Origin of the sequence: Exiguobacterium sp. s102, assembly GCF_018618635.1 — a bacterium.
In the GTDB taxonomy this organism is placed as follows: Bacteria; Bacillota; Bacilli; order Exiguobacteriales; family Exiguobacteriaceae; genus Exiguobacterium_A; species Exiguobacterium_A oxidotolerans.
This window is the reverse complement of the sequence record NZ_JACSML010000002.1, coordinates 56,531-171,873: the sequence shown is the minus strand read 5'-3', so window position 1 is coordinate 171,873 and position 115,343 is coordinate 56,531. Positions and strand designations below refer to the sequence as shown.

At 45.9% G+C, this 115,343-nt stretch carries 107 protein-coding genes (2 of these 107 running past the window's edge); 20 read left to right on the top strand and 87 right to left on the bottom strand.

From position 1 onward, the window contains the following. From era to rpsU, 11 genes are all read right to left on the bottom strand, one after another. Window positions 1-757: the 5' portion of a GTPase Era gene (era, locus tag KNQ02_RS05825; RefSeq protein WP_029332941.1), read on the bottom strand. Its footprint begins 152 nt before the window's first position; only the first 757 of its 909 coding nucleotides appear in the window; the start codon lies at window positions 755-757; the stop codon falls past the left edge of the window. Beyond that, complete coding sequence (locus tag KNQ02_RS05820) at window positions 750-1,148, bottom strand: cytidine deaminase (RefSeq protein WP_029332940.1); 399 nt, start codon at window positions 1,146-1,148, stop codon at window positions 750-752. Before KNQ02_RS05820 ends, era begins: the two co-directional genes overlap by 8 nt. A gap of 49 nt (window positions 1,149-1,197) precedes the next feature. Next, window positions 1,198-1,548 (bottom strand): diacylglycerol kinase family protein, encoded by a 351-nt coding sequence (locus tag KNQ02_RS05815; protein WP_088836557.1) that lies wholly within the window; start codon window positions 1,546-1,548, stop codon window positions 1,198-1,200. Beyond that, window positions 1,545-2,021 (bottom strand): rRNA maturation RNase YbeY, encoded by a 477-nt coding sequence (gene ybeY, locus KNQ02_RS05810; RefSeq protein ID WP_029332938.1) that lies wholly within the window; start codon window positions 2,019-2,021, stop codon window positions 1,545-1,547. The genes KNQ02_RS05815 and ybeY overlap by 4 nt, the downstream gene beginning before the upstream one ends. Beyond that, window positions 2,018-4,075 (bottom strand): HD family phosphohydrolase, encoded by a 2,058-nt coding sequence (locus KNQ02_RS05805; protein ID WP_214765424.1) that lies wholly within the window; start codon window positions 4,073-4,075, stop codon window positions 2,018-2,020. Before KNQ02_RS05805 ends, ybeY begins: the two co-directional genes overlap by 4 nt. Before the next feature lie 37 nt (window positions 4,076-4,112). Next, the gene (locus tag KNQ02_RS05800) at window positions 4,113-5,075 is read right to left on the bottom strand and encodes a PhoH family protein (RefSeq protein ID WP_214765426.1); all 963 of its coding nucleotides are present in this window, start codon (window positions 5,073-5,075) and stop codon (window positions 4,113-4,115) included. A gap of 160 nt (window positions 5,076-5,235) precedes the next feature. After that, the gene (locus KNQ02_RS05795; RefSeq protein WP_214765428.1) at window positions 5,236-5,679 is read right to left on the bottom strand and encodes a hypothetical protein; all 444 of its coding nucleotides are present in this window, start codon (window positions 5,677-5,679) and stop codon (window positions 5,236-5,238) included. A gap of 13 nt (window positions 5,680-5,692) precedes the next feature. Then, window positions 5,693-6,676 carry a flotillin-like protein FloA gene (gene floA, locus KNQ02_RS05790; RefSeq protein WP_029332934.1) on the bottom strand — a complete coding sequence of 328 codons (984 nt, stop codon included), beginning with the start codon at window positions 6,674-6,676 and terminating at the stop codon, window positions 5,693-5,695. Continuing rightward, window positions 6,673-7,182, bottom strand: a complete 510-nt coding sequence (locus tag KNQ02_RS05785) for an NfeD family protein (RefSeq protein ID WP_034801219.1) — start codon at window positions 7,180-7,182, stop codon at window positions 6,673-6,675. The genes floA and KNQ02_RS05785 overlap by 4 nt, the downstream gene beginning before the upstream one ends. A 190-nt stretch (window positions 7,183-7,372) precedes the next feature. After that, window positions 7,373-7,819 carry a GatB/YqeY domain-containing protein gene (locus KNQ02_RS05780; RefSeq protein ID WP_029332932.1) on the bottom strand — a complete coding sequence of 149 codons (447 nt, stop codon included), beginning with the start codon at window positions 7,817-7,819 and terminating at the stop codon, window positions 7,373-7,375. Window positions 7,820-7,840: 21 nt separating this feature from the next. Further along, on the bottom strand, window positions 7,841-8,014 hold the full coding sequence (gene rpsU, locus KNQ02_RS05775; protein ID WP_012369719.1) for a 30S ribosomal protein S21: 174 nt from the start codon (window positions 8,012-8,014) through the stop codon (window positions 7,841-7,843). A gap of 311 nt (window positions 8,015-8,325) precedes the next feature. Between rpsU and KNQ02_RS05770 the strand changes: the two genes are divergently transcribed. Continuing rightward, window positions 8,326-9,579, top strand: coding sequence for a dicarboxylate/amino acid:cation symporter (locus tag KNQ02_RS05770; protein ID WP_088836553.1), 1,254 nt, complete (start codon window positions 8,326-8,328; stop codon window positions 9,577-9,579). A gap of 72 nt (window positions 9,580-9,651) precedes the next feature. On the opposite strand, the gene pulA is transcribed toward KNQ02_RS05770, so the two are convergent. From pulA to KNQ02_RS15795, 13 genes are all read right to left on the bottom strand, one after another. After that, on the bottom strand, window positions 9,652-12,564 hold the full coding sequence (gene pulA / locus KNQ02_RS05765) for a type I pullulanase (RefSeq protein ID WP_214807482.1): 2,913 nt from the start codon (window positions 12,562-12,564) through the stop codon (window positions 9,652-9,654). A gap of 346 nt (window positions 12,565-12,910) precedes the next feature. After that, on the bottom strand, window positions 12,911-13,834 hold the full coding sequence (locus KNQ02_RS05760) for an LCP family protein (protein WP_088836551.1): 924 nt from the start codon (window positions 13,832-13,834) through the stop codon (window positions 12,911-12,913). Window positions 13,835-13,845: 11 nt separating this feature from the next. Continuing rightward, the gene (locus tag KNQ02_RS05755; protein WP_214765432.1) at window positions 13,846-15,033 is read right to left on the bottom strand and encodes a DHHW family protein; all 1,188 of its coding nucleotides are present in this window, start codon (window positions 15,031-15,033) and stop codon (window positions 13,846-13,848) included. A 16-nt stretch (window positions 15,034-15,049) separates the two neighbouring features. Then, window positions 15,050-16,438 (bottom strand): MBOAT family O-acyltransferase, encoded by a 1,389-nt coding sequence (locus KNQ02_RS05750; protein WP_214765434.1) that lies wholly within the window; start codon window positions 16,436-16,438, stop codon window positions 15,050-15,052. Next, window positions 16,428-16,925 carry a hypothetical protein gene (locus tag KNQ02_RS05745; protein WP_088836548.1) on the bottom strand — a complete coding sequence of 166 codons (498 nt, stop codon included), beginning with the start codon at window positions 16,923-16,925 and terminating at the stop codon, window positions 16,428-16,430. The genes KNQ02_RS05750 and KNQ02_RS05745 overlap by 11 nt, the downstream gene beginning before the upstream one ends. Beyond that, the gene (wecB, locus tag KNQ02_RS05740; protein WP_214800959.1) at window positions 16,922-18,022 is read right to left on the bottom strand and encodes a non-hydrolyzing UDP-N-acetylglucosamine 2-epimerase; all 1,101 of its coding nucleotides are present in this window, start codon (window positions 18,020-18,022) and stop codon (window positions 16,922-16,924) included. Before wecB ends, KNQ02_RS05745 begins: the two co-directional genes overlap by 4 nt. Window positions 18,023-18,045: 23 nt before the next feature. Continuing rightward, window positions 18,046-18,876 (bottom strand): ABC transporter ATP-binding protein, encoded by an 831-nt coding sequence (locus KNQ02_RS05735; protein WP_088836546.1) that lies wholly within the window; start codon window positions 18,874-18,876, stop codon window positions 18,046-18,048. 11 nt (window positions 18,877-18,887) lie between these two features. Then, window positions 18,888-19,688 carry an ABC transporter permease gene (locus KNQ02_RS05730; protein WP_088836545.1) on the bottom strand — a complete coding sequence of 267 codons (801 nt, stop codon included), beginning with the start codon at window positions 19,686-19,688 and terminating at the stop codon, window positions 18,888-18,890. Next, window positions 19,685-20,977, bottom strand: a complete 1,293-nt coding sequence (locus tag KNQ02_RS05725) for a nucleotide sugar dehydrogenase (protein WP_088836544.1) — start codon at window positions 20,975-20,977, stop codon at window positions 19,685-19,687. The genes KNQ02_RS05730 and KNQ02_RS05725 overlap by 4 nt, the downstream gene beginning before the upstream one ends. Before the next feature lie 276 nt (window positions 20,978-21,253). Continuing rightward, window positions 21,254-22,513 carry a glycosyltransferase gene (locus tag KNQ02_RS05720; protein ID WP_214807480.1) on the bottom strand — a complete coding sequence of 420 codons (1,260 nt, stop codon included), beginning with the start codon at window positions 22,511-22,513 and terminating at the stop codon, window positions 21,254-21,256. After that, complete coding sequence (locus tag KNQ02_RS05715) at window positions 22,510-23,715, bottom strand: glycosyltransferase family 4 protein (protein WP_251135058.1); 1,206 nt, start codon at window positions 23,713-23,715, stop codon at window positions 22,510-22,512. The genes KNQ02_RS05720 and KNQ02_RS05715 overlap by 4 nt, the downstream gene beginning before the upstream one ends. A gap of 8 nt (window positions 23,716-23,723) precedes the next feature. After that, on the bottom strand, window positions 23,724-24,731 hold the full coding sequence (locus KNQ02_RS05710; RefSeq protein WP_214765438.1) for a class I SAM-dependent methyltransferase: 1,008 nt from the start codon (window positions 24,729-24,731) through the stop codon (window positions 23,724-23,726). Further along, a complete protein-coding gene (locus KNQ02_RS15795) occupies window positions 24,728-27,373 on the bottom strand; it encodes a glycosyltransferase (protein ID WP_214807478.1) in 2,646 nt (881 codons plus the stop codon). Before KNQ02_RS15795 ends, KNQ02_RS05710 begins: the two co-directional genes overlap by 4 nt. A 283-nt stretch (window positions 27,374-27,656) precedes the next feature. Between KNQ02_RS15795 and KNQ02_RS05700 the strand changes: the two genes are divergently transcribed. Further along, window positions 27,657-27,818 (top strand): hypothetical protein, encoded by a 162-nt coding sequence (locus KNQ02_RS05700; RefSeq protein WP_167331095.1) that lies wholly within the window; start codon window positions 27,657-27,659, stop codon window positions 27,816-27,818. A gap of 105 nt (window positions 27,819-27,923) precedes the next feature. Here the strand turns inward: KNQ02_RS05700 and KNQ02_RS05695 are convergent, their stop codons facing one another. Further along, window positions 27,924-28,916, bottom strand: coding sequence for an NADP-dependent oxidoreductase (locus tag KNQ02_RS05695; protein ID WP_214765442.1), 993 nt, complete (start codon window positions 28,914-28,916; stop codon window positions 27,924-27,926). A 155-nt stretch (window positions 28,917-29,071) separates the two neighbouring features. On the opposite strand from KNQ02_RS05695, the gene KNQ02_RS05690 reads away from it, so the two are divergent. Continuing rightward, the gene (locus tag KNQ02_RS05690) at window positions 29,072-30,175 is read left to right on the top strand and encodes a PTS sugar transporter subunit IIC (protein ID WP_251131923.1); all 1,104 of its coding nucleotides are present in this window, start codon (window positions 29,072-29,074) and stop codon (window positions 30,173-30,175) included. A 54-nt stretch (window positions 30,176-30,229) separates the two neighbouring features. Here the strand turns inward: KNQ02_RS05690 and KNQ02_RS05685 are convergent, their stop codons facing one another. The 3 genes from KNQ02_RS05685 to KNQ02_RS05675 all read right to left on the bottom strand — a co-directional run bounded on the left by KNQ02_RS05685 (window position 30,230) and on the right by KNQ02_RS05675 (window position 32,009). Beyond that, the gene (locus tag KNQ02_RS05685; protein ID WP_214765444.1) at window positions 30,230-30,856 is read right to left on the bottom strand and encodes an HAD family hydrolase; all 627 of its coding nucleotides are present in this window, start codon (window positions 30,854-30,856) and stop codon (window positions 30,230-30,232) included. Between the two features lie 12 nt (window positions 30,857-30,868). Continuing rightward, window positions 30,869-31,435, bottom strand: coding sequence for a DedA family protein (locus tag KNQ02_RS05680; protein WP_214807475.1), 567 nt, complete (start codon window positions 31,433-31,435; stop codon window positions 30,869-30,871). A gap of 139 nt (window positions 31,436-31,574) precedes the next feature. Continuing rightward, window positions 31,575-32,009: a YkvA family protein gene (locus KNQ02_RS05675; RefSeq protein WP_088836537.1), complete on the bottom strand. Its 435-nt coding sequence runs from the start codon at window positions 32,007-32,009 to the stop codon at window positions 31,575-31,577. Between the two features lie 162 nt (window positions 32,010-32,171). Here KNQ02_RS05675 and KNQ02_RS05670 point away from each other — a divergent pair, with 162 nt between their 5' ends. Then, window positions 32,172-32,912, top strand: coding sequence for an SDR family NAD(P)-dependent oxidoreductase (locus KNQ02_RS05670; protein ID WP_088836536.1), 741 nt, complete (start codon window positions 32,172-32,174; stop codon window positions 32,910-32,912). 525 nt (window positions 32,913-33,437) lie between these two features. Continuing rightward, window positions 33,438-34,631, top strand: coding sequence for a murein hydrolase activator EnvC family protein (locus KNQ02_RS05665; RefSeq protein ID WP_251135035.1), 1,194 nt, complete (start codon window positions 33,438-33,440; stop codon window positions 34,629-34,631). A gap of 70 nt (window positions 34,632-34,701) precedes the next feature. On the opposite strand, the gene KNQ02_RS05660 is transcribed toward KNQ02_RS05665, so the two are convergent. The 13 genes from KNQ02_RS05660 to hrcA form a co-directional block, all read right to left on the bottom strand. After that, window positions 34,702-36,351 carry a methyl-accepting chemotaxis protein gene (locus KNQ02_RS05660; RefSeq protein ID WP_088836534.1) on the bottom strand — a complete coding sequence of 550 codons (1,650 nt, stop codon included), beginning with the start codon at window positions 36,349-36,351 and terminating at the stop codon, window positions 34,702-34,704. Then, the gene (locus KNQ02_RS05655) at window positions 36,348-37,325 is read right to left on the bottom strand and encodes a BMP family lipoprotein (protein ID WP_088836533.1); all 978 of its coding nucleotides are present in this window, start codon (window positions 37,323-37,325) and stop codon (window positions 36,348-36,350) included. Before KNQ02_RS05655 ends, KNQ02_RS05660 begins: the two co-directional genes overlap by 4 nt. Window positions 37,326-37,477: 152 nt before the next feature. Then, complete coding sequence (gene deoC, locus KNQ02_RS05650) at window positions 37,478-38,143, bottom strand: deoxyribose-phosphate aldolase (protein WP_029332908.1); 666 nt, start codon at window positions 38,141-38,143, stop codon at window positions 37,478-37,480. 77 nt (window positions 38,144-38,220) lie between these two features. Continuing rightward, window positions 38,221-39,105 carry an EamA family transporter RarD gene (rarD, locus tag KNQ02_RS05645; RefSeq protein WP_088836531.1) on the bottom strand — a complete coding sequence of 295 codons (885 nt, stop codon included), beginning with the start codon at window positions 39,103-39,105 and terminating at the stop codon, window positions 38,221-38,223. Window positions 39,106-39,127: 22 nt separating this feature from the next. After that, window positions 39,128-40,003 carry an EamA family transporter RarD gene (gene rarD, locus KNQ02_RS05640; RefSeq protein WP_029332906.1) on the bottom strand — a complete coding sequence of 292 codons (876 nt, stop codon included), beginning with the start codon at window positions 40,001-40,003 and terminating at the stop codon, window positions 39,128-39,130. 55 nt (window positions 40,004-40,058) lie between these two features. After that, a complete protein-coding gene (gene rluF / locus KNQ02_RS05635) occupies window positions 40,059-40,754 on the bottom strand; it encodes a 23S rRNA pseudouridine(2604) synthase RluF (RefSeq protein WP_214802710.1) in 696 nt (231 codons plus the stop codon). A gap of 477 nt (window positions 40,755-41,231) precedes the next feature. Beyond that, window positions 41,232-42,566: a tRNA (N(6)-L-threonylcarbamoyladenosine(37)-C(2))-methylthiotransferase MtaB gene (gene mtaB / locus KNQ02_RS05630; protein WP_214802707.1), complete on the bottom strand. Its 1,335-nt coding sequence runs from the start codon at window positions 42,564-42,566 to the stop codon at window positions 41,232-41,234. A gap of 5 nt (window positions 42,567-42,571) precedes the next feature. Continuing rightward, on the bottom strand, window positions 42,572-43,318 hold the full coding sequence (locus KNQ02_RS05625) for a 16S rRNA (uracil(1498)-N(3))-methyltransferase (RefSeq protein WP_214805132.1): 747 nt from the start codon (window positions 43,316-43,318) through the stop codon (window positions 42,572-42,574). Window positions 43,319-43,322: 4 nt separating this feature from the next. Further along, window positions 43,323-44,270 (bottom strand): 50S ribosomal protein L11 methyltransferase, encoded by a 948-nt coding sequence (gene prmA, locus KNQ02_RS05620; RefSeq protein ID WP_029332902.1) that lies wholly within the window; start codon window positions 44,268-44,270, stop codon window positions 43,323-43,325. A gap of 24 nt (window positions 44,271-44,294) precedes the next feature. Continuing rightward, window positions 44,295-45,404 (bottom strand): molecular chaperone DnaJ, encoded by a 1,110-nt coding sequence (gene dnaJ / locus KNQ02_RS05615; protein ID WP_088836526.1) that lies wholly within the window; start codon window positions 45,402-45,404, stop codon window positions 44,295-44,297. A 135-nt stretch (window positions 45,405-45,539) separates the two neighbouring features. Next, the gene (gene dnaK, locus KNQ02_RS05610; RefSeq protein WP_088836525.1) at window positions 45,540-47,366 is read right to left on the bottom strand and encodes a molecular chaperone DnaK; all 1,827 of its coding nucleotides are present in this window, start codon (window positions 47,364-47,366) and stop codon (window positions 45,540-45,542) included. A gap of 53 nt (window positions 47,367-47,419) precedes the next feature. Beyond that, the gene (gene grpE / locus KNQ02_RS05605; protein ID WP_029332899.1) at window positions 47,420-47,980 is read right to left on the bottom strand and encodes a nucleotide exchange factor GrpE; all 561 of its coding nucleotides are present in this window, start codon (window positions 47,978-47,980) and stop codon (window positions 47,420-47,422) included. 24 nt (window positions 47,981-48,004) lie between these two features. Then, window positions 48,005-49,042, bottom strand: coding sequence for a heat-inducible transcriptional repressor HrcA (hrcA, locus tag KNQ02_RS05600; protein WP_214805130.1), 1,038 nt, complete (start codon window positions 49,040-49,042; stop codon window positions 48,005-48,007). Window positions 49,043-49,119: 77 nt separating this feature from the next. Between hrcA and KNQ02_RS05595 the strand changes: the two genes are divergently transcribed. Next, window positions 49,120-49,299, top strand: coding sequence for a hypothetical protein (locus tag KNQ02_RS05595; RefSeq protein WP_088836524.1), 180 nt, complete (start codon window positions 49,120-49,122; stop codon window positions 49,297-49,299). Window positions 49,300-49,411: 112 nt separating this feature from the next. Here the strand turns inward: KNQ02_RS05595 and hemW are convergent, their stop codons facing one another. Both hemW and lepA read right to left on the bottom strand, forming a co-directional pair. After that, on the bottom strand, window positions 49,412-50,557 hold the full coding sequence (gene hemW / locus KNQ02_RS05590; protein WP_088836523.1) for a radical SAM family heme chaperone HemW: 1,146 nt from the start codon (window positions 50,555-50,557) through the stop codon (window positions 49,412-49,414). A 60-nt stretch (window positions 50,558-50,617) separates the two neighbouring features. Next, window positions 50,618-52,441, bottom strand: coding sequence for a translation elongation factor 4 (lepA, locus tag KNQ02_RS05585; protein WP_029332895.1), 1,824 nt, complete (start codon window positions 52,439-52,441; stop codon window positions 50,618-50,620). A 233-nt stretch (window positions 52,442-52,674) separates the two neighbouring features. Here lepA and rpsT point away from each other — a divergent pair, with 233 nt between their 5' ends. Further along, on the top strand, window positions 52,675-52,935 hold the full coding sequence (gene rpsT / locus KNQ02_RS05580) for a 30S ribosomal protein S20 (RefSeq protein ID WP_014969761.1): 261 nt from the start codon (window positions 52,675-52,677) through the stop codon (window positions 52,933-52,935). Window positions 52,936-53,070: 135 nt separating this feature from the next. Here the strand turns inward: rpsT and KNQ02_RS05575 are convergent, their stop codons facing one another. Together KNQ02_RS05575 and holA are read right to left on the bottom strand one after the other, a co-directional pair. Further along, window positions 53,071-53,508, bottom strand: a complete 438-nt coding sequence (locus KNQ02_RS05575; RefSeq protein ID WP_088836521.1) for a GNAT family N-acetyltransferase — start codon at window positions 53,506-53,508, stop codon at window positions 53,071-53,073. 15 nt (window positions 53,509-53,523) lie between these two features. Next, window positions 53,524-54,525, bottom strand: a complete 1,002-nt coding sequence (gene holA / locus KNQ02_RS05570; RefSeq protein WP_214807470.1) for a DNA polymerase III subunit delta — start codon at window positions 54,523-54,525, stop codon at window positions 53,524-53,526. Window positions 54,526-54,625: 100 nt separating this feature from the next. On the opposite strand from holA, the gene KNQ02_RS05565 reads away from it, so the two are divergent. Next, on the top strand, window positions 54,626-54,787 hold the full coding sequence (locus KNQ02_RS05565) for a YqzM family protein (RefSeq protein ID WP_029332892.1): 162 nt from the start codon (window positions 54,626-54,628) through the stop codon (window positions 54,785-54,787). A gap of 35 nt (window positions 54,788-54,822) precedes the next feature. On the opposite strand, the gene KNQ02_RS05560 is transcribed toward KNQ02_RS05565, so the two are convergent. The 14 genes from KNQ02_RS05560 to KNQ02_RS05495 form a co-directional block, all read right to left on the bottom strand. Next, complete coding sequence (locus tag KNQ02_RS05560; protein WP_251135034.1) at window positions 54,823-56,961, bottom strand: DNA internalization-related competence protein ComEC/Rec2; 2,139 nt, start codon at window positions 56,959-56,961, stop codon at window positions 54,823-54,825. Between the two features lie 23 nt (window positions 56,962-56,984). Next, on the bottom strand, window positions 56,985-57,599 hold the full coding sequence (locus tag KNQ02_RS05555) for a helix-hairpin-helix domain-containing protein (RefSeq protein ID WP_214807466.1): 615 nt from the start codon (window positions 57,597-57,599) through the stop codon (window positions 56,985-56,987). Window positions 57,600-57,790: 191 nt separating this feature from the next. Next, window positions 57,791-58,519: a class I SAM-dependent DNA methyltransferase gene (locus tag KNQ02_RS05550; protein ID WP_214765464.1), complete on the bottom strand. Its 729-nt coding sequence runs from the start codon at window positions 58,517-58,519 to the stop codon at window positions 57,791-57,793. After that, window positions 58,519-58,866 carry a ribosome silencing factor gene (gene rsfS, locus KNQ02_RS05545; protein ID WP_029332888.1) on the bottom strand — a complete coding sequence of 116 codons (348 nt, stop codon included), beginning with the start codon at window positions 58,864-58,866 and terminating at the stop codon, window positions 58,519-58,521. Before rsfS ends, KNQ02_RS05550 begins: the two co-directional genes overlap by 1 nt. Continuing rightward, window positions 58,863-59,438, bottom strand: coding sequence for a bis(5'-nucleosyl)-tetraphosphatase (symmetrical) YqeK (gene yqeK / locus KNQ02_RS05540; RefSeq protein WP_214765466.1), 576 nt, complete (start codon window positions 59,436-59,438; stop codon window positions 58,863-58,865). The genes rsfS and yqeK overlap by 4 nt, the downstream gene beginning before the upstream one ends. Beyond that, window positions 59,428-59,997 (bottom strand): nicotinate-nucleotide adenylyltransferase, encoded by a 570-nt coding sequence (locus KNQ02_RS05535; RefSeq protein ID WP_088836514.1) that lies wholly within the window; start codon window positions 59,995-59,997, stop codon window positions 59,428-59,430. Before KNQ02_RS05535 ends, yqeK begins: the two co-directional genes overlap by 11 nt. Then, window positions 59,994-60,287 carry a ribosome assembly RNA-binding protein YhbY gene (gene yhbY / locus KNQ02_RS05530; protein ID WP_088836513.1) on the bottom strand — a complete coding sequence of 98 codons (294 nt, stop codon included), beginning with the start codon at window positions 60,285-60,287 and terminating at the stop codon, window positions 59,994-59,996. The genes KNQ02_RS05535 and yhbY overlap by 4 nt, the downstream gene beginning before the upstream one ends. Before the next feature lies 1 nt (window position 60,288). Beyond that, window positions 60,289-61,074, bottom strand: a complete 786-nt coding sequence (gene aroE / locus KNQ02_RS05525; protein ID WP_214765469.1) for a shikimate dehydrogenase — start codon at window positions 61,072-61,074, stop codon at window positions 60,289-60,291. Continuing rightward, on the bottom strand, window positions 61,074-62,183 hold the full coding sequence (gene yqeH / locus KNQ02_RS05520) for a ribosome biogenesis GTPase YqeH (RefSeq protein ID WP_029332883.1): 1,110 nt from the start codon (window positions 62,181-62,183) through the stop codon (window positions 61,074-61,076). The genes aroE and yqeH overlap by 1 nt, the downstream gene beginning before the upstream one ends. A gap of 141 nt (window positions 62,184-62,324) precedes the next feature. Continuing rightward, window positions 62,325-62,909 (bottom strand): YqeG family HAD IIIA-type phosphatase, encoded by a 585-nt coding sequence (locus KNQ02_RS05515; protein ID WP_088836511.1) that lies wholly within the window; start codon window positions 62,907-62,909, stop codon window positions 62,325-62,327. Between the two features lie 143 nt (window positions 62,910-63,052). After that, complete coding sequence (locus KNQ02_RS05510; protein WP_214807464.1) at window positions 63,053-63,832, bottom strand: phosphatidylserine decarboxylase; 780 nt, start codon at window positions 63,830-63,832, stop codon at window positions 63,053-63,055. Then, entirely contained in the window at window positions 63,825-64,316 is a 492-nt protein-coding gene (locus KNQ02_RS05505) for a thioredoxin family protein (protein WP_029332880.1), read from the bottom strand. Before KNQ02_RS05505 ends, KNQ02_RS05510 begins: the two co-directional genes overlap by 8 nt. A 13-nt stretch (window positions 64,317-64,329) precedes the next feature. After that, window positions 64,330-65,463: a beta-aspartyl-peptidase gene (gene iadA, locus KNQ02_RS05500; protein WP_088836509.1), complete on the bottom strand. Its 1,134-nt coding sequence runs from the start codon at window positions 65,461-65,463 to the stop codon at window positions 64,330-64,332. Between the two features lie 69 nt (window positions 65,464-65,532). Continuing rightward, a complete protein-coding gene (locus KNQ02_RS05495; protein WP_012369663.1) occupies window positions 65,533-65,727 on the bottom strand; it encodes a YjzD family protein in 195 nt (64 codons plus the stop codon). 196 nt (window positions 65,728-65,923) lie between these two features. Between KNQ02_RS05495 and KNQ02_RS05490 the strand changes: the two genes are divergently transcribed. Then, window positions 65,924-66,733, top strand: a complete 810-nt coding sequence (locus KNQ02_RS05490) for a Cof-type HAD-IIB family hydrolase (RefSeq protein ID WP_214807462.1) — start codon at window positions 65,924-65,926, stop codon at window positions 66,731-66,733. 63 nt (window positions 66,734-66,796) lie between these two features. On the opposite strand, the gene KNQ02_RS05485 is transcribed toward KNQ02_RS05490, so the two are convergent. From KNQ02_RS05485 to KNQ02_RS05455, 7 genes are all read right to left on the bottom strand, one after another. Then, the gene (locus tag KNQ02_RS05485) at window positions 66,797-67,648 is read right to left on the bottom strand and encodes a YitT family protein (RefSeq protein ID WP_029332877.1); all 852 of its coding nucleotides are present in this window, start codon (window positions 67,646-67,648) and stop codon (window positions 66,797-66,799) included. Between the two features lie 236 nt (window positions 67,649-67,884). Beyond that, a complete protein-coding gene (locus KNQ02_RS05480; RefSeq protein ID WP_088836506.1) occupies window positions 67,885-70,185 on the bottom strand; it encodes a glycoside hydrolase family 65 protein in 2,301 nt (766 codons plus the stop codon). Between the two features lie 255 nt (window positions 70,186-70,440). Then, entirely contained in the window at window positions 70,441-71,472 is a 1,032-nt protein-coding gene (locus tag KNQ02_RS05475; protein ID WP_088836505.1) for a LacI family DNA-binding transcriptional regulator, read from the bottom strand. Between the two features lie 34 nt (window positions 71,473-71,506). Next, the gene (locus tag KNQ02_RS05470) at window positions 71,507-73,036 is read right to left on the bottom strand and encodes an alpha-amylase family glycosyl hydrolase (protein WP_214807460.1); all 1,530 of its coding nucleotides are present in this window, start codon (window positions 73,034-73,036) and stop codon (window positions 71,507-71,509) included. A 19-nt stretch (window positions 73,037-73,055) separates the two neighbouring features. Then, window positions 73,056-73,889 carry a sugar ABC transporter permease gene (locus KNQ02_RS05465; RefSeq protein WP_029332873.1) on the bottom strand — a complete coding sequence of 278 codons (834 nt, stop codon included), beginning with the start codon at window positions 73,887-73,889 and terminating at the stop codon, window positions 73,056-73,058. Further along, window positions 73,889-75,244, bottom strand: a complete 1,356-nt coding sequence (locus tag KNQ02_RS05460; protein WP_088836503.1) for a carbohydrate ABC transporter permease — start codon at window positions 75,242-75,244, stop codon at window positions 73,889-73,891. The genes KNQ02_RS05465 and KNQ02_RS05460 overlap by 1 nt, the downstream gene beginning before the upstream one ends. Window positions 75,245-75,370: 126 nt before the next feature. Next, window positions 75,371-76,630, bottom strand: a complete 1,260-nt coding sequence (locus KNQ02_RS05455) for an extracellular solute-binding protein (protein ID WP_204251432.1) — start codon at window positions 76,628-76,630, stop codon at window positions 75,371-75,373. Window positions 76,631-77,085: 455 nt separating this feature from the next. Between KNQ02_RS05455 and KNQ02_RS05450 the strand changes: the two genes are divergently transcribed. Beyond that, on the top strand, window positions 77,086-78,873 hold the full coding sequence (locus KNQ02_RS05450; protein ID WP_214805122.1) for a glycoside hydrolase family 13 protein: 1,788 nt from the start codon (window positions 77,086-77,088) through the stop codon (window positions 78,871-78,873). 303 nt (window positions 78,874-79,176) lie between these two features. Continuing rightward, window positions 79,177-80,328: a cation:proton antiporter gene (locus KNQ02_RS05445; RefSeq protein ID WP_214807456.1), complete on the top strand. Its 1,152-nt coding sequence runs from the start codon at window positions 79,177-79,179 to the stop codon at window positions 80,326-80,328. 71 nt (window positions 80,329-80,399) lie between these two features. On the opposite strand, the gene KNQ02_RS05440 is transcribed toward KNQ02_RS05445, so the two are convergent. Next, window positions 80,400-81,173, bottom strand: a complete 774-nt coding sequence (locus KNQ02_RS05440) for an enoyl-CoA hydratase/isomerase family protein (RefSeq protein ID WP_088836499.1) — start codon at window positions 81,171-81,173, stop codon at window positions 80,400-80,402. 198 nt (window positions 81,174-81,371) lie between these two features. Here KNQ02_RS05440 and KNQ02_RS05435 point away from each other — a divergent pair, with 198 nt between their 5' ends. The 7 genes from KNQ02_RS05435 to KNQ02_RS05405 all read left to right on the top strand — a co-directional run bounded on the left by KNQ02_RS05435 (window position 81,372) and on the right by KNQ02_RS05405 (window position 88,054). After that, the gene (locus KNQ02_RS05435; RefSeq protein ID WP_088836498.1) at window positions 81,372-82,754 is read left to right on the top strand and encodes an MATE family efflux transporter; all 1,383 of its coding nucleotides are present in this window, start codon (window positions 81,372-81,374) and stop codon (window positions 82,752-82,754) included. Next, window positions 82,714-83,181: a Cys-tRNA(Pro) deacylase gene (gene ybaK / locus KNQ02_RS05430; protein WP_088836497.1), complete on the top strand. Its 468-nt coding sequence runs from the start codon at window positions 82,714-82,716 to the stop codon at window positions 83,179-83,181. The genes KNQ02_RS05435 and ybaK overlap by 41 nt, the downstream gene beginning before the upstream one ends. Window positions 83,182-83,201: 20 nt before the next feature. Beyond that, the gene (gene pssA, locus KNQ02_RS05425) at window positions 83,202-83,939 is read left to right on the top strand and encodes a CDP-diacylglycerol--serine O-phosphatidyltransferase (protein ID WP_200872399.1); all 738 of its coding nucleotides are present in this window, start codon (window positions 83,202-83,204) and stop codon (window positions 83,937-83,939) included. A gap of 130 nt (window positions 83,940-84,069) precedes the next feature. Then, entirely contained in the window at window positions 84,070-84,825 is a 756-nt protein-coding gene (locus KNQ02_RS05420; RefSeq protein WP_029332864.1) for a carotenoid biosynthesis protein, read from the top strand. After that, complete coding sequence (locus KNQ02_RS05415; RefSeq protein WP_088836495.1) at window positions 84,794-85,492, top strand: lysophospholipid acyltransferase family protein; 699 nt, start codon at window positions 84,794-84,796, stop codon at window positions 85,490-85,492. Before KNQ02_RS05420 ends, KNQ02_RS05415 begins: the two co-directional genes overlap by 32 nt. Beyond that, window positions 85,489-86,565 (top strand): glycosyltransferase family 2 protein, encoded by a 1,077-nt coding sequence (locus tag KNQ02_RS05410; RefSeq protein WP_088836494.1) that lies wholly within the window; start codon window positions 85,489-85,491, stop codon window positions 86,563-86,565. Before KNQ02_RS05415 ends, KNQ02_RS05410 begins: the two co-directional genes overlap by 4 nt. A 16-nt stretch (window positions 86,566-86,581) precedes the next feature. Beyond that, the gene (locus KNQ02_RS05405; protein WP_088836493.1) at window positions 86,582-88,054 is read left to right on the top strand and encodes a phytoene desaturase family protein; all 1,473 of its coding nucleotides are present in this window, start codon (window positions 86,582-86,584) and stop codon (window positions 88,052-88,054) included. 433 nt (window positions 88,055-88,487) lie between these two features. Here the strand turns inward: KNQ02_RS05405 and KNQ02_RS05400 are convergent, their stop codons facing one another. The 9 genes from KNQ02_RS05400 to addB form a co-directional block, all read right to left on the bottom strand. Next, complete coding sequence (locus KNQ02_RS05400) at window positions 88,488-89,315, bottom strand: phytoene/squalene synthase family protein (RefSeq protein ID WP_088836492.1); 828 nt, start codon at window positions 89,313-89,315, stop codon at window positions 88,488-88,490. Next, a complete protein-coding gene (locus KNQ02_RS05395; RefSeq protein WP_088836491.1) occupies window positions 89,281-90,753 on the bottom strand; it encodes a phytoene desaturase family protein in 1,473 nt (490 codons plus the stop codon). Before KNQ02_RS05395 ends, KNQ02_RS05400 begins: the two co-directional genes overlap by 35 nt. Next, window positions 90,750-92,240 (bottom strand): phytoene desaturase family protein, encoded by a 1,491-nt coding sequence (locus tag KNQ02_RS05390; protein WP_214807453.1) that lies wholly within the window; start codon window positions 92,238-92,240, stop codon window positions 90,750-90,752. Before KNQ02_RS05390 ends, KNQ02_RS05395 begins: the two co-directional genes overlap by 4 nt. Window positions 92,241-92,346: 106 nt before the next feature. Then, window positions 92,347-93,345 (bottom strand): class I SAM-dependent methyltransferase, encoded by a 999-nt coding sequence (locus tag KNQ02_RS05385; RefSeq protein WP_088836489.1) that lies wholly within the window; start codon window positions 93,343-93,345, stop codon window positions 92,347-92,349. A gap of 231 nt (window positions 93,346-93,576) precedes the next feature. Then, window positions 93,577-93,957, bottom strand: a complete 381-nt coding sequence (locus KNQ02_RS05380; RefSeq protein WP_088836487.1) for a DUF1516 family protein — start codon at window positions 93,955-93,957, stop codon at window positions 93,577-93,579. Window positions 93,958-94,045: 88 nt separating this feature from the next. Beyond that, window positions 94,046-96,586 carry a HAMP domain-containing sensor histidine kinase gene (locus KNQ02_RS05375; protein WP_214807451.1) on the bottom strand — a complete coding sequence of 847 codons (2,541 nt, stop codon included), beginning with the start codon at window positions 96,584-96,586 and terminating at the stop codon, window positions 94,046-94,048. Beyond that, window positions 96,567-96,944 carry a response regulator gene (locus KNQ02_RS05370; RefSeq protein ID WP_029332854.1) on the bottom strand — a complete coding sequence of 126 codons (378 nt, stop codon included), beginning with the start codon at window positions 96,942-96,944 and terminating at the stop codon, window positions 96,567-96,569. The genes KNQ02_RS05375 and KNQ02_RS05370 overlap by 20 nt, the downstream gene beginning before the upstream one ends. A 455-nt stretch (window positions 96,945-97,399) precedes the next feature. Then, the gene (gene addA / locus KNQ02_RS05365) at window positions 97,400-100,951 is read right to left on the bottom strand and encodes a helicase-exonuclease AddAB subunit AddA (RefSeq protein ID WP_214807449.1); all 3,552 of its coding nucleotides are present in this window, start codon (window positions 100,949-100,951) and stop codon (window positions 97,400-97,402) included. Next, the gene (addB, locus tag KNQ02_RS05360) at window positions 100,948-104,385 is read right to left on the bottom strand and encodes a helicase-exonuclease AddAB subunit AddB (RefSeq protein ID WP_251135033.1); all 3,438 of its coding nucleotides are present in this window, start codon (window positions 104,383-104,385) and stop codon (window positions 100,948-100,950) included. Before addB ends, addA begins: the two co-directional genes overlap by 4 nt. 138 nt (window positions 104,386-104,523) lie before the next feature. Here addB and KNQ02_RS05355 point away from each other — a divergent pair, with 138 nt between their 5' ends. Then, window positions 104,524-104,904 carry a truncated hemoglobin gene (locus KNQ02_RS05355; protein ID WP_214807447.1) on the top strand — a complete coding sequence of 127 codons (381 nt, stop codon included), beginning with the start codon at window positions 104,524-104,526 and terminating at the stop codon, window positions 104,902-104,904. A 59-nt stretch (window positions 104,905-104,963) separates the two neighbouring features. Then, window positions 104,964-105,302, top strand: coding sequence for a hypothetical protein (locus KNQ02_RS05350; RefSeq protein ID WP_029332850.1), 339 nt, complete (start codon window positions 104,964-104,966; stop codon window positions 105,300-105,302). Between the two features lie 72 nt (window positions 105,303-105,374). Here KNQ02_RS05350 and KNQ02_RS05345 read toward each other — a convergent pair whose 3' ends face one another. The 11 genes from KNQ02_RS05345 to KNQ02_RS05295 form a co-directional block, all read right to left on the bottom strand. Beyond that, the gene (locus KNQ02_RS05345) at window positions 105,375-105,785 is read right to left on the bottom strand and encodes a hypothetical protein (RefSeq protein WP_214807445.1); all 411 of its coding nucleotides are present in this window, start codon (window positions 105,783-105,785) and stop codon (window positions 105,375-105,377) included. A gap of 120 nt (window positions 105,786-105,905) precedes the next feature. Then, window positions 105,906-106,379, bottom strand: a complete 474-nt coding sequence (locus tag KNQ02_RS05340) for a competence protein ComK (protein WP_034801199.1) — start codon at window positions 106,377-106,379, stop codon at window positions 105,906-105,908. A 110-nt stretch (window positions 106,380-106,489) separates the two neighbouring features. After that, complete coding sequence (locus KNQ02_RS05335; protein WP_239456836.1) at window positions 106,490-107,857, bottom strand: HAMP domain-containing sensor histidine kinase; 1,368 nt, start codon at window positions 107,855-107,857, stop codon at window positions 106,490-106,492. 11 nt (window positions 107,858-107,868) lie between these two features. Further along, window positions 107,869-108,534: a response regulator transcription factor gene (locus KNQ02_RS05330; RefSeq protein WP_088836482.1), complete on the bottom strand. Its 666-nt coding sequence runs from the start codon at window positions 108,532-108,534 to the stop codon at window positions 107,869-107,871. Window positions 108,535-108,665: 131 nt separating this feature from the next. Further along, window positions 108,666-108,821 carry a hypothetical protein gene (locus KNQ02_RS05325; RefSeq protein ID WP_167331094.1) on the bottom strand — a complete coding sequence of 52 codons (156 nt, stop codon included), beginning with the start codon at window positions 108,819-108,821 and terminating at the stop codon, window positions 108,666-108,668. Between the two features lie 101 nt (window positions 108,822-108,922). After that, window positions 108,923-109,354, bottom strand: coding sequence for a methylglyoxal synthase (locus tag KNQ02_RS05320; protein WP_088836481.1), 432 nt, complete (start codon window positions 109,352-109,354; stop codon window positions 108,923-108,925). A gap of 121 nt (window positions 109,355-109,475) precedes the next feature. Further along, a complete protein-coding gene (locus tag KNQ02_RS05315) occupies window positions 109,476-111,020 on the bottom strand; it encodes a fatty acid--CoA ligase family protein (RefSeq protein ID WP_214765571.1) in 1,545 nt (514 codons plus the stop codon). 125 nt (window positions 111,021-111,145) lie between these two features. Then, window positions 111,146-112,033, bottom strand: a complete 888-nt coding sequence (locus KNQ02_RS05310) for an SDR family oxidoreductase (protein WP_159172707.1) — start codon at window positions 112,031-112,033, stop codon at window positions 111,146-111,148. Window positions 112,034-112,084: 51 nt separating this feature from the next. Then, the gene (gene lplA / locus KNQ02_RS05305) at window positions 112,085-113,074 is read right to left on the bottom strand and encodes a lipoate--protein ligase (protein ID WP_029332843.1); all 990 of its coding nucleotides are present in this window, start codon (window positions 113,072-113,074) and stop codon (window positions 112,085-112,087) included. 33 nt (window positions 113,075-113,107) lie between these two features. Then, on the bottom strand, window positions 113,108-113,791 hold the full coding sequence (locus KNQ02_RS05300) for a DsbA family oxidoreductase (RefSeq protein ID WP_088836479.1): 684 nt from the start codon (window positions 113,789-113,791) through the stop codon (window positions 113,108-113,110). A gap of 561 nt (window positions 113,792-114,352) precedes the next feature. Continuing rightward, window positions 114,353-115,343: the 3' portion of a glycerol-3-phosphate dehydrogenase/oxidase gene (locus KNQ02_RS05295; RefSeq protein ID WP_088836478.1), read on the bottom strand. 683 nt of this gene lie beyond the right edge of the window; the window shows 991 of its 1,674 coding nt (coding positions 684-1,674); its start codon lies beyond the right edge, outside the window; the stop codon is at window positions 114,353-114,355.

Sequence of the window (115,343 nt, the reverse complement as noted above, 5' to 3'; positions counted from 1 at the left end):
GTGCCCCACGTTTCCCGATGATGATGCCTTTTTGCGAATCACGTTCGATTAAAATCGTCGCGTGGACGTCGACCATATTGCCGTCCTCACGTGTTTTGATTTGATCAATCGCAACTGCGATCGAATGCGGTACTTCGTCTCGTGTTTTTTGTAAGACTTTTTCGCGAATCATTTCCGAGATAATAAAGCGTTCCGGATGATCCGTTACTTGATCGGCCGGATAATACATCGGTCCTTCTGGTAAAAGTTTCGCAACCTCACCGAGGAGCGGTTCAACATTATTACCTTGAAGAGCAGAAATCGGCACGACCGCTGCAAACTCTAATTCGTCTTTATACGACTCAATGATTGGCGGAATGTCATTCGGATGAATCAAGTCGACCTTGTTCATGACGAGAATGATTGGCGTATCAAGGCCTTTCAACTTCTCGATGATGAAGTCGTCGCCTTTTCCTTTTGGCTCCGTCACGTTGATCATGAAGAGAATCGCATCGACTTCACGCAAAGCGTTTGTCGCAACTTTCATCATGAAGTCACCGAGCTTATGCTTTGGTTTATGAATTCCTGGCGTATCGATGAAGACCGTCTGCACATCATCCGTTGTGTAAACACCTTGAATCTTGTTTCGTGTCGTCTGTGGCTTATCTGACATGATTGCAATTTTTTGACCGATGACACGGTTCAAAAACGTCGATTTCCCGACATTCGGACGACCGATGATCGAGACGAATCCCGATTTAAATCCTTCTTTAAACATTGAGATCTCCCTTCGTGAACGCACCTGGTAACAATGCGCCAACGGTTGTTTCTGTGACATCACCTGTTAAGTTCGTCAAATAGATTGGCATATCTGCATCACACATTTCGAACAGGACTTGGCGGCATTGTCCGCATGGTGCTACTGGACCTTCCGTGTCTGCTACGACAGCCATCGCTGCATATTCACGTGCATCTTGTGCCCATGCTGAGAAGACGGCTGTCCGCTCTGCACAGTTGCAGAGACCGTAAGCGGCGTTTTCGATGTTACACCCGTGGAACACTTGTCCGTCTTTTGTTAAGAGAGCAGCTCCGACTTGGAACTTCGAATATGGAACGTACGCTTTTTCGCGTGCAATTTTAGCTTGTTCGAGTAATTGTTCTGTTTTCATGTCATTTTTCCCCTTTTAGCAACTTTGTTGGCCAAAAAAGGCCGGATTCTTATTGTACCAAATATGGGACGAAGATGCATAGTGCAATCACAATTGATGTAAGCGCCAACACTAAAACTGCACCGCTCGCGATGTCTTTTGCCGCCTTGGCTAACGGATGCCACTCTTTCGTCACTAAATCGACCGTTCTTTCAAAAGCTGTATTCAGCATTTCCGCACCTAGAACGGTACCGATCGTTAAAAATAAGATGGCACGTTCAACGGACGAAAGTGGGAAATAAAATGCTGCAATCGTGACGACTAGTCCGAGAACAAAATGAACTTTCATATGTCGTTCTTCTCGAACGGCTTGTCGGATGCCCGCTAGCGCATGGACAAACGGAACCCACCAGGACTTCACAACTCGCCTCGATACAACTCGAAGTGATGTAGAATTTCCTCCTGACGTTTTGTCATGACTTCTTCATCTGCCTTTTCGATGTGGTCATACCCTAACAGATGTAAAAAACCATGGACGGCTAGAAAACCAAGTTCCCGCTCAAACCGATTTCCATATTCAGCCGCTTGTTCCCGACACCGTTCGACGGAAATGATTAAATCACCCAGTACAACGGGTTCGTCTTCTAGTAATTGAAAGTCAATTTCATCTTCTCCGAGCTCATCCATCGCAAACGAAATGACGTCCGTCGCTTGATCTTTCCCACGCCAGTCGCGATTGATTTCTCTGATTTCTTCATTCGTCACGAATGTGACGGACAGCTCACTATTGACTTCGACTTCTTCTTGTTTCGCAGTATAAATAAGAATCGATTCGACTAAGCGCTGCTGTTCCTCGCTCAATAAGTTTCCCTCGTCTGTCATATAAGTATTCATTTCGTTTCCTCTTTCTTTAATTCAGGATATTCAATCCGTTCGTGGAACAATCCCGAAAGCGTATGACACGCACTTTCCCCGACACGATAAATGTCACGTGTCGTAATGTCACATTCCGCGAATTGATCGTCGAGCATCTTCTCTCGAATGATTTTCGAGACAAGATCACGAATCCCCTCTTCAGTCGGAGACTTCATCGAGCGGACAGCTGCTTCAATCGAATCCACAATCATGATGACTGCCGCTTCTCGTGTCTGTGGTTTCGGTCCACTGTAACGGAATTCCGCTTCGTTGACTTCACCTTGCTCCGTTGCTTTTACATAGAAGTAGCGGAGTAACGACGTACCATGGTGCTCTTGGCAAATCGCGACGATTGCCCCCGGGATTTTTGCTTCTTGTAAGAGTTCTACTCCATCATCCGTATGCGCTAAAATAACACGCGCCGACTCGATTGGTGTCAATCGATCGTGCGGATTACGGCCATGTTGATTTTCGATGAAATAAAGCGGACGGCGGGTTTTCCCAAGGTCATGATAATAAGCACCAACTCGCGCAAGTAACCCATCTGCCCCGATTGCTTCACATGCCGTTTCAGCTAAGTTCGCGACCATCATACTATGATGATACGTTCCTGGTGCTTCGACCAGTAATTTCTTTAATAACGGATGTGTAGGATTTAACAGTTCTAATAACCGTGTCGGAGCCAAGATTCCGAAAGTCATTTCTAAAAATGGTAACAAACCAATCGCGAAGATAGCACTCAATACGCCGCTCGCGATCGCAAACGCCGTTAACGTTAGCGTTTCCTGAAGTTCAAGTTGCCCACTGCGCATCAATAAGAAGGTAAAGAAGACAACGATGTTCGCAGCAGAAATCATTAAACTACTCAAGAAAATCCGTCGTCGTGACAAACTCGATTGTAAAAAGAATGTCGCGACGAGTCCGCCTACCACTAAGTAAATCGCAATGTTAAAACTAAAGTTTTGGTTCGTGCTATAGAAAAATGTGCCGGCAAGCGCCATAAAGAGTGTGCTGGACAAGGCGATTCGTTCATTCAGCAAATTTCGTAAAACGAGTGCCGCGAATGCCGTCGGTGTCAACAAGTACAGTACAGGATTGATATCCTCTGCCAAAAACGCCATTCCGTATGTCACGACAAGTTGCAAAATCACGACAAGATAGACAAGACCGAACAAACGTACTTTACCCATCTTCGCGTATCGAAGATTTGAACGAGCGATGAATCCATATAACAGCAACGTCATTAAACCACTCAAAAGTAACGTTCCTAACAATGGTTTGAACGACTTCCGGTCAGAGATCAATCCGACAAGCTTAAGCTGACGGTATTCATCTTGCGAAATCACTTCACCACGCTTAACGATAACCTCCCCTTCAGAAATGATGACAGGTTCGACTTTATCGCTCGTTTGATTTCGTAATTGCTCCGTCTTCTCAGGGTCATACACGTAGTTCGTGACAATCAATTGATCGGTCAATGCCTTACTGACCGCTTTTAATGAAAAAGATAATGGTGTTCGGTCGATGTCGAGCCGTGCATTCTCACGCGCTTCTGCTAACTCTCCGTCCTCAGAAGAAATCCGCTGTTTCATTGCTTCTTCAATTGCCGTAATCACCGCGTCACGTGTCGTGCTTCGAACGGACGAAGAAGACGTCGCAAGCAAACGCAATTCATCATCTTTCAATAAATCAGCCGCCTCCGTATTTCGAAGCCGCTGCTTAATCCGTCCGATGTCTTCTGCCTTCGTTATACCTTTTAAGCTCGCAAAGAGTTGTTCCACCTTATCAATTTGTTGCGATGCATATTCTTTTTTGACCGTATACTGACTGTCAATCGCAGCTACGGTATTTTCTTTAATCTGTCTGGTCGCTTCACGGTCTTCGATGGTCAAAGGAGATCGGATATCTTCTTCCGCGATAGAGAAGGCTTCTGCCGCCAAAGCTTCCGGACGAACGGACACATACATCATCGTTGACACGATGATGTAAAATCCAATCGTCAGCAAGCTGATCCACAGTCCTATTTTCCGCATGTCTTAGTCCCCTTCCCCTTACTTTCATGGTTGAGTTTCAGCCGATTTCTTGGCTGTACGCATCAATGATTTTCCGGACAAGTGGATGACGAACGACATCAGCAGAACTGAAGTGTTCAAAATGAATGCCTCGAACATCACCTAACAAATTCAAGGCTTCTTGCAATCCAGAGGCTTTTCCCCGAGGCAAGTCGACTTGCGTCAAATCTCCTGTAACAATCATTTTCGAATGAAATCCGAGTCGCGTCAAAAACATTTTCATTTGTTCTTTTGTCGTATTTTGAGCTTCATCCAAGATGACGAAGGCATGTTCGAGCGTTCGTCCACGCATGTAGGCAAGTGGAGCAATTTCAATCACACCGCGCTCTAATAAGCGCGCCGTATGTTCGACACCTAACACATCATGGAGCGCATCGTATAACGGACGAAGGTAAGGATCGACTTTTTCTTTTAAGTCCCCCGGTAAGAAACCTAGACTTTCACCAGCTTCAACAGCAGGACGTGTAAGGACAAGCCGTTTCACATGCCCCTCTTTCAGGGCTTTCGCCGCCATGACGACAGCTAAATACGTTTTCCCTGTCCCAGCAGGTCCGATTCCGAACGTTAAATCGTATTTCTCAATCCCGCGTACATAACGTGCTTGACCTAGTGTTTTTGCACGTAATGGTTTGCCTTTATGATTCGTATGAACGACGGTGTCATATAATTCAAGTAATTCATCGACTCGATTTTGTCGTGCCAATTGAATTGCACTTGTTGCGTCACGCTCCGTTAAAACTGCCCCACGATTCACGAGCTGCGTGAGAACGCCGATGACTTGTGTCGCCAGTCTAATCGAGTCCTCCATTTCTGCTTGAACAATCAATTCATCACCTCGATGAACGAGCTGAACATCAAGTTCTGCCTCCATTGTTTTAAGCACCGCATCATTCGGTCCAACGAATGCTTGCGTCTGATCTGAATTCGAGAATGCGAATGGAATTCTTTCATTAAATATCACGTTATGATTGGCCTCCTAATGATGGACAACAGTATGTCATCGCCACAAATCTATTCTCTTCTACTTTAGCATTTCCTAATAATAGATGGAAAGAAAAACCCATCTTGTTGAAACACCTAAAAAGGTCAGCTCCCCTTAAAATTAGGAAGCTGACCTGTTCTTATGAATGGGGTGTTTTTGTTTTACGTTTTGAAACGGGTGGACCGAGGACTTCGCTCCAGATGATGGCACGACGTGCTTCTTCTTGCGTCGTTTGCATCCCTGTTTTCTTGACCGCTTTCGTCCCGATTGCTCCTTCGGCGATTGACCCCTTGATTTCTCCGATATTCGTACTCGTTTTAGAAACCAGCTGACGATCCGTATGCCGTTGCATGTCCGTTCGACGATCTTCTAACAGCGGACGTTGCTGTTTCTTTTTTACAGCCGGCGGTGCATCATCCTTCGTCATCGCTTCCGCCTGCCCCACCATGTTCTTCACATAATCCCCAAACTCTTTTGATGGCGTCCTTGTCGGTTGGTTAGCTTTACTTTTATCTGCCGCTTTAGAAATGACAGAGATGACGCCAAATGCCACCATTAAACCGACCCAGATTAAACTTCCCATCCTACATCATCCTTTATTGTGAGTCATTCGGCGAAGACTGACCACCAATTGCCTGGCGCATCTTCGTATCTGCTGTCACGTTGAGGTAATTCGCATAATCCATCACGCTGAAGTTTCCGTCACGAAGCGCTTCCGAAATCGCAAGCGGGACTTCCGCTTCGGCTGCAACAACTTTCGCTCGCATTTCTTCGACACGTGATTTCATTTCTTGTTCGCTCGCAATCGCCATCGCACGACGCTCTTCCGCTTTCGCTTGGGCGATGTTTTTATCCGCTTCCGCTTGATCCGTTTGAAGAACAGCACCGATATTTTTCCCGATATCGATGTCCGCGATATCGATTGATAGAATTTCGAACGCCGTACCGGAATCAAGGCCTTTCGCAAGAACCGTTCGTGAAATCATTTCCGGATTTTCAAGCACTTCTTTTTGATCGTGACACGAACCGATTGTCGAAATGACACCTTCGCCGACACGGGCGATGACTGTTTCTTCACCCGCACCACCGACAAGACGGTCAATGTTAGCCCGGACTGTGATTCTTGCTTTTGCTTTTACTTCAATCCCGTTCATCGCAACACCTGCGATGAATGGTGTTTCGATGACTTTTGGATTAACTGACATCTGTACTGCTTCAAGCACGTTTCGTCCTGCCAAATCAATCGCGGCCGCACGTTCGAAACTAAGTTCGATGTTTGCACGATGCGCGGCAATCAACGCATTGACAACACGATCAACGTTACCACCGGCAAGAAAATGACTTTCAAGTTGGTTCGTATTCAAGTTTAAGCCAGCTTTGACGGCTTTAATTAACGGATTGACGATTTTAGATGGTGTGACGCGACGTAAACGCATTCCAACGAGTGTGAAAATCGAGACGCGGACGCCGGCCGCCAAAGAACTAATCCACAGTGGGATTGGAACGAGCGTAAAGAAAATTGCGAGGAAGATTAAGACTCCTCCGGATATGAGTAGGACCGTTAACAGTTCAGGTGTCATGTGATTGACTCCTCCTTCGTAGTTTGGACTCGAACGACGACGCGTCCGTGTGTCACTTCTTTGACGATAATTCGCTCACCAGAGCCGATAAAATTCCCTTCAGTCACTGCATCGATCCGATTCCCATCGATTTCAATCGTTCCAGCAGGTCGTAAAGGCGTCAAACTGATACCTTCCTTGCCATTGAGTTGAACTTTCTCTTCATGTGACAAATACCCTTTTTCCGACGATGTCGAATCCGTCAAAATCAAACCTCTCCATAACAATGACTGGTTGGATTTGATTCTTCGGTATGCCCAGTATCCTGCCGCCAGCGACAAAAATACGGATAGACCTATCGCAAGGCCGACTTGACCGACCGTCGCACCCGCCATGATCAGGCTCGCGAGGACAGCACCGATACCCACAACTCCAAAGATACCGAATCCTGTGACGAATATTTCGATCAGCAACATGACGACACCGACCAAGAAGACCGCTAAAATCATCCCTAAGCTAAAAGACATTACTCCGTTCACCCCTTTTTATCAGAATCAGACGCTTCTCCCCTTTTGAAACACATTTCTTTGTTACTCTTATTATATACGCTTTCACCCATTAAAAGGTTTCACAACTCTTTTAATTTCTAATTATTCCGATAATATGTGTCAAAAAAACAAATAAAAAAGGTATCCCAAGGGATACCTTCAAAATTGATCAATTTAATTGTTGTTTAACAAGTCGATTAATCAAAGCACCGTCCGCCTTGCCCTTAAGCTGCGGCATGACGACACCCATTACTTTCCCCATATCAGAAGGAGCAGAGGCACCCGTCTGTGCAATAGCTGCATCAACGATTTCCTGAACTTCTTCTTGAGAAAGTTGTTTTGGCATATAAGCTTCGAGCACGATAATCTCTGCTTGAATCTTCTCGACGAGGTCGTGACGATCAGCGCTTTCGAATTCTCGGAGGGAGTCGTTGCGCTGTTTCATCTCACGTGAGAGTATAGTTAGCTCTTCCTCATCAGTTAATTCTTGCTTACCGAGTTTAATCGCTTCATTTTGCAGGGACGACTTCACCATCCGAATCGTCGTCAGACGATCTTTCTCACGCGAACGCATGGCTTCCTTCATATCCGCTGTCAAACGCTCTTGAAGACTCATGAGGATACACCCTCTCTAACGTTAGAACTTCTTACGCTTACGCGCAGCCTCCGATTTAAGCTTACGTTTTACACTTGGCTTTTCGTAGTGTTTACGTTTACGAACTTCAGCAAGCGTACCATCTTTTGAAACACCACGTTTGAAGCGACGAAGTGCGTCTTCAAGTGATTCATTTTTACGTACACGAGTTTCCACTAGTTTTCCCTCCCTCCGATATTACCGACTAAAGGAAACGTGTCAGACACGTCATATAACATTATAGTAGGAATGTACAGAATGGTCAATAGTTGATTGACATGTTCTCATTACATCCTTGATATGTTCCTTTTTGTTCCTTTCTATAGTCTCATGTCGTCCCATTATTTACAACAGATTCATCTGTTTTACCTAAAAAAACGCGGCACTTTTTGTAAGCGCTTTCTTAAAATCATTAAAATGTTTTGTCAAAACAGTGAATGATGTGTCAAAATATAAACAGTTATCTGAAAAAGGAGTTGGTATTATTTATGAAAGAAGCAAAACGAGTCATCTGGGGTCTTCTCATCGGTATCGCCTTAGGACTTGTCCTAGCCGCTCTACCTGACAAGACGATTTACGAAAAATTAAATATGTATGCCTTACAACCAATCGGGACGATTTTCTTGAACCTGATTAAAATGCTTGTTGTACCGATCGTCTTCTTCTCCATTTCCCTCGGTGTCATGGGTCTCGGGAACCCAAAAGAATTGGGTCGTGTCGGCGGAAAAGCCATCGGGTTTTTCTTATCGACGACAGCAGTTGCAATCATCATCGCACTTGGTCTTGCCTTATTAATCAAACCGGGCGAACGTGGTACTTTCTCGACGGAAGGACTCTCAAAGGCAACCGGTGAGATTCCTGATACAAGTATCATCAATACGATCGTCGGGATGTTCCCGACAAACCCGATCACGGCGATGGCGGAAGGTAACATGCTCCAAATCATCGTCTTCAGTGTGTTCGTCGGGTTCGGAATTACTTTCTTAGGTAAGAAAGCAGCAACGCTTCGTTCGTTCATCGAACAAGGCAATGACTTGATGACGTACTTAATCACACTCGTCATGAAAATGGCGCCGCTCGGAGCTTTCGCCTTGATCGCTTCAGCCGTTGGTTCATTAGGTCTTAAATCATTACAAGCAATGTTCGCGTATATGTCGATCGTCGTCTTATCATTAATCGTTCATTCATTATTCACATATGGTTCTGCCGTCTCTTTGATCGGAAAAATGAATCCGATCTTCTTCTTCAAGAAGTTTGCACCCGTCATGATGTTCGCCTTCTCGACATCTTCGTCGAACGCAACACTTCCGGTCGCGATGCAAACGGCGCAACGTGAACTTAAAGTACCACGGTCTGTCTCAAGTTTCGTTCAACCGCTTGGTGCGACGATCAACATGGACGGAACAGCAATCATGCAAGGGGTCGCGACCGTTTTCATCGCGCAAGTCTATAATGTCGATTTAACACCAGGACAACTCGCGACGGTCGTCTTGACTGCCGTTCTCGCGTCGGTCGGAACAGCTGGTGTGCCTGGGGTCGGCCTCGTCATGCTGACGATGGTCCTCCAGTCGGTCAACCTTCCCGTCGAAGGAATCGCCTTAATCATCGGGGTCGATCGTCTACTCGACATGATGCGGACTGCCGTCAACGTCACTGGTGACGCTGCTTGTGCCGTCATCGTAGCGAAATCGGAAGAAGGTAACTTAAAAGATAAGGAAGTCGAAGACGAGCGCTACGCGTAAGTTTTCCGCTTGATGAAAAAAGGTCGTCCCTACCGTGAATCACTCATGGTAGGACGACCTTTTTGTATCTTGTTATTTTTTTAGAACAAATGAACTGAGTGGATCCACCGTGATGCTGCCTGAAACGTTTCGAAGTGTTTTCGTCCCTGCTGTTTTACCATCGACAATCAACTTCCACTTTCCTTTCGGAAGCGTCAGCTTCACCGCAGCGCGTTTTGCGTTATGGACAACGAACAACTCTGCTTTTTGATGTGGTGCATCTTCTGAAAGTTGATACGCGACGACTTGCTCCATCGTATCGACAAACGTCAAATACCGTCTGATGTCTTTCGCTGATCCGAGGTGAAGTGCCGGATTTGCTTTCCGGACTTCAATCAAGCCCTTCATATAATCGACGTCTTGTTGACGATCCATCTTCCGTTTCCAGTCGAGTTGGTTGACGGAGTCCGGTGATTTATACGAATTATGGTCGCCGCCCTTTGTCCGCATGAAATCTTGACCGGCATGAATGAACGTCGTCCCTTGTGACGTCAACAGGATGCTTGACGCCAGGCGGTGCATTTTCGTTTTCGTCGCATCTGTATCGTTCGGGTTCGTTAAGTTCAACTTATCCCATAACGTATGGTTGTCGTGTGCTTCCACATACGTGATGGTTTGATTCGGCTCTGCTGCAAATCCTGTGATGTCTTGGTTATACGCAATCTCACCGACGATTCCGCGTTTAATGCGTGTTTCAAGACCTGTTTTCCCGTTAATGAATCCTGCATCCGTATCTTCAAAGACACTTCCTTTAAGCGCATCACGCAAGTTATCGTTGAAGTGAGCGACGCCCGGCATTTGTTTTGCATTTGTCTGATTCGCTTTTTCTGTTTCAGGAAGTGGTGTGTTCAAGCTCCACCCTTCGCCAAAAACAAGGATTGATGGATCGATTTTAGTTGTCGTCTTTTTGACGGCATTCATCGTCTTGACGTCATGGATCCCCATCAAATCAAACCGGAAACCGTCCCAGTGGTACTCTTTTGCCCAGTATCCGACGGAGTCGACGATCAACTTATGCATCATCTGGCGTTCTGACGCTGTATCATTCCCGACACCCGTCCCGTTCGCTAAATCGCCACCCGCTGTGTAACGGTAATAGTAACCCGGGACGATTTTATCGAGGTTCGATGCTTTGGCGTCGAACATATGGTTGTAGACGACATCCATGACGGCACGTAGCCCATTGTCATGAAGACCTTGAATCATCTGTTTCATCTCTGTGATTCTGACTTTCGGGTCATATGGATTCGTCGCATATGAACCTTCTGGTGCATTGTAGTTTTTCGGGTCATATCCCCAGTTGTATGATTTTAGCGGATTCGTCTCATCGACGGAAGCCGTATTGAAGTCGTACACTGGAATGAACTGAACATGTGTGATGCCAAGTTCTTTGAGATGATCAAGTCCTGTTTTCGTCTTCGTTTTCTTGCCATCTTTCATTAAACGTGTTCCACGTTCAACTACTCCGAGGTACTTCCCTTTTTGCTTAATTCCTGAATCATATCTTGAACCGGTCACATCAAACATCGACAAATCACGGACGTGGGTTTCATAGATGATGGCATCTGTCGCTTGTTTAAGCGGTATCTTTGATTTCGTCCAGCGTTTCGGATCCGTCTCCTTTAAATCAACGACAACACCTTGATCCCCATTGACAGCAACAGCTGTCGCATATGGATCGACGGCACGCGTCGTATCTTTTGCATGTTTCACTTCATATGTGTAGCCTGTCCCATCGAGGTCACCTTTTACAGTGACGGTAAAGACGCCACGATCACCACGTTTCATCTCGATTTCTTGTGTGATGTCCTTTGTTGTTGCTGCTGCTTGTTTTGGTAACTTGTATAACTCGAGCTCGACCGTTTGAGCGGTTGGTGCCCACAAACGGAACGTCGTTTTTGATTTTTTATACGTCACACCTAACTTACCGTCATAGGCATACTTTTGATCAAAGGCATCAGAACGTAAGACCTGTCCTGCTTCAAGCACACCTTCACCGAAGACAGGATGTGTCACAGTCACGATCTTTGCTAAATCGATGTCGGACGAAACCGTTACTTCAAGTGTCTTCGCGTCAAGTTGTGTGACGACCGGATTGACGAGTCCCGTGAACGAAAATTGTCCGATATCGTCTGCTGAGACGGGCGCGTTCGTTTTGAGCGTCAGCTTCTTAAAGTCATCTGCGAGGAAACTCGTAATCTTAGGTGTCCGGTCAATTTCCGGTTTTCCGTAGTAGATTGTTTGATCCCCTTCGATTAACCAGATGTCTTTTGCTCCGGCATAGAAGAAACGATCCGCCCCGTCTTTTTCAGACCAGCCTTCGATATGCGGAATGATCCCGACGAGTCGTTGTTTCGTTGGGTTCGCAAGCGACACGGTTGTGACAGCACCAAACTCATCTTGTTGATTAAATTCAACCCGTTGTCCATCTGCCGCATTCGGCCATGCCCAGACTCCATATTTTTCATAATCGTTGTCATAACGATAATAATGGACGTTCGTTTTGATTGATTCGACGTCCGCCCCGTCTGTCGGATTGACCGGTGAGACGTCTTTACTTCCGGATGCAATCCACACTTCCGCGACACCATCTTTAATCATGTCTTTTGTGATGAATCGGTCATTTTCAGAACCGGAATCTTTGTTCCAGTTATCATCACGGACAATAAAGCCGATTTTTTCTGGTTGGTCGACCGGGAATTCATAAGCGGCAACCTTTCCGTATGCATCTTCTCCGTTAAAGGCGTGCGCCTTGTTCGGGAAGTAATCCGGTCCATTCGCCCAGAGCCAGAGATTCCAATCTTTTTCTGACGTTTTATCTTCTTTGTAGTGAATGATGACGAGCGTCGATTTGCCTTTTTCGAGCGCTAATCCGTTCACTGGGAGTAAACTGAAAATTAGTGCAAACGTTAGCACAACTGCCCAGACTGATTTCCATCGATTCATGTTCCATCCTCCTTGAATGTATGTAATCGTTTTCATTTCCATTTTCCACACGAATTCCCATACTGTCAAAGTATATTTTAGTTAACTAAAGAAAATAAGCCTTTCGGACCAGAACAAAAAAGGGCTGACTCATAAGTCAGTCCAAAATCAATCCTATATCGATCAAATGCTTATGAAACTTAAAAAGCCTGCATGGGTAGGCTGTTCTGTCACATTTCCCTGTCTCGACTCGTCTTCAAAGCGGCAACCTTACGCGCCGCTTTGGAAGCGATTCAAGATGGAAGACGCTTTTAATTCTCGCCACTTTGTCTACAAAATGAAGAAAACGACAACTCCACAGTCTATGTTATCCCTTCATCAATGCTTCGAGTGCTTGTTTCGTTTCCCGCATCGACGCATCCGAGGCGAAGAAATACCAAATGCCGTCACTTGCGATATACCCTTCGCCGTCGATTTTCAAGGATTGTAAGTGTTTGAAACCGGTTTGATTCTCTTGTGCCAGTTGGGTCGCTTCAGAAAACGTAATGTTCGTACTGAAATTATCCTCTAAGACCTGACTGAGTTGTTCGAGCTTCGTTAAAATGTTCGGACCTGCAAGTTTCATTCCGACAGACTCAAGAACTTGCCGTTGCCGGATTTGCCGTCCCATATCCCCGAGCGGATCCTGTTTCCGCATCCGGGCGTAACCACTCGCTTCGAGACCGTCCAGTTCAATCTGTCCTTTCTTGTACTCTTTTTGGAGTCGACGGTCGTTCCAACTAAAGGCAGACGGATTATCAACCGTCACACCATCAACGGCGTCAACGAGTTCAATCAGTCCATCCATGTTGATTTTAGCGTAATACGGAATCTCGACGTCAAACGTCTTTTCGACCGTCTGAAGCGTCTCTTCGACACCGCCATAGGCATACGTATGATTAATTTTTGTCGTCTGTCCATCTGCTAACGTGACTTGCATATCGCGCGGAATCGAAAGTGAACTCGCTTGTTTTGTTTTCGGATTAAACGATAACAACATGATTGCATCGGCCCGACCCGGATCATTTTTCCGTTCATCGACACCAATCAACAAAACATGGACAGGTTGCATGACTTCAAGTGGTAATTTTTGCTCACCTTTTAGTGGAGTAATCAATGCATCAGCAGTTTGTTGGAGCTTTAAAAATGCGTATCCGGTCGTCGCACTCGCAATCAAGACGACTAGTAACAAAAGCACACTCGCGACTCGCAAGAACGGATTCGGTCGCTTTTTCTTCATCCGTGATTCCATCATTAACCTCCTCACAGTTTCTGTTGATACGTCTTCATCAGACCGGTGATATTCGAGTTATGCAAGAAGAGTACACCGTCGACTTGTTGTTGTTTTGCGAATTCTGACACATCAAATGTTGCATTGACATACCGGATATCAACGACTTCGAGATTCGCACTTCGGGCGAGAAACGGCAGGACAGGATTCGCAAAGGAATCCTTCAGGACAAGCAGTTTTGGTCCCTTTACGTCCGACCGCATCGACATGATGCCATGGTTGCCCCGTAAAAAGACTTCATACCGGTCGGCATAATCACCTGCTTCCTTGATATAGCTTTCATCGATGACCGGTTGCTGGCACGTGTTGTCGTAGCACACATCAATCCCGTCGAACTGGCTTCCATCGTAATAGGCAAGTGTATCGCCGGTCGTTGCATAGGCGAGGGTCGTTTTCCGGGCAAGTGATCCATAATATTCGTGCCCGGATACTTTCCGGGCGTTTGACGCGACCGGTACTTCTTTAATCGATACCTTGTCCGCTTGCAACTGACGAACGATTTGCTGATAGGCAAAATAAGCTCCGTCAATGTTCCAGTGATGATCCGTTTTAAAATAATCGGACAGCTTCAACTGGTCGAGCGAAATGTTCGTCATCCCTGCCTGATCAAACCCTTCTACCATCTTTTTGTACCGGACTGTCGCGTTCGACGCGACATAGTCGGGTAAAATCCCGTTCTTCTCAGCGACGACCGTCTTTGAAGGAGCTAGTGCCATGTAGACAGGTCGATCAACGGCTTGAACAAATTTCTTAAAACCGTCCGGAATCGGTGTCACCTGTGCCTGACTCGACTCAATCATGTAGTCATTCGGGGCCGTATAAATGCCATTTCGAAACGGTTGGCGTAAGACGTTTTTTGACAAGCGGGCTTGTGTTTCGACGAGTGTCCCACGAAGCAACAATTGATCGGTAAAATACTTTTCGAGTTCTCCCATGTATGCCCCACTGACGACTGTTGCTGTCGTTGGTGGCGTCAATTTTGCGAGCGAACGATTTTCAAGTTGTGACATGACACGGTCCTGTTTCAAGACCGTCCCAAGACCAACCATCGTCAGGATGACCATGAAACTGACTGCCGTCGCCGCCATCATCCGTCGTTCGAACGAGTACTTCTTTCGTGGCCTCTGGTCTTTGTCTGGTCTGAGTGGCGCATGTGCCATGCTGATTCCTCCTTACTTAAAAACGGAAATAAATGAACGGATTGAAGGTACTCGCGACGAGGGCAGATGTCGCAAGAAACAGTAACAACATCGCATAGCCATACTGAATCGTCTGGCCGACTTTCCCGAGCCGTTCGACGATCCACTGACCCAGTATTTTTGGTAGCGGTGTCGCAGCAAACGCGGCAAGCAGTAAGATGACGCCATTTTGGACGAGCTGGTAACTGGCACGTTCATCCCACACTTCTGTCGGGATAAACATCGCACGCAAGTACTCGAGTGCGTCCGGAAATGTCGTTGCACGGAAAAAGACCCAGCCGACTAACACAAGAATGAGTGTCCAAATCGTCGAAATGACGGGGACACGGCGTAATAATTTCCCGAGAAATGCTTTCTCGAGCATAATCCATATCCCGTAGTACGCACCCCAGGCGACGAACGTCCAACTTGCACCATGCCAGAGGCCCGTCAGCATCCAGACGACTGCAAGATTTCGATACTGTTTGAGCGGTGAGACACGATTGCCGCCAAGCGGGATATAGACGTAATCACGGAACCATGAGCCGAGTGAGATATGCCAACGTCGCCAAAACTCCGAGACGGACTTCGCGATGTAGGGATAGTTGAAGTTTTCCAAAAAATGAAATCCGAACATCAGTCCGAGTCCAATCGCCATGTCGCTATATCCCGAAAAATCAAAGTAAATTTGTAGCGCATAGGCGATGATGCCGATCCATGCCAGACCCATCGACAAATCATTCATCTTGAAGACGGCATCTGCCACTTGCCCGCAGCCATTCGCTAAAATCAATTTTTTCGACAACCCGATAATAAAGCGGCGGACACCAAGTGCGAAATCAGGTAAGGTCTCTTGCCGATCGTTGATTTCATTTGCGACCGTCTCGTAGCGGACGATTGGCCCGGCAATCAATTGCGGAAATAACGCGATATACAAAGCTAAATCAAGCGGGTTTTTTTGGACTTTCCCCGCTTCCCGGTAGACATCGATGACGTAACTCATCGCCTGAAACGTAAAGAAGGAAATCCCGATCGGTAACACGACTTCCGGAACAAACAGTTCCACCTGAAACGTTTGATTCAAAGACGCCATGAAAAAGCCACTGTACTTGAACCACCCGAGTAAAGCGAGGTTCGTGATGACCATACTCGCCATGACAGGTTTGATGCCGACACGGTGCCGGTACGTATCGACCATCAGGGCAAACAAGTAGTTGATCAGGATACTCGCGAGCATCAGTAAAACGAACTTCGGTTCTCCCCAAGCGTAAAAGAAAAGGCTCGCTACAAGGAGCCAGCCGTTACGAAAAAATCGTGGCATTAGATGATAGACAAGCAGAACAACCGGTAAGAAGACAAATAAGAAAATCGTCGAACTAAACAGCATAGTGAGGATCCTCCTGTTTCAGTTGAATACGTTCAGCGATCTTCAACTCGGTCAGTTGGATCCGGACGTCACCTGCTACGAGAAACTTAAAGGCAATTTTAAAATACTGTGCCCCTTTCATCCGCTCCAGTTGAATCTGAAGATCAGTTGCCCCGTCGAGCATGACGAACTCCGACTCCGACCCCATGCGTTTTTTATTTCCGTATTGCATCTTAAAGAGTTGGACTTGACAAGGAACATCGGTTTCAAAACGACACGTCACATGAATGACGTCCGCCTGTCCGAAAGCGGCATCTTGGCGGTACAGCTTTGACGGCGGATACTGGAAACCTTGATCAAACAATTGGATATACAATTTATCCGCATCCGTCGCCGCCTGGAAATCGAACAACACACCAACCGCTTCGTCTTCTAACAGAATCTTTTCTTGACTTCCCTGCGGAAAAAAATGATAACTTGCTAAATGAAACGTACGTGCTGTTCTCATACCGGGACCTCGCTCATGATCGCGTCAACGATACGTTCCGCCGCATGACCGTCACCGTAAGGATTCGCGGCCTGTGCCATCCCCTGATACATTTCTTCATCCGTCAATAAGCGATGACTCATCTCAAAAATACGTTCCGGATTTGTCCCGACAAGTTTTAATGTCCCGGCTGCAACACCTTCCGGCCGTTCTGTCGTCTCCCGCAGAACAAGTACTGGTACACCGAGCGATGGCGCTTCTTCTTGGATACCGCCGGAGTCTGTCAAAATAAACGTTGCCCGGGCCGCTAAGTTATGAAAATCAAACACATCGAGTGGGTCAATCAAGTGAACGCGCGGATGGTGTTTCAATTGCTCCGCCGCTTCGAGCACGATTGGGTTCGGATGGACGGGGTAGACGATTTCAATATCTGCATGCGTCTCTGCCAACCGTTCGATGGCATCAAAGATGTGCGACAGCTGGAGGTGATTTTCGCGCCGGTGGACGGTCAGTAAAATTAACTTGCGTCCGCTCGCCTCTAAGTCCGTTAAGACTGGGTGCGTATAGTCGGACGAGACGGTTGTCTTGAGCGCATCGATGACGGTGTTCCCGGTCACGATGATCGGTGTCTGTTTATGCTCGCGTCGGAGATTTTCCGCTGCTTGATCTGTCGGTGCAAAATGAAAATCAGCCAGCACACCTGTCAATTGACGATTCATCTCTTCCGGGAATGGTGCATATTTTTGGTAGGTCCGTAATCCCGCCTCGACATGTCCGACCGGAATTTGTTGGTAAAAAGCAGCGAGCGAAGCAGCGAACGTCGTTGTCGTATCCCCATGGACTAACACGAGATCGGGTTGCTCCTTTTCGAGGACACGACGCATCGCATTCAAAATCCGTGCCGTCATTTCTTCGAGTGTTTGCCGTGGACGCATCAAATCTAAATCGTGATCGGGAACAATCTGGAACAACTCCAAGACTTGATCAAGCATCTCACGATGTTGTGCCGTGACGACGACGATCGGCTCGACACCTTCGCGCGCCTCAAGTGCTTTGACGACGGGCGCCATTTTAATCGCTTCCGGTCTCGTTCCAAATACAAGCATGACTTTTTTCATCCATTCCATCCCCTATTCCTTATTCATGATGACAATTCAATCGTCTCGCCACGGACGGACCGTTCGATTTCATCACTTCGTCCTGTCCGTTTTTTTGCCACGTAATGGGCAACTTGCTTTTTCGATAACTGTTTATGCCAGTAGAGATACTTGTTGTACTCCGCCATCGTCTCTGCGGTTGGTCCGAACATCCGGACTTCGCCGTATTCGAGCCATAAGACTTTTGAACAAAAACTTTTGACCTGACTGAGCGAATGACTGATGAAGAAAATCGTTTTCCCTTGATCACGAAACTCGCGCATCTTATCCAAGCATTTTTCCGTAAAAGTCTGATCGCCGACCGATAAGGCTTCGTCGATAATCAAGATATCTGGATTGATGTTGATGGAAATCGCAAACCCTAAGCGGGCCCGCATCCCGCTCGAATACGTTTTGACCGGCTGGTCGATGAATTCCCCGATGTCGGCGAATTCTAAAATGTCTGGAGTGATCATTCGGATTTGTTTTTTGTTCAGTCCCATCATCAGCCCCTTGAGCTCGATATTGTCACGCCCCGTCAACTGATTGTTCAATCCGCTCGAGATGGCAATTAAGGCTGACTTACCACGCAACGTCACCTGCCCGTACGTCGGAGGCGTGACGTTCGCAAGGAGATGTGACAACGTCGATTTCCCGCTTCCGTTGATGCCGACGACACCAACGATTTCACCTTGTTCGACTGAAAACGATACATTCTTTAAGGCATAGAACGGCTTTCCGCTCATCTTGCCAAATAAAACCTCTTTTAACTTATCAATCGGACGCGAATACAAGACGTATCGCTTCGAGACATTTTCAAACACGACATGACTCATCTTCGTTCCTCCTACACATAATCAATGAAATAACGACGGAATCGGATATGGACGGTTGCACCTGTCATTAAAATCACTGCGGTAATGCTCCAAAAATAACAGCCGTACCAAAGATGCTCCATCAAATACCCCGTTCCGATTAAGGCTGAACGATACCCTTCGATCAAATAGACGAGTGGATTGATCATCAACAACGTCTTAAAGATGGAATGATCGGGTGGGACCCACATGATTGGCGTCAAATACATCAACATCCGCATGCCTGATGTGACCATGTTTTGGACATCCCGGACCATCGTCGCGAGCGCCGACAACAGGAGCGAGACCGCATATAAGAAAATGATTCCTGCCGGTATGATGTACAACAGTTCGAACGTATGCCATCCCGGAAAATAACTAAAGGCAGCTCCAAGAATGATTGTCAGGAGGACCATCGCAATGTGCCGATAAAATTGTGCCAAAATGACATAGGCCGGAATCGTACTCAACGGGAAATGCATCTTTGAGACGAGCGCGACCCGTCCATAGATGGAACGGGACCCACTCGGAATCGTACTTCCGATAAAGAACCAGGCAATCAATCCACTGACTAACCATAAGACAAACGGAATCCCGTCAACCGGGTGTCCACCTCGAATGCCAAAACCGAAGACGACCCAGTAGACACCGATTTGCAACAGCGGCGTCATGATTTCCCAAAACCACCCGAGGTATTGCATGCTGTATTGGCTTTTTGTCTCATAGAGTGAAAGGCGTACGATCAGGTAAAGATGATCTTTCAACTCATTGAGGACGGTACGGACGCTCTTCATATCGCTTCAGCGTCTACTTTCATCGTGTTATGTGTATGCAAGTTACCGAAGTTAAGGACCATGATATCTTCAAGCTCTCCGACGACGCCTTTCGTATCGAATAAGACCGGTGTCCGCATTTGGTTTTTCAGACGACGTGAATCAAATGCCTTGAATTCATCGTGATCGACAAGGACCAGGGCAAGATCGGCTCCTTGGATTGCTTCAATCTCGTCGACTAATGTAAACCGTGACGAAATCGAGCGTTCGACGTGCGGATCACAGACTGCGACATCGAGTCCACGATCTAATAATTGTTCGATGACTTCGACTGCCGGACTTTCCCGCATATCATCAACGTTTCCTTTATACGTGACACCGAAGACAGCAATTTTCGGACGGACACGGTTGGCGACGAGGCGTTCTGCTTGATCCGCAACGAAACGGGGCATGTTGACATTCGTATCACGCGCCGTATGGATGATTCGTGCAAGCGACGGCGCCTTCGCGACGATGAAGTACGGATCGACGGCAAGACAATGTCCTCCGACACCCGGTCCCGGATGATGCAAGTTAACGCGTGGGTGCATGTTTGCCATCTCAATGACATCGAGGACGTTAATTTTAAGTTGGTGACACACTTGTGTTAATTCGTTCGCAAGGGCGATGTTGACGTCACGGAATGTATTTTCCATCAACTTTGACATCTCTGCCGTCTTCGCATCCGTCTGGACGATTTCTCCCTGGACGAAAGTCCGGTAGACAGCGGCCCCGGCCTTGGCACACGCTTCCGTCAGTCCCCCAACAATCCGGTTGTTATGAATCAATTCATGAAGAATTTGTCCCGGTAAAACCCGTTCCGGACAATGGACGACGAACACGTCTTCGCCAATCTTAAAGCCCGCTTCTTCAATCAATGGTCGTACATGGTCATCCATCGTCCGTGGTGCGATTGTTGATTCGACGATGACGACGTTCCCTTTTTCTAAGTGTGGCAGCAGATTGCGTACTGCTGAAATGACATATTTCAAGTCACATGATTTGTACGTATCGTCAAGGTTCGGCGTCGGAACGGCAACCAGAAAGACATCAGCTTGTTCCGGCGTTAATGTCGCACGGAACGTACCGTTCGCGACGACTCGTTTGATGACGTCTTCTAAGCCTGGTTCTTCAATATGGATATCTCCTGCATTCAACATTTGAACGATTCGCGGGTCGATATCGACACCGACTACTTCTGTGCCGTGATCTGCGAACATCGCAGAAGAAGGTAATCCAATATATCCAAGTCCGATTGTACAAAGTTTCATTTTGTCATTCCTCCATCTAGTGTGTAGTTCACGTCAAACCTTGCATCGAACATGACGTGGCTGTACCTAGACCATACCGACAATTCCTAGTGTTTCCAATGGTTCTAACCATCTCTTAAACCATTCTTCACAGACCTTACATTCGCCGTATTTTCTGTACTTTACGTAAAGGTTGTAAAGAATCGACGAACACGTTGACGAACCTTGTATGATACCGACCATATCCACATCAAACGTTCTCCATTTGTGTGGTTTCACTTGGTATTAGCTGTAACTTTAATTGACTTCAGGTGCTGTTCCCGCTGAAACAGCCGCATATACCGCTAAGAGATGTTGTTTTTCCTCGTCCCAGTTGTACCGTCTTCTCGCCTCTTCCGCTCGGCTTTTCATCTGATTGCGTAACGAATCATCCGCTATCAAGCGATTGACGGCTTGCGCAATCGACTCCGGCGACTCGACATCGACAATCAAACCGACCTGTTCCGTTTCGACGACCCGGCGAATTTCTGGTAAGTCTGCCGCGACGACCGGGACAAGTGCTGCCATATATTCGAATAATTTATTCGATGAGGCTGAATAATGGTTAAAGCAGACGTTTTGTAAGACTTGGAACCCAATCGTCGCTGCCGCTGTATAACTCGGCAACTGATTTAGTGGTACTTTATCGATGAAATAAATCCGCTCACGCGCTGAAGATTCCGCGGCTAAGCGTTGCAAATGTGTTTTGATTTTACCATCGCCAACAAATAATAAAGTTCCGTTCGTCACGGATGGCATCGCCTCAATCAATCGTTCCAGTCCGCGCCCTTCTTGAATCCCGCCTTGATAAAGCAAAATCGGTTCCGCACGGTCGAGACCGAGTTCTGTGTGCAGCGAACGTGCCGCCGGGATCGTTTCCTGATAAAACGGATAATTATGAAGAACCGTCGGCCGGCTTCCGTACAGTTGCTGGTGATAATCCGCTCTTGTATCATTTTCGACCATCGTCCAATCAACGAAACGCAACAGGATACGCTCAAGGATTCCTTGTCCCTTTCCGTATCCTGTCCGGTCGGTTTGCACTTCGTGTGAATCATAGACGACTTTTGCCTGACGTTTTGCTAAAATCGCTTGCGGTAACGTATTTAAATCATTGGCGTGCATGACATCGTATTGACGCTGTCTTGCGGCGCGCGTCATCCGGATGATGCCAAAGCTGTTATAAAGCGCATAGCGTAAAAAGCGGCTTTTTTGTAACAGATAGAGCATGAGCAAGACGGGAATCAACCACGGAATCAGTACCAACACTCCGATAGCCGCGACTAGCGTAACCGGTGGCCGTTTCCGAAAACGCGACAGCACACCGGCAAGTGGTGGTGTGCGATCAATCCGAAGAATGTGGAAACCTGCTGGATGCTGCTCGATTTTCGGTAACGTTCCGTCATTTAAACAGTACAAGTCGACCTGATACGCAGCATCAGCAAGGGCGGTACATTCCCTTAACACACGGGCATCGTTCGTAAAAGTGTTCCAAACAAACATTCCGACACGTTTCATCCCTTCACCTCCACTGTCTGTTGACAAGTTTGACGAATCGCTTCAAACAGTCGCTCTTCATTTTGTTCCCAGTCAAAATGTGTTTGGACGTAGGAGACGCCAGAGCGTCCCATCAATGCCCGTTCTTCCGGATTGTTTGCGAGATGACGAATCTGCCGGACGATCTCGTCCCGGCTGCGGTCACGCGATACGACACCAGCACCCGATGCTTCAATCACTTTTGCGGCATGTCCGGAAACAGCGCCGACGATGGCACATCCCATCGCCATATAATCGATGATTTTCCCTGGTGTGACCGTGTCAAATGCCGTGCTCTCGACAAGCGTCGCAAAGGCGATGTCACTTTTAGCGAGCTGTTTCAATGCGTCCCAACGCGGCATCGCGTTCATGAAGTGGATGTTCGTCAGTTTCCGCTCCGCAATCAACTTCTCGAATTTTTCCTTATGGTATCCGTAACCAACGACATGGAATTCAATGTTTCTGTCGACCATCAACCGTTCCGCCACATCAAGTAATAAAAAGACATCTTGCGCCAGTCCGATGTTTCCCGTGTAGACAACGCGGACCTGTTCCGAGACATGACGCCGTTTAATCAACCACTCATTTTCTTCAATCGAATTCGGAATGTAGTGAATACGCGATGCGTCAATCCCCTTCTGTTCGATATAGGACCGAAACCCTTCGCTGTTGATGACGATTTGATCCGCTTGATGATACATCCATTTTTCAAGCCAGTACAATGGTCTCAATAACAGGCGTGATTTCGTGATGCCGACACCGACGAGTGATTCCGGCCATAAATCACGGACATCTAAAATTAGCGGTGCCTGTTTGACATGTTTCGCGACGACACCGACCAGTCCCATAAAAATCGAAGGTGTTGTCGCATAGATATATTCGTACTGTTTTGGATCTTGCCGCACTTCTTTGATCGCTAAGAAAAACTGTTCGATGAAGAGGTGGAGTCGTTTCCACAAATTAGTCGTCGCCCGGACATCGCGTGGTTGAATCCGTGTGATGTGCGCGGCGTCAAGCGTCGGTTCGTCCCAAAACATCGCATCCGTATAGAGTTCCGCCGTCGGATAAAGCGGCTCCGACGTCAAGACATGGACGTCACTGCCCCGTTGTTCCATCCGTTTAAAAATATTTTTCATCCGATTCGCAGCACTTCCGATTTCCGGATAGAAGTTTTGACAAATCATCAACACGTTCATCGACGCCTTGCCTGTCTTCGTGATAGTTTTCGTCTGAGCTTCCAGTAACGGACGATGACTTTTCCTAATTTTGAATTTGCGAGTGACCGGTATTTTGATTTCCATGCTTCATTCGCCTCCAGCACTTCCATGTTCGAAACGAGTGCCTCCTCGTAACGTTTGAGCACTAACGTATATTGGTGCGCAAGTTGTTCCAGCTGTTGATTCATCTCGCTTACTTGGTGTTCCAGTTTCACCTGTTCATTCGATTGTTCCACCATCCGCAATTCAATTTCCGCTACGTGTTGCACTTTTTGTTCCAGCCGCTTGTTGACTTGTTTTAGACGGATGACTTCCGCTAGGTGCATCCGCTCGACAGTCTCAAACGAATTTTCGAGCCAGTCGACTTCTTCTGCAGACAACATCCGGGCCGGTTGTACATCTTCTTGAACGACAAGCGTCACGCCAAGCCACTTATCGAACCGTTCGATTTTTTCAATCGTGCCATAAGGTGTTACTTGTTCGACAAGTCGTTTCAAATAATAGGTCCGCTTATGATCGGCATAATCATTAACGCCGAACGGAACGGTCACGACAAGACGTCCACCTGGTTTGACGAGTGTATATGCCTGCTGAATCACCCGTTCCGGTTCACCGATGTGCTCGAGTACTTCCGTCATCAAAACCGTATCGAATTGCCGGTTTGCTGAAAAAGACATGATGTTCGCTTCACTGAACATGACGACGGATTGGACAGATGCCGCTTCTTCTTTTAACGCAGACGTTGCTTCAGCGATTGCTTCCGGAGAGACGTCGATTCCTGTGACACGTTTCCCTTCGCGTCCGAGTAAAATCGGGACGAGTCCCCCTGAGCACCCGACATCAAGGATGTCTTCTCCCTTCGCCTCACGTACTATCCAGTGGATGCGCGCCCGGACCTTTTTTCCGAACGCGACCCCTAACTGGTCATAATAGGCGGCGCGGACTTGATCCTTTGGTCGTTTCATTCCTGCTGTGCTCGTCATGCCGTGACCTCCTCTAATAACAATTCTTGAATCGCATCCGTCTTACCCGCATCCGCTAATTCAACAAACTGTCGGACTAACGGTGCCGTTAGTTGAATCGGTTCGTAAAACTCGACAATCGTCCGTAATAAGGCAACACTTGGTCCAAAGTCCTTATCGCTGCATTGGCGCAGCTTGACCAAATACCAGTGTTCGAAGAAATGCTCAAAACGTTTCGTCTTGTATTGGTCGAGCACACCATATTTTGCAAACTTCTCTGCTCGTGCCCGTTCACGGAGGACACTGCGCTCAAAGAAGCGGACCGTCAACGAGTTAACCGTCGAGCCGGCGACTGCCGCGTAATAATAATGCACGACGCGGTTCACAAGCAGAACACGCTCCGCCTGTAACATCATCTCTTGGAAAAATAACGAGTCTTGACCGACGGCTCCGACGACCTGTTCCAGCTGATGTTTGACGAGGAAATCGCGCTTGACGACCAATGCTTGAATGCTTTGCACGGCAAAACGATGTTCAAGCAGATAGGCACGGGGGTCTTCACAAACGGTTCGTCCCTTTTTCCGAATCGTCGGCAAGGCGATGATGCTCGTCTTCTCCGCTAACTTTTTCATATGACCGACTGCAAAATCGAGCGTCGGATTTTGATCAAGCTCATCTAACAACTCCGCATAACGGTCACTGAGCACTTCATTGTCCGGATCTAAAAAGGCCACCCGGTCGGCACGCGCCAGTTCGACACCTTTGTTACGAGGACGTGATGCACTTCCGCTCCCGCCTGTTTCAAAGAAGTAAGTCGTCACGTTCCCGTGTCGCCGTCCAATTCGTTCGACGGCTTGAATCGTCCCGAAATCCGTCGACCCGTCGTCGACAAGCACGATTTCCGTTTCGTCAAAACGATTCATCCGCTTCAAGCTCGCAAAACACTTATACATCAAATGAGGGCCGTTGTTATAAATCGGCACGACGACTGACAAGACCGGCGCAAGGAGCGGCTTCGTTTGATACTGTTCATTCCACTCGAAGCGATCCAGCATGAGCGTCCGTCCGGATAACGTTCCGCTGACAAACTGTTCAAACGGGACATGCTCCCGCCAGACCATCGCTCCGGTATCTGCGCCTGACGTCTCAAAGACTTCATAAGCGGCTTGTCCGCTGAGCGATTTCCGGACGATATCGGCATCGGCAAACTTAAAGCCGTTGCGTAAATCTTCGAGGTAATATTCCCCGTACGACTCGCCGCCGTCGAGCAGGGCAACAAGATCGGCTTTTCCATATTCCCTTTCCGTCAACTCGGACAGGTGACAAATAGCATCCGCTTCAATCGATTGCTTGGCAATCTGCTGTTCAAGAGCCGGTGTCGGATTGCGTAAGACGACGAGCAGGCGACGCGCCGGTTGTTGTTGATTGAGTTTCAACATCCGCGCCAATTGATCGACCCGGTCAAACACCGTGTGACTCGACATGACGGAACGAATTCCTTCAGCACGCAATCGCTCAATGTCTTCTTCAGATGTCCGTTCGACGATTGCTTTGATTTCCTGTTGATCGTGAACTGTAAATACGTTTGGAAACAGATTGTTGACGGCGATACTATAATTCGAAATGATTAGATTCCCAAGTGCCTGCGATTCAAAAATCCGGCGCGCACACATCGTTTTACTGTATTTGATGCTATTGAGATTCAACACCCAGTCGTAACATTTGCTCACCTGCTGAAGCGCATCATACGGAATCGCAGGTGCAACCCGTTTGACGTACCGGTCCGGGAAATGATAGTCCGGTAAGCCGAGGTGATAGTTGCGGTCGACGATATCAAGCTGATGCGATGAGCTCATCACCCCATCGAACAGCACTTCCGTATCCTTGACACGTTCTGGATACTTCGCCATCCAGCTCCCGGCGAACAACACATGATTTTTCCGGCTTCGGGTCGCGCCAAGCGGATTATGGATCAGCGGATTCACACCGAACGAGACCGCTTCAATCCGGTCATGGCCACAAAGCACTTGATATTCCGGAAGCATCGCTTCGTCCGATGTCAGCACATAATCGGCTTGTTTTGCCAGCTCACTGAAACGGTCGAAGTTACTCGGGTCTTCCGTTGACTGGAAGACGACCGGAATCCCTTGCTGTTTCACCTCTCGCATCATCTGGAGGAGTAATGTTCTTTTTTTCGATTTCGGTGTCGCGACCCCTTTCCAGTCACCCCCCTGCAAGCCTTTCCATGACGTGATGACTAAAAAGAGATCGATTTTACGACTAAAGACATCCTCAAACGTGTCTGCATTCACATAATGGAGATGGAACGCATCTTGATAATAGGCATGCATGAACTCGGAACAGACGACAGCTACTTCAAGCGGTCGCGGCTCATAGTAACGTGACTGACTCCGAAGCGGAATCGATTGGTAGTCAATCGTATCGAGTAATTGTTGATTACTCTCTTCTTGATAGCGCTTCGTTTTTGTTTCAACCGGCTTGTTTGACGGACGAATCGTCTTAGCCGTTCCCAACGATCCTAACCGTTGTAATGTCTCGAACGCAGTCGAACTCGCTGCTGGTTCCGTCTTCAATCGCTGTTGTTCAGCACGGACCCAACTTAGCTGTTGCGTTACTTTTCTTTTCCACTGTTGTCCATTCACGTTCAAAACACCCTTCCTGCTTGATCTCTTTTCAGTCTACGAGAGCAGTTCAAAGGGCACTTAAATCCCTTGCAAGGTTTTTGTAAAGAGTTGATGAATGTTCTCCAGTATTTCCTTACATTCCAGTTGAGAAGATGACTGATTGGCATGGACTGTAGTTTGTTCGTGACTTACTTTTGAATAATTAGGCAATAAAATATGATGAGCACTTCATTAGTTTCAGAATCAGATAGACGGGTAAATCTTAAGAAGATTCGAAAAAGAGAAAGGAATGAATTTTACCATGAATGAAAAAAAAGAGAATTTACCAAATGAACAGGCAGACGTCGGTCTTCACCCAGATCCTGAACCGGCTGAAACATCAGACCCCGGCATCAAGCCTGCTGAGACACAACACCCCGATCCAGATTTAGAAGAATTGAAAGACGATCAAAAAAAATCATGATCGACGTTACACGTCGTACCTAAAAAAAGAAGCGTCGGACGATTCAATTACGAATCGTCCGACGCTTCTTTTAGATAGTACGTTTTTACATACAAAGTCTACACTTTACAGTTTCACGAGTAACTTTCCTGTGTTCGAACCATCGAACAGACCTAGGAATGCATCCGGAACGTTATCGAAACCTTCAAAAATCGTTTCTTCATATTTCAATTCACCGGCACTGACCCATTTCCCTAACTGTTCTGCCGCTTCCTTGAAACGTTTTCCATAATCCCCGACTAAGAAGCCTTGCATCCGTGCCCGTGAAGCAATCAATTTTGATTGTACGCGAGGTCCGATGTTCTCTTTTTCATTATATCCAGAAATCGCGCCACAGACCGGAATACGGGCAAACGGATTCAAACGGTCAATGACCGCGTCCCCAATCTCGCCTCCGACATTCTCAAAATAAACATCGACCCCACTCGGACATGCGCGGTCGAGCGCTTCGCCGACGTCTTCCGTTTTGTAGTTGATGACTTCATCAAAACCAAGTTGCTCTTTTAGGTAGGTCGTCTTTTCATCGCTTCCCGCGATTCCAACGACACGAGCACCTTTGATTTTGGCGATTTGACCGACGATTGATCCGACAGCCCCGGCCGCAGCCGACACGACAACCGTTTCACCTGGCTGCGGGTTACCGATATCCAGTAAACCAAAGTAAGCCGTCATCCCTGTCATACCGAGTACGCCGAGAGCTGTCGATACAGGTGCGAGCGACGCATCAATTTTCCGAACAGTTTTTGCATCGACAACAAGTTTCGTTGCCCAGTCGAGCATTCCGACGACGATATCCCCTTCTTTAAGAGCATCACTACGTGACTCGATGACTTTCGCGACGACACCCCCTTGAACCGGTGCGTCCAGTTCAAATGGTTGCGAGTATGAACGTGCATCATTCATCCGCCCGCGCATGTATGGATCAACTGAAATGTAGAGTGTCTCGAGCAAGACTTGTCCCGCGTCTGGTGCGTTTAGTTCGATTGATTCATACCGAAACGTTTCACGCGTCGGACGTCCTTCAGGTCTTTCTGCTAAAACGATTTGTTGTTCTGCCATTTCATTCATCCTCTCTAATATCTTTTACTCTTTTACTCTATCAGTCCTTTTCACGGAGTGCGAACAGAATGCACTCATCAATTCACAGAAAATTCCTATTTCTTCTTGACGTGTTCTTTCCTGTCGCGTAAGATAAAAAACAATTCATAGCTTTTATGCTGTTATGCACAAAAGCATTACATAAGGAGTGTATTCCCATCGAATCTTCTACAACACGAATCAATCGTCAGTTCGGTATCCATGTACTGAACGGACTCAGTATCGGAATTTTAGTTGCACTAATCCCAGGTGCTCTGCTCGGCGAACTCGCCAAAGCATTATTACCTTACTTCGCGCCCGCTCAACACATCATCGACTCGACTACGATTGCGATGCGCTTGCTACCGATGGTCATCGGTGTTGCCGTCGCCATGCAATTCAAGACGACTCCAATCGAAACCGCCTCGATTGGTCTAGCGACCGTCGTCGGTTCAGGTGTCGCAACACGGACGGAAACAGCCGGTTTTTTATTCGTCGGTACGGGTGATGTCATCAACGCAGGTGTAACAGCTGCCATCGCAACCGCACTTGTCTTATGGATTGGAAATCGTTTTAAAACCTACACTGTTCTCGTCATGCCGACGTTGATCATTGTCGGTGCAGGTGGGATCGGCGTCCTTACATATCCGTTCGTCACTAAAATCACTGCGGCGATCGGTCAAATGATCACTCAGTTCACTGTTCTGCAACCAATCTTGATGGGCGTCCTGTTAGCGGTCACGTTTTCTGTTTTGATTGTCTCTCCCCTATCGACCGTCGGGATTGCGACAGCCATCAGCCTCTCCGGCATTGCAGCAGGCGCTGCGAACCTCGGTGTCTGTGCAGCTGGATTCGGTCTTGCAATCGCAGGCTGGAAGGCAAATTCTCGCGGAACGTCGATTGCGCATTTTTTAGGATCACCGAAAATTCAGATGGCAAACTTCATTCGAAATCCCATCATGATCGTTCCCGTCATGTGTAGTGCCGCTGTTCTCGGCGGGTTAGCCGGGATTTTAGGGATTCAAGGAACACCGTTTAGCGCCGGCTTCGGTATGTCCGGGTTGATCGGTCCAATCAATGCTTTGCATTTGATGGCAGGTGGATGGACATGGGCAAATGGACTGCTCGTCTTCGGATTATTCATTTTACTCCCGATTGTCCTCTGCTTATCCTTCCATCAGTTATTCCGTCGCTTCCGCCCCTGGACGAACCAGGAAGACTACCGACTCGATTTTGAATAATTAAAAGAAGCGGATTGCCGGTACCGGCAATCCGCTTCTTTTAATTATCATACTTTAAACAAACTTTAAGACATCTAACGGTTGTTCAAGCTGGTGGTCTGCGAGTTCCCATTCATCCATCGTCCCGAAACCGAACCGGCAAATCGCAACCGGCATGTCTGCAATTCGTGCTGCTTCGATATCAGACGACCGGTCACCGACCATCAAGTACTCGACGTCTCCAAACTCTGCTCGATGTGCCGCTAAAATATCAGCTTTTTGTTTTCCGTTCACTGAACCTAAACATTTCGGACTCGTGAAAAACGGTCGGATGGCTTGACTGTCGAGGACAAGATTCATGTAGTGGACCCCGCAATTGCTTGCCGTCGAGACAATATGTCCTTGTTCCGTCAAGGTGCGGAGTAAATCCCGGACTCCTTCAAACAACACCTCTTGATCCTTCATTGTCTGTTCTAAATGATGATGACGCTTTTGGCGAATCAACCGAATGTCTTCTTCTGACGCATCCGGAATCGCCTTTTCCCAAAACGCACTTCCCGCCAGTCCGTAACTTGCCCGGACGCGGTCTTTTGATGGTTTTTCAAGATGCGGCATGTCTGCCATCGCAAGATGAATCGCCTCTGTCATCTGATTTGTCGAGTCGATCAATGTCCCATCAATATCAAATAAAATAACTGCCATGAAAACACTCCTCTATTTTTTTAGCATTCTCTTTTTTCTAACATATAGGTAAACCCCGAGAAGAAGCAATAGCCCGACAATCCACGGAGTATACTGGTGAAAATCATGATGTCGTCCATTCATACCATGCCCGAGCTTTTTTCCACCCCAGATGAAAAACGCTGACCACACAAAAAAGGACACCGTCGTTGCGAGCGTGAACGTTAAACGAGAAACACCTGTCAGACCTGCTCCAACCGCAAAGCCCATGCGCCACATCGGTGACAAGAGTAAAATAAATCGTCCGCGCGCCTCCATTTGCTGTTGAAATTGAACCATTCTCGTTTCAGAAATCCGAAACAATTTAAAAACGCGTCCAAGTAGCCGCTCACTTCCGAGTTGACCGATCGTAAAGAAGATGTTCTGGCTAACGACGAAACTGAAGACGGCGACAAGTAACATCAAGACAATATTTGATTGTGCCGTATGCACCAAGTAACCCGCATAGGCGAGCGGGACTTCACTTGGTAAAAACGGAAACATTAATGTCACCATAATCCCTAGATACCCATAGGACTCCATCCATGCATGCCAGGCCATCACATACCTCCTCTTCTCCGTTCGTTTCCTCTTCCCAGTGTAACGAACTTTACGAGTAGCGTACAGAAAACAACTTTTTTCCATTATAAAAGCCTGACACTGAATCAATCAGTGTCAGGCTCAACAATTCGTCTATGTTTCAGTAGGCATCTTCACTTTGGATAGGTTGCGTTCGTGCTTTTTGTTGCTCATCCTGCCAATCACTATATCGCGTCAACTCTTCAAAAATCGTTTTCGTGACGAACAGAATAATCGCGACATCATCTGCGAACCCAAAACCAAGAATAAAATCTGGAATCAAGTCGATTGGTGAAACCAGATAAATCAACGCACCGATTACTTTTAGAATTGTTGTCCGGCGGATATTTCGGTATTCTCCTGATTGATACGAACGTACCATATCAATGAATAAGCGAACCGGCGAAAAGACAAGTGACAGACTTGAATTTTTTTGAATTGAATTGTTCGCTCGTTTTAAAATCGATTTTGTTTTTTTCGGACGATCGATATAGTCCTTTGCTTCTTCCGCATATTGATCTTGTTGTTGTTTTAATTTCTCATTCGATAAATCCATCCGTAAATCCCCCATTCGACGATTTAATGTCTTTAACGTTAATACTATTCCCTCTACACTTGATTGATAATCCTCAACCGTACTTGAAACGTTAGGTTTTAATCAATCCGATTCAGGCTATTCCATTTAGAAGGAAAGTTGCAAAGAAGAGGAGTGAAAGACATGGATTTAGTCAATCAAACGGTCATTATTACTGGTGCTGCAAACGGGATTGGTGCAACGCTTGCTAAAACATATGCAAATGAAGGTGCCGTCGTCATTTTAGCAGATATTGATCAAATGACGGGTGAAGTCATTGCTCAAGAAATCGAAGAAGCTGGTGGAACGGCTTACTTTTACCGGTTGGACGTTCAAGACGAACATGATGTCAACTTACTCATCGAAAAAGCATTAGAACATACAGGTAAAATCGACATCATCATCAATAACGCCGGCATCATCATTCGAAAACCCCTTCTTGAACTCACGCTCGAAGAATGGGACCGCGTCAACCATACGAACTTACGCAGTATCTTTTTGACAACAAAGGCAGCTGCACCACATCTAAAACACGGTGGTCGAATCGTTAACTTGGCTTCGACTCGTGCCTATATGTCGGAGCCTGATACAGAATCGTATGCCGCAACAAAAGGTGGAATCGTCGCTTTGACACATGCTCTTGCCGTTTCGTTAGGTCCCAAAGGCGTTCTCGTCAATGCAATCGCACCAGGGTGGATCGAGACCGGGAATTATCATGAACTTTCCCCGGAGGATCATTCGCAACACCCGTCTGGACGCGTCGGTAAGCCAGAAGATGTCGCTCGTGCCGCCCTGTTCTTAACGAACCCCGAAAATGATTTCTTGACGGGAGAGACACTTGTCCTTGATGGTGGGATGACGCGAAAAATGATCTATGAAGAATGAGTACCGATCGACTGATTGAAAACCATGCGACTACAAGGGTGGGAGTTATTGCATTCTCCCCTCTTGTTTCACGTGACTCCTTCAGGAAAAAGTCCCAACGTATCTTGTCTTGCCGAGCAAAGCGCTTAAAAAAGTAATTCCTTTTTTTGTGTCTGACCATTTAGTCCAAAACTAATTTAAATAACCAAATCATTCATATATCAAACCACTTTTTAATAATGAATATAAAATATTACAAAAACATATCAATGGTCTTTTATTGAATTTTATCTTTCTATCACGTCTACCATTCCTTTTTTACCGCTTTATACCAGTCTTTTCATTGTCTTCTTTACGATACTTATCAATTATTTTCATAAAAAGTACATCCTTTCTATCATTATTTTCCTTATTATTTTAAATAAACTGTAACGTCCCTCCGTAAAAATTGTTGTTAGAGTAGTACAAGTATCACTCAACAACAAGGAAGGACTGATCGATTCACTTATGAAAAAATCTTTCATGCACTCAATGGGAATTTCCCTGATGACACTCACACTTCTCACAACACCATTCGTTACATCCGTAGGTGCTGCGACTTCATATAAAGACAAACAACAACAAAACGAACAAAAACAATCAAAACAAAAAGAAGCACTCGACGAAAACAATCAACAATTATCGAAAGCCCAAGAGAAAGTTTACGCGATTGACCAACAAATCAATGGATTGACGCTTCAAGTCGTCGAAAATGAACAAAAAATTGATCGAAATGAACGTCAGTTAACGAAACTTAAACAAAAGATTACAGCTTTACAGAAGAAAATCAAAAAACAAGAAAAAATGCTCGGCGATCGGCTGGCAGTTCGACAAGCTAAATCTGATAAAGATCCATTGCTCGAAGCTGTCTTCGGTGCAGAAGACATTGGTGATATGATCAGTCGCTTCAACGCATTCAATACGATTGCCGAAAGTGATGCTTCATTATTAAAAGATTACGAAACGAGTAAACAAGAGTTGGCAGAAGCAAAACAAGAACTTGAAGATACACGTACCGCACTCATCCATGACCGGAAAGTTCTAAAAAAGAAGCAACACGAGTTGAATGCTGAAAAGGACAAACGAACAGCCTTATTAAAACGCTTGAAGAAACAAAAGCGTTCAATCGAATCAAACATCTTAAGTCTAAAAGAGGCCGCTGCTCAACTTAAGGCACAAGAAGCGGCAGCCAAAGCCGCTGCTCTCGCAGCTAAAAAACAAGCAGCCGCGCAATCGGCGCAACCTGCTTCAATCAATAAAGCAAGTACGAAAGTTATCTCAAATGCAACCGGAAAATTCATCAAACCTGCGAACGGTTCCATTTCACAAGGTATGGGTGCCGCGAGCGGAAATAATGGCTATGCTTATCATAACGGGACCGATTTCGCTGGACCGGTCAATTCTGCAATCGTCGCATCAGCTGCTGGAACTGTCATTCAAGCAAGCTCCGGTGGTCCGTATGGTAATCATGTCTATATCGCACACAACATCGGTGGTAAGACATATACGACTGTTTATGCGCATATGAATGCCTTGACAGTTAAACAAGGACAACAAGTCAAGCAAGGCCAACAAATCGGAAAACTCGGTAGTACGGGGAATTCAACCGGTCCCCATCTTCACTTCGAGATTCATGAAGGTGGCTACCAATATAATGCGAACGGACGGACAAACGAACTAAACCCAGAAAGTTTCTTTTAAAATGAATAAGCCCCGACACGTCGATTGATGTGTCGGGGCTTATTTTTTATATTGAGAACATGAGAGGTCATTAAATTTTAAATTGATTTGTTTGTTGATCAAGTGATGTTGTTGTCGTCTCGAGCTCTAACATCAATTGATGAATTTGCTCGAACGAAGCTTGTTGATCACGCATCGAAGCTGCGACCTCTTGATTCCCTGCCGCTAACTCTTCCATTACGCCACTAACCGAACTGACCTGATTGACGACATCATTCGCTTGTTCTTTCGAGCGGACAAGCTGTGATGTCACGTAATTGAGCGTTTCAGTGACATCGGCTACATTTTTCCGCGTCTCTTCGAATGCCGATTTGACTTGAGCAAAGTTTGCGACCTGATTCTCTTGTTCTTTTTCAGAACGCAACAATGCTTCTTGCAAGACAGCACCATCTTGGCGAATCGAACGTACGAGTGAGAAGATTGATCGTGTCGCTTGGTGCGTCTCGTCCGCAAGTTTTTTCACTTCGCTTGCGACGACGGCAAAGCCACGTCCTGCTTCTCCGGCTCTTGCCGCTTCAATCGCTGCATTCAAGGATAAGAGGTTTGTCTGCGCCGAGACACCTGAAACAAGTTCTGCCATTTTTTCGATTTGTTGTGTCTGTTCAAGGAAACCTTCTAGCTGACGTCCAAGTTCGCGGTTTTGAACCGTCGACGCAGCGAGTGAGGCTGTTTGTTCTTCCATGACCGAAGCACTCTGCCCCATCGTCGTGTCTGCGACTTGACCTTGGCTTAATGCAAGCTGAGCCCGACGTTCACTTTGGTCGAATGAGGAGCTCATGTCTGTAATCGTACTGACCGTCGTCTGTAAATCATCCGATACTGTCTGTGTTCCGCTCGCCATCTCATTGATCGCATGCGTCATATTACCAGACACTTCGACGATGTTCGCATTTTCAGACGTTGCCTGTTCACTCATTTGACTGATTGTATTCGAAGTATGACTAATCGTCCCAATCACACCATGTAACGTTTGTTGCATTTGCGCAATCGCTGACTCGAGACGACCGATTTCATCTGCTCGTCCTGACGTCTCCAGTTGCTCCGATAAATCACCAGCCGAAATTTGCTCCGCTGTTTTAACGACACGGCTGATTGGACGCGTAATGCTCCGTGCGAAATACCAATTATATAGTGCTAACGCAATCAATAAAACAAACGTTGCGATTAACACAGTCCGTGTCAAATTGACGGTCTGGTCCTTCGCTTCTTGTTGCAGTACATCATAAAACTCACCGTTTTTTGTATGTAGTGTATACAAATCACTTAGTACACCCTCGATTCGGGCAGCATATGATCGGATTTCAATCGGGTTACGCCCCTCGACCAAATCATTTCGTTCAGCTGATAACGCAGTATATTTTGCTTCCGCCCGGTCCATTTCCGTTTTAAATGCATCAATTAAATACGTTTTTTCAAGCAACTGTAGCGCCTTCTCGTTCTTTTGACTTAAAGCGAGTACTTGCTCGACTTGACTGTCAGACGGTTGAGTTGCAAGACGGTTCCATGCGGCTTGTTCGTACAGTAGTTTTGTTTCAAGTTCCGAGATTTCGACAAGCTGTTTTCCATAATCTTCGTTGTACGATTGAATTTGCCGGAGTTCAACCAACGTCCATCCCATCAAGGCAACGACACTGATGATCGTCACGAGTGTCGAAATTAAAAAGCGTGTCCGTAACGTCATTGTACGTCAACCTTCCCTTCTAATACATCTTGTTTCAGTTGCTCAAGTTGCTTTAAATCTTTCTCTGAAAACGTTACATTTCGAATCGGGGCTAGTTGAATCGCACCTTCTTTGACACCGAGCACGATTTGACCCGACTGTAACCCTTTTTCTTTTACCGTATCGCCAATCGTCGTGATCGCGAGATCGACTTGTTTTAACATCGAGGTCATGACGGCGTCAGGCGCAATTGCCGTCTGATCACTATCGACACCAATCGCTTTATTGCCTTTTGCTTGCGCTGCTTCGAGGACACCACTGCCCGTCAAACCAGCTGCGGCAAATAACACATCTGCTTGTTGTTTCATTTGATCGTTCGCAATCGTCCGTCCTTTTTCGGGTGCTGCAAAGTCTTCTGCATAATCGACTAAAACTTTGATGTCCGGATTGACGGCTTTTGCTCCTGCCGTGTATCCTTTTTCAAACTTTTCGATTAAAGGCGACTTCATTCCTCCAACAAACCCAATCGTCTCATTTTCCGATTGAAGCGCAGCAGCAGCTCCTGCAAGATAACTGCCTTCATCTTCTTTAAATGTAACCGATAAGACATTTGGTAGTTCTGATACGGCATCAATCAACGCAAATTGTTGCAATGGATAACGTTTCGCGACTTCTTCTAATTCCGCTTGTCCCATAAAACCTAATCCGACGACGACGGTCGGCTTCTCTTTTGCCAACGTATCAAACGCCACTTTATATGTTTTCGTTTCCCCTAGTTCACGATAATCAATGAACCAATCTTCTTTTTCACGTAGTAAGGCCATCCCACTCATCGCGGCATCACTAAACGATTGATCACCAAGACCGACATCTGATAAGACAACCGCCATTTTTTGACGTTCCTTCACTGCTTGATCTGGATCGTCGATGATACTTCCACAACCTGCTAAACTGATCGTCGTCGCAAGCATTGCTAGTTTCCAGTGTTTCAACATCTCTACACTTCCTTCCAACGTTCTACATCTGATTATCGGAAGTGATGTCTGACTTCTTAATAGCTAGATTAAATTCAGAATTTTCCTGACAACAAAAAAACACGCCCCTCCTAACATAGGAAAGACGTGTCTGATGATGTATTTATTGCGAATTAATAATCGCTGTCTGAAGAACCACCTGTTACGATGGCGATACCAGCAGATGCACCGATACGTGATGCACCAGCATCGATCATCGCTTTAGCGCCTTCGAAGTCACGAACGCCACCTGAAGCTTTTACACCGATGTCAGGTCCCACTGTTTCACGCATGAGGCGAATGTCTTCAACCGTTGCACCACCAGTTGAGAAACCAGTTGATGTTTTAACGAAGTTCGCTCCAGCTTTGACTGAAAGTTCAGCAGCTGTTTTGATTTCTTCTTTTGTTAAGAGGCAGTTTTCAAAAATGACTTTAACGAGCGTACCATTCGCCGCTTCGACTACTGCACGGATATCACGTTCCACGAGTTCCACGTCACCGTCTTTTAGTGCGCCGATGTTAAGAACCATGTCGATTTCAGTTGCACCGTTTTTGATCGCATCTTTCGTTTCGAAAGCTTTGACTTCTGGTGTGTTCGCACCAAGTGGGAAACCGATTACTGTACAAACTTTAACGTCGTCGTCAGACTTTAAAAGTTCTGCTGCAAGTGCGACATACGTCGGGTTGACACAGACGCTAGCAAATTTGTACTCGAGTGCTTCCTTGCAAAGTGTTTCGATTTGGGCGCGTGATGTTTCCGGCTTGAGTGCCGTGTGGTCGATCATAGCTGCTAAGTTCATGATTAGTTTTCCTCCTTAAGGATATCCCTTATACTCTTTTTCTATTCTATCACGCAAGAGGTCAGACTTCTATCTTTTTACGCTACTTTCCGCAGTTGTTTTTTTCGAATCAATAAACTGTTTAACGTAAAGACGAGCGCAGCCGACCAAATAAATGTAAACGCGACCAAGTGTGTACGTGTAAAGGGTTCATCATACAAGAGAACACCGATGGCAAGTGATAGCGTCGGAGCAACAAACTGTAGAAAACCGACGACTGTATATGGGATCCGTTGGGCACCAAAACCGAATAAAAGTAACGGTACGGCCGTGATTACACCTGTCAACAATAATCCTGCCGTGACGAACGGTGTGTGCGAGAAGGTCGACGTTCCTTGTACACCAAGATAACTGATAAAAAGGAGTGCGAGCGGTAGCGGTGCGAGCGTTTCGAGTGTCAGGCTGACCGTCGCTTCGAGCGGACGTTGTTTCTTGACGACACCATAAAAGCCGAAACTAAATGCGAGCGCAAGCGAAATCCAAGGGAACTCGCCATAACCGATTGTTAAAATCAAGACACCGATCGTCGCGAGCAAAATTGCAATCCATTCAATCCGTGACAGTTTCTCTTTAAAGAAGAACACCCCGAACACGATGCTGACGAGCGGATTGATGTAGTAGCCAAGCGAGGCTTCGACGATGAAATTATGGTTGACTGCCCAGATGTAGATAAACCAATTCATACTAATGATGATTCCGTTCAAGAAAAACAATCTTCGTGTCCGTTGATTTTTAAACGCCGTCGTCAATTTAGGTAATGCTTTTTGGAAATACAATAACAGTAATAAAAACAAAAACGACCAGACAATCCGATTGGCGAGTATTGCCTCGCTTGAGACGCTAGCTAACAGCTTCCAATAAATCGGAAGTAATCCCCAAATGACATATGCTCCTAATGTGGCAAACAGGCCAGGTTTATTCATCGTTCCATTCCTCTTTTCTGAATTACGAGACCTTTTTCATCTTCATTCGTCCTGCCGATAAACCACTGATCGTAAACAGTGCGACGGCAATCCAGATGAACAGGAAGGCCACGAAGTGAATCGATGTAAACACATCATTAAACAAAAAGACACCGAGTACTAACGTCAACGTCGGTGCGATGTACTGCAAGATACCGACATATACAAATGGAATCTTCGGCATACCGTACCCAAACAGCATCAACTGAACAGCTGTCGCAACACCAAGCATGATGATGGCAATCAAGGCTCCGGTCGGTAAAGCGAGCGGATTCGCTCCCGTCACACCAAGCGTCAACAACGCGAACGGTAATGTCACTAACGTCTCTAGGAATAACCCTGATAACGGTTCTGCCGCTGCCTTTTTCTTTAACACACCATAAAAAGCAAACGAAACAGCAAGCGAAAAAGCAATGATTGGAAACTTCCCGTAGCCGAATGTCAAAATCAAGACACCGATGATGGCACTGATGATGGCAATCAATTGGGGCCGGTTCAAACGTTCTTGGAAAAATAACAACCCAAACAATACGCTGACGAGCGGATTGATGTAATAGCCGAGCGACGATTCGACGATGTACCCTTCACCGATTGCATAGAGATAGAGCGTCCAATTCCCACCGAGGACAAGACCAGCAGCTAAAACGGTCAGACGTTGTTTTTTATTCCGCCATAATCGACCGACTTGCGTAAATTTGCCGGACAAACGTAATAATAGTGTGACGAAGATGAACGCACTGATGATGCGAATCGACACGACCGTCCATGCCGGAACAGTGTCTGCAAATAATTTGTAAATCGGTAACAACCCGCCAATCACATATGCGACGAACGTCGCGCTCATTCCCCGTTTATCCACAATGAACCTCCTTATGTATACAAGTAAAGCCGCCATCATCATGGCGACTTTTTCGTTATTCCTGATCGAGCGTCGTAAATAAGGTTTTCATTTCTGACTCCGTCAAGTCACGCCATTCACCAATCGGTAAATCACCTAACTCAATATTCATGATACGGACCCGCTGCAACCGTTTGACGCGGTAACCAAATTCTTTACACATGCGACGAATCTGCCGGTTCAAGCCTTGCGTCAAGACGATTCGGAATGTCCGTGACTCGAGTTGTTCGACGATACATTCTTTCGTTGTTGTTCCAAGGATATCGACGCCGCTCGCCATTCCTTCGATGAACGTCTCTGTGATCGGGGCATCAACCGTTACGATATATTCTTTATCGTGATTATTCTCTGCCCGTAAAATCCGGTTGACGATGTCCCCATCGTTCGTCAAAATGATCAGTCCATCTGAGTCTTTGTCTAAGCGCCCGATCGGGAAAATCCGTTTCGGATGATTGACGAAATCGATGATATTTCCTTCGATGTCGAGTTCGGTCGTACATGTGATGCCGATCGGTTTGTTCAAAATCAAGTACTCAAGCGTCGGTTTTGTTTGGAGCGGCTGTCCATCGATTTCAACGGCATCCGTCGCTTCCGCTTGTGAACCGAGTTCCGCGACGACACCGTTGATTGTGACGCGACCGGCATCGACTAATTTATCCGCTGCCCGTCTTGAGCAGTATCCTGTTTCACTGATGAATTTATTAATTCGCATAGGTTGTCCTCTTTCTCTTGTTAGAATCTTTCCTCAGTGTAGCGTATCCGTTACTTGAAAACAAAATAATTTATTTCGTACAGCCTGTTATGAAGCGTGAACATGCGATATCGAGAGGCAATCCGTTCGCGCTTCCCTGTCTCGCCTCGTCTTCAAAGCGGCAATCTTCCGCGCCACTATAGCAAAGCTATGCAGGGTCGCGACGGATTGCGCTCTAAATCGTCGTCTGCTTGTCTGGCTTTTTTTCAAGATATTACCTAAAAAGCGTCACGTTTCGTTGACTCCTGCGGGAAAAAGTGCGTTTTCAACGCACTTTCAGAGGCAGGCAAGACCCTGCTCGTTGTCCGTTAGGACCAAGGAGCAACGGCTTGCGCCTCGCCCGAGGAAAGCAACGAATAAAGACGCTTGATTTCCCGATAGCACGTTGTCTACTCGCTAAAAAAGTTCGCCTCCCTGAAGCAGGAAGACGAACTCATTTCAGATCGCTTGTTCTTTTAATGTCTCCATGATGCGGACGAATTGTCCGTCATTCATTGGATAGCCGGCTTTATTGATTTTGACGCGCACGAGTTGACCAATCAAAGATTCGTCTCCCTCGATCGCGACACGTAAGTAATTGTCCGTGTAACCGACGAGACGACCGCCTGCTTCTTCCGAAAACTCTTCCGGAATGATTTCAAGCAGTTCCCCTTCGTATTTTGAAGCATATTCTTTTGCGAGTTGATCCGATAAAGCGATCAAACGCGCAACACGCTGTTCTTTCATCGACTCTTCCACTTGATCGTCCATCATCGCAGCTGGTGTCCCTGTCCGTTTCGAGTAAGGGAAGACATGCAGCTCACTGAACTTATGATTATTGATGAAGTTGAACGTCTCCATGAATTCTTCTTCCGTCTCACCCGGGAAACCGACGATGACATCTGACGTGATGGCACAGTCCGGTAACACTTCTTTCAGACGCGTGATCCGTTCCCCGAACTCCGCCATCGTGTACTTACGACGCATCCGCCGTAAAACGGTATCCGATGCTGACTGAATCGGAACATGCAAGTGTCGGACGACGATTGGCGAATCCTTTAAGACGTCTAACACTTCATCCGTGATTTGACTCGCTTCGATCGAAGAAATCCGAAGGCGTTCAAGACCTGTGACGGACTCGAGTGCTTTGAGTAACTTCGCTAAGTTATAGTCTTTCAAATCTTCACCGTAGCCACCCGTATGAATCCCCGTCAAGACGATTTCTTTGTAACCGGCATCAACGAGCTGTTGTGCTTGCTTTAAGACATCTTCCGGTTGACGAGAACGCATCAACCCACGTGCCCATGGAATGATGCAGAAGGTACAAAAATTATTGCAGCCTTCTTGAATCTTCAGCGAAGCACGTGTCCGGTCCGTAAACGCTGGAACGTCCAGTTCTTCGTAGACTTTTGCCTTCATGATGTTCCCGACTGCATTAATCGGCATCCGTTCTTCGCGGAACTGTTCGATGTACCCAATCATCTTGTGGCGGTCTTGTGTCCCGACGACGACGTCAACCCCTGGAATCGCCATGATTTCAGCAGGCGATGTCTGCGCATAACAACCCGTTACACAGATGACACTGTCTGGATTTTGACGAATCGCCCGTCGAATGACTTGACGACTTTTTTTATCACCCGTATTCGTAACGGTACATGTATTGACGACGTAGACGTCTGCATGATCTGCAAAATCGACACGCGCGTAACCTGCATCTTTAAACAGCTGCCAGACGGCCTCTGTCTCATAATGATTGACTTTACAGCCAAGCGTTTGAAAGGCAACAGTAGCCATTTCGTTCACCCTTTCAGTTCAAAATGATACGATACGGCGGATAGGACATACAGCGGCGCCGTTTCCGTCCGTAAAATCCGTCGTCCGAGTGATGCCGGTAAGAAGCCGGCATCGGTCAACCGTGTTACCTCCGTCTCCGTCAGTCCACCTTCAGGACCAATCACGACGAGGAGTGAATCCCCTGCTTGTAGCCGCGCAAGGGTCGAGGCAAAAGCCGTAGCTTCGCCTTCTTTCGCTGCTTCTTCGTATGCGACTAAACATGCCGTATATTGCGGTGCTTCTTGTAGGACTTCATCATACGTCACATAGTCAACTTGCGGCAAGTGAGCACGGTAGGATTGCTCGGCTGCTTCTTTGATGATTTTTTCAAGACGCTCGATTTTTTTCGGGACCTTTTTCGCATCCCATTTCGAGACCGAACGGGCGGATTCAAAAATGAGTAGTTGATTCATCCCGAGTTCGGTCGCTTTTTGAGCGACAAGCTCGATTTTATCACCTTTCGGCAAGGCATAGGCAAGCGTCACCCGAATCGGTAATTCTGTATCGATTGATGACGACTCGACAATCCGTGCGACGGCCTGTTGTTTGTCGAGTTCTTCGAGCGCACAACGAAATAGGCCGGTTCCATCAAGGACCAAGATTTCATCCCCGACATCCATCCGCATGACGTTTTTCATATGATGGGCGTCATCCTTTTGCAAGGTAAACCGTTCTCCCGAGCGAGCTGTCTGCTCTACAAAGTATCGTTGCATCGGCTCAGGCCTCGCGTTTCGCGATGATTGCGACCCAGTCTTCCAGTTTTGTTGTTTCAACAATCGTAAAACCAGCCTCGGTCATCGCCTCGACCACCATGTCTTTCTTCTGACTGATGATGCCTGAGGCAATGAAATGCCCGCCTGGTAGTGTCAGCTCGTAGGCATCGTTCACAAACAATAAGATGACCTCAGCTAAGATGTTTGCGACAATCAATTCGACAGGCTCATTTAATGCTTTCATCAAGTCACCTTGACGGACTGTGATCCGGTCACTGACTTGATTGAGTGCCACGTTATCCGTCGCTGATTTAACGGCGACTTCATCTAAATCAAGCGCGAATACATCTTTTGCTCCCAGTTTCGCAGCGGCGATTGCGAGGACACCTGAACCCGTCCCGACATCGACGACGCGATCTTGCTCTTGCAAGTAGTTTTCAATCGCTTGAATACAGAGAACTGTCGTCGGATGCGTTCCTGTCCCAAACGCCATACCCGGGTCAAGTTCGATGATTTTTTCATCCGGTTGTGGTGTATAGTCTTCCCACATCGGAACAACCGTCAAGTGACGGCTGATCTTGACCGGTTTATAAAACTGTTTCCACGAATGGGCCCAATCTTCTTCATCGACTTGTGTGAGCGTGACAGTACCTGAACCGATCGTCAGTCCGAACTGCGTCAGCATCTGGATATCACGTTCGATTCCTTTAATCATATCCGTCAAATCGCTACTTTCCGCAAGATAAGCTTTGACGAGGACACCTGTATCCGGATATTCGTCTCGTTTTTTCTCATCCCAAATTTCACCGAAGTTGTCTTCACGATGCGACATCATCTCGAAATCTTCGACATCCTCGATGACGACACCACTCGCTCCTGCTTCATGTAAAATATTCGAGACTGCTTCGACTGCTTCTTGTGTCGTATGGACACAAACTTCTGACCATTTCATTTCCTGTCACGCTCCTTTAGCGAATCACCCTTTAAAGAATGTTTTAATACGGCCAAAGACACCTTCATGCTGCTCTTCGACACCTTTTTCATCACTGATTTCGTTGAATTCACGTAAGATTTCTTTTTGACGATCTGTCAAATGCTTCGGTGTGATAAGGACGACGTTGACATACTGGTCACCATGATGACCTGAACGAACGTTCGGCATCCCTTTACCACGAAGGCGGAACCGTGATCCAGTTTGTGTACCGGCCGGAATCTTCAAGCTAACTTTTCCATGAACGGTTGGCACTTCGATTTCATCCCCGAGTGTCGCTTGAGCGAATGTTAACGGCATGTCCATGACGATATGATCGTCAACGCGCTCGAACAATTCGTGTTCCCGGACACGGACGACGACGTAGAGATCACCGAACGGTCCGCCGTTGACGCCTGCTTCCCCTTTACCAGCTAAGCGAATTTGTTGTCCATTGTCGATCCCTGCTGGAATTTTGACACGAACGTCTTTATTTTTACGGACACGACCTGCACCACGACATGTTTCACATGGTTCTTTGACGATTTGTCCACGCCCGTGACATGTCGAACATGTTGTTTGGTTGACGACACGACCGAACATCGTGTTTTGTTCGACGTTGATGTGACCTGATCCAGCACAACGTTTACATGTTTCTGGGTGCGTCCCTGGTTTTGCACCTGATCCATGACACGTTTCGCAATCTTCCTCGATTGGAATCGTGATGACTTTCTCAACACCCGAGAATGCCTCCATGAAATCAATTTCTTCTACGTACTGGAGATCTTGTCCTTTACGCGGTGCATTCGGATCTTGACGGCGTCCACCACCACCAAAGAACATGTCAAAGATGTCCCCGAATCCTTCTGCGCCGCCGAATCCTGCACCACCTTGCGATGGATCTTGGTGACCGTACTGATCGTAACGTGCTCGTTTATTGTCGTCAGACAAAATTTCGTACGCTTCCGAAATCTCTTTGAATTTTGCATCGGCATCTGATTCTTTATTGACATCCGGATGGTACGTCCGGGCGAGTTTCCGATAAGCTCGTTTAATTTCTGCTGCTGAGGCGTCGCGTGCAACACCTAACACTTCATAATAATCGCGTTTTTCCACGTTCAGTCTCCCTCTCTTTGGCTCCGATTCACTTCATACTGTTTGATTTTACCGAACTTCGTGCGACATGGAAAGAGCCAAAGCGCGGATCACGCTTTGGCTCTCTCTAGCGCCCGAAAAATCGGTCGATTCGAATTATTTGTTGTCTTTATCGTCTACTTCTTCAAATTCTGCGTCCATGACGTTGTCGTCTTGTCCGTCAGCTTGTGCGCCTTCAGCGCCAGCTTGTTGTTGAGCCATGTTTTCGTAGACTTTTTGTGTGAGTTCTTGAACGACTGTTGATAATTCATCTTTCGCCGTACGAATCGCTTCGATGTCTTCTCCAGCAAGAGCCGTTGTTACTTTTTCTTTTGCAGCTTCTGCTTTTTCTTTATCGGCAGCATCGATTTGTTCGCCGAGGTCTTTGATTGCTTTATCTGTCGCGAAGACGAGTTGATCGGCTTCGTTACGAAGTTCAACTTCTTCTTTACGTTTGTTGTCTGCATCTGCGTTCGCTTCAGCATCTTTGACCATTTGGTCGATGTCCGCTTCAGTCAAGCCGCTTGATGATTGGATTGTGATCGATTGTTCTTTGTTTGTACCGAGGTCTTTCGCCGATACGTTAACGATTCCGTTTGCATCGATGTCGAATTTAACTTCGATTTGCGGCACGCCGCGTTGTGCTGGTGGAATGTCTGTCAACTGGAAACGACCAAGCGTTTTGTTATCTGTTGCCATCGGACGTTCCCCTTGAAGGACGTGGATGTCTACTGCCGGCTGGTTATCAGCTGCTGTAGAGAAAACTTGTGATTTCGATGTCGGGATCGTCGTGTTACGATCGATCAACTTCGTCATCACGCTACCCATTGTTTCGATTCCGAGTGAAAGTGGTGTTACGTCAAGAAGAACAACGTCTTTGACGTCACCAGTCAATACGCCACCTTGAACTGCTGCACCGAGGGCAACCACTTCGTCCGGGTTAACGCCTTTGAATGATTCTTTACCTGTGAAGTCTTGAACTGCTTTTTGGACTGCAGGAATTCGTGTTGATCCCCCGACAAGAATGATTTTATCGATTTTATCTGGTGACATACCAGCATCGCTAAGGGCACGGCGCGTTGGTTCCATCGTCCGCTCGACGAGGTCAGCAGTCAAATCGTCGAATTTCGCACGTGATAACGTCATTTCAAGGTGAAGTGGACCTGCTGCGCCAGCCGTGATGAACGGAAGGCTGATTTGTGTCGAAGAGACACCTGAAAGGTCTTTCTTCGCTTTTTCAGCAGCATCTTTCAAACGTTGAAGTGCCATTTTATCTTGCGCTAAGTCGATACCATTGTCTTTTTTGAATTCTGCAACAAGGTGATCGATGATTTTTTGGTCAAAATCATCTCCACCAAGACGGCTGTCACCGGCTGTTGAAACAACTTCAAAGACACCATCACCAAGTTCAAGGATTGAAACGTCGAATGTACCGCCACCAAGGTCATAAATCAAGATTGTGTGGTCTTCGCCTTTTTCAAGTCCGTATGCAAGTGCTGCTGCAGTCGGCTCGTTGATGATCCGTTTTACGTCAAGACCAGCGATTGTACCCGCGTCTTTTGTTGCTTGGCGTTCTGCATCGTTGAAGTAAGCAGGAACTGTGATGACCGCTTCCGTTACTTTTTCACCGAGATAATCTTCAGCTTGCGCTTTCAACTTTTGAAGGATGATTGCTGATACTTCTTGTGGCGTGTAATCTTTTCCTTCAACTTCAACTTTGTAGTCTGTACCCATGTGACGTTTGATCGACATGATTGTATTCGGGTTCGTGATTGCTTGACGTTTCGCGACTTCCCCGACTTGACGCTCTCCGTTTTTAAAAGCGACGACAGATGGTGTCGTACGGTTACCTTCTGCGTTTGCGATAACGACCGGCTCTCCGCCTTCCATTACTGCTACACATGAGTTCGTTGTACCTAAGTCAATACCAATGATTTTTGCCATGATAAATTCCTCACCTTCGATTAGTTAATTGTTGTGTTTCGGATGATTCGAGATTACTCTGCGACTTTGACCATGCTTGGACGAATCACGCGGTCATGTAACTTATACCCTTTTTGGAATTCAGCCGTTACGATGCCCGACTCGAATTCGTCACTTGCTTCCTGAACGACTGCCTGATGCAGATTCGGGTCAAAGGCTTCGCCAACCGCTGGAATTTCAACGACACCTTCGTTTTGAAGGGTTTCGGCTAACTGACGCTTGACCATTTCGACACCCGCTAAGACGGACTTTGTTTCTTCGTTGTCAGACTCAATCTGAAGTGCGCGATCAAGGTTATCGACGAGTGGGAGTAACTTCTCGACGATAGATTGTGATGAATACTTCGCACGATTTTCTGCTTCAATCCGGTTACGGCGCTTGAAGTTATCAAAATCGGCACGCAACCGTAATTCTGATGCTTTTGCTTCAGCAAGTTGCGCTTCAAAATTCGGTGTTGCTTCTTCTTCGACGAGGTCCGCTTGCACGAGTTCCTCTTCTGTTACTTCAACTGTTTCTGCTTGTTGCTCGGTTGTTTCTTCATTACTGAGGTTTTGATTCTGCTCTTTTTCTTCCACTCTGAATCGAGCCCCTTTCTATATTCAATCCAAGCTGTTCTTACGCAGCTCGGTTTGGAATGCTTGCAAAAGATGAATGATCGAATTGATGCCTCGATTATAATCCATCCGTTTTGGACCAATCAGCGCAAGTGTCCCGAGCGAAACGCCATCAACGGAGTAATGGGCACGGATCACGCTACAATCCTTCAGGGCATCGACATTGTTTTCACTTCCGATTGTAATCAAGATTTGATTATCGAGATTCGGACTCAAGAAATCAAACAATGCTTCCTGCTGTTCAATCAATTCTAAGACAGGTCTTAGTTTGGCGACGTCTTGAAATTCCGGTTGGTCGAACATGTTTGCTTTCCCACCCAGATAAATCAAGGGACGCTCATCCTGTTGATCCATCAAAACGATATCGAGTGCTTTCGAAAGTAACGACGTCTGCTCCGAATGTTCGGAACGAAAACGTCTGATTTCTTCCAGCAAACGAATACGAAGATTGCTCAGTGGCGTTCCTCGTAACGTCTTATTCAGACGTTCCATCAGTCGACTCGCTGCCTCACGTGAGAGAGCTTCCGCTAACTGAAGTGTCTTATGCTCAACATGACCTGTATCCGTTACGAGAACGATTACGACGCGTCCTTCTGCTAACGGAATTAATTCTAAATGGTGGAGCCGTTGTCCTTCTTCTTTAGGACCTAATACAAGTGTCGTGTAATGCGTCAATTCGCTCAACAAGTCCGCCGTATGTCTGATCAAGCGATCATTTTCATTCACGGAATGGGCAAATAATGATTTTAATGCTTTTGCCTCTTGCGGTGAGATGCTTTCCGGACGAATCAGATGATCGACATAAAATCGATATCCAAGCTCAGATGGAATTCGTCCCGCAGAAGTATGCGGTTTTTCAATCAATCCCATCTCTTCGAGGTCCGCCATCTCATTTCGAATGGTCGCGGAACTGAACGTCACGTCGTCTCGTTTCGAGAGCGTCCGTGAGCCGACGGGTTGAGCGGTTTTGATATAATCATCGACGATTGCACGCAAAATCAACAATTGACGATCCGTCAGCACCTTCTTCACCACCTTATTTTGTTAGCACTCACTTTTAACGAGTGCTAATTACATCTTTACTATAAGGAATAGTGGAAATGATGTCAACAGATTTGCTGAACCCTTTGAACAGTTTCCCATTATACGATACAGTGAAACAAATGATGAAAAGGATGATCAAGATGCTTGAGATGTTTGCGATGGCCGGTGTGTTCGTTTGGTTGTTCATTGCCATCATCGGAACGACTGCTTATTTCGCAAGAAAATCTAAAAAATAGACGCGTACGAGGAAAATAACGAGAAAAGACGCTTTTATCTCCCAATAGCACGTTGTCTGTACGCAAAAAACCAATCCCGCTACTGTGGATTGGTTTTTTTGTCGTCCTGAAATCATTCAACTTCCGCTTCACCGATGAACTCGGCGAATACTTCATTCGCAAGCGGGACACCCGCCTCCGTTAATCGCAAGTGTGTATCCGTCCGTTCGACTAATCCGCGCGGCAATAACTTCGTGATTGTTTTACCAAAAGCAGCATCTAACGCTATCCCATACTTTTGCTCAAAGTGTTCGATTGACACCCCTTGTTTCATCCGAAGTCCGAGGAACATCTCTTCTTCCATTCGCTCGACACGTGTCAGTGGTGTCTCGTTGCGGACCGGTAAACCTTCCGCCTTGATGTAATGCGGAATCGGTGCGATGTTCGCGCGACGTGTTTGAGCGATGTAACTATGCGAGCCTGCGCCGAAACCGTAATACTCATCATTTTCCCAGTAGACCCGGTTATGCCGACTTTCTTTCCCCGGTAACGAGAAGTTCGAGATTTCGTATTGTTTCAAACCACCGGCTTCAATCGTCTCAATCATCAAACGATACATCTCTGCTTCAAGATCTTGTGTCGGTAACGGGAGTTTTCCTTTTCGTTCTTGAATCGCGAACACGGTGTGCGGTTCCAAAATTAACGAGTACGACGAAATATGGGTGATCGGTAAGCGAAGGGCGCGCTCGACATCGTATTTAACTTGCTCAAGCGTTTGATTCGGTAAGCCGAACATCAAATCGACGGAAATGTTATCAAACCGTTTAGCCGCTTCGTCAAGCGTCTCTGCGACTTTCGCTTCCCGGTGCGTCCGACCGATCCGTTCAAGCAATCCGTCATCAAACGACTGGACACCGAAACTGACACGGTTGACACCACCCGCTTTCATGATATCGAGTTTTTCAGGCGATACGCCGTCCGGATTCGACTCGACCGTGTATTCAAGCGTCTCATCCGTCAGCGGCAAGAGATGTTTGCTGATGATGTCCATCAGACGTTGCATCTGTTGTTCGTTCAGGGCAGTCGGTGTTCCGCCACCAATGAAAATCGTTTCAAGTCGATCGGTCGGGTATTGTTGTAGTGTCAGTTCGATTTCACGTTCTAACGCATCTAAATATTCCGCAACCGGTTGATTCTTTAAAAATACTTTATTGAAATCACAGTAGTAACAGATATGTTCACAAAACGGAATGTGGACATATGCGGCGCGTGGAGTCATTTCGCCTCATCCTTTCTATATAAACAAGAAAAAGGGTGCGTTAAACGCCCCCTTTTGACTTTAATCTTCATCCATCGACAGAACCGACATGAAGGCTTCTTGAGGTACCTCTACCGAGCCTACCATCTTCATGCGCTTCTTACCTTCTTTTTGCTTCTCAAGCAATTTACGTTTTCGTGAGATATCCCCACCATAACATTTTGCGAGAACGTTTTTCCGAAGGGCTTTAATCGTCGAACGCGCAACGATTTTTGTCCCGACCGCAGCTTGAATCGGCACTTCGAATTGCATCCGTGGAATCAATTCTTTTAATTTATCAACGATGACTTTCCCACGTTCGTACGCAAAATCACGGTGAACGATGAAACTCAGGGCATCGACGTTTTCGTTATTCAATAGGATATCCATCTTCACAAGGCGTGATTGTTGGTAGCCAATCAATTCGTAATCCAGTGAAGCATATCCTTTTGTACTCGATTTTAATTGATCGAAGAAATCATAAACGATTTCTGAAAGCGGTAACTCATACGTGATTTTAACACGTGTCGTATCGATGTATTCCATGTCGATGAACGTCCCACGTTTCTTTTGACAAAGTTCCATGATTGCCCCGACATAGTCGTTCGGCGTCATGACAGCTGCCTTGACGAAAGGTTCTTCGATGAACTCGACCTTTTGTTGATCGGGCATCTTCGACGGGTTGTCGACATGCAAGACTTCGCCAGACGTCGTCGTCACGTTGTAGATAACCGACGGTGCTGTCGTGATCATATCGATGTTGAACTCACGTTCGATTCGCTCTTGAATGATTTCCATGTGCAACATACCTAGGAATCCACAGCGGAAACCGAATCCGAGTGCTTGCGATGTCTCCGGCTCGAACTCGAGTGCTGCATCACTTAACTGGAGACGCTCAAGCGCTTCACGTAAATCATTGTAACGGGCGGCATCGATTGGATACAGTCCACAATACACCATCGGATTCATTTTCCGGTAACCCGGCAACGCTTCGATTGCCGGTTGTTTCGCGAGTGTAATCGTATCCCCTACTCGGACGTCTCCAACGGTCTTAATCGACGCTGACAATGTACCAACATCTCCGACCGTTAATTCTTGTTGACGAAGTGCCTTTGGTGTCGAAACGGCAAGTTCTAAGACTTCGAAATCTTTACCGGTCGACATCATACGAATTTTATCACCGACTTTGACCGTTCCGTTGACGATTCGGATTGATGCGACAACACCACGGTACGGGTCATAGAACGAGTCAAAAATTAACGCTTCAAGCGGTGCAGCCGGATCACCGGTTGGTGCAGGCACTTTTTCGACGATTTGTTCAAGAATCTCTTCAATTCCGATTCCTGCTTTTGCTGACGTCGGAACCGCTTCAGATGCATCGAGTCCGATGACATCTTCGATTTCTTGACGAACACGTTCGACATCCGCCGACGGCAGGTCAATTTTATTGATGATCGGTAAAATTTCAAGATCGTTATCTAACGCCAAGTAGACGTTCGCGAGTGTTTGTGCTTCAATCCCTTGCGCCGCATCGACGACGAGAACAGCACCTTCACACGCTGCGAGTGAACGCGAAACTTCATAAGTAAAGTCGACGTGTCCAGGTGTGTCGATCAGATGGAGGATATATTCCTCACCATCTTTTGCTGTATACTTCAATTGGACGGCATTCAACTTGATTGTAATTCCACGTTCCCGTTCGAGATCCATGGCATCAAGCGTTTGGTCTTTCATTTCACGTGACGTCAAAGCGCCTGTTCTTTCTAGAATACGGTCAGCGAGCGTCGATTTCCCGTGGTCGATATGGGCGATAATCGAGAAGTTCCGAATGCTCTTTTGCCGTTTTAAACGGTCTGCATTATTCATGTTTATAGTCACCTTACCTTATATTCAAACGTACATACGCTTCATTATAACAAAAATCAGACGAGCTGTACCATCCCGTTTTGTTTTACCGAAAAACAAAAATCCAAAGAAACCCTAGAGCTGTTATTGCTTTTAAGAAAAACGTTTGCTACAATTGTGTTTGTTCTGTTGAACGATAAATGCAGATATGCGAATATAAATCTCGAATGAGTTTTCTTGGAGGTGAATCATCCATGGCTAACATTAAATCAGCAATCAAGCGTGTTAAAACAGCTGAAAAACGCCGCGTCGCTAACGTACAACGTAAATCGTCAATGCGTTCAGCTATCAAAGCAGTCGAAACTTTCGCTACTGAAGGTAACAAAGAGCAAGCGCTCGTAGCTTTCAACACAGCGTCTAAGAAAATCGACAAAGCTGCTGCTAAAGGTCTTATCCACAGCAACAAAGCTGGTCGTGACAAATCACGTCTCGCTAAACTCGTAAACGCACTTTAATTCTTTCCGAAGAATACGGTGATCGATCGCCACTAGGGGCTTCCCCGGTGGCGATTTTTTTGTGCTTAAAAAAGAGACCGACTCCAAAAGAATGCTTCCTTTCGAGTCAGTCTCAGTTGATTTGAATACTTCGTTTCAATACGTCAATCGATCGACCATCACGTGATGCGGACCAATTCCTTCGATTTCAAATTGCTCACTCGCAATCTTCATTCCAAATCGTTCGTAGAACGGAACTGCGACTAGCCGGGCATTACACCACCAACCAGTAGCTTGCCGTTCCTTTAAAATTCGTCGTGCTTCTTCAAGCAATGCAATCCCGTATCCTTCACCACGTACATCCGGACTCGTCGCCATTCCTCGCAATTGATATGTCAATTCGGGAGCTGTATCATATGACCGTTTTGCAAATGAGCCGATTGCGACAATTTTACCGTCCTTGACGCCTCCGAGGTGAAACGTATCTGTCGCCAAGTCGTCCGGATACGTGCACGCCTCAATCGGTTGATGCGGACGTAAGACGCCATGACGAAGTGGAATCACTTCTGTTGCTTGAATCATTCGAATTTCCATTAGTTAGTCAGCTCCTCACAAAGTCGCTAGTCGGACGATTAGTGAATCAAACAATATTCGCTTATCACCACGCCCAGTCTTCATCCCTTCATCAGTCGTCGTGATGGTGATTAACGCTTGTTCGAGTTGGGCGAACGTAAATCGTTTCCCGGACTGCAATGCTAATTTAATCGCATATGGATGCGCCCCGACCTTTGAAGCAATTTGTCGTTCACCATAACCTTGTTCCGCCAGGCGCTTAGACAGTAACATCATTCGGTACTGACGTGCCATCAAACCGAGCAGCGCTAATATTTCCTGACCTTGCTTTTCTAAGTCACGAATCAGGCGAATCGCAGGCTCAAGTTGACGTTTCATTAAGTAATCCGTCAATTGAAAGACATTGTCTTCAAGTGTCCGCGGTACTAACAAATCAACATCCGCCAATTCAATCGTCGGATGATCGCCTGCATAAAGCATCAGCTTATCGAGCTCATGCGCTAGCGTTCCCCACATTTCTCCTGTCAAAAAGATTAACCGTTCAATTGCCGGTCGCTCCATCCGGTATCCTTTGTCATTAACAGTACCCATCGTAAAGCGGAATAATTCTTCCGAAGTCGGCTTTTTTGCTTCGAGGACCGTCGCACGATCTTTCAACCGCTTGACGATTTTTTTTCGTTCATCCAGTTTCTCCGCTTCGACAATTAAAACGACGACTGCATAATCTGCCGGTTGTAAGACATATTCCGCTAATCGATCAACGTTATGCGTTTTTTTATCTTTCGCGCCCGTCAGAAAAGTCGCTGGTTTTGCAACCACGACACGGTAATCACTTAAAAAAGGAACTGTTTCCGCCTCATCTAACACGGCATCGAGAGGCTGATCGTTTAAATCGATCTTCATGTAGTCAAATCGTTCGCCATCTGGTAATGCCGCCTTCACGATTTCACGTTCCCACTCCTCTAAAAGATGACGCTCCGTCCCATATAATAAATAAAGGTTAGCCAACTTTCCGTTGACAAGCCAAGGTGTTTTCATCATTCCCACCACATTTCACAGTTTGTTCTTAACTTCATCATAGATAATCCTCTTTTATTCCGCTATACTAGAAGCGGAATCTATTAAGGGGGAATGCAGCATGGCACATTCAGTACGCCCACCAAGTGAAAATGCGTTTGAAAACGATATTCAATCAAAACGTAATGACGCGCTTGACTCAGCCGTCGGTTTTGGCGCTTCATTTGGTTTCTTCGCCGTTTTATTCATCATTGGCGTTTTAATCAAATTCTTAAGTCTATAATCACTAAAACAGCAACCTTGGGGGGTTGCTGTTTTTTATTTTATCATAGCTTCACAGCCTGCTGAAGAACAAGTTATCATCCCGTCCCTGTCCGTCCGCCAAATCGTCCGCTGATTTCCGATGCGATCTAACACTTCTTCATGCGGGTGACCATAACGATTATTCCGTCCCGCGGAGATGATGACTGTTTCTGGATTCGTTTGTTGCAACAAGTCGAGTCCCGTCGACGTCTTCGAGCCATGATGACCCGCTTTCAAAATATCGATTGGTCCAAGGTTCCAACCTTCTTCTTGTTCAATGCTCGCGTCACCCGTCAACAAAACCCGTTTTCCTGCAACGTCCGCAAGCAACACGATGGAACGGTCATTCTCCTCTGCTTCTGATTCGTCAGGTGCAACAACAGTAAGCCAAGGTCGTATCTCTCGCCCTGCCTTGACGAACTCCACTTTGGTCCCTGTCGCTTCAATCTGCTCCAGCAAACGATGCCGCTTTTCATCCTGATTATCGTATCTTCCGAAATAAATCGTATCGACACGAATTTTCTTTAATAACCCGATGACACCTCCAATATGATCATTGTCAGCATGAGTCAAGATGAGTCCGTCGATTACTGTCTCCGCGCGCGTATGAAGAAAAGGCGCAACGATTTGACTACCAGGGTCGAACGGACGTAACGTGGGACGTTGTGATAACGTAAACGCCCCGCCTGTGTCGATGACGAACGTTTCTCCATCCTTCTCGATTACCGTACTATCGCCTTGACCGACGTCGAGAAATGTCACCTGTTCTTCCGTCCTTAAATCCATCGATACACTTCCAAGAAGGAGAGCACAGACGGGAAGAAGATGCCCCCACCACTTTTGTTCCGCTACATACCATCCGATTAAGACGACGACTATAACGAGCAAAAAGAGTGGTAACGACAATAAGTGGACAGCAACGGTCGGAACAGGTAACTGCTCCGCTTGCGCGAGGGCAAGATCAAGTACACCAACTGCTCGCTCGTGGAGCGTCATGAATGTATCCGTGACTGGGAAAAACAAGAGTAAGCCTACTAGAAAGGAAAGCGGAAGGATGATCCATTCGATCCAGGCTCCAATGACGAGGTTCAACAGAGGCGACCATGGCGAAACTTCCGTTTGTTCCGCCATTTGCAAGACTAGGCTCGTTAAGATTTGCGCCCAGACACTAATTAACAACCAGTTCCAAGGACGTTTTACTTTTTGCCAGATCTTGCGCGACAATAATAAAAAAATCGTTAGTCCGACAGTCAACTGAAAGCCGATATCATAAAGACTCGTATAAGAATAGGCGAGTTGCGCTGCTGCAACATAGGCAACCACGAGGAGCGGGTCTGTCCGTCGTCCGAGACGCTGATAGAGCATCAAGATGAACGCGACGCAGACTGCACGCGTGACCGGCGCACTCCATTCCGTCAGCCAACCATATAACGGTAATAAGACAAGGACGAATTCCGCTCTTCGTTCACGCGTCAATCGGCACTTTTTCAAAATCCATAATATCGTAAAAATCAAAAAGGCGATATGTGAACCTGAAATGACGATTGCGTGTAACAATCCAAACTTCTTGAAGCGATCAAGCGTCAACTGATCCATCAATCGGTCCTCACCTAGCACGAGCGCTTCGATATACAAGGCTTGTTTCGCCGGAAGTCGTTCAATCCGGTCCATCCATGCTTGGCGCATCCTGCGTCCCTGCGCGTCAAATCCAGGTGTATCGGTACACGATCCCCATTCTTTCACTTCGAATTTTCCTGCTAATCGTTCTGTACGCATCCAGCGCGCCTCGTCAAAGCCGCCACGATTGACACGGGGTAAAACCATTTTTTCCGTCAGTTCGACTTGACATCGTCTTCCAATTCGCTCGTAATCGAGATCCTGATGTTCATCTAGCGTCGCCGAAACGATCAACTCCTGTTGATTCGCAGTCGCCAGGTACCGAATCCGATCTCCATTTTGCTTCGCGTCCAAAATATCAATTGTCTGAATCGGTGTCGTATCAACGAAATCTTGTCCGTACACGATGAGCACTACGACCAACAGACTCATCAAGACAAGGCGTGTCGAAGTAAAAGACCAGCTTTTAATGGTCAAAACGAGACAAATCACACCTACGAGCCAAAGTGACTCTTTGATTGCGATCAATACAATCATGAAAAATAACGGGAATAACGGCATCAGTAAACAATGAAATAGGCTCTCAATGTTTCAAGCGTCTTGTCACCAAATCCCTTAACCTCTCCTAAGTCTTCATAACGCGCGAACCCGCCCTTTTCTTCACGATAGGCTAAAATCGCGTTCGCTTTAGCTGGACCGATTCCAGGGATTTCAAGTAACTGTTGCTCCGTCGCAGCATTCAAGTCGAGCAGACCAGTCGGCACATCTGCTTGTGGCACTTCTTCTTTCGGTTGTGTAAGTTTCACTTTTTCTTTTGTCGGAACAATGACTTCCTGACCGTCAATCAACCGTGCCGCGAGATTCATTTCTGTCACATCAGCAGCTTGTGTCAACTCCGCACGAACGACTGCGTCTTTAATCCGGTCGCCTAACTTAAAGGAATAGGGTCCCGGTCGCTTGACTGCCCCTTTCACATCAACCATGATTTTTTTGTTTAAGAGGGTCTGCTCCGTGGACCCTTGATCTTCTGCTTTGACGTCTTGCTCATGCTTAACGATTGCTGGTTTGTCGACGAGCGCTTCTTTCGAACACGATGGTAACGGGACGAACAGTACGATTATCAGTAACACGACAACAACAACACTCGCGATTTGTTGAATCCGGGGAATAGTCATCGGTCTCCCTCCTCTTGCCTCGACTTTACCAGGCTCGAGTCGTCACGTAGCTTTGAGTAATTCGTTTTTCTCGTGGTGTTAACTGACAAATCAATTCCTCAAGAAATCTTTTTCATGTAAATCGTGTATTTTTCTTTAACATACAGCACAAAAAACCGCTGCGAAAGTTTCCTTTTGCAACGGTCCATCCATTATATTTTTTCAGCTACAAAGAAAATTCGTTCGGCCGTCGGTGTTGGTGCATCACTCGTGAAATCACCTGTTACGGCGAGCGTCCGGAATCCTGCTTCACGAAGCCACGTCACGTATTGTTCCGGCGGATACGTCCGTTGATGATGTGTCTCGTCAACACGGTCGTAACGTCCATCTTCGTCTTCGATGAAGAACGTCAATTCGTGGACGACGGACAGTGGTGCTTCTCCGGGATCGGCAAACCAAATATAAGAACTTTGTTCGGCGTGTGTCGCATATGTTTTCCCGTTAAAGAGTGTTTCCATCTTATGCGGGGAATGCACATCAAACAACAACTTCCCGCCTTCTTTTAACGTCCGTGCCGCATGTTCGAACGTCTGTTGCACATCCGCTTCTGTCTTCAGGTAGTTGAGCGAGTCACACAAAATCGTCAGCGCATCGACTGGAGCAGGCAATTCGATTTCGCGCATGTCTTGACACCAAAAATCGATTTTTTGCTGTTGTTCCATCGCTTTTTCTTGTGCAATTTCAAGCATCTCTTCCGATAGATCGATACCTGTCACGCGGTAATGCTCAGCGAGTAACAACGTCGCCGTTCCTGTCCCACAACCGACGTCAGCAATCGTACTGTTTGCTTCGACGTATTGCGATACCCAGGCGACCCATTCGTCGTAGGGAACATCTTGCATCAACTCGTCATAGACGTATGCAAACTGTTCGTACGCCATCAGTCGATCTCGACTTCTACTTTAGGTGCGTCTGACCAGAGTTTTTCAAGGTTGTAGTAGTCACGGTCATCACGGTGGAAGACATGCACAACAACATTTTCAAGATCGGCGAGTACCCAACGCGCTGCGTCAAGTCCTTCGAGACGTTTGATCGGAAGTTCATTTTTATGCGCAACTTCTTTCACTTCACGTGCGATCGCTTGAACTTGCTTTTCTGATCCACCTTCACAAATCACGAAATAATCTGCGATTGGAGAGATGTTTTTCATATCTAAAACGATGATATCTTCTGCCCGTTTATCATCAATTGCATTTACGATTAATTTTAATTCTTGTTCGACTGTCATAGGACGGTCCCCTTTCGTTTAGCCGTGACGAACGCATTATACGTTTCAATCGTCAACGGAAAAATCACTGTTTGTTTGTTACATAAAAATTGGATGGTATGCGCAAGCGTCGCGATGACGGCGTCCGTTAAATCGGCGTCTGCAATTTTACGTAATGTTTCAACGCCTGGATACGTACGATTCGGCTCAATCGCATCGGCGACGAAAATCACTTGATCGAGCAACGGCATATCCGGAGCACCGGTCGTATGATTCGCGATTGCTTGGTAAATCACCGTATCCTCGATACCGAGTTCACGTTTGACGAGTTCTGCGCCGATTGGCGCGTGCAAGAGCTCATCGTCATAATCGAGCAACTCGAGCTGTCCGAGTTCGCGAGCGAGCGTCCGCATTTCTTCGGTGTCCCGATACTTCGCATAATCGTGCAGCATCGCAGCGAACGCTGCCGTCTCCTCGTCGACACCGTTTCGCCGCGCGAGTTGACGAGCTGTTTCAACAACTCCAAGCGTATGCACATAACGCTTATGCGGGAGTGTTCGTTTAATGATATCGTCTGCTTCTTCAAGTAACATACAATTCCCACTCCTCGATTAGTTGTCGGACAGCTTCAGGAACAAGGTAACGGATACTTTTACCGCGGGCGACACGTTTTCGAATGTCCGTCGAAGACACTTCAAGCGACGGTAAGTCGACTGCTGTCACCTGCGCACCTGCCGGAATCAAATAACGACTGCCTGGACGTGCGACCGCTCCGAATTGAACTGCCTCAAACAGGCGGTCTGCTTGATACCATGTATCAAGGCTCGCAAGCGAGTCTGCCCCGAGTAGAAACACGAACTCGTCTGTCGGATACCGTTTTTTCAATTCGAGAACCGTCTCAAGCGTATACGATTTTTCCTGACGCTCGAACTCAATCGTCGAGACGGAAAACGCATCGTTTGCCTGGACAGCGGCTTCAACGAGCTTCAACCGTTGCGCAGCACTCGTCACGTTCGCCGCTTTATGCGGAGGGACGTTCGCAGGTAAAAACCAAACCGCATCAAGATGCAGTTGTTCCTTTGCTTGTTCCGCTATCAATAAATGACCGATGTGGGGCGGGTCAAACGTTCCGCCCATCAAACCAATCTTCATCGTGGTAATTGTAACGTTTTATTCTCTTTCGATTCTTTGTAGAGAACAACAACTTTACCGATGACTTGAACGAGTTCAGCATTTGTTCCGTCGACGAGTTCAGCCGCTACGTCTTTTGGTGTGTCGGCACAGTTCTGCAAAACTTGGACTTTCAATAATTCACGTTTTTCGAGTGCATCAATCAAATCCGCACACATCGCTTCTCCAACGCCATTTTTCCCCACTTGGAAAATCGGGCTTAAATCATGTGCTGTCGCACGTAAAAATCGTTTTTGTTTACCTGTTAACATATCAATATTCCTCCAATTGCTTTCGAATCACCTGCTCACCAAGCGTAAGATCAGGTGCATGACCGGTGAAGCGTTCAAATGCTTCAGCCGCTTGTAAAACGAACATCGGGACGCCGTCTAGTGTCGCGAGTCCTCGAGCCGAGGCATCACGTAGTAGTTGCGTCGGAGTCGGTCGATAAATAATATCACAAATCAGTGCCGTCGTCTCGGTCAATACGATTGGTGTTGCTTCGATGCGTGGCATCATACCGACCGATGTCGTATTGATGATTGTGTCATACGGCGTTAAATCTGGTGACTCCGACCAGTCGATTGCCTGCGCCTGAAATTCAGCGGCAAGCGCGCGCGCGCGTTGATTCGTCCGGTTCATGAGTGTGACAGTCCCGTCGAGCGCTGCGACGATTCCTCGCGCCGCCCCGCCCGCGCCAATCACAAGAATGTTTTCTGACGATTGTCTTGCGGACAAGGCACGAACGAATCCCGTCCCGTCCGTATTCGCACCGACCAGTTCCGTCCCGTCAAAATAGACCGTATTGACCGCCCCTGCTTTTTCAGCAGAAGGCTCGAGTCGATCAAGAAACGGGATGATTGCCGTCTTATAGGGAATCGTGACGTTAATCCCGTCGAGCTCGCGCATCCGTAATTGCCGGACGACCTGCTCTAAATCGTCTGCTTCGACATCTATCATACTATAACAGCCGAAAAGCCCAGCCGCTTCCAGCCATGCCTCGTGCAGCACGGGTGAAAGTGAATGGGCAATCGGATGACCGATGACAGCGAAACGCATCAGACGAGCGCCTCACGTAAGGAAACAGCAACACCTTTAGGCGCGTAGGCAGCTACTCGTCCACCTTTTCCGTGAACTGCAACCCAACCGAGTCCACTGAAGACGATATCTGTTTTCATGTTGTCACGTAAGCTGAACTCATGACGGACGAGCGGTGGTAACATCTCAAGCGTTTTTTCATTCGGAGGCGATAATAACTCTCCATTATGATTTGCATAAAGATCGTCCGCCTTATCTAACTTCGTCCGGTGAACCTTGAGTTCATTTGACATATAGATGACGAATGAACGTTTGTTCCCTTCCATGTAGTCAAGGCGTGCTAAACCACCAAAGAATAACGTTTGTTGCGGGTGGATTTGGAAGACTTGTGGTTTGATTTCTTTTTTCGGCGTAATCAATTTCAAGTCGCGCGCATCGACATAGTGCGCCATCTGATGATGATTGATGATTCCTGGCGTGTCGTACAGGTTACAGTTGTCATCTAGCGGAATGTCGATCAAATCGAGTGTCGTTCCTGGGAAGTGACTGACGGTGATGACGGCCTCTTCTTCTTCACCAAAACGTTTAATGACTTGGTTGATGAGCGTTGATTTCCCGACGTTCGTACAGCCGACGACGTAAACGTCGCGCCCTTTACGATAGTAGTCAATCTTCTCGGCTAATTCATCGACGCCATGCCCTTTTTTCGCACTAATCAAGTGAACATCTACCGGACGTAAGCCCAGTTCCTTCGATGTTTGGCGCATCCAGTTCATCAAACGATTCGGATTAAGTGATTTCGGCAACAAATCTGCCTTATTCCCGACAAGCAGGACATCATTTTTTCCGACGAAGCGGTGTAATCCTGGTAACCAACTTCCGTTGAAATCAAAAATATCAACGATTTTAACGACGAGTGCATCTTTTTGACCGATTCCGTCTAAAATTTTGACAAAATCATCGTCCGTCAATGCAACGTCTTGAATTTGGTTGTAGTGTTTCAGTTTAAAACAACGTTGGCAAATGACCATTTCACGGTCAAGTGCAGATTTAGGCGCATAACCTGGTGCTTTCGGATCCTCTGTTTGAATCTCGACACCACAGCCGGCGCAATGAATTTCTTCGTTCATATGTGTGTTGAGCCGCATCGGGAACTTTCCCTTCTCTATTCAACGTAGCACCCTGCACGCTACTCCAAGAGCGTAACTTCCGACCTATTGCCGTACATGTTGCGACTACTGCCTATCCTTTCATCTACCGGTATGACAGGGTCATTGTTGCTTATCTTGACGCAGTGACTCGATCTGCCGCTTTTCCGTTTCAGACTCTTCTTTGACACGTTGCGTCAATTTATAGATGCCTTTACGTTTCATGCGACGGAAGACGAGACGTTCCATCAAGCGATTGAATTTAGTGACGACACCGTCTGTTTTAACGACGGGTTGGACGTGAATGACTTCGATGCCTACGGAATTTGCTCCTAGCACATCAGTAAACAGCTGATCCCCAAGAAATACAACTTCTTTTGCATGGTAACCGAATTCCGTTAATGCTCGTTTGAAACCGATTGGTAATGGTTTTCGGGCAGGTGCAATATAGTGAAGTCCGAGTGGATCCGCGAACTTTTTGACACGATCGCCGTTATTATTCGAGACGATGATGACGTCAAATCCGTATTGATTATTCACCATATCCAGCCATGACACCAATTCGTCTGGAGCATCGGCAATATCCCATGCAACAAGCGTGTTATCAAGATCCGTCAAAATTGCTTTGACACCGTTTCGTTTTAACATCTCTAAATCGATATCATAAATGGATGCGACGAAATGTTTCGGATAAAGTCGTTTGAACAAGAATAAAACCTCCAGATAATGGTCTAGCTCTATAGTTAAGTTTAAGAAACAGTTATGTTCTTATCGTTCGATTATAGCACAATCAATGGCGTAGAGCGATGCACAAAAGAAAACGCCCTTTCACTTTAAGGGCGCTTTTGCTTTCATGAATTCCAAATACCAAGTGCTTGTCCCATCAAGACAGGACCAGTTACATCACCTTCTAAATCAAGCGCACCTTTTGGAGCAATTAAAACGACCGTCGAACCGAATGAAAAATACCCGAACTCGTCGCCACGACGAATGTCACGTGCATGATTCGTCTGGACGATCGTGTTGACGTTCAACGCTCCGACCATGACGTGTTCAAGCGCATGTGCACCTTGGACGATTCGCGTCACCCGTCGATAGTTTCGTGTCAGCGGTCGCGTTCCGTAAGCCAATCCAAGATCATTGACCGGTGCAGAATCCCGCCCGAGCGTATAACTCGTCCGAACTGTCCCATCGATTGGAACATGAACGCGATGATAATTTTGTGGGCTGAGATAAAAAATCAGGACACGGCCACCAACGTACGTTGCCGCTTCATGGTGTGAACCAATCAATTCCGCGACTGAATACGTTTGTCCTTTGACCGTGAAGCGACTCTCTTCCATCAAGTCGTCGACGACAGATAAAACACCGTCGCACGGACTGACGAATGCGTGCTCAGCTTGCGTAATCGGTCGGACTTCTTCTTTTAAGTGACGGACGAACAACTCATGTAGAGTCGGGTACGCGTCGACCGGCTGACTCGCTTCGTCCATTTGTAAATCATACAGCTTAATAAACGGTTTGATGAAAGGCCGGCTCAATTCACTCATCGCAAAGCGCCGCAATTGATGTGCGACGAACGGGCGTCCATTTAATTCGAATAGATTTTTAAAAAACCATTTTTTAATCATTTAAATCACCCGATGATTCTTCTTTTGAATCCTCAATATCCTTACCTGCGAAGAATTCCTTATAGCTTTCTTCTGTCTGTTCGCCTGCGACACGGCTTACTTCTTTCCCATCTTTGAAGTGGACGACAGTTGGTGTTCCTTCGATACCGAATGTATCCCACGCCGACTGTTCGACAGCAAGATCAATCTGTTCAAACGGAATATCCTGTTGCTCGCCGAGCGGTACTAAGTACGGTTTTACTTTTTCACAGTGGACGCACCCTGTCTGATAGAAGTACGTATAGAATTCGTCACCTGACTTTAATTTTTCAGCGACTTGACTCGCTGTTAGATTTCCATCTTTCGTTGCTGAATCTTCATTATCCATGAAGAGCAGCAATGTTGCTCCCAGTATGACGATCAATGCGATGACGCCGGCCGTTATCCAATTCGCTTTTGATTGCGACTTTTTCGACGGCTTCACGCGCGTAGACTTTTTCGACAAATCGATCCCTCCATCATTTTGGCATAAGCCATTTTTTCTGAATCATTATAGCATGACCACCCGCTAGAATCGTATCGATTTCAAAAGCGTCACTAATCAGTAACAGGTCGGCACGTTCACCCGGTTTGATTGTCCCTCCGGAAATCCCGTAAGCTTCGGCAACGTTTCGTGTGACCGTCTGAATGGCGTCCGTAAACGCTACCCCATGACGAACCGCTTCCTCGACCGCTTGCAACATCGAGGTCGGCTTTCCTGATTCCATTCGTAGAAGTTTACCTGCCGCATCGAACGCCGGCAGACTCGCACCGGCGTCACTCGACATCGTGATCTGCCGTAAGGGAATCCCTGCTTCAAGTGCCCGTTTCAGCGCAAGTCCAGCCGGCACCTCGCCTTCTTCGATGAAGGCTTTTGTCGTACAGGTCGTAAAATCAATCCGTCCCCCTTGTTTCGCCCAAGCAAGACCGGCTTCAAAAATCCGTTCACTTCGATTGATATGTGTCGGTAAAAATTGTTCGATCGGTACATCCGACGTCCGGACGACTTCTTCGAGGAGATGTAACGCTAGTTTCCCGTCTCCAATATGGACGTTCATCGTTCCATTGACCCCTTTGACCATCCCGGCGATGCGCGCCTCAGCTGTGAGTCGCGTCAGCTCCTGAACAGTCGGTTGAGTCGAACGATGATCATTGATCGCAATCTCGCCGAGTCCGATGACTTCATTGATAAGGACGATATCACGACCAATCGTATCCGTAATCGAAACGGGCGGGACAGCGTAGCTGCCCGTTAACAGAAAAGGTCGAATTCCGTGTCGTGCAAACCCGCGGACGTGTGCCAGTAAATCAATCCCGGTCCGGGTCCAACCATCCGTGCCAAGTAATCCGACGACCGTCGTCACACCACCCGTCAAGAAATCACTAGCGACTAACGGAGCCGTCCGAGAAGCAAATCCGCCTTCCCCACCTCCGCCAATCGGATGAACATGACCATCGATCAATCCTGGAACGAGTCGCTTCCCCGTACCGTCAATCGTTTGTTCAAGCAAATCCTGATCGATATTATATGTCCCGATTCCTAGAATCGTTCCACCCCCGACAAGTACATCCGTCGGGATCTCGTTAACAAGTGCTTGTTTAATTAAAATCAAGCCTCTTCCCCCTCACTATAAACGATAAAAAGCGAGCATATCGCCCAGTGACGATACCTCGCTTTCAAGTTATTCTGCCTTTGTCCCTTGACCAAGACCAAGATCTTCGTTGACTGCATCAAGTGCGAAGACAACAAGTGACGTCACGACTGACATCGCTGTCGCAAATCCAAAGTTATACGTAACTGCATCGACCGCTGATACGATGAACACAGCTGTGTTCACGAGTAAGAACGACCAAAAGAATGTAACGAGAAAACGCATTCTTTCCCCTCCATTTCCATAGCTTACTTTTATTAGTCCTACGTCTCGTAGTATATCATTTTTTAAATCATCCGACAGCTTTAATCGGATTTTTTTAAGCGTTTTCCTTTTTGCTCAAAACAGTCACTTCCCTGTTTTCTACCGGTCCATATGCTAAAGTAATGAGGAAAGAATCTAAAGCGAAGTTGGTGAATGTATGAAACGTCATCTTATTGCCGTCGACCTCGACGGTACACTCTTAAAAGACGACAAGACAATCAGTCCTGCAAATATTGCCGCACTGCACAAAGCGCGTGAAAATGGTCATGAAGTCGTCATCGCGACAGGTCGTCCGTTTCGCCACGCGAAACGCTACTATGAAGAACTTGGTTTAACGACACCACTCGTTAATTTCAACGGAGGTTTCGTTCATCATCCGAATGATCCCCACTTTCAAGTCAGTCATCATCCGATCCCACTAAAGACCGTCCAGCATATTCTCGAATCCGTTGCTGATACGAAAACACAAAACATCGTCTGTGAAGTGACCGATCATGTCTATTTCCAACGTGATCCGGTCGGGATTTACGAATTTTATACAGACCATGCCCTGTCCGTAACGACCGGTGATTTGCGGAGGCTGCTCCAACATGAACCGACCTCGCTGTTGATTCATGCCAAGGGTGAACACGTTAACGAAATCCGGTCAGAGCTGTCGCATGTTCATGCCGAGACCGTCTTGAACCGTCAGTGGATCAAGCCCGAGTATATGGTCGAAGTCATGCGTAAAGGAACGAGCAAAGCGATTGGTCTGGAACAGATTGCACAACATCTCGGAATTGAACAGAAACAAATCGTTGCCTTTGGTGACGAAGAAAACGATTTAGAAATGATTGAGTATGCGGGACACGGTGTCGCGATGGGCAATGCGATCGGACCACTCAAATTACTTGCGAACGGGACGACAAAACGAAATGAAGACGATGGCATCGCCTATTACTTGAAGCATGTCCTCGGACTCGCTTGATGATAAAAAAACGCATCTCCTTGACCGACAAATGTCGTTACTCAAGAGGATGCGTTTTTTGTTCTATCCTTTTCGGAAGTAACCAACGACTGAATCGGTTGGTACGACATTGATAAAGACGGTTTCATCCGCGTCACGGCAAATCCGTTCGATATCCCGCAGTTCATGTCGTTCGATGACCATCATCAGCGTCGATTTCTCGGCCCGTGAATACGTTCCGATCGACGGCATCTGTGTGATTCCACGAATGATATGTTGATGCAGTGCCATCGTGATATCGTCGGCATGGTTCGTGATGATGAAGATTGTCAGGCGCTGATTGCTCGTATGAATCTCATCGACCACTTTCGACGTCACGTAGATAAAGACAATCGTATAGAGAGCTGTCGACCAACCGAACAATGCGCCGGCAAGGATTGCAATCAAAAAATTCAAAACGAATAAATAAAGACCGACACTTCGGTCCGAGAACCGGGCAAAAATCAAGGCGACGATATCGAAGCCACCGGTCGACGCACCAAATTTAATCGTAATCCCCGTTCCAATCGCAAGCAAGACACCACCAAACACTGCGTTTAATGTTTGGTCACCCGGAATGACAGCATATTGTGGAATCAAACCGATAAAGATCGTTGTCGCTAAAACAGAAATCAGCGTAATGATTGTAAAGCTACGACCGAGCATAATCCACGCCAATATAATCAATGGAATATTAAGGGCTAAAAACCAAACGTTCTCACCGAACGCAAATGCCGTGTCCTGTAAAACCTGAGTCAGGATTTGGGCAAGCCCCGTAAACCCTGTCGAATAAACGCCACTTGGAATCAAGAACCAGTTCATTGCGACCGCAATGACGAACCCACCAATCGAAGCGACCATTACCTTTAAAATATTTTCCTTCACAACTGCTGTCACACCTCGTTCTCCTCTCCTGCTTGAACTATCTTGGAACACTTTAGCACATAACAAATGACAGCGGATAGTCAAGAATGCGAAAGAAATTGATTTCTTTTTTTGGTAGCGCTCTCATGTGTCCGCGCGATGACTGAACGAAAACAACTCGAAAAACCGGACGATTTTCGAGATTCATCAAGAATTTCGAAAATCGTCCGGTTTTGTGTCAATCATATACACCTGATTCGTTCTAATTTTTAGACCGTCATTGAAGAAGGAACCGTGACGCTACCTTCAGCTGGTACGTCAACGACTTGATTATGGAGTTTCAACGAGAATGCTTCACCTACAGATTGCTCAATCGAGATTTCATTTTGTTTGACGTGAATATGGATATGATGACCGCGCCACTGCATCCGGAACGAATAACTCGTCCAGCCTTGCGGTAACATCGGATTGAAGGATAATACTCCTTCTTGAACACGGAGTCCGGCAAAACCATGCACGATCGACATCCATGATCCGACCATTGACGTGATGTGAAGACCATCTTCCGTATCATTGTTGTAGTTATCCAGATCGAGGCGTGCAGAACGTTGATACAATTCAACCGCCTTTTCTTCATATCCGACTTCAGCGGCAATGATGGAATAGATACAAGGTGAGAGCGACGATTCATGCACCGTACGTGGTTCATAGAAGTCGAAGTTCGCTTTCTTTTGCTCAATCGAGAAACGATCCGTCAAGAAGTAAAGGCCTTGCAAGACGTCTGCTTGTTTAATGAATACAGACCGGAGGACACGATCCCACGACCAGTTTTGATTGAGTGGCAAGTGTTTCGGATCAAGATCAGCAACCATGATTTGTTCTTTATCCATGAAGCCGTCTTGTTGCATGAAAACTGCCGGCTCCGTCTCATCTTTTGGATAATACATTTTTTGATCGATGTCGGCCCACTGCGCAAGCTCTTCATCCGTCAATGTTAATTGATGCATCAACTCGGCGAGACGGTCCGGCTCGTTGTCCGCTAAATGACGATGGACGGTTTGCGCGTATTCAAGGCACCATGCTGCCATCAAGTTCGTATACCAGTTATTGTTGACGTTATTTTCATATTCATTCGGTCCTGTCACACCGAGGATCATGTAGACGTCTTTTTGCGGGACATAGTTGACACGGCTCGCCCAGTACCGCGCAATTTCGACAAGGACTTCAAACCCGTATTGTCCGAGATATGACGTATCCCCTGTATAGTTCGTATAGTTATAAATCGCATGCGCAATTGCGCCGTTCCGGTGAATTTCTTCATGGGTGATTTCCCACTCGTTGTGACACTCTTCCCCGTTCATCGTGACCATCGGATAGAGTGCACCTTTCATACCGACGTTCTTGTCTGCATTCTCTTTTGCTTGCGGCAATTGATTATGACGGTATTTCAACAAGTTCCACGCGACGTCAGGTTTTGATGTCGCAAGGTAGAAGTTGAGACAATACGCTTCCGTATCCCAGTAGGTCGCGCCACCATATTTTTCGCCGGTGAATCCTTTTGGTCCGATGTTCAACCGGGAGTCTTCTCCTGTGTAGGTTTGGAACATGTGGAAGATGTTGAAGCGAATCCCTTGTTGCGCTTCGACGTCACCTTCGATTTTAACGTCTGCTTCTTCCCAGTGCTTCAACCAAGCGGCCTCATGCTGTGCGAGGACGGTATCGAATCCCAGTTCGAACGCTTCATTGACACGCTTCATTGCCTGCTCCAGTAAATGTTCGACTTCATAATCACGGTTTGTCACGAGCGCGACTACTTTCTCTACCGTCGCCGCTTCACCTGGTTCGACTTGTTTCGTAAAGCGGTTCGCCACGTATTGTGACGTCCCTTCAACGACTTCACAAAATGCGCCTTCAACATCTGTAATCATCGCCGCCGTTACGTGCCAATCGAGTTTTTTTGTTTTTGACGTGACATATCCGAAACGCTCTTCCGTCCCATGTTCGACCGGGAGCCAAAATTTTTCATCGTAGTTCGAGTCCTCGTTCTCGACATCCGCATCAAGATACGACTCGATGATGATTTCCGCTTCAAAGTTGATCGGTGTGACCGTATAACGGAGTGCTGCGATTTCTTTTGTCACGATTGAGAAGAATCGCGTCGATTCAATCTTCGTCTCTTCGACGCCATTCTTAAGTAACATCGTTCGTGTCAAAACACCATGTTGCATATCAAGTTCACGCTTAAAATCGACGACTTCCCATTCATTCAAATCGACATTCTTACCATTGATCGAAACACGGATACCCATGATATTGACTGCGTTCAATACTTTTGCGAAGTACTCGGGATAGCCATTTTTCCACCAGCCGACACGTGTTTTATCCGGATAATAGACACCTGCCACATACATTCCTTGGTGTGTATCGCCTGAGTAATCTTCCTCGAAATTACCACGCATCCCCATATGGCCATTCCCGATCGAAGTCATCGATTCGGCGAGACGGTTATCCTCAGGATGGAACCCCTGCTCTATAATTTTCCATTCATTCATATCAAATAATCGTTTCATCATCAGTCGCTCCTTTTATCATTGCCGATTTCGAACGTTTTCATCGTCATTTGTAAGCGTTTCAACGTTTCTGTACATTCTTTATTTTACACATAAAACAGCTTAATGCAATCGTTTGCATGAAAATAAATTTCTTTTTGTGAAACCGTTCCTAATAACTTACTTTCCACTTTAGTTTCTTTGTGTTTTTTTGTTCATAGCATAAAAAAAACTTCATCTCGAGCCCCGTTCCGGGCGAGATGAAGTCACTGGTTTTCATTCGTTTTTTGGACCCCCGCAAGACTGACGAACGACGAGGTAATGCGGGACGATGACACGTTTACCATACGGCGTCGCATCTTCATTGATTTGTTCAATCAAACAATTCGTCGCTTCAAATCCTAGACCAAAGATGTTGATTTCGACCGAGGTCAATGGCGGACTCGAAAACTCAGCGATGAACAGGTTATTGAAGCTGACGACCGCCATTTGGTCCGGGACACTAATCCCCATCTCATTCAACGTACTCATGACGCCGAGCGCCATCATATCATCACTGACGACGACGGCAGTCGGCGGATGATCGAGTGACATCAATCGTTTAACGGCGTCAGCCCCACCAGTCGTCATGAATGGTGCACTGACGATATAGTTATCCTCGACCGGAAGACCCTCTTCCATTAAAGCCGTTTTATACCCACCGACGCGTTCTTGCGTGACCGCTAAGTCTTGTGACCCGCCAACGAAGGCAATACATTCATGTCCGAGCTGATGCAAATACTTTGTCACTTCACGACCGGCAAGGTAATTATCCGTGTCGACATACGTGACTTGCGATGAGTCACTGAACGGTTTCCCGACGACGACGAAGGGAAACTTCGATTCTTGAAGAAATTGTACGACTTTATCATCGGTTCTTGAATATAAAACGACAACTCCGTCGACGCGACGGCCCTGAACCATCGAGACGACGCCCTCATATACTTCTTCTTCCGACACGCCTGTCGTCATATAAAGCGAGTACCCGTTTTGATGCGCTTTCGTACTGATTCCACGGATGACTTCTGAAAAGAATGGGTTTTGAAGTGTTTTCGTCGCTGCGCTCGGCATGACGAGACCAATTGCTTGCGTCGTCCGGTTCGCTAAACTCCGAGCATGGACGTTCGGATAATAACCGAGATCTTCCATTGCTTGTCGAACACGTTCTTTTGTTTTTTGACTGATTCGCGGACTATTCGCGATGACACGTGAGACCGTCGATGGTGCGACGTTCGCTTCCCTAGCGACGTCTTTAATTGTGACTTGCATCCCCTTCACCTCATCATTTCCCTACAAATGTATTTTATTGTTTTTCGTTCGAACGATTGACGCGTCTGCGATGGACCAAGAGAAGAATCAACGCAAGGATTGGGGCAATGGATCCAATCGCAACAAGTGACCACCAGTTCACTTGAGAATCTTCTAAGATATATCCATTCGCACTACTGCCATCCAATGTAATTTCATAGGCATCTCCATCTTGTCGGACGAGATCGGAAAATAATAATCCTCGCAGACGTTGATCATCACCGATTTCAGAAGCTTTAATCCGCATCGTCGTTTTCTTCTCTCCTAGATTGATTGCGTAAATCGCCGTCTGATTTTTTGATTCTCGAGCGTATACGGCCATATGATCCGTCTTTCCTAACAAGCGTTGCTTCCCTGTCGCGAACGCTGGGTAGTCTTGACGCATCTGATTCAACGTTTTTACATACTCCTGCATCTTTTCATTTTTATCAAACTCCATCATCATTCGGTTCCCCGGATCTTCACCACCCGGCATGGCGACTTCCGTTCCTTGATAGACGACCGGCATACCTGGAGCAGCATATAGGGCGAATAACGCGAGGCGTAATTGGCGTTCTTCATCTGAAGTTCCACCGATTTTCGCTTCTGTAATGAATCGTTTCAAATCATGATTATCAATGAATGTCGCGAGCGACATCGCTTTCGGATTAAATGTGATATCTCGATTATAAACTGAATCGAGTTCTTCCGCTGAACCATTTTTGCGGGCAAATTGATCTTTTATCCCGTAATAGAAAGGAAAGTTTGTCACGGAATCAAATCCAAGCTCTGAATAGGTCGCAATCTTTCGCGGATCACCATCGAATACCTCTCCGAGTAAAAATAAGTCCGGATGTTTTTCTTTGACGGCCGGAATGAATTCCTTCCAAAATGCCGGCGGAACATGACGGACCGTATCGAGACGATACCCATCGATTCCTGTCTCATCGACCCAGTAATTCGCGACGTCAACCAAATAATCGACGACTTCTGGATTTTCAGTATTGAAATCTGGCAAATCAAATAACCAGTTGTTTTCGACTTCGACTTGATTGTTCCAATTCATAATCGGTTGTTCTTCATGGAACCAATCCGGCTTTTCTTCGACAAGCGGATGATTTGGTCCGAGATGATTGACAACTAAATCAAGAACAACTTTGATGTCACGCTCGTGTGCTTCGTCGACCAATGTTTTAAATTCTTCTTTTGTTCCGAAATGGGGATCGATTTTATAATAATCCTCCGTCCAGTAACCATGATAGCCATTCGGTCGATTCTTAAAGACCGGTGTCAACCAGATTGACGTGAATCCTTCATCTTTTATGTAATCAAGGCGTTTCGTCACCCCTGCCAAATCACCACCATGATAAGCTTTCGGATCGTCCTTGTTCACATCGATATCATTACTCGTTTTCCCGTTCTCAAACCGGTCGATCATAATAAAATATATTCGTTCCTTTTCCCAATTTGCTGCTTCACTCGTCTGCGGAAAAAGTCCGAAAGACAAGAGAAGCGGCAAGAAGAGAAGCATCACGCCTCGTCTCATGCCGCTAATTCCTCCTTTATTACCCTTTCGTTCCACCTGCCGTCAATCCAGATACGAAGTAGCGCTGGAAGGCGAAGAACAGAAGGACGATTGGGACTGCAGATAAAACGGCACCTGCCGCAAACAACGTGAAGTTGTTATCAAATTGCTCAGAAACCATGTTGTATAATCCGACCGCAAGCGTCTGTTTCTCCGGCGAACGGAGAACAAGTGACGCCAGGATGAAATCATTGAACGGTGCCATGAAATTGAACAAAGCGATGACAGCAACCATTGGTTTAGCAAGCGGAAGGATGATTTGCCAGAAAATCCGAAGATGACCTGCCCCATCCATTCGTGCCGCTTCATCTAGCTCTTTTGGTATTGTATCAAAATATCCTTTGGCGAGATACGTATTCATCGGAATCGCTCCACCAGAGTATAAAAGAATCAACGCAAGATGTGTATCGAACAAATCGAGCATGTTGAGCAACACATAAATCGCGATGATCGCGACGAATTGCGGAACCATCTGCAAGACGAGGAACAAAATCAACGAATTTTTTCGCCCGACGAACCGGTAACGTGAGAAGATATAGCCCGTTAACGTGATCAATGCGACCGAGACGACCATTGTAATGACAGCGATTTTGATGGTGTTCAAATACCACATGCCGTAATCCGTTTGTGTCGCATCAAACAGATCGAAGTAATGGATGAGTGTCGGATTACTCGGGAAGATGTCCGAAGTAATGCTTTTCCCCGGGTTGAGCGAAGTCCCGACAACCCAAAGTAGTGGATAGACAATAATAATCGAGGCGATCGTCAAAATGAGGTATGACAACGCCATATTGATTCGGTTTTGTTTTCTCATTAGATCATATCCTCATCTTTGAATGATTTTGAACGTTTAAACTGAATGACGGCAATCGTCATGATGAAGAACGACAGTACGAGTGTAATTGCTGCTGCGAAACCATACTGTGGATTTGAACCGAGCGATAGCTTATAGATCCAGGAGATTAAGATATCGGTTCCACCCGCAGATTGTCCCGGTACAGCCGGTCCACCATTGTTAAAGAGATAGATGATGTTGAAGTTATTGAAGTTAAACGTGTATTGCGTAATTAAGATTGGAGCTGTCGCGAATAAAATCATCGGTAACGTGATCAAACGGAATTTTTCACCTGAAGTCGCCCCGTCAATCGTCGCCGCTTCATATAGATCTTCCGGAATCGACTGTAAGATTCCTGTCGTGAGCGTCATGATATACGGGAATCCGAGCCACCACTGAATCCCGATCAGTGCGAGACGTGTGTACGTCGGGTCAGTCATCCACTCGACACCACCGCCTATTCCGATTGCCGGGAGCAACGTCGTGTTAAAGACGCCAAATGTTTCATTGAACATTGAACGGAAAATCAAAATCGTGATAAAAGCCGGTACCGCCCACGATAAAATCAAAATTGAACGGAAGAAGCGTTTCCCTTTAAGACCTTTTTGGTTCAAGAGAACAGCCAGACCAATTCCGATTGCGATGACGCCTGTCGTCGAAGCAACTGTCCAAACGAGCGTCCAACCTAACACACTGATGAACGTATCACGGAAAATATCGACCGTGAAAATGTTTAAGAAGTTTTGAATGCCAATCCAGTCGACGAGCTTGGCTGGTGGCGAGTTATTGAATTTATAGTTCGTAAAAGCAATCAAGAATGTAAAAATCAACGGTAAAACGACTGTGAAGACGAGTAGTACCAACGATGGAATCAGCATGGCATACGGGAACCCATTATCACGGAAATTCCGTAGCTGCATCTTCAATGAAGGTACTTCTACATTTAAATCACGCAGTTTACCGATTCGATACGCATCGATAAAGTTCCAGACGTAAATGGCGATACCAAACACAAGTAAAATCAACGCGATGATTCCCTCGACCATTAAGAAAATCGAGTGATCTCCCCTTACGCCTGCTACCTCACCGAGTGTAATCAGACCCCAGATCGCACCGCGATCCCCTGGTCCATTCCCGGCTCCTTTAAAAAACAAATCAAAATTGACTAAAAAATATGACAGGACGACGATAAAGAATATCGCGCCTTTTAAAAATTGTTTATTATACAGTTGCCCTAAACCTGGCACGATTGAAATCAACGAAGCAATTTTGCGGTGATTCGTTTGTAGTTCCGGTGTCGGGTCCGTTTGTTTCGGTGTCGTAATGGCAGCCATCGTCTGTTCTCCTTTCCAAAGGTCATGTCTGACCTCAGGCTTCTCTTCCAACCATAAAGATGAGGGGGAATCAATGATCCCCCTCTCTTTAATTCTTTTTTAGTGATTCAATTGGGAAACGACGACTTATTGATTGTTCGCTTCGATTTGTTGCTTGATTTGTTTGACAGCGTCATCTGCTGATTTTTGAGCATCTTGCTTGTCTGTTGCAACAAGTTGAAGTGCTGCTGCCATTGGTTCCCAAACTTGTCCCATCTCGGCGATGTTCGGCATTGGCACACCGTCTTTAGACTGAGCGAAGACTGCTGCTGCAACTTCGTTATCTTTAATCGATGCATCTTCTTGGAGTGAAGTGACCGGTGGAATCTCGTTGTATTTCTCAAACATCGCTTTCGCGTTTTCTTCACCTGTTAATGTAGCAAGGAATTTCTCAGCCCATTCCGGATTTTTAGAATATGCAGAAACCGCATACGTTTTAACTCCTACGAATGTTTTGATTGCTTCACCGTTCGGAAGCTTCGGAAGCGCCGATGCTCCTAAGTTGATGCCTTTTTCTTTATAGCTTGAGACTGCCCATGGTCCGTTCATGACAGCGACTGCTTTCTTGTCACCGAACAATTGATCCATTGCTTGACCGCCGCCACCTCCGATCAACCCTTTCGGGAAGAGACCTTCTTTGTACCATTTGCCGATGTAGTCCATTCCTTCGACAGCACCAGCATTGTTCAAGCCGATGTCTGCAGGATCAAGTTTTCCACCGTTATCTTTAAAGACATATCCACCGTATCCAGCAATCGGACCGTGTGCGAAGTAGAAGTTATCCCAAAGTGCGAGGAAACCATACTTGCCGTCTTTTTTCTGTTCCGTTGATACTTTATAGAGATCATCCATTGAAGCTGGTGCTTCTTTTAACTCATCCTTGTTGAAAAGGAGAATCGGTGTTTCAACAGCTTTTGGATAGCCGTACACTTTACCATCAAATGTGACAGCAGATTTTGCTGTATCGATGAATGGCTCAAGTGCTTTTTCACCATCTTTAAGTTCAGTGATCAATCCTTGGTCAACGACTGTCCCAATCTGGTCGTGTGGAAGAAGAATGATATCTGGTCCTTTATCAGCAGGTCCGTCAAGTGCAACTTTTTTCTGTTGATCTGTCATTTTGACTTCTTTAACTTCAACTTTTACGCCTTCTTTTTCTTCAAACGCTTTTGCCGCTGCTTTTGTTGTTTCGGCTTTTTCAGTATCTTCCCAAATAACGATTTTATCTGGTTTGCCACCATCGCCTGATGTATTCGATGAAGAGTCTGAATCTGTTCCGCCACCACATGCTGCGAGAGCACCGATTGCCATTACCGATACCGAAAGACCTGCTACAAGTTTTTTCATTTCCATGATTGAAAATTCCTCCCCAAGTTAACGTACGAATGATAAGTTCTAATGCACAACGTTTGCATAAAGGCACAACCATTTTCTCATGATAACAACTGAGTAGTTGTAAGCGTTTTATGAAAACGTTTGCATCACCTTTACATTTTTATTATACAATCTAAATCCCTTTTGACAAGTCCTTTTTATTAATTATTTTCCTACATTTTAAAAACATTCTAAAAAAGTATTTAATCGAATAAACTTCCCTAAAATTTTTATCACCCAAAAAAGAAAACGTTTACATTTAATTTAATTGCGCACTTTAATGCAATCGATTGCATTAAATCATAAAATTATCTTTTGGAATTATCGTTTTCACCAATTCTAATTGACTTTAAGAAAGCGCTTTACTATTCTTAGTTCGAGGACCATTACATTAGAGTGCAATCGATTGCACTAGAGGAGTGACCATTATGCTCAAAGAAGCCGTATTCCATCGCGCCATGTCTCCGTTCGTCTATAAGTACGACGAAAACACGATTCATATCCGTCTCCAAACTAAGAAAAATGATGTTGAGCATGTCGAACTGATTTGGGGAGACCCGTATGATTGGCATACTGAAAATCCCGATGATGCGGACTGGAACTTCGATCCATCGAAAACAAATCATTGGAACACATTCGAAACATCAATGAAAAGAAGTGGTTCAGACGAATTATATGATTACTGGTTTATTGATGTCATCCCCCCATTCCGTCGTCTTCGCTATGGTTTCCGGTTACACGATGGGCAAACAACACAAGTTTTCACAGAACGTGGGTGGTTCAATGAAAAACCACTTGATGATACCGGTTACTACTTCTGTGTACCTTACTTAAATAAAATCGATGTCTTCACATCACCCGCTTGGGTCAAAGATACGGTCTGGTACCAAATTTTCCCTGATCGTTTTGCGAATGGTGATCCATCGAACGACCCTACCGGTACATTGCCTTGGAATAGTACAGAACCGACGACAACGAATCTGTTCGGTGGGGATTTCCAAGGGGTGATTGATCACATCGACTACTTGGTTGAGCTTGGTATTACGGGCATTTATTTCTGTCCTATCTTTAAAGCGAAATCAAATCATAAATACGATACAATCGACTATCTCGAAATCGACCCACAGTTCGGAACAAAAGAAAAATTTAAAGAAATGGTCGACCTTCTACATGAAAATGGCATTCGTATCATGCTCGACGCCGTCTTCAATCATGCCGGGTTCCACCACGAAGCCTTCGCTGATATCCGTGAACACGGTAGCAACTCGTCTTACCGTGATTGGTTCCACCTCCGCGACTTCCCACTCGTCACAGAACCGATGCCGAACTATGATACGTTCGCCTTTGTGCCTGAGATGCCGAAATTCAATACAGAAAATGCTGAAGTAAAAGCATACCTTCTTCACGTCGCCCGCTACTGGGTCGAGGAATTCGGAATCGACGGTTGGCGATTAGATGTCGCGAATGAAGTCGACCACGCTTTTTGGCGTGATTTCCGTCGGGTCGTCAAAGAAGCAAATCCTGAAACGTATATACTTGGAGAAATTTGGCATGATTCGCAAGAGTGGTTACTCGGTGATCAATTTGATGCCGTCATGAACTATCCGTTTACGAACGCAGCGTTAAACTTCTTTGCCCTTGATAAAACGAAGGCGACGGCGTATGCCAATGAAATGTCACACGTTCTCTTCTCGAATACGATGAACGTCAACGAAGTGACATTTAACTTAATCGGCTCACATGATACACCGCGCGCCTTGACGCGTGCCGGCCATGACAAAAATAAGATGCGTCTCCTCTTACTATCGATGTTGACGTTTTCCGGTAGTCCCGTCATCTATTATGGCGATGAAATCGGACTCGATGGGGATCAAGATCCGGGTTGCCGTAAATGTATGCCATGGGACAAAGAAGAACAGGACTTAAACCTTTTGATGTATACAAAACATTTACTTCAACTGCGGCAACAGCATAAGACTCTTGCGAATAACGGACACATTTCATTCGTTCATGCGGATGACGAGACGAATTCGATCGTCATGCGTCGAACGAGCGAAGATGGAACTTACTACATCTACTTCAACAACTCGAATCAGCAAGTAACACTTCCCGCACCAGCGGCAGGACAAGGCATGGATTTGTTCTCGAATTCACCACTTCCTTCTTTAGAAGTAACACTTCCACCTTATGCAGGAACAATCGTCCAAGTCCTTTAATCAATACGGTATCTGTCTCGTTTCGAGATGGATGCCGTATTTTGACGTGTCGACAAAGTAATATTGGACACGTCCTTTTCGTTACTTTTCTCGGACAAAGCGCAAGCTGTTGCTTCTTAATCCCATTCTTACCTGTTTCTAGCTATGCGGGGACAAGTACTGTCACGGGCAAGTACAGGAAGGAAGAAACAAAATCAGCGAGTTTTCCCTCCTACTTCATTTTCTGTCCCTTGAAACTCATCTAATAGTTATTTTGATGCTTTTCTAGGGTAAAGGAAAACATAAAAGGAGGACGTGCTCGCTATGGAATTATTTTTTTATGCCGGTCTTATTCTCATCGGCTTATTTGCAATCAGTTATTTGAGTGAACGTTTCCACCTTCCGAGTATCCTCGCTTTCATTTTAATCGGGATTGCCATCGGGCTTTATTACGATGCACCTGAAGAATTGAAGTTAGGCGGTGAAGCGGGAATCATCGTTCTATTTTTTTTGCTGGGACTTAAATTTTCAATTGCTGACTTGCTCAGTCAACTACGCCACGTGTGGAAAGCCGGATTAATTGATGTTGCGTTATCTTTTGGTGGAACATTCCTCCTGACGCTTGCGTTTGGCTTTTCCATTCCTGAAGCCTTTTTAATCGGCTGCGTTTTATATGCGACGAGTTCTTCGATTTCTGCCCGTTTGCTCGATCGTGAGCCAGACAAACACAAGGACGTTAATCGCTTTGTCTTATCGTTACTTATTTTTGAAGATTTGATTGCCCCGCTTCTCTTGACGACGGCACCGTTTATACTTGGTACAGAACCTTTTACATTTGCCAAAGTAGGGTCCATTTTCGCGGGTTTTCTCCTTCTGTTCAGTGCTTTAATCTTACTAACCGTCTTTATTCGCAGAAAAGAACGAATCATTGGTTCCTTGTACCGGCATCCTGACGCCGGAATTGGAATCATCGGCTTGATTTTAACTTTTTCAGGTGTCGGTATCATGTTCGGTTTATCAGAAGTACTCGGTGCTTTCATCGTCGGGATTTTGTTGACTGAACTAAAGGAAACACGCTACTTGAAGCGGCTCGTCACACCTTTTCAAGATTTACTGCTCCCTCTCTTTTTCATTGCATTCGGGATGTCGTTTGAATTGACGGAAGGACTGCCTTTAGACTGGTTCTTTTTGGCACTCGTCATCTGGGGGCTGTTATCTAAATTTTTGGTCGGATTCTTCGGTGGTCGTTCATTCGGGCTGTCAAACTACCATGCCATCGAATCCGGTTTTTGCTTAGGACCACGCGGAGAATTTTCAATTCTTTTTATTACACTCGCTAGCGGCGCCTTCATCACGCTGACGGGGTTATATATTTTCGTCTCCGCTTTTCTAGGAATTTTACTATTTCGTCTCTCGAGTAGGTTAACCGATCAAACACATGCTACGGCCCAAAAAATCAAACAAAAAATGCGCTAAAACAAGCAGGACCATTTCCGATTACAACGGAAGTGGTCCTGCTTGTTTCACTGATATTAAAATGAGTCGTTTTAACGTCCGGTAAAAACAGGCGGTTTTTTTTCAAGAAATGCTTGAACCGCACGTTGATGGTCTTCCGTTTTACCGGCACGTGATTGGTAGATAATTTCCTGTGCCAACATATCATCGAGCGTCGACTCGAAACTTGCTGATTGAAGTTGTTTAATATACGCAATTACTTTTGTCGGTCGCGCTGCGAGCTGCTGAGCAAAATCCATTACTTCCTCTTTAAACCGGTCAGTTGCGACCGCTTTTGTCACGAGTTGAAACTCGACTGCTTGCTTCCCTGTTATCGTATCACCAAGCAGCGCTAATTCGAGTGCTTTCGCCGAACCGATTAAACGCGGTAAGAAGTATGGTGCTCCAGCATCCGGGACGAGACCGATGTTAATGAAGCCGAGTGACAATTTTGCATCTTCCTGAACAATCCGGAAGTCACATGCGAGTGTCAACGACAGTCCTGCTCCTGCTGCCACACCATTGATTGCTGCGATGATCGGCTTTTTCGATCCGGCTAATGCACGGACAACGGGATGATAATAGCTTTTCAAATAATCGCCATGGTCCATTCCTGGTGAGACCGTCTTTAAATCTTGACCGGCACAAAAGCCGCGTCCTTTTCCAGTCAATACGATGACGCGGACTGCTTCATCTTGATTGGCTTCCTCGATTGAATCTGCTAATTCATTTAAAAGTGTTGATGTTAAGGCATTTAATCGTTCCGGACGAGCTAACGTCACCGTTGCTACGCTCGATGCTACCGTGTACTCTACTTCAGAATTCATCACATTCCCCTACCTTTCAAAAGTGAACAACGATTCATTATGATGTATTCGTGATGTTTTATGAAAATCCTTTTAAATCCCCGTTTTTTTTATGAAAGCTTTGTTTTTCACTTTCATTATGAAAATTGAAGGCGTATAGTTTCCAAAAGATACAGTAAGACAAAATGTTTTAAGGACTTAAAAGGGGAATTTAATTTTATGAAAACTGTAAAACAACCAACATTATTCCAAATCACTTGGCCATTATTCATCGAAATCGCGTTGCATATGAGTTTAGGGATCATCGCGACATTAATCTTAAGTTACTACTCTGACAGTGCAGCAGCCGCTGTCGGTGTCTCGAACCAGGTTTTGAACATCTTTATTATTTTATTTAATATCACATCTGTCGGAGCGACAATCATCATCGGTCAGTACCTAGGTGCAAAACGTGTCCAAGATGCACGTCAAACCGCCCGCTCTGCCTTCTCGATTAATCTTTACATCGGATTAATCATATCTGTACTCGTCGCCCTAACCGGGAAACAATTATTAGGTTTCTTCTCATTAGAAGGACAAACATTAGTTTACGGCGAAACATTCATAAAGATTGTTGGCTTATTCCTATTTTTAGAAGCCATTTCGTTAACACTCGGAGCAATCCTCCGGAGTCATGGTTTCACAAAAAATGCAATGTACGTCACTCTTTTGATGAACTTCGTCAGTGCCTTCGGTAACGTCATCGCCGTACTCGGTCTGTTCGGTATTCCGGTACTCGGCGTCGCAGGTGTCGCGTGGTCGATCGTCATCGCACGTGCTTTCGCCGTCACACTGTTATTCTTTGTCGTTTACCGTAAATTATCACTACGTTTTCGTTTGAAAGATTTAATTCAAATCAACCGTCAAGACATCAAGAGCATCATGAACATCGGAATTCCATCAGCGGGAGAAGGAATTTCTTATCAGTTTTCACAGCTCATCATCACTGGTTTCATCGCAACAATTGGTGAAGCTGCCTTGTCTGCACGCGTTTACGTCTCAAACATCACAATGCTCTGCTTCTTGTTCAGTCTCGCAATTGCCCAAGGAACACAATTGTTAGTCGCCCGCCAAGTTGGAGCACAACAATTTGAACAGGCACATGCACGTGGCATCAAGACATTAAAAATCGCTGTCTTCGCAAGTTTCGTATCAGCCGTCGCAATCGCAGCGTTCGGGACATCCATCATGTCACTCTTTACATCGAGCCCTGAAATCATTGCCATCGGTATTCCGTTGCTCTGGGCAAGTGTCATCCTCGAACCAGGACGCGCGCTGAATATCGTCTTGATGGGAACGTTGAAATCAGCAGGAGACGTCCGCTTCCCGGTCACAATCGGTGTCCTATCGATGTGGGGAATCGCTGTCGTTGTCAGTTATGTACTCGGACTTCAGTTCGGTCTCGGACTTCTCGGTATCTGGATTGCCTTCTCAGCCGACGAATGGTTCCGTGGTATCTTCGCACTGAAACGCTGGAACGGTCGTAAGTGGGTTCAATATTCCCTCACTAAAGGAGAATCTCATGAGCAAAACGAACGCAGAAAGGCTACTGAAGCAGTCTAACGTTTCCTTTGAATCCATTTCTTATCCGGTCGACTTGAGCGATTTGTCCGCTCAAGCCGTCTCTGAAAAAATTAAATTCCCGCTTTCATCGGTTTTTAAAACATTAGTTTTAGAGGACGATCAAAAAAACTACTTGTTCTCTGTCATCTCTGGCGAAGAAGAGGTTAACTTGAAGGCGGTCGCTCGGGCATCTGGTGCGAAGAAAGTGGCATTGGTCCCAATGAAGGCATTAGAAAGTCTGACAGGATACGTCCGTGGCGGTGTTTCTCCGATCGGAGCTAAAAAAGCTTTTCCCGTCTTCCTGTCCGACCGTGCCATCGGTCAACCGTTCATCATCATCTCAGCCGGTAAACGGGGACAGCAAATCAAATTGTCTCCGGATGATTTATTGGAATTTACTAGTGGGATTCTCTATCGAAACCGCTGATACGAACAGCTAGATATGATATGATGAGTAGTATCGAAGAAGTGGCAGGAGGAATCATTTTGTGGAAAGAACGTGTTCGTAACTCAATCCCGAATCTCTTTACATTCGGGAATTTATATTGTGGTTTTCTCGCAATCGTCATGGCGGCGCGGGGAGATTTTCAAAATGCCACACTGTTGATTGTCATCGCCATGATGTTGGATAGTTTAGATGGTCGGATTGCACGGATGCTCGGTGTCGCTGGCGATTTTGGGAAAGAACTTGATTCGCTCGCCGATGTCGTCACGTTCGGTGTCGCCCCCGCAATGATGGCATATTACACTTATTTTTACGACTTTGGTGAAATCGGCTTACTCGTTGCTGCTTTGTTCCCTTTATTCGGAGCATTTCGCTTGGCACGATTCAACCTTTCAGCAACAAATGTCGCGTCCACCTACTTCTCAGGTGTACCGATTACGGCAGCAGGTGGGATTTTAGCTGTCGTCACGCTGTTTAGTGGACGAATGAATGATTTAATGGTTCCGCTCGCCTTTACGGGACTTGCCTTCTTGATGGTCAGTCGCGTCAAGATTCCGAGTTTCAAAGATATTCCAGTGCCGCGCCATACATTCGTCATCACGTTCACGTTACTCTATGTCACGTATGTCATGATTGCCCGGAGTAACGAATGGTCGACGTTTTGGTTTATTGCCGTCCCCCTTTATATTGCCTTTTTACTCTTTTCATTCGTCAAACGAAAAAAACAAAAGCAACATTAAACGCTTTACTGCTGAACAGACCGTCTTTTGACGGTCTGTTTTTTTAATCTGCCCCTCCATGCTCGCTCGAGTCAGATGGATATGGGTATACTAGTGACATCATGCTAATGAATGGAGGTTTACATACGTCATGGCCATATTTCAGCGCCGCCTTTGGTTATTCTTTACAGTTTGGTTCGTCATCGGGCTCATTTTAGTCGGATTTTCATTATTACCCCCTTGGCTCGAATGGGCCAATGCCGTTTTTTTGTTCGCTTCTGGTCTGTATGCCGCTTGTTACTTATGGGATGTCTTACCGAAAGGACGCTTCATTATTCCTTTTATTTTCTTTGGGTCTATTTTAATCGAATCAATTGGTGTCCACACCGGATGGCCATTCGGGACCTATCGGTATGAATCGGACTTCGGTGTTCAGTTACTCGGTGTTCCAATCACGATCGGTGCAGCTTGGTTGTCCGTTATGGGGGCAAGTCTTGCATTCTCGAAGCGTTTTCCGTTTCGTTACAACACCCTGATCCTCGTCCCCTTGTTTGCTGTTTGGCTCGACTTGGCCATTGATCCGGTCTCAGCGAACGTCAAATCGTATTGGCTTTGGCAAGATGGGGGTCTGTACTATGATATCCCAACACAAAACTTTATCGGTTGGTACGGAACAGCACTTGTCTTCGCTCTTTTGATGGCACGATTTGAACAAAAGCCAACGTTCACCGAGCTCGAACGAAACAACCAGTACTTATTTTTGATGCTTCATGGTTTATTTGGACTGACTGCTGGTGTCGCAGGCCTTTATGGTGTGACGATAATCAGTAGCCTAGCATTGCTTGTTTACTGGCTGACGAAAGGAGGAGCACTACATGCAAAAGGCGCAAAAAAACAAATTAGCTGAACAAGCCTTTCATCTGTACTTGAAAGAGCGGCTCATCCGCAAACAGTTCCATCGAATATTGTATCGCCCTGATGATTTACCGGTACCTGGTTTGATGCTTGCAACACATGGTTCGTGGTGGGACGGGATGATCTTATTTCATCTCGATCAATCCGTACTCCATCAAAACCCGTACGTCATGATTGATGAACATGGCTTAAAGCGCTTCCCTTTCTTTTCACGACTCGGTGCCTTTTCCATCAACCGGGACTCCTTAAAGGATGTAAAGATGAGCCTCAACTACGCAAAGGAACGTTTGCAGGAAGGCAGTAGTGTTTGGATGTTCCCGCAAGGCGAAGAACGCCATCAAGAAGAACGACCGCTTCAACTCGCGAGCGGCGCGACTTATCTTGCTAAAGCAGCCCGGTCTGTCTCCATTTTTTCATTTTATTATTCGTTCAGTCATGAACAACAACCGGATGTCTATATCCGAACACGCCAAATCGAAATACCACCTGGTCGTACTTCAAACCAGACTGAATTTCTAACAGCAGCAATGACTCGCTTATATGATGATGTCCGGCTTGATGCGATGTCAGAAAATGTCGAGGCTTATCAAGTGTTGACGCAGCGAACAGACCCGCTTCCTGTTAAAACGGAGCGTTGGCTAAAGGCGGTTCGACGATGAGCATGATTTTATTCATATTCTCGCTCCTTGTTTGCCTCTATACGTTCATTAACTTGATGTTTCTCCCTAAACTCGCTGCACCCGTTCCTCCACCGAGTCTCGCAATTTGTATCCCCTTGCGGAACGAGGAACGAAATGTCGTGAAGTTGCTTGATTCACTCAAACGCGCACTCGGACCGAATATGCATGTCTATCTTTATGAAGATCGCTCAACGGATGAGACACGTAACCTACTGTTGCAACAGACACATCAGGATGACCGCTTTACAATCATTGACGGAATCGACCTCCCCTCAGATTGGGCGGGAAAGGTTCATGCTTGCCATCAACTATCACTTGTCGCAAAGGAAGACTATCTGTTATTTCTTGACGCAGACATTACATTGATGCCGGATACGATTCCTCGACTATATGCGACGATGCGACAGGAAAAAGCTAGCTTTTTATCTGGTTTTCCGTCATTTCCTGTACCAACGTTTTTAGGCAAGTGTTTGATTCCGATGCAACATGTCTTAATTTCGCAACATCTCCCGCTTGCTTTTCGCAAGGTAAAGCACCCTGCTTTTGCCGCTGCGAACGGGATGGTCGTAATCGTTGAACGTGCATCTTATTTACACGTCGGGGGACATCAAGCGATTCAAACGGCACTCGTCGATGATTTAGAGCTCTGTCGGACGTTTAAGCAACACGGTCATACGACGACACTCGTTCATGTCGCCCCTTATGTCAGTTGTGACATGTATGCTACGAACGGTGAAGTATGGCAGGGATTTCTCAAAAATGTCTTTCGGGGAATGAACGACTCCTACTTCGTCGGCAGTTACTTCCTGTTGTTCTATCTCGTACAGTTTTCTTTACTACCAGCTGCCCTCCTCTTTCCGTCTTGGGAGACGATTGGTGGACTTGCTCTCTTGTTGCTCGCACGATACAGGATTGATCGGATGGCGCGGATTCGCCATGTTTGGTTGTTGCACCCGTTCGCAACCGGTCTTTATGTCCTCTTACTTGCAACGGCGATGATTCGAAGAGCTCGGAAACGGGAAATCACTTGGAAAGGTCGGGCCTATTCTTAAGGAGGAATTGTTCATTATGAAACATGTCGCTATCATCGGAGCCGGTTTAGGTGGTTTAAGTGCCGCTATTTCACTCGCTTCAAAAGGATTTAAAGTTACTGTCGTTGAACGAAATGATCATATTGGTGGAAAATTGATGCCGCTGATCACGGAAGGACACCGGTTTGATTTCGGTCCAAATACCATCACGATGCCTGAAGTCTTTCAATCTGTCATCCGGGAGTCGGGAGCAGATCCCGATGATTACTTCCAGTTCGAAAAATTAGCACGCCATACCGCCAATCACTTTCCTGACGGGCGGACCTTAACTTTTACGCATGGCCGAGAAGCAATGCGGACGGAAATCGATCGTTTTACGAACGGACAATTAGCAAAAAATGATATCACAGGCTATCAAGAAGAGGCCGCCGAATTATTCCGAATCGCTAAACAGCAATTTTTTATCAATATCGATTCATATTTCAATTTCTCTTTACTACGAGATATGGTCAAAGTTCACCCGTTCAAAACGATCCATTCGCTGCACAAGAGCTATTTCAAGGATCCTCAACTGATTCAGGCACTCGATCGTTACGCGACGTATATTGGTAGTAGTCCGTATCAGGCGCCCGCGACATTTGCTTTAATCGCTCATCTCGAACTGAATGACGGCGTCTACTTTACTCGTGGCGGAAATACGGCAATCGCAGAAGGGTTCGCACGCCGGGCGCAAGAGATGGGCGTCGTTTTCCGCTTAGGCGAGGAAGTCACACAAATCGAAGTTACGGATGGACTTGCGACAGAAATCGAACTGAACCATGTCGATTACTTACCTGTCGACTTCGTCGTGATGAATGGTGATCTATTGACACAATACCCGCGTCTCGTTTCGGAAACGATTCGACCCGATTTTAAAAACCCGACACCCAGTCAAATGGAACCTTCGATTTCGGCCTATGTTCGTTGTATCGGGCTCACGCGACGAATTGAAGGGCTTGCCCATCATAACGTCTTCTTCTCATCGGATTATGAAGCAGAATTTCGTGCCCTTTTTGAAGAACACCGTTACGCGGAAGAACCGACCATCTACATTTCGAATTCTTCCGTTACGGCACCTGAGATGGGCGAAGCTGGGGACAACCTCTTTATACTTGTCAACGCACCCGCGACGAATGAAGGCAACGTCATCGACTTCGACACGTATGATCACTTGATTAATCAACGGCTGAAACAGTTCGGAATCGATATCGAATCGGACGTCGTCTTCGAACAACGCATCACACCGACCGATATCGAACAAAAATTTTCTGCGTATCATGGGTCTCTTTATGGACTCTCTTCGAATGGTACACGCAATGCGTTCATGCGCCCAAGCAACCGTTCAAAAAATGTTCACAATTTGTTTTTCGCGGGAGGATCGACCCATCCTGGTGGCGGTAGTCCAATGGTGACGCTTTCAGGAAAACTGGCAAGTGAACGAATCGTGTCAAGTGCTGCCCAATCCCTGTGAACGTTATGTGAATTGCAAATCGATTACTTGTACGGACAACTAAGATTTGATACGATTACTTCGAGTTCAAGAGGTAGTGATTGACCCCACATCCTCAATCAAGCGCAAGGTGACTTCCCCGAGTCAAGAGCGTTTAGGAACTTAACACACTTGCAGCGGTTATTTGATTCATCGTTTAAGACCCACTTAAACGAAGTAGTTCTACGTTTGAACTGTCAGCATGATTTACGACGTTCCCCCTTAGATCGTCTCATCCTGATTAGTTCACAGGCAGCTCGTTGAAATACAGTTCATCCCCGTGAATTGTTGACCTGCCTTGTTAGCAACTGCTCAACTGTTTCAAAAATCGCTCAGAAACGTCTTAGACTCCCCGGTCTAGACGAAACATAAAAAAAAGACCTTGGTCCCCGCCAAGGTCTTTTTTTATGGACTTTTAAATCGTTGCGAGTAACTTCATCTTTTGCCAGCGGCTTACGTACGCCCGCTTCGTAAAAACATCATATTGGTTATCGCGTGCCGCATCCAAAATACCACGATAAAGCAATGCTGCCACTTTTAAGGCCCGTCGACTTTCTTTTGGATAACGCTCGAACGAAGGACTTGCTGCATCATAGAGATGCTCTGCGCGTAGAGCTAATGCCTCCCAAAGACCTACGAAGTCCCCAGACGGCGTTCCTGCGAGCAAAGAATGTGGCGTGACGTCGTATTCATCCATCCATTCTTTCGGCAAATAGATTCGGCCACGCTTTGCATCTTCACCGACGTCCCGTAAAATATTCGTTAATTGCATCGCGATGCCTAACTCAATCGCAGATTGACGGAGTTCCGGTTGACCCGGTGCTAAAATCGGCAGCAGCATCAAGCCGACCGTACTTGCAACATAATAACTGTATTGTTCTGTTTCTTCGAGTGACTGATATCGATTTTTTTCGATGTCCCAACGCATTCCTTCCGCCAGCTCCAGGAAAGGCGTCTCATCCATTTCATACCGTTCAAAGACATCCGTCAATGCAATCCAAAGCGGCTTTTTTATAGGGTATCCTGAGCGGAACAAACGAAATTCTTCTAAAAAGGCTTCCAAACTTTCTTTAGGTGTGTCGGATTCATCAACGGCATCATCTAAAAAACGACAGAATGTATAAATGGCATAAACGGCTAATCGATCTTGTTTTGGTAATAACGAAAATGCTTTATAAAAGGTTTTTGATCCGTTCTGAATCGTTTCTTCACACGTTGCGTATGCCTGCGTCACTGTATTCATTTTTCCACCTCATCTCTTGTTCCATACGATTGACAAGTAATGTCGCTCCCATCATGACGATCGGAACGCCTCCACATGGATGGACGGATGCACCTACTGCATATAATCGTTCAATATCAGGATAAGGACGCGCCTGCGTTTTCAAGGCTGCTGATTGGCGAATCGTCGGTGCGATACCAAAGCTTCCGCCTTCATACAATCCAAACTCTTTTGCGTCTTGCGGTGTTCGGATTTGCATCTCTTCGATTTGATTACGGAATCCTGGATGATGATTCTCAATTTTCGTTAAGATGGTTTCAATAAAACCGTGTTGCTCGAACTTCTCCCGATTAAAATTCCGCGGAGAAGGAACTAACGCATAGACGACACTATCCTCACGATCCGTTAGCGAATCGTCAACCTTGCTCGGATTAAACAAATAGACAGCCGGATGTTCTGGTAGTTCATCTTGATGGAAAATCGAGTTCATCAACGGTTCTAGGTCATTCGGCATCAAAAAACGATGAACCGGCAGATTGACTTTTCCTCGCATTTTAAAATACAAGAGTAACGTTCCGCCAGAAGGCGTATAGGCTTTCGGTTTTTTCCCTTCGACAAGGTATTCCATCAATGGAAACTCACCGTTTAAAACAACGTTATCATAATGATATTCTGCATCACCCACTACGATACCTGTCGCTTGCCCGTCCTGAATCGTGACACGTTCAACGGACTGATTGAATTCAAAACGAACACCGCGTTCAACCAATACTTCATACATGCGTTCAGCTAAAGAGAAATAGCCGCCCTTAACGTACCAGACACCTTCTGCTTGTTCACGATATGGAATCAAACCGTAAATCGAGGGAGTTGTGTAAGGATTCCCACCAATGTAAAACGTCGGAAAACTGTAGGCCATTCGCAAGTATTTATTTTTAAAATATCGCTTCAAATGATCATGCGCTGTCTCAAGTGCATGCATCTTTACTAATGGTTTCAACATGCCTGGCTGTAACAATTCAGTTTTACGGAAATAACTCCGCTCTAAAAATTTCGAGACGCTGATGTCATAATCCTTTGATTTTTGATGCATAAATTCAGAAAAGCCACGGCCTTCTCCAAACTGTCGCTCAATCGCAACTGCCTGATCGACGACATCACCTAATTTCGTCACGACCGTCCCATCATCAAAATGTAAATCGTACAGGGGATCGATTCGTAACAATTCGACTCCATCGAGTCCCGCTTCCGCTAGCTGTTCCTGTAATTTTCCAGGCATCAAGACAATCGTCGGCCCTTGATCAATCCGACCGCCTGACTCAAAGTCGACAGAAGCGAGTCGACCACCGACCCGCCCTTCCTTTTCGTAGATTGTAATATCAATCTCTGGATAGCGTTTCGTCAATAAGAGCGCCGCATGCAGTGTCCCGACGCCCGCGCCTACAAATCCAATCTTCATTTCGTCACACCTACTTCACCAGTCAACAAATCGGCAGTGATACGAGCGGACTCAAAAATCGTCGGAAGGCCACTACCTGGGTGTGTCCCGCCTCCAACTAGATAGACATGATCTAATTCTTCAAACCGATTGTGTGGTCTAAAATACATCATCTGCGTCAATTGATGTCCTAAGTTGAACGTCGCTCCTTGATGGACCCCCATCGCTTCCCAATCGTCAGGCGTGAACATTTCTTCGACTTCAATTGCCCCTTCCACACCTTTATAAGGAGAACGTTCTTCTAGTGCATCGAGGACTTTCCGGCGTAACTTCGGTCCTTCAACTGCCCAATCAAGATCTGAATAATTATTCGGGACTGGGACGAGCACATATAGAGATGACTTGCCTTCAGGAGCAAGCTTCGTGTCAATGATTGAAGGATTTTGAACATAAAACGAAAAGTCTTCTGATAATTCAAGAGTCTGCGTCATCTCACGGACATTTTTTTCGTAGTCTTCCGCAAAATAAATCGTATGATGCGGAGCGTCAAACCGTTTATCGACACCTAAATACAACATGAATGTCGAACATGAGAATTTTTTACGATCGATTTTCGGACGGGACCATTTTTTGAGAACACCTTCCGGTACGAGATGATTCATCGCATGAGCGAAATCCGCACCTACGACTACATCGTCATATAACACATGTTCTCCCGATTCTAGAATAACACCGGTTGCTTCTTTTCCATCTAAAATCAATTGATCGACTCCAGCATTCAGATGAACTTTCCCGCCTAAGTCCTCAATTGCTTGTTTCATCGCTTCCGGGATGCGGTTCATTCCGCCAATCGGATGATGAACGCCGTAAGCATGCTCCATGTAAGATAGAATTGAAAAGCCGCCTGGGCATTCCCAAGCTGACATACCAAGGTATTTTGCTTGGAACGTGAACGAATACTTTAATTCTTCACTTGTAAAGTAGTCCGACAATACATCATATAACGAGCGTCCTAACGATAGCCGAGGTAACGCCGTCAACACACGTGGTGATAAATAATCCGTCAATCGATCATGCTTCGTTTGGAGGATAGGCATCAACTTCCCTAGTTTTAATGCTTGTTCCGCCATAAAGCGATCATACCCTTCTCCATTACCCGGGAACTGGTCTTCAATTGCTTGCTTCATCCGGTCTCGGTCCGTCGTCATCGTGAACTGATCCTTTCCTCCATTGAAATAGAGTGTATACATCGGATCCAGTGCCTTCAGTTCCAAATAATCGTGCAAATTCAATCCGATGCTCGTAAATAGATTTTCTAAAATATGGGGCATATTTAAGAAGGTCGGTCCTCGATCAAATTGATAATCACCAACTTGCACACGTGACGTCCGTCCACCTACGACTGCTTGTTTCTCGTACACAGTCACATCTACCCCTCGCCCTGCTAATAACATAGCGCAGGCGAGTCCTCCGGGTCCTGCTCCAATAACGGCTACACGCTGCTTCACACGAATCTCTCCTTTTTCTCTCTGGTCGTTTTAACTATTATACTAATCACATACTATGCCCACAAATCTAAAGTGCCTTCAAACTGTAAAAACGCCAAGCTTCCGATTAGGAAGTGGCGTTTGCAGTAACGATATACCAAGCTCCTTCTTTCAAAAATGGTGTGATCGATACATTTTCAAAACCGGCTGCATGTAATTGTTCAGTCAATTCTTTTTTTCCAGGAAGCGGATATAAATTTTCGTGTAACGTCATGAAGGCGTTAAAGGCAGCTGAGAACGGCGCCCCGTATTCACTATCCCGAAGTGGTGTGACAAGAATAACTGTTCCATCGTCCTTGACGAAGCGACGGACACCTTCGAGGAGACGGAGTCGCTCTTCCTTCGGGAAATAGTAAAGAATGTTGTTCATCATGACACCATCGTATGTTTCCGTTACTTCAAAGGTTTTAATATCTCCGACAACAAAATCAATTTCTCCTGTCGTATCGCGTCGCTTCGCTTCAGCGATGACAGACTCTTCGATATCAATTCCAGCCAAACGGAGTTCCGGTAAGGCTTCATGGATTTTTCGTAAGTATCCTCCGTACGCACATCCGATATCAAGTAAGGACGTAACGTTTTCATTTCGAATGATATGACGTACTGCCGGAAAAGCAACCGTTTCGACAAGTGCGGACGTCTCAGCAACGATGTCTCCGTGTTCCTCTCCATTAAAGGTCTTCTGTTGACCATCCTCTAAAAATTGCGGATAGGAAAATAAAGCCGGCAAATGCAGTTCCATCAGTTCTGATAACATGAAGCCGATACTGCGGTCATCTGATTTCGAGAGTTCTGGAAGGACATGCCGTGTTGCCGTGTACCGTAAATCTTTCTTTTTGAGGTGTCCGACTGCCAGACCAACCTCGAACCAACGCGATAATGCCTCTGTTGTAAGCGGTTGCTTCAGTCGTATTTGGGCTTCTGCTTGTGTTGCGCCAGCACCTAAGACATCGAACAACCCATATTTATAGCCAATATATCCATGCCATAATGGTAAAACCGGTTCCGCCCGTTTCATCCATTTTCTCGCCCGAAAAACCTTTGTCCATTCTTTCAACTGTGCCACAAGCGTTCCCCTCTCTACCACGTAATACATCCCTTTTCCCAAATAACAACAACTTGTAAACAAAAAAAACGCATCAAACTTTTGCTTCAGACTGTAGACAAAGTGCTATCGGGAGATAAAAGCATTTTTTTCGTTGTTTTCCTCGATCGAGGCGGGAAAACGCAAAATAAAAAGAGTCGACCATCGCTGTGCCGGAACACAATGATGGTCGACTCTCAACCGGACAGTGAATTAGAAGAACTCCATACCGAATGGTAACGAATATCCTAAGAAAATCGTCACGAGTATGAGCACCGCAAATCCGAGCAAGAACCCAGAATACGATTTTCCTTTTTTCAGTCGAACTAATGTCAATTCACCCAAGATGAGTGACAATAAACCACCGGTGATTTTTGCATGGTATAAACCGTCCGGGTTTTCAGACATCCCCATGATTTGGATATACAGATACAATCCTGTCGCAAACGTTAACACCAATAAGAGGCGAAAGGCCATATGGATTCCTTTAGCTGCAGGCTTCCCCTTCTTATACATTGAAAAGGCGACAAAGAACGCAACGAGTAGTAACACCCATAGTAAAACATGGGTATGAACAAAAGCAGTGATTGGCATGATGATTTCCCCCTTTTTCTAGTTCCTATTTCATGGTAGCTGATTTCCCTTGCTAGACATAGGGTTATTTTCGTAACATATCATTTATTCAAGAAATCGTCACACGTTCTACCAGTAATGGAAGTTTAACCATGAACGCACTTCCATGTTTTTCGATGGACTCGACTTGAATTTCTCCGCCGTGACCCGTGACGATTTCTTTACAGATCGCGAGTCCCAGTCCAGTCCCGCCAATTTTACGGCTATCTGAATTATCGACACGATAAAACTTCTCGAATAAGTGGTTGAGTGCTGCCGCCGGAATACCAATCCCTTGATCACGGACCTCGAACAAGACATGTTGTTCTTTAATCGACAGGGTTACGTCAATGTTTCCACCGAACGGTGAATATTTGACGGCATTGTTCAATAGGTTATTCATCAACTGTTTCATCTTTTCTTCATCTGCTTCTATGAGCGGAAGTGCCTCACTCATCGCCCGGAAAGAAATCGTGTGCTTTTTCGTCGATGCTGCATAAAATTGTGTCGTCTCTTCGAGGAGTAGACGCAAATCAAGCGGCTCTTTTTTATACGACTGTGTCCCCGATTCCATCCGTTGTACGTCAAGAAAATCATTGACGAGATTGGCAAGGCGCTCTGTCTCGGAGTGAATCGTCTGCAAATACTTATCTTGACGGGTCGTATCGATATCTCGATTCAACATCAACTCCGTAAATCCATAGATGGACGATAGCGGTGTCCGTAATTCATGCGAAACCGTCGAAACAAGCTCCGACTTCAGTCGATCCATTTCCGTCTCTTTCGTCACGTCACGCAAGACGAGCATCGTCCCTTTATGAACACCAAGGATTTCAATCGACTCGACATAAAATTGAATGAAGACCGTTTGTTGTCGAATTGAGAATTGAAGACTTTCTGTCGGGACATCTCCTTCTAGAACGGCTTCAACGTACTGTGAAAATGCCGCTTGGTCATCGACGATGGAATGAATTGCTTCTAGGCAGAAATCAAGTGTCTCGACTTCTTCGTTCGCTCCATAGCGCAACTCTGGAAATAGATCATACAATGGCTGATTGACGAAGACCTCTTCTTTACCGGGTTCGATGTAAATGACCGCTTCACGGATCGAATCGAGAATACGTTCAGTTTTCGTTTTCTCTTTGTTCATCTCATCAAATAACCGCATCCGTAATAGGGAGAGTGACAATTGACGTGAGAACGACATGACATCCCGCATTTGTTCATTCGTAAATTGGTCGCGGTAACGAACGAGATAGATGAAAGCAATCACTTCATCCGATGACGGATCTAAAATCGGTACTGCTGTCTCATACATATAGTACGGGTAGGGCAACGGGTGATTACTCGATACTTGTTTAGACGAATGGACTGCTTTTTTCAAAGTATCTGCTCGCTTCAACAATGAGAAATCGCTACCTAGCAATTGTTCCGTCAATTGTTCCGTCATACCATGCGTGACGACAGAATAACTTTGTCCTTCATCGACGAAAACGAGGGCACCAATTTCTGAATCTGTAATCGTTACAAGTTTTTCGATAATTTCCGGATAGGCTGTCAATGCTTCCCGAGCCGCCAGCGTCTCTGTTAAATCATTTCGGTATTGAAGATGCTGTTCGTTTCGCATCGTCAGTTCTAGCGCTTCTTCCAACTCTTGTTGTTGGGCTTGCAGTTCTTCTTGTTGTGCTTGCAGTTCTTCTTGTTGCGCTTGCAGTTCTTCGTTTTTTGCAAGTAAGTGTTGTTTATTTTCTGAGATTGAACTGGCCATTTGATTGAATGACAAAGCTAGGATTCCGATTTCGTCTTTTCGTTTTGGGACTTGAATGTTCGAAATGTCTTCTCCATTTGCAAGGCGCTGACTATTTTTAACGAGTCCTAAAAGCTCAGAGGTGATTCTTCGAATGAACGGGTAGATAAAGAAAATCAACACAGCAATGACGACGATGATATTCGACAACCAAATCAGTTGTGTCGTTCGAATCTCTCGTCCTAACTGCTGGCTCGTTCTCTCTGCCCACTCATCAAGAAATTCACGGTATCCTCCAAGTGCCAACTCACTTTTATCGATTTCCGAGAGGACATCGATATTGCCTGCGTCATCTAATGAAATTTTTCCATCCGCGACAAGTTCTTTCCCTAATGGAAGATTTGTTAAAGTCGTCCCGCGAAGAAAAGTCTCCGTTACGTCCCCATCTTTTTTACCTTTTACATAGGACTGCACAAGCGGCAAAACCGAATCGAAGTAATAGCTATACAATTCGCGTGAAGATGTCGCATAGACTTTTCCTTGCTCATAAATCGCATTTTTTTCGAACCACCGTGTTTGACGATCAATCGTTGTTTGTTGCGCAGCGATTTTTTCATATAAGGTGGCATCCCCCATTAACGCATAACCACGCATATTAAACTGAAGGTCTTGCCACTCTTCCCATAGTGCACCGGCCCGGGCGCTACGATCCCTGATATCTTCAAGCTTCGCGCGGGTATCTTGTAACCTTGTGTCCGTATAGTTGTAGACGACCAAAGAAGAAATCATCAGCGTAGCTAAAACGACATAAAAGGAAGCCATTAGTTGGCGTCCGATTTTTCGATTAATCCACTTGATGATCACTCAATATCCCTCCTACGACATCAATCAACTCTAACGGACTGAACGGTTTTGAGAAAAAGTAATTCGCCCCGATCTCTTCAGCACGCTCACGATCAGATTGTTGACTTTTAGCCGTTAACATCATGATCTTTAATTGTTGTTTGTCCGGATGACGTCGTACTTTTTCGATAACTTCGATTCCCGTCATTCCAGGCATCATGTAATCAAGTAATACAAGATCATAATGCTGACTCATGATTTTTTGATAGGCTTCGTCGCCATCCGTCGCTTCATCGATCGTGTACCCTTCATCTTCTAACGTATCAAGGACCAACATCCGTAATACGTCTTCGTCCTCTGCTAATAAAATACGTGCCATCTATAATTCCTCCTAAAATATCTACTCATCTTGGCGGTACTCGCTCCATCCTCACTTATACACATGGATGGAGGAAGTTCAACCATACTTCCTTCATTCTACACAGTTCCTTCATAATAGGAAATGGAAATTACTCGATGACTATTGTTTTTAAATGCGAGTCGTCTCATGTGCCTAGCTGAAAGAAGTTGATTCAAAAAGGAATCAACTCCTTTCACGTGCTTTTTCCTGTAGGAATCGTGTAAGGCGATACGCTTCCTTTTCCTCATATACAAGGGAAGAGGACTTTTGCAGGCATGCCTTAAAGAAACGAACATCAGGATTGGGAAAAATCCACATAGAAATGACCGATGATCCCCCCTGTTTCATCGGATCATCGGCCATTTGATTGCGGTAAAGCGGAACCTTCCATCCTCGACGCCTACTGGAAAAGAAATCCTACTCTTATTTACTCGTTAAATAACTTCAATCACTTGCTCTAAGGAAAATGCATAAATCAATTTTCGAGAGATAGAAATGTTCAAAATGGATTCAAGAGCTTCTTGATACAGGTTCAATTGTGTCGCGTAACGTTCATGAAGAATCTCAGCTGGCGTTTGGTCAGCGCTCGTCTCGAAGACTTGGTCCGATTTATAGTCGAGAAGAATATAGTCCTCCCCGTCTTGAATTAAACAATCGACAATCCCTTGCATGACTGCTTGATCAACGGGACCATGCCAATCCGTACGAAAACGTGAGGCATCGATTTTGTACGTGAAAGGTAGTTCACGGTAGACGTCTCCCGTCCGTAAACGCTCCTCAAATAATCGTCCGATGCTTGAGGACAGGAATGTCTCGAGCTGATTTTGCGCATCACGCATCGTCAAAGCTTCTTGTTCTGAGATTCGTTCACCTGTCTCCCACTTCGTGATTTGTTCAGCGAGCGGCAGATCCGCTTCATAAAGTTGCATCGCTAAGTGTAAGACAGTCCCACGTTCTGCTCCCGTTAAGACCGGGCCTAAGAACTGTGGGGTCCGGTAATACGTCGCTTGACGTTCTGTCGCTTCAAACGCTGCCCGCTCCAGTTGTTCGGTCCGTTTGAGTTCAGTCACGGTTTGCTTCGCTGCCGTCTCGGTCGCAAGCTGGTGCGCATAGCGATAAGCAAAACTTTCTTCGATTCGCGCTTTGAAAGCGTCATTTTCAGGACGATCAATTTTTTCAAGTGAGCGGACATGTTCCAGTTGTTCAATCATCGTCGAAATTTCTTGGTATGGGGCAATTTCGTTCAGTTCCATGATCCGGAATGCCCATTGTTGCTCTCCTTCTTGTAACATAAAGTTTCGAAGTACAGCTGGTGCTACCCAGTCTGCATACGTTTTCGCATTACGACGGTCGATTTCCGGCAACAATAATTCGTCGTGTGGAGCAGCTTGCCATTTTACCAACTGTTCATCTAATCCCTTGATTGAACCGACTAATACCAGCTTTTCTTTTGCTCGGGTCATCGCGACATAAAGAACTCGCATTTCTTCCGCTTTCATTTCACGATCCATCTCACGGCGAATGACCTCTTTTAACAATGTACCTGACCGCAAGCGTTTGATTGGATCAATCGCGTCAAGCGCAATCCCATACGTTTTGTGTAATTGTATGGCTTGGATTTGATCTTGTTTATTAAATTGCTTTCCGAGCTGACTGACAATCGTGACAGGAAACTCGAGCCCTTTCGATTGATGAATCGTCATGATGCGAATGACATCTTCGTCTTCTCCTAGTGAACGAGCTTCGGAAAAGTCTTCGCCACGCTCAATCAAACGATTTATCAGTCGTAGGAAACGATACAACCCGCGATACCCTGCTCCTTCATATTGTTTTGCACGTTCGTATAACGCATTCAAATTCGCTTGACGACTTCGTCCTCCTGCGAGACACCCGACGTATTCGAAATACCCGGTTTGATCAAACAGTGAGCGAATGAGTGCAGCAAGTGACTTACCACGGGCTTCTGTCCGCCATTGGTTGACACGTTGTAACGCTTCATCGACTCGAATCCCGAGTGGTGTCGCTTCGCCTGCCACATGGACGGCAGCCTCATAAAAACTCGTATCCTTCGATTTTGCACGAATCCGTCCTAAATCGCGATCGGTCAGACCAAAAATCGGCGACCGGAGCAAACTCGCGAATGGAATGTCCTGTAACGGATTATCAATCGTTTTTAATAATGCCATCATGATTTGAATTTCCGTTGCCTGGAAATAACCGCCTGTCGTATCTGCATAGACGGGTAATTCATATTGCTCGAATACTTCCACAAGCGCTTGAACGCGTTTCCCACGTGAACGAACGAGTACAACGATGTCCCGGTATTCACATTTTCGAAAACGTTTTTGTTTGGCATCGAAGACGAGATAGGGATTGTCGTCATTGACCATCTCGATGATTCGGGTTGCGATGGCACGGGCCTCTAATTCTTCCTTATTTTCATCTTGTTGATCGATTAAAATCAATTCCGGTTCGACTTGTTCTGATTCAAAGTAACCCAGATTCCCGAGCCGTAGATAGGCTGCGTCGTCATAATCGATTTCACCGACGGCGGCATCCATCACTTGTCTGAAAATATGATTCGTCCCATCAAGGACTTCAAGACGACTCCGGAAATTTTTCGTCAAATCGATTCGTGTTCCATAATCTGTTTGCCGGAATCGCTTGAACTTATCAAGAAAAAGTCCCGGCTCAGCATGACGGAATTTATAAATCGATTGTTTAACGTCACCGACCATAAATAAATTACCGGTTTGTTCGTCTGATTGGGAGACTAACGTCAAGATACGTTCTTGCACTTCGTTCGTATCTTGGTATTCATCGACGAGCACTTCGACGAAGCGTTCTTGAAGCAAGCGGGCGACATCGGTCGGTGCCCCGTCTTCTTCTAAAACGGCTAAAGCAAAATGTTCCAAATCGGAAAAATCGACAAGCCCCCGTTCTTGTTTGGCTTCGAGATAGGCTTCAGCAAACTTTCGGACGAGTGTCACGATCATCTCGACATGTCCAAGTTGCGACCGAAGATCTTCGAGGTAGTCGACACCCTCTTTTTGAACGAATAGTTCCTGACGCTTTTTCAACTCACTGACGAGACGCGTCCGTTCCGTTTGAAATGTTTTAATCGCCTCATCCCCACGCGGACTTTTCCAGCGTCCGAACTCGACAGCTTGGAACGTCAGTGCGACCGTCGTCCAACGATCAGTCGCCGGATTAATACGGCGTAACGGTTCAATGTCACGCATTAGGAGCTTCGCCATTTCTGTATAGCCGGACTGATGCAAACGATAGGAGAGCTCAAGGTAACGTTCTAAAAGCGGTGCGATTTTTTGCCATTCTAATTCAAGGAGTCGTGTCAGCAACGAAGATTCATCAGGATCAACCGGCTGGTCGTATTGTGCAAGCAGATGCTCGTAAAAACCGTCTGGATCTGGTAGCGAACGCGAAAACCGGTACAAGTTTGAAATCAGAGAGAGCATTGCCTGATCGTCCCGATCGGAAGTATAACTATCAATCAATTCATAAAATGCCGGATTGGCGGCAGCGTAAAATTCTTCAAAGACCTCTTCCAGTACATCATCTTGTAACAACAATAATTCGGATTCATCCGCAATTCGAAAAGCCGGATCCAGCCCGATTCGATAATAGTTTTCCCGTAAGATTGATAAACAGAAGGAATGGATTGTCGTAATTTGTGCCCGGTTCATCATCTGACGCTGCTTCTTCAAATAAACATCGTCTGGGGCTTCTTTGATTTTCGCTTCGATCGCCTCGATGACACGCGTTTTCATTTCTTTTGCGGCAGCGTTTGTAAACGTCGCGACTAAAATCCGATCTGCTGTCAGTGGATCTTCTTGATCGATGACGCGTTGCGTCAACCGTTCAACGAGTACGGCGGTCTTCCCTGAACCGGCTGCTGCCGAAACGAGAATGTGTCCTCCGCGCGCATCGATTGCTTGTTGTTGCTCATCCGTCCAATTGACGCTCATTCCTCTTCCTCCTTCAGTCGGTCCAATACTTCTTTTTCAGATAAAGGGTCCAGTTGACGATAACTGTTCCCGAGCGATTCGTCGAATTGACAGACCGAACGGTATTCGCAAAACGTACACGGTGTTCGCTCTTGATAGTCGAACGGATCGATGGCGATATCTCCCGCGTACATCTCGGCACTGCTTGTTTTCAATTCGTCCCAGGCATGATCCATCAACGCGTTCAGTTCCGCTTCTTTGACGACCCCTTTCGTATGTGATTTATGCAGTCCTGTCTTCGTAAACGTCACTTTGACGAGTGGCGATTTTTTCCGTTCATCAAACGCAATTTGATCCATCGCCCGTAACACATCATCATTTTCGACAATCACACCTTGCATCTGGTAGGATTCGAGCAATAAACGATTCCGTTCTTCTTCAGCCGCCGACAAATCACTTCGTAACATCGGATTTTTGACATGGAAGTACAGGGCGCCTGCTGGTTTCGCTTGTTGATTAAATAAGACTTCTGATTGTTCGACGACCGTTTTTAAATAGAGCAACATCTGAATCGCAAGACCATAATAAATTTCAGCAAAATCAAGCGCTCGGGCACTCGACTTGTAATCGACAATCCGGACGTACAATTGGTCACCAATCGTCGCTTGGTCGACTCGATCAATTCGACCAGTGAATTCGATTTCCGTTCCATCCGGCAGAGTAAACCGTAACGGCGGGAACATCGCGTTCCCAAAGCTGATTTCAAATAAATCAGGTTCGAAGTCAGACCGTTCTGCTTGTTTGACGAGCATCTTCGCCGTTTGTTCGACGACATCCGTTAATTTTTTCTGAATGTATCCGAACCGATTCGAACTCATCAAAATAGCATTTTGAATGTCTGGTGTCACTTTTTCCACGGCATTTTTCGCAAGTTCTGTGCACGATGCATCATCTAAATCACGCCATTTTCTGCCGGACTCCTTGATGTTGACGGACAAATCATTTAACGCGCCATGAAATAGATTTCCAATGTCGGGTGCCTCGAATTTATATAGTTTTCGTTCCTTCAAACGTAGCCCATACCGTGCAAAATGCTTATAGGAACACGCATTATACGTCTCAAATCTAGAGACACTCGCCTTGATGCTGTCACCGTAAAGGGAACGTGCTAAGTCGTCTGGAAGTTCATCTGCTCGGTTTTGATAAAATAACGCATCGACGAGTAACGCCATTCGTTCTCGTCCTTGACCATTCTCGAGCAATGCATTGTAGACATCAAACCATGACGATTGAATCGGATACCGGCGCTGTAAACGGCGTAACTCGATTGCCGTCGCAGCCGCCGCTCGGTCGGGATCAGTTACGAAATCGAATTGATCATTTGGTGCATGCTCTCCTGCTTCTGCGAAGTGTGTTTTGACAGGACGGTCTTGCAGTAACTGGTACTTGATTTGTTTCACGATGGAGGCTGGTTGTAATGCCTTCCCGTCCTCATCAACAAGAGCATAACTGATATACAACGATTCACTCGGTGCCGTCACTCCGTGGTACAGGTAGTATAATTCGTCATCAAAGACATCCAGTGACGCTTTACCGACCGGAACTCCATGATTGTGAAGGAAATCATGATCTCCTTCCGACAATAGTTTCGACTGGTCTTCGACGAACGGAATCATACCATCATTCGCGCCGAGTAAAAATGCGACTTTTACTCGTTGTAAACGCCCCCGGACATAATCCGTCGCGATGACCTGATCGAGCGATGGTGGGACGAGTGAGAAGCGCAGACTCTCAAGTCCGGTTTCGACCATTTGTACGAATAAGTCTGTCGACAGTTCCGTCTCAGGAGCTGCTGCTTCGAGTTGTTCAAGTAAATGTAAGACCGCTTCATATACTTGATCATGTTCCCGGGCATGACTGAGCTCATTGCGCTCGAGCGCCTCTTGTTTCCAACTGAACAGCCGATCTGTCAACTGGTGTTCTTCAAGGAACTGATAAAGCGAACGCGTATGTTCACTCATTGTTTTTGATTTCTTCAACCGGTCTTGTAACGGTGTAATCGCATCGACGACGAATTGACGCATCCGGTTTAACTCATCCTCTTCTTCGAGTTCCTCCGCCGTCAGACTGACTTCATCCGTTAAGCGTCGTTTCAATTGCCACGGCTTTTGCCACATCGTGCCTTTAATGCCACGTTCTAAGACAAACGTCTCTAATCGATCAAGCGCGAGCCGTTGATCATCTGCCGGGAGTGGCATCAATTCCGTTTTCAGCAGACGAAAGACTGCTTCTTCACGGTAACCGGCGACGACGAGCTCTAAAGCAGACTGAATCAATTCAACAATCGGATGATGAATCATCGTTTCCCGCTTATCAAGGAAATACGGAATATCATAGAGCTGAAACGCACGTTCTAAATGATCCGCATACGGTTCAAGATGTCGTACGATAAAAGCAATTTCATTGAACCGGTAACCATGCTGGCGCACGAGTTGGATTGCCTGGCGGACAGCGGCTTCCGTTTCAACTTGGCGATTGACGGCAGCTGTCACCGTGACCCCGTCCACTTGATGATCGACAGGAGGATAGGCAGGACTCATCAATGATTGTTCTAATGTTTGTAGTCCTTCCGACTTGAACTTAATCGTCCGTTCATAATGGACCTCTTCATGCTCGAGCTGTCGGTCTTGCATCTGTTCGAGCAATTGCATATAACAACGTTGGGAGACCCCAAACTCCGTCTGTTTCGCATAGGGATCGCTCACATCGATTGTAAAGCTGATATGCACTTCTTTTGCTAGTTCCATCAATTTAAGCAACACCTGTTGTTCCTGTAACGAAAACTCATAGAAACCATCAATAAAGAATTGTGTATTACCAAGACCTGCTGTCGGTAACAAGTCGAGTAACGTTGTATAGTAATCATCTGCATGAAGCGCTTTATCCACGATGCGTTCTGAGAACCGCTCATAAATCAGAGCTAAATCATTTAGTTTCGGCGAGCGTTCCGGAGAAAGTCCGCTAATTTGACGTAACATGTCTGGAGCGACGAGCGAACGTTTGAACGTAGCGATCAGTTCATCAAGCCCCTTGTAAAACCCTGGCATATTCTTTGTCCGTTTGAAAATCTTTAACTCATTTTCAACTTCTTCGACCACTTGACGTAATAACAACTGTGTCCCTGTCTCGTCTAAAAACGGAATCGCCTGATTGCCATGATCCCGCATGATATGAAAAGCAAAGCGCCGCAAACTCATGACTTCCATCCGTACTAATCCAGATAGGCGGGCATCCGTCGCAATTCGACGTTCCATCTCAAATGACATTTGATCGGGGACGATAAAATAAATCGGCTCTCCAAGTGGTCGCTCCTCGAGCTCATTGATTACAGTCTCTATTAATTTTGTGGTTTTTCCGGTTCCGGCACGACCGAGGTGCATATGATTCATGGTCATCAGTTCCTCCCTTAGCTCGTTTTTGTATACGTCATTATCTCATAAAACACGAACAAACGTCCGTTTTTGAAGCTATATTTTTCTACTTATTTTTGCTACACTGAAGCCAATTAAAATTAGTTAGACAGGAGGAATACCATGCTATATGATGACATCGGAAAACAACCGATGCTTGAACAGCTAGTCGCTTGCTTTTATCAACTTGTTTATGCCGACCCCATACTTCGTCCGATTTTTCCTGATGATCGTCAACGTGTCGAGCAGGCGCAAGTTATTTTTTTGACACACTTAACAGGTGGTCCACGCCAATATGAGTTAGATGATTCGCGGACGAATTTAGCGATGATTCACCGACTCTTACCAATTGAACAGCAACACGCCTTTCGCTGGATGGAGTTGATGGAAGTGGCCATCTATGAGACACTTTCCAATCGAGCTGTAGCTGAACGTTTGATGGAGCGCTTACGAATTGGTGCATTAAACGTCTTACGGATTTGTGAGGCTCATCAGGAACCGTGAGGGATTTTTCTTTCTCATCTGTCCATTTCCATGTAAAATGAAAGATGGAGGCGATAATTATGACTGAAGAACAAGATAAGAAACCTGATTTAGTGAAATCGGCACTCGAACAAGCAGAGGCGAAAACTGCAGAGGAACCGGTTGAAGAGGAAAAGTCTGACGAGCAAAAGAAACTCGAACATATTAAAGGGCTCGTCACATTAGAGCGCGGTTCTGATTACTTCCGTGTCGTCTTTTATGATGACCACAAGCATTTGATTTTCAAGGAACTCGATTATGATCGTGTCGAATTCGTTGGTCGCTTCTATAATGATAGTTTTGACGCGACGAATTTGAAACAGCTCGAAGAAATTGCAGAGAAAGCACTCTCAACTTCGATTCGAAAACGTTTCCTTTAAGATAGGTTATGTATAGAGAAAGCCGCGTCCCTGGATTAAATGAGGGACGCGGCTTTTTTCTTATACGCTTGTTTATTCACTCTCGTGAGTGTTTCTTTTTTTGCGACGAAGTACATATGCGAGTACCCCTCCGGCAACGGCAAGCCCTGTCGCCGCTAAAACGGGAATCAATACTTTCTTCGAAGATAATTTTTGCTTCACTTGCTCTAAGCGAGATTCTGTTACTTCTTTTTGCGCAATCGATGTGCGGCGGTTAATCGTCATATGTTTTGATGCATCTGTGACGACTACTCGCTTTGTCACCCAACGTCGATTTCCTGCCTCGTCGACGATGAGTTGGCGTGTTCGCTTAATATCTTTAATTCGTTTGCCGGGCGTGTTTTCTGGACGGACGATCCGTGAACTAATAAAACGGCGTCCTCCATTAACACCGAAGCCCGGCTGTAATTTTCTACGGTTTAACCATTCATATGATTCATTCATCGTGTAGCGACCAGATCGGCCGCTTCACCTCCCCTTCAATGCGCATTCAGTTTCTACTCAAGTTCATTTCGCTCTCATTGGTAACGTTTCCTGTTAGAGTGTTCCACTTTTCTGCACTTTTTAAACGTGTTCATGTCCCGTCCCCTGGAAGCGTCGTTGCATTTCGTAAGCTAATTCTAGGGTTTTAATCCGCTGTCGTTCAATACTATAGGCAGATGCGGCCGTATCAATCCGCTGTCCTGTTTGAAACTCGACTTGCACCTTTCCGCCACTCTTCTTAACGGTCTTCATTTGTTTAAAGTTAATCCAGATGCACTCCGCCTTTTCTTTAGCTGTCGTCGGAAAGAAGATGGTTTGTGCTTGCCAATCAATTAAAACCGGCGTTTTTCGGTTTGGTCCTAAGATATGTCGTGCTGCTTCAATTCTTCCTCGCATCGAAGAACCAAAATACAAACATGATTCTTCAATCAGTTTGATCGGATGTCCTTCGAGCACAAGTTCCGACCGTTCTTTAATAAGTAGTGTTTGCGGTTCCCCGTATTGACCGTACTGAGGAATAAGAGCTAACGTTTCTTCCGTGATATTATGTGGCATCCTACTATCTCCCTTCTTCTATTACTTTGTTTATATCAAAGAACCCACCTGTACGCCCTCGACTGTTCGATATTTCCCAATATAAAAAACGAGATATCGCTATCTCGTTTTTAAAGTTCTTTCGTTGATTGGTCCATCTCTGGCTTAAAATGACGTGGGAATTTGAAAATCACACAAACTTTATCTTTTCCATTTCCCACTGCTTGGTTCTCGATTGAAACTTCCCCGTCATGACGCTCAACGATACGTTTTACGATATAAAGACCTAGACCAAATTTACCTTCTTTACCACGTGAAAATTGATGAAAAAGTGGTGATGATGAATCGAGTGGTGGACCGTCGTTTTCAATCTCGATTTGAGCTATCTCTTCGGTCCCGGATAAACGAATATCAATCGATGTCTCAGCATATCGCATCGCATTATCAATTACATTTTCAAGTGCAACCCGTAATTGTTCTCCTTCGCCAAGTACAAGACCGGCTTCCCCTGTAATCGTCCACGAAAGCGGCTTTGTACTTGAAAAACGACTTTGTAGTAAATGAACCATTCGGTCTAAATCAATCGTATCCCATGTAGAACGATCTAATTCAAAGTAATCCAATTTCGTCACATAAAGCAAGGCAGCGACTTTCTTTTCTAACCGCTCGGCCTCTTCCTCAATTACTGAGACCGAACCCGTCAAATCACCATCCGGATAAATCCCGTCAGAAATGGACTGTGCATAACTGCGAATGACCATGATTGGTGTCTTCAGGTCATGTGAAATATTTTGTAGCAATGCTTTTTGTGCTTTATCCTGCTTTTCTAAATCGACGCGCATGGCATTGACCGATCGTGCCAAACGACCAATTTCATCTCCGCGATCAAGAGGAAGTGGCGTATTCCACTGTTGCGCTGCAATCTTTCCGACTGCACCTTCAATTTCAATCAATGGTTGCGTCAAGCGACGTGCTAACCAAAAAGCGATGAACAATGTCAAGATACTCACAATTACGACGACCCAGCCAATTTTTGAAAACAATTGCGTAATCAGTTCTTGACGATAGGCATCCCAGACATAAGAGACACGATAATACGTCTCCCCTTCCGATTCTATCTTGAGAATGCTGTAATAGACGTCTTCTTTATCAAGTTGCGTCGTATATTTTTCCGTTTCTGCTTTTTGATTGATCGCATCACGATACATCTGATCAATCAATTGTTGCGGGGCTCCCCCATAATAGAGTTTCCCATTTTTCGAAAGCAACAAAATATTAACGGAACGCGACTCCTGTTTTCGACGATCAAATTCAATTGGATTGTCCTGCAACATGTCGATGACAGAAGCATCTTTTGAAAAGAAGACTTCACTGTTTTCTAACGTCGAATAGACCTGTTCATCAATAAAGTTTCCAATCGATGACCGCATGACGACAAGGATAACGATCGAGAGCGTTGCGATGACGAGTAGAAACATCGCCCAAATCTGAAATCCCAAACTCCGATTCTTCATGCAGACACCAACCGGTAGCCAATCCCATAAATCGTCTCTAGTTCAAGTTTGGATAATTTTTTCCGGACTCGTCGAACTAAATCATCGACGACACGATCGGAACCAAAGTAATCATCACCCCAGACACTGACAAGAATCTGTTCACGGGACATTGGCGTCCCGATTTGTGTCGCAAATAAAATCAACAAATCATACTCTTTTGAGGTCAAATCAATTTCTTGACCATTTTCTTCGATGACTCGTTTTTCAGGATAGATTGTATAATCGCCATACTGAATCACTCCTGTTTTTGGTGTCGCATAGGCGCGCGCTAAGATTTTTTTGACACGAATGACAAGTTCTCTTGGCAAAAACGGTTTCGCGATGTAATCATCCGAGCCCATTTCTAAGCCGATGATTTTGTCGATATCTTCGTCTCGGGCAGAGATGAAAATAACAGGTGTCGTCTCATCATGTGCCTTGATTCGTTTAATCAACTGAAATCCGTCCATATCCGGTAACATAATATCGAGCACCCATAAATCAGGCTTTTCAATAATCGCTGAAGCTGCCGCTTCCCCAGAGGTGAACGATTTCACTTGCCATCCTTCTTGTTCTAAATATTTTACGAGCACGCGGTTCAGATTCACTTCATCATCCACTAAATAAATCGTATGCATCACTGTCACTCCTGACTAAGTCCTTTTTTTGTAGTGTATCAAAGGAATTCCGCACAATTATGTGAGAACACTCCAAATGTGAAAAAAACGCCCTCTTTTATCCAAAAAGAGGCGCGTTTAGTCAGTAACACTATTTATTTTACGAGGCGCAACGATGGATAGGTTGCACGTTCTACGTTCGTTTTAACATCTGTCGCAATATGACGACGTTCCGTCTTTACAATATGTGCTAAGAAGGTTGCTCCTCCACCGAGTAAGACCGTGACACCTGTCATTAAAATGATTTCCATTGTTTTCGCCGCCCTTTTCTATCGCAATTGATAATCAGTATCATCTTCAATACGACTATAACACGATGAAACGAAAATGAGAAGCGTTCTCAAACAGTTTGTTACGAAGAAAATTTATCTTGTTCCTCTTCCCGTCGCTTTTGAATAATTTCACGCCATTTAAAATCACCTTGTTCAAGCCCATTAATTAAAATCTCAGCCGTCCCGACATTTGTCGCTAACGGCAAGTCATAGACATCACATAAGCGAATCAAGGCCGATACATCCGGTTCATGAGGCTGTGCCGTCAACGGATCACGTAAAAAGATCACGATGTCAATTTCCCCTCGAGCAACCATCGCGCCAATTTCTTGATCGCCACCAAGTGGTCCAGATTTACAGCGGTGTACGTCGAGCGCCGTCGCTTCGACGATCCGCTTCCCTGTCGTCCCCGTGGCGTACAATTGATTCTTTGCTAAATAGTCCTGGTAGGCCCGGGCAAACATGATCATCTCATCTTTTTTCTCGTCATGTGCAATCAATGCAATGTTCATTTTATCGTCCTCCTCTCTAGAGTATATGCACTCAAACGCGCCTTCAAAAACCTCTCATTTTCATGAATATACTAAAAAACCGACGATGTTCACGCTTGAACGTCGTCGGTTAAGAAGGATGTCATGAATTGGATGGTTGTTTTTTCAACACGGTCCGTAAAATTTTTCCGGTCGTATTGCGTGGCAATTGATCAATGAATTCGAGACGTGTCGGACACTTGTATTTCGCGAGTGAAATCGCACAAAAATCGAGAAGGTCTGCTTCTGTGACGCTATCTTTTAACACGATAAATGCCTTGACGGCTTCTCCCATCTCTTCATCTGGTACACCGATTACGGCAGCTTCGACGACCCCTGGATGTTTATAGAGCACTTCTTCGACTTCACGTGGATAGACATTGTAACCACCAACGATAATCATATCTTTTTTCCGATCGACGATATAAAAATAACCGTCCTCGTCTCTTCTCGCGAGATCTCCCGTATATAACCAACCGTCGCGTAGCGTCGCTTGTGTCTCTTCCGGCATCTTATAATAGCCCGTCATGACATTCGGTCCACGGACAATTAACTCTCCGACTTGACCATCCGGTAATTCTTGTCCGAGTTCGTCCACAATTTTATTTTCGACATCGATGATGGACGGACCGATCGACCCCGGCTTTTGGATTCCATTTAACGGATTGAAGCACGTGACGGGTGAGGCTTCTGATAGGCCGTATCCTTCTAGTATGTGACAGTTGAACGTCTTTTCAAATGATTCAAGTAAAGGAACCGGTAAGCTCGCTCCACCGGAAACGAATAATCGGCTTGACGCAAAGTAATCTGCAAAATGCGGGTGGGCTTGAACCGTCTGAAGAAGGAAATTATACATTGTCGGTACGCCGGCAAAAATCGTAACTTGCTCTTTTTTCGCCAGTTCAAACGTTTCTTGCGGTGAAAAACGTGGTGCAATGATGATTGATGCTCCGTGTGCAAGTGAAGCGTTAACGACGACCGTCAAGCAAAAGACATGGAACATCGGTAACACAGCGAGCGTCCGGTCGCGCTCTGACACATTTAAGTATTCACCAATCGATTGTGCATTTGATGTTAAGTTACGGTGTGAGAGCATGGCGCCTTTCGGTTTCCCTGTTGTTCCGCTCGTATACAAAATGACTGCCGTATCATCGAGTTCATTCATCACGTCTTTGACCGGATGTTCGATGGAAAGCCAGTCTTCTAACGTCGTAAATTCAACATTCCCGATTTTTTCGCTTGGGCCAATTACCCCGTTAAACGGCACCGATACGACAACGGATAAGTTCGGTAAATGAACTAACCGTGCTTTTGCTGCTTCGACGAGCGGAGCGATCCCAAGAATTCCTTTAACGTCCCCATTCATCAAAATGTACCCGATTTCATCCGGTGTATATGTTGGGTTGATTGGAATCGCAATCGCCCCTTGCTTCATGATGGCATAATACCCAACTAAAAACGCTGGACTGTTCCCAAGTATCAATGCAACATGATCTCCTTTGCGAATCCCGTTCGCTTCTAATGCCCCTGCTGCCCGGTGGAACTTCTCGACAAACTCATGATAACTGACTTTCGTGTCTTCGAAGACGTAGGCGACTGCATCCGGACTTCTCCGGGCGGTCTCCTCTACAGAATGAATCAATCCCATCATCATTAACTTCCCCCTTCAAATGAACAACCATTCATTTTTTACGCAAAAAAAATCCATACATAACGCTTGCGTTAGTATGGATAGTATATCATTTTATGGAAACGTTTTCACGTTCTTTATCATTATCCGTTGACGATGACGCCACCATTGAGATGAAGCACTTGTCCTGTCATATAGCTCGAATCGTTACATGCTAAGAACACGTACGCGGATGCCATTTCTGCCGGTTGGCCCGGTCGATCCATCGGTGTATTTTTACCAAACGTTTTTACCGATTCATCGGGGAACGTCTCTGTGATCAACGGTGTCCAAATCGGACCTGGTGCGACAGCATTGACACGAACCCCTTGTTTTGCGAGATTCATGGATAAACTTCGCGTGAAGCTGACGATCGCCCCTTTTGTTGAAGAATAATCAATCAGAAGGGCATTGCCTTCATATGCTGTTGATGATGTTGTATTGATGATGGCAGATCCTTGCTTGAGGTGTGGTAAAGCAGCACGTGCAAGACGCATCATTCCAAAAATATTTGTTTTGAATGTCTTCTCCAGCGACTTGTCTTCAATATCGAGAAGCGAGTCTTCTGGTTTTTGCATACTCGCATTATTGACGACAATATCGAGGCGGCCAAATTTGTCGATTGTTTTTTGAACGAGTTCTTCACAATAAGCTGCGTCTCCAATGTCTCCTTTAGACAGGAGCACTTCCCCACCAAGCTCTTCGACACGCGCTTTCGTTTCTTCCGCGCCCTCTTGGTCGCCATAGAAGGCGATGACGATTTTCGCACCTTCAAGCGTATAGGCAAGCGATACGGCACGTCCGATTCCGGAATTACCACCAGTGATGATTGCGACCTTGCCTTTTAATTTCCCGGCCGCACGATAATCGTCACGTTCATAGTAAGGGAGCGGTTGATTATCCTCTGTTTTTGGTAACCCTTCTGAGACCTGTTCAAAATTGATGAAATCCTCTAACGTACCTTCTAAAAAGTTATCTTTATTGTAGCCCATAAAAAAAGCTCCCCCTATGCAAGTTGATAGAGAGAGTTTTCCCAAAAAAGCTTATGCTAAAACGTCGAGTACTTCGTCTAGTTCGACAGCACCAAAATATTTTTTTAATTCATACTGACTTAATACTTCCCGCAATGACGCACGGTCGTATCGTTTTCCTTCTAATGCTTGAGCAATTTCCGAGGCATCCGCGACACCAAAGAAATCTCCATAGATTTTCGCTTCTTGAATGATGCCCTTCGTAACATTAAGCCGGAAATCAATCGTTCCGATCGGGAAACGTTTTTTATGGATGACATCAAACTTCGGAGACTTGCCGAAGTTCCAGTCCCAGTTGCCATACCGTTCTGCTGAAATCGCATTAACCTTTTCCCAATCTGCTTCCGTCAACGTATAACGCTCGATTTCTTTTCCTTCATAAATCGAAGCGAGCAGATGATCAACGAATTGATCCATCGTCAACGGTTCAGTTAAGAATTCAGAAATATTGGCGACACGACTACGAACTGATTTGATTCCTTTTGATCGCATTTTTTCTTCGCTGACGACTAACGCATTGACGACTTCTTCAATATTCGAATCAAGCATCAATGTCCCGTGGCTAAACATCCGTCCACGGGTCGTAAACTGAGCATTCCCACTAATCTTACGCGTTCCGACATGAATATCGTTTCGCCCAGATAGCTCAGCTTCCACGCCCAGTTTGTGAAGGGCTTGCACGACAGGCTCCGTGAACTTTTTGTAGTTATTAAACGAATCACCGTCATCTTTCGTCAAGAAACTGAAGTTCAAGTTTCCCTCATCGTGATAAACCGCTCCACCACCAGATAGACGACGCACGACGTGAATGCCATGATCCTCGACGTACTTCAAGTTGACTTCTTCATTCGTGTTTTGATTTTTTCCGACGATGATGGAAGGACCATTGATATAAAATAAAAAATAGTCTTCTTCATTGACGTTCAAGTTATTCAAGATGAATTCTTCGACAGCAAGGTTAATCCGCGCATCTCGAATTTCAGGGTGAAAGATAAGTTTCATGTAGGGTACGTTCTCCTTTTGTTAGCCTGGATTTTAGTTACAACCATCGACTCCGCAAGCATCACCATCTGCTACGACTTCAATCTTTTGTTCCGCTTGAATCCGGTCCATCACTTGGCTAAACGCTTCAACGGGTTGCGCCCCTGAAATCGCATATTTACGATCAAATACGAAGAAGGGAACTCCTGTCACACCAAGTTCGCGTGCCATATCTTCTTCTTCCCGGACTTCAGTTGTTGAAGTATCTGATGCAAGGAATGCCTCAACCTCTTCTGAGTCGAGTCCGACTTCCTGCGCAACGCGCGTCAAGATTGACGGATCGTTCAAGTTCTCCCCTTTCATGAAGTAAGACTGAAAGAGTGCTTCCGATATCTCATCCATTTTACCATGTTTTTTCGCGAGTTGAGTCAAGCGATGAGCTTCAAATGTATTGGCAGGAACGACACGATCCATTTCGTACATTAATCCGTCAGCTTTCGCTGACTCAACGATGCCTTGTGACATATTACGTGCTTCCTCGACTGTCGTACCGTATTTCGAAGCAAGAATTTCATATAATCCTTTCGTCGGTTCAGCCGGTGCATTCGGATCGAGTTCAAAACTTTTAAATTCGACCTCGACATTTTTCATTCCATTCGCTTCAATTGCTTTTTCTAGACGTTTTTTCCCGATGTAACAAAACGGACACGCGTAATCTGACCATACTTCTACTTTCATTTCATTCCAACTCCCTTTGATTTTTCAGTATGGACTAAGCATAATCCTCAGCGACACCTCTTGCAATTAATCTGATTTCAAGTCATGGAAAAATGCCCCCGACGTATTGTAGGGAGCATTACAACGTGTAGATAAAGTAATCTCGAGAAATAAAAGCGGTTTTTTTCGTTGCTTTCCTCGGGTGAGGCGCAAGCCATTGCGCCTTGATCCTAATGGACAACGAGCAGGGTCTTGCCTGCCTCTGAAAGTGCGTTAAACACGCACTTTCACCCGTAGGAGTCAACGACACGTGACGCTTTTTAGGTGATACCGTGAGGGAAAGGCATGCATACGGTTTAGAGCACAATCCGTCTTGAATCGCTTTAGACCGCGAAAAGCAATCGGTCGCGCTCCTGCAACTTTGCTGTAGCGGCGCGATCGATTGCCACTTGGAAAACGAGGCGGGACAGGGAATCGCGAGTTGATAGCATCTCGATATCGCATGTTCACGCTTCATAAGCATTTGTCTACAACCTCAAATGCCCCCGACGTGTCGTCGGGGGCATTACACACTTATTTCATTCAGTTAGCGGCAGAAGCTGTTTCAGTAACGAGTGCGTGTGACGCATCGTTAATTTCAATTTCTAATTCTTCTGTATACTGTTTCGTTTGTTCTTCCGTCCAGTTCAAGTGTTGTTTCATCTCTTCGATGACTGCGTCTTTATACTGACGTGCCCAAGCGATATTGAAGAAGACAGCGCCAGTCCGACGAATAAAGAAATCGATTGGACGTGCGACCATTTCTTGCTCAATTCCATAATGGAGCTGTGCATAGACATCACGCGGAAGTTTTGTTTCTGCTTGATCGTAAGCTGCAGCATACGTCAATACTTCAGAGATGTTTGATCCGTAACGTTGCGCAAGGAACAAGACTTCTTCTGAAGTGAGTCCGTTTGCTGGTGCTTGCGATTTCAAGAACCGTTCGAAACCTTTTGCTCCGTCGACATGTCCACCTGAGATTGGCATATTTTTTGTTGAACAACGCGCATAGGCACGGTTCGTTTCTTCTTTTAATAGTTTCGCGACCAGGTTGACAACATGCTCTGCCATTTTGCGGTATCCTGTCAATTTACCACCTGCGATTGTGATGAGTCCTGACTCTGACTGCCATACTTCATCTTTCCGTGAAATTTCAGAAGGATCTTTCCCTTCTTCATAAATCAATGGACGAACACCAGCCCAGCTTGACTCGACGTCTTCCGCCGTGACTTTGACTTCTGGGAACATGTAGCGAATCGCGTCTAAGACATAATCTTGATCTTCGACAGTGAATTTCGGATGCGCTGTATCTTTATCGAAGAACGTATCGGTTGTTCCGACATATGCTTTACCGTCACGTGGAATCGCGAAAATCATCCGACCGTCTGGTGTATCAAAATAGACTGCTTGTTTGAGTGGGAATTTAGATTGGTCGATGACAACGTGAACCCCTTTTGTCAAACGAAGTTGTTTCCCGACTTTTGAACCATCTTTCTCACGTAACTCATCGACCCATGGTCCTGTCGCATTCACA

Excerpts from the sequence above, each read along its gene's own strand:
- KNQ02_RS05820 (WP_029332940.1), bottom strand. The coding sequence starts at position 1,148 with ATGAAAACAGAACAATTACTCGAACAAGCTAAAATTGCACGCGAAAAA.
- ybeY (WP_029332938.1), bottom strand. The coding sequence starts at position 2,021 with ATGAATACTTATATGACAGACGAGGGAAACTTATTGAGCGAGGAACAG.
- KNQ02_RS05805 (WP_214765424.1), bottom strand. The coding sequence starts at position 4,075 with ATGCGGAAAATAGGACTGTGGATCAGCTTGCTGACGATTGGATTTTAC.
- KNQ02_RS05795 (WP_214765428.1), bottom strand. The coding sequence starts at position 5,679 with ATGGGAAGTTTAATCTGGGTCGGTTTAATGGTGGCATTTGGCGTCATC.
- floA (WP_029332934.1), bottom strand. The coding sequence starts at position 6,676 with ATGACACCTGAACTGTTAACGGTCCTACTCATATCCGGAGGAGTCTTA.
- KNQ02_RS05785 (WP_034801219.1), bottom strand. The coding sequence starts at position 7,182 with ATGTCTTTTAGCTTAGGGATGATTTTAGCGGTCTTCTTGGTCGGTGTC.
- KNQ02_RS05780 (WP_029332932.1), bottom strand. The coding sequence starts at position 7,819 with ATGAGTCTTCAAGAGCGTTTGACAGCGGATATGAAGGAAGCCATGCGT.
- KNQ02_RS05770 (WP_088836553.1), top strand. The coding sequence starts at position 8,326 with ATGAAAGAAGCAAAACGAGTCATCTGGGGTCTTCTCATCGGTATCGCC.
- pulA (WP_214807482.1), bottom strand. The coding sequence starts at position 12,564 with ATGAATCGATGGAAATCAGTCTGGGCAGTTGTGCTAACGTTTGCACTA.
- KNQ02_RS05760 (WP_088836551.1), bottom strand. The coding sequence starts at position 13,834 with ATGGAATCACGGATGAAGAAAAAGCGACCGAATCCGTTCTTGCGAGTC.
- KNQ02_RS05755 (WP_214765432.1), bottom strand. The coding sequence starts at position 15,033 with ATGGCACATGCGCCACTCAGACCAGACAAAGACCAGAGGCCACGAAAG.
- KNQ02_RS05750 (WP_214765434.1), bottom strand. The coding sequence starts at position 16,438 with ATGCTGTTTAGTTCGACGATTTTCTTATTTGTCTTCTTACCGGTTGTT.
- KNQ02_RS05745 (WP_088836548.1), bottom strand. The coding sequence starts at position 16,925 with ATGAGAACAGCACGTACGTTTCATTTAGCAAGTTATCATTTTTTTCCG.
- wecB (WP_214800959.1), bottom strand. The coding sequence starts at position 18,022 with ATGAAAAAAGTCATGCTTGTATTTGGAACGAGACCGGAAGCGATTAAA.
- KNQ02_RS05735 (WP_088836546.1), bottom strand. The coding sequence starts at position 18,876 with ATGAGTCATGTCGTGTTTGAAAATGTCTCGAAGCGATACGTCTTGTAT.
- KNQ02_RS05730 (WP_088836545.1), bottom strand. The coding sequence starts at position 19,688 with ATGAAGAGCGTCCGTACCGTCCTCAATGAGTTGAAAGATCATCTTTAC.
- KNQ02_RS05725 (WP_088836544.1), bottom strand. The coding sequence starts at position 20,977 with ATGAAACTTTGTACAATCGGACTTGGATATATTGGATTACCTTCTTCT.
- KNQ02_RS05720 (WP_214807480.1), bottom strand. The coding sequence starts at position 22,513 with ATGAAACGTGTCGGAATGTTTGTTTGGAACACTTTTACGAACGATGCC.
- KNQ02_RS05715 (WP_251135058.1), bottom strand. The coding sequence starts at position 23,715 with ATGATTTGTCAAAACTTCTATCCGGAAATCGGAAGTGCTGCGAATCGG.
- KNQ02_RS05710 (WP_214765438.1), bottom strand. The coding sequence starts at position 24,731 with ATGACGAGCACAGCAGGAATGAAACGACCAAAGGATCAAGTCCGCGCC.
- KNQ02_RS05700 (WP_167331095.1), top strand. The coding sequence starts at position 27,657 with ATGAATGAAAAAAAAGAGAATTTACCAAATGAACAGGCAGACGTCGGT.
- KNQ02_RS05695 (WP_214765442.1), bottom strand. The coding sequence starts at position 28,916 with ATGGCAGAACAACAAATCGTTTTAGCAGAAAGACCTGAAGGACGTCCG.
- KNQ02_RS05690 (WP_251131923.1), top strand. The coding sequence starts at position 29,072 with ATGCTGTTATGCACAAAAGCATTACATAAGGAGTGTATTCCCATCGAA.
- KNQ02_RS05685 (WP_214765444.1), bottom strand. The coding sequence starts at position 30,856 with ATGGCAGTTATTTTATTTGATATTGATGGGACATTGATCGACTCGACA.
- KNQ02_RS05680 (WP_214807475.1), bottom strand. The coding sequence starts at position 31,435 with ATGGCCTGGCATGCATGGATGGAGTCCTATGGGTATCTAGGGATTATG.
- KNQ02_RS05675 (WP_088836537.1), bottom strand. The coding sequence starts at position 32,009 with ATGGATTTATCGAATGAGAAATTAAAACAACAACAAGATCAATATGCG.
- KNQ02_RS05670 (WP_088836536.1), top strand. The coding sequence starts at position 32,172 with ATGGATTTAGTCAATCAAACGGTCATTATTACTGGTGCTGCAAACGGG.
- KNQ02_RS05665 (WP_251135035.1), top strand. The coding sequence starts at position 33,438 with ATGACACTCACACTTCTCACAACACCATTCGTTACATCCGTAGGTGCT.
- KNQ02_RS05660 (WP_088836534.1), bottom strand. The coding sequence starts at position 36,351 with ATGACGTTACGGACACGCTTTTTAATTTCGACACTCGTGACGATCATC.
- KNQ02_RS05655 (WP_088836533.1), bottom strand. The coding sequence starts at position 37,325 with ATGTTGAAACACTGGAAACTAGCAATGCTTGCGACGACGATCAGTTTA.
- deoC (WP_029332908.1), bottom strand. The coding sequence starts at position 38,143 with ATGAACTTAGCAGCTATGATCGACCACACGGCACTCAAGCCGGAAACA.
- rarD (WP_088836531.1), bottom strand. The coding sequence starts at position 39,105 with ATGAATAAACCTGGCCTGTTTGCCACATTAGGAGCATATGTCATTTGG.
- rluF (WP_214802710.1), bottom strand. The coding sequence starts at position 40,754 with ATGCGAATTAATAAATTCATCAGTGAAACAGGATACTGCTCAAGACGG.
- mtaB (WP_214802707.1), bottom strand. The coding sequence starts at position 42,566 with ATGGCTACTGTTGCCTTTCAAACGCTTGGCTGTAAAGTCAATCATTAT.
- KNQ02_RS05625 (WP_214805132.1), bottom strand. The coding sequence starts at position 43,318 with ATGCAACGATACTTTGTAGAGCAGACAGCTCGCTCGGGAGAACGGTTT.
- prmA (WP_029332902.1), bottom strand. The coding sequence starts at position 44,270 with ATGAAATGGTCAGAAGTTTGTGTCCATACGACACAAGAAGCAGTCGAA.
- dnaK (WP_088836525.1), bottom strand. The coding sequence starts at position 47,366 with ATGGCAAAAATCATTGGTATTGACTTAGGTACAACGAACTCATGTGTA.
- KNQ02_RS05595 (WP_088836524.1), top strand. The coding sequence starts at position 49,120 with ATGATGTCAACAGATTTGCTGAACCCTTTGAACAGTTTCCCATTATAC.
- hemW (WP_088836523.1), bottom strand. The coding sequence starts at position 50,557 with ATGACTCCACGCGCCGCATATGTCCACATTCCGTTTTGTGAACATATC.
- lepA (WP_029332895.1), bottom strand. The coding sequence starts at position 52,441 with ATGAATAATGCAGACCGTTTAAAACGGCAAAAGAGCATTCGGAACTTC.
- rpsT (WP_014969761.1), top strand. The coding sequence starts at position 52,675 with ATGGCTAACATTAAATCAGCAATCAAGCGTGTTAAAACAGCTGAAAAA.
- KNQ02_RS05575 (WP_088836521.1), bottom strand. The coding sequence starts at position 53,508 with ATGGAAATTCGAATGATTCAAGCAACAGAAGTGATTCCACTTCGTCAT.
- holA (WP_214807470.1), bottom strand. The coding sequence starts at position 54,525 with ATGAAAACACCTTGGCTTGTCAACGGAAAGTTGGCTAACCTTTATTTA.
- KNQ02_RS05565 (WP_029332892.1), top strand. The coding sequence starts at position 54,626 with ATGGCACATTCAGTACGCCCACCAAGTGAAAATGCGTTTGAAAACGAT.
- KNQ02_RS05560 (WP_251135034.1), bottom strand. The coding sequence starts at position 56,961 with ATGATTGTATTGATCGCAATCAAAGAGTCACTTTGGCTCGTAGGTGTG.
- KNQ02_RS05555 (WP_214807466.1), bottom strand. The coding sequence starts at position 57,599 with ATGACTATTCCCCGGATTCAACAAATCGCGAGTGTTGTTGTTGTCGTG.
- KNQ02_RS05550 (WP_214765464.1), bottom strand. The coding sequence starts at position 58,519 with ATGGCGTACGAACAGTTTGCATACGTCTATGACGAGTTGATGCAAGAT.
- rsfS (WP_029332888.1), bottom strand. The coding sequence starts at position 58,866 with ATGACAGTCGAACAAGAATTAAAATTAATCGTAAATGCAATTGATGAT.
- yqeK (WP_214765466.1), bottom strand. The coding sequence starts at position 59,438 with ATGTTACTTGAAGAAGCAGACGATATCATTAAACGAACACTCCCGCAT.
- KNQ02_RS05535 (WP_088836514.1), bottom strand. The coding sequence starts at position 59,997 with ATGAAGATTGGTTTGATGGGCGGAACGTTTGACCCGCCCCACATCGGT.
- yhbY (WP_088836513.1), bottom strand. The coding sequence starts at position 60,287 with ATGTTAACAGGTAAACAAAAACGATTTTTACGTGCGACAGCACATGAT.
- aroE (WP_214765469.1), bottom strand. The coding sequence starts at position 61,074 with ATGCGTTTCGCTGTCATCGGTCATCCGATTGCCCATTCACTTTCACCC.
- yqeH (WP_029332883.1), bottom strand. The coding sequence starts at position 62,183 with ATGAACGAAGAAATTCATTGCGCCGGCTGTGGTGTCGAGATTCAAACA.
- KNQ02_RS05510 (WP_214807464.1), bottom strand. The coding sequence starts at position 63,832 with ATGATTAAAAAATGGTTTTTTAAAAATCTATTCGAATTAAATGGACGC.
- KNQ02_RS05495 (WP_012369663.1), bottom strand. The coding sequence starts at position 65,727 with ATGCGTTTTCTCGTTACATTCTTTTGGTCGTTCTTACTCGTGAACACA.
- KNQ02_RS05490 (WP_214807462.1), top strand. The coding sequence starts at position 65,924 with ATGAAACGTCATCTTATTGCCGTCGACCTCGACGGTACACTCTTAAAA.
- KNQ02_RS05480 (WP_088836506.1), bottom strand. The coding sequence starts at position 70,185 with ATGAAACGATTATTTGATATGAATGAATGGAAAATTATAGAGCAGGGG.
- KNQ02_RS05475 (WP_088836505.1), bottom strand. The coding sequence starts at position 71,472 with ATGCAAGTCACAATTAAAGACGTCGCTAGGGAAGCGAACGTCGCACCA.
- KNQ02_RS05470 (WP_214807460.1), bottom strand. The coding sequence starts at position 73,036 with ATGAGACGAGGCGTGATGCTTCTCTTCTTGCCGCTTCTCTTGTCTTTC.
- KNQ02_RS05465 (WP_029332873.1), bottom strand. The coding sequence starts at position 73,889 with ATGAGAAAACAAAACCGAATCAATATGGCGTTGTCATACCTCATTTTG.
- KNQ02_RS05460 (WP_088836503.1), bottom strand. The coding sequence starts at position 75,244 with ATGGCTGCCATTACGACACCGAAACAAACGGACCCGACACCGGAACTA.
- KNQ02_RS05455 (WP_204251432.1), bottom strand. The coding sequence starts at position 76,630 with ATGAAAAAACTTGTAGCAGGTCTTTCGGTATCGGTAATGGCAATCGGT.
- KNQ02_RS05450 (WP_214805122.1), top strand. The coding sequence starts at position 77,086 with ATGCTCAAAGAAGCCGTATTCCATCGCGCCATGTCTCCGTTCGTCTAT.
- KNQ02_RS05445 (WP_214807456.1), top strand. The coding sequence starts at position 79,177 with ATGGAATTATTTTTTTATGCCGGTCTTATTCTCATCGGCTTATTTGCA.
- KNQ02_RS05440 (WP_088836499.1), bottom strand. The coding sequence starts at position 81,173 with ATGAATTCTGAAGTAGAGTACACGGTAGCATCGAGCGTAGCAACGGTG.
- KNQ02_RS05435 (WP_088836498.1), top strand. The coding sequence starts at position 81,372 with ATGAAAACTGTAAAACAACCAACATTATTCCAAATCACTTGGCCATTA.
- ybaK (WP_088836497.1), top strand. The coding sequence starts at position 82,714 with ATGAGCAAAACGAACGCAGAAAGGCTACTGAAGCAGTCTAACGTTTCC.
- pssA (WP_200872399.1), top strand. The coding sequence starts at position 83,202 with ATGATGAGTAGTATCGAAGAAGTGGCAGGAGGAATCATTTTGTGGAAA.
- KNQ02_RS05420 (WP_029332864.1), top strand. The coding sequence starts at position 84,070 with ATGGCCATATTTCAGCGCCGCCTTTGGTTATTCTTTACAGTTTGGTTC.
- KNQ02_RS05415 (WP_088836495.1), top strand. The coding sequence starts at position 84,794 with ATGCAAAAGGCGCAAAAAAACAAATTAGCTGAACAAGCCTTTCATCTG.
- KNQ02_RS05410 (WP_088836494.1), top strand. The coding sequence starts at position 85,489 with ATGAGCATGATTTTATTCATATTCTCGCTCCTTGTTTGCCTCTATACG.
- KNQ02_RS05405 (WP_088836493.1), top strand. The coding sequence starts at position 86,582 with ATGAAACATGTCGCTATCATCGGAGCCGGTTTAGGTGGTTTAAGTGCC.
- KNQ02_RS05400 (WP_088836492.1), bottom strand. The coding sequence starts at position 89,315 with ATGAATACAGTGACGCAGGCATACGCAACGTGTGAAGAAACGATTCAG.
- KNQ02_RS05395 (WP_088836491.1), bottom strand. The coding sequence starts at position 90,753 with ATGAAGATTGGATTTGTAGGCGCGGGCGTCGGGACACTGCATGCGGCG.
- KNQ02_RS05380 (WP_088836487.1), bottom strand. The coding sequence starts at position 93,957 with ATGCCAATCACTGCTTTTGTTCATACCCATGTTTTACTATGGGTGTTA.
- KNQ02_RS05370 (WP_029332854.1), bottom strand. The coding sequence starts at position 96,944 with ATGGCACGTATTTTATTAGCAGAGGACGAAGACGTATTACGGATGTTG.
- addA (WP_214807449.1), bottom strand. The coding sequence starts at position 100,951 with ATGAGCGTCAATTGGACGGATGAGCAACAACAAGCAATCGATGCGCGC.
- addB (WP_251135033.1), bottom strand. The coding sequence starts at position 104,385 with ATGACCATGAATCATATGCACCTCGGTCGTGCCGGAACCGGAAAAACC.
- KNQ02_RS05355 (WP_214807447.1), top strand. The coding sequence starts at position 104,524 with ATGCTATATGATGACATCGGAAAACAACCGATGCTTGAACAGCTAGTC.
- KNQ02_RS05350 (WP_029332850.1), top strand. The coding sequence starts at position 104,964 with ATGACTGAAGAACAAGATAAGAAACCTGATTTAGTGAAATCGGCACTC.
- KNQ02_RS05345 (WP_214807445.1), bottom strand. The coding sequence starts at position 105,785 with ATGAATGAATCATATGAATGGTTAAACCGTAGAAAATTACAGCCGGGC.
- KNQ02_RS05340 (WP_034801199.1), bottom strand. The coding sequence starts at position 106,379 with ATGCCACATAATATCACGGAAGAAACGTTAGCTCTTATTCCTCAGTAC.
- KNQ02_RS05325 (WP_167331094.1), bottom strand. The coding sequence starts at position 108,821 with ATGGAAATCATTTTAATGACAGGTGTCACGGTCTTACTCGGTGGAGGA.
- KNQ02_RS05320 (WP_088836481.1), bottom strand. The coding sequence starts at position 109,354 with ATGAACATTGCATTGATTGCACATGACGAGAAAAAAGATGAGATGATC.
- KNQ02_RS05315 (WP_214765571.1), bottom strand. The coding sequence starts at position 111,020 with ATGGGATTGATTCATTCTGTAGAGGAGACCGCCCGGAGAAGTCCGGAT.
- KNQ02_RS05310 (WP_159172707.1), bottom strand. The coding sequence starts at position 112,033 with ATGGGCTACAATAAAGATAACTTTTTAGAAGGTACGTTAGAGGATTTC.
- lplA (WP_029332843.1), bottom strand. The coding sequence starts at position 113,074 with ATGAAACTTATCTTTCACCCTGAAATTCGAGATGCGCGGATTAACCTT.
- KNQ02_RS05300 (WP_088836479.1), bottom strand. The coding sequence starts at position 113,791 with ATGAAAGTAGAAGTATGGTCAGATTACGCGTGTCCGTTTTGTTACATC.